The organism is Afifella sp. IM 167 (assembly GCF_020144925.1).
Classification (GTDB): domain Bacteria; phylum Pseudomonadota; class Alphaproteobacteria; order Rhizobiales; family Afifellaceae; genus Afifella.
Genome location: NZ_NSLC01000007.1, coordinates 169,575 through 283,329, shown reverse-complemented (window position 1 = coordinate 283,329; position 113,755 = coordinate 169,575). Strand labels below are relative to the sequence as shown.

Sequence of the window (113,755 nt, the reverse complement as noted above, 5' to 3'; positions counted from 1 at the left end):
TGATCGGCCTGCTGGAGGAGAAGGGCGAATCCAATTTCGGCCAGGACCAGGACGATATCGTGCTGATGCCGATCCGCGCCGTGCAGCGCCGCTTCCTCGGCAATACGGACGTGCCCTCGATCTATCTTTCCGCCGCGGACGGGGTCGATACCGCGAAGGTCCGCCGCGACGTGACCTATCTGATGCGCGAGCGCCGGCGCATCACGGGCGACAAGGAGGACAATTTCTCCGTCAACGACATGGCCGAAATGGTCTCCACCATGACCTCGACCACCCAGTTGATGACGGTGCTCCTCGGCGCCGTCGCCGCCGTGAGCCTGCTCGTCGGCGGCATCGGCATCATGAACATCATGCTCGTCTCGGTGACCGAGCGCACTCGCGAGATAGGCATCCGCCTCGCCATCGGGGCGCAGGAAAACCAGGTGCTGATGCAGTTCCTCGTCGAAGCCGTGGTTCTTTCGCTCCTCGGCGGCTTCATCGGCGTCGCGCTCGGGCTCGGCCTGTCCGCCCTCGCTTCGTTTGCCCTCGACCTCCCCTTCGTCCTCGATTCCTCGATCGTGGCGCTCGCCTTCGCGTTCTCGGCGGCCGTGGGCGTCGGCTTCGGCTATTTTCCGGCCCGCCGCGCGGCCCGTCTCGACCCCATCGAGGCCCTGCGCCACGAATAGCGGTGGGAAGAGACCGGACGGGCGGCCGAAGAAGGCCTCGCTTTAGCCTCAGGCGCTCTTCGGCGCCGCCTCGGGCCTGCCGGCGGGCACGCGGTCCCGCCGGTAGGTGAACTGCTCGGCGTTGCGGTAGCCCGCTTCCTTCGCCTTCTTCAGTTCGGCCCGGGCGATGCCCCTCAGATGCACCTCGTCGGGCCCGTCGATGAAGCGCAGGGCCCGGCCCCAGGTCCACAGATAGGAAAGCGGCGTGTCGGGCGTCAGGCCGGCCGCGCCGAAGATCTGGATCGCCCGGTCGAGCACCGTCGTCTGCAGGCGGGCCGCGACGACCTTGATCGCCGAGACGTCGATCCGCGCGGCCTTGTTGCCCGCCTCGTCCATCAGCCAGGCGGTGCGCAGCACGAGGAGACGCGCCTGGTCGATCTCGATGCGCGACAGCGCGATCCAGTCCTGGATGTTGGAATAGTCGGCCAGCTTGTTGCCGAAGGTCTCGCGGGCAAGGGCGCGGTCGCACATCAGCTCCAGCGCCAGCTCGCACTGTCCGATCGTGCGCATGCAATGATGCACGCGCCCCGGTCCGAGCCGCGCCTGGGCGATCTTGAAGCCGTCGCCTTCCTCTCCGACGAGGTTCGCCGCCGGCACGCGGCAGTTCCGGAAGACCACCTCGCAATGCCCCTCGGGCGAATGGTGGTGCATGATCGGCACGTCGCGAACCACCTCGAAGCCGGGCGTGTCGGCCGGCACGATGACGAAGGAGTGCCGCCGGTGCCGGTCGGCATTCTCGTCGGAGACGCCGAAGACGAGGGAGAACGCCATGTTCGGGTGCATGGCTCCGGTCTGGAACCATTTGCGCCCGTTGATGACGTATTCGTCGCCCTCGCGCTGGATGCGCGTCTGCACGTTGGTCGGGTCGGAGGAGGCGGTGTCCGGCTCGGTGATGGAAACGATCGAGCGGATCTCGCCTTCCAGCAGCGGCTTCAGCCACCTCTCGCGCTGCTCGGGCGTGGCGAAGAGGTGCAGGACCTCCATGTTGCCGGTGTCCGGCGCCGAGCAGTTGAAGACCTCCGGGCACCAGGGATACCGGCCCATCATTTCGGCGAGCGGCGCGTATTCGAGGTTGGAAAGCCGCGTGCCCGGTTCGTCGTCCTCGAGCCCCGGCAGGAAGAGGTTCCAAAGACCCTCCTCGTAGGCCTTCGCCTTCAGCCGGTCGATGATGGCGAGCGGGTAGCGGTGTTGTGCGGCCTCCTCGTGCCATGCGCCGTTGAGGGGCGCCACCTCGCGTTCCAGGAACGAGGCGAGGCGGCCCCGCAGCTCCTCCACCTTGGGTGAATAGGCGAAATCCATATTCGTCTCCGCAATCAGTCGATCGGCAGTTCGCCGGCGAGGATGTCCGCCGCGCGGCGTGCCAGGATGGGGGCGAGCGCCCCGACGGTCTCGGCGTTCTCGCTCGCGGCCGTGCCGGCTTTGGCGCGCGAGGCGATGCCCTCGAAGATGACCGCGAAGCGGAAGAGGGCGAAGGCGTAGTGGAAGGCGCTAAGCCCGCGGGGCGCGCCGGCCGCCTCCAGATAGGCCGCCTCGAACGCCCGGTGGCCCGGAATGCCGAGGGCTTCGAGGTCGCAGCCGAAAAGCCCGCCATATTCCTCCGGCTTCACGAACCAGACCGACACCGCATGGGCAAGGTCGGCGAGGGGATGGCCGAGCGTGGAGAGCTCCCAGTCGAGGACGCCGATGATGCGCGGCGCCTGGCGATCGAGCATCAGGTTGCCGATGCGGTAGTCGCCGTGGACGATGCTCAGCGTATCGTCCTCGGCGTTGTTCTCCTTCAGCCAGCGGGCGAGTTCGTCGATCACCGGATCCTCGCGCGTCTTGGAAGCCTCCCACTGCTTCGTCCAGCGGTAGATCTGGCGCGAGAAGAAATTGCCTTCCTTGCCGAAGCCCTCCAGCCCGGCCGCGCGCCAGTCCGCGCCGTGGAGGCTTGCGAGCACTTTCGCCTTGTCGGCATAGATCGCGCCGCGATCGGCGGGGGAGCGCTCCGGCAGCCGGCTGTCGTGTTCCACGACGCCGTCGAGCCATTCCATCAGGTAGAAGGAGGTGCCGAGGAAGGTCTCGTCCTCTTCGAGCCGGATCATCTCCGGCACCGGCACGCCGGAGCCGGCGAGCGCGGCCATGACGCGGTATTCGCGGTCGACCTGGTGGGCGCCGGGAAGGTTGTTGCCCCTCGGGGGCTTGCGCAGGATGAACACCTTCTCGCCGGCGGCGACGCGGTAGGTCGGGTTCGACTGACCGCCCGCGATCTTCGCAATCTTCAGCGAGGCGGCCGCCCTCTCGCCGGCAAGGCCGGTTCCGACCAGATAAGTCTTGAGGCTCCCGGGATCGAAGTCGAGCGCCTCCGTGCCGGTGGGCTGCGGCCGGCCGCTGTCAGCCGGCTGGAATCCTTCTCCCGCCCTGGCCGTCAAGGGTGTGCCGCCCGGCTTCTGGCAGTGCGCATGCTTCCTCCGATGCGGCGGTGCCAGCCGCTTGCGCGGCGCCCGCCGTTCCTCTTTTCTGCTGGTCCCTGCCAGAGAGGAGGCGGAGGATGGGCAGAAGCCGGAAGGCCGTCAAGCGAGGTTTCCGGCTTTCCTCCGGCAAGGGCGAGGAGGCGGCCACGCGCAGTGACGGGACGCCTGCCGGCCGGCATGGCCCCGGCTGTGAACCCGAAAGGGGAGCGAGCATGGGACGGGCGGACTGGGTCGGATACGGGCCGCGAGGGCGCGGAAAAGGTGCGCCTCTTCAAGTCCTTCGCAGCGATCTCGCCGCATTCGTCGATGGCGTGATCGGGCGTGCGCGATGAGGGGCGATGCGCCCGGCCGGGCAGGGCCACTCGCGGGCCTGAAGATCCTCGAGATGGTCGGCATCGGCCCCGCACCCTTCTGCGCCATGATGCTTTCCGACATGGGGGCGGAGGTCGTGCGCGTGCATCCGCGGAACGCGACATCCGACATTCCCTTCGTCAATTCGAAGTTCGACGTGCTCGCTCGCGGCCGGCGCTCCATCGGCATCGACCTGAAAAATCCGCAAGGAAAGGCTCTCCTCCTCGATCTCGTGGCAAGGGCGGATGGTCTCCTCGAAGGCTTCCGACCGGGCGTGATGGAGCGGCTCGGCGTCGGTCCGGCGGAATGCCTTGCCCGCAACGAAAGGCTCGTCTTCGGCCGCATGACCGGCTGGGGCCAGGAAGGGCCGCTGAAGGACCGCGCCGGCCACGACATCGATTACCTCGCCCTCACGGGCCTCCTCGACGCCATCGGCGAGAAGGACCGCCCGCCCGCCGTGCCGCTCAACCTCGTCGGCGATTTCGGCGGGGGAGGGCTGCTCCTCGCCTTCGGCATGGTCTCGGCCATCCTTGCCGCGCGCGAGAGCGGCAAGGGGCAGGTGGTCGACGCGGCGATGACCGACGGCGCGGCGCTCCTAGGCTCGATGATCTACGGCTTCCGGGCGGGTGGCGGCTGGAAGAGCGAGCGCGGCGCCAATCTTCTCGACGGCGGCGCCCATTTCTACGCCACCTATCTGTGCGCCGACGGCAGGGCGGTCGCGGTCGGGGCGATCGAGCCGAAATTCTACCGGATATTTCTGGAACGGCTCGGCCTCGACGCGGAGGAATGGGGCGCGCAGGCGGAGACGGGTCGCTGGCCGGAGCAGAAGGCAAGGCTCGCGGCGATCTTCGCCGAAAAGCCGCGCGATCACTGGACCGGGCTTTTTGCCGATTGCGATGCCTGCGTCGCGCCCGTGCTCGATCTCGACGAGGCGATGGCCCATCCGCAGAACCTGGCGCGCGGCACCTTCGTGGAGGTGGACGGCGTCAGGCAGCCCGCGCCCGCGCCGCGCTTTTCCGGCACGCCGACGGCCTTGCCCGAACCGCCATCGCGGCCGGGCGCCGATACCGACGCGGTGCTGGAAGAATGGGGCGTTGAGGCAGGGCGGATCGTGGAGCTTCGCCGCAGCGAGGCGATCTGAGAGGAAAATGCCGGCCCCGAAAGGCTCCGGAGCCGGCCTCCCGAGACTTATTTCGCGGCCGAGACGACCACTTCGATGAGCGTGTTCGGGCCGAGCTCGGCGACGCCGATGGTGGCGCGCGTCGGCAGATGCTCGGCCGGCATCCATTCCAGCCACGCCTCGTTCATGCCGTCCTTCTGGGAGAAGTCGGAGATGTAGATCATCGCGGTCAGGAGCTTGTCCTTCGACGAGCCCACCTTGGTGAGAAGGTCGTCGATCTTGGCGCAGATCTGGGCCGTCTGGCCCTTCATGTCCTGGCTCTTGTCGTCGGCCACCAGGCCGCCGAAATACAGCACGCCGTTATGCTCCACGACGCGATGGTTGATCTTCGTCTGGATGTGACGCTGGATCATGGATGTTCCTTGCTTGGTTTGCTGCTTTGGAAAAATCGCCTCAGGAATGGGCGAAACGGGTGATGGAGAAGGGCTGAAGCGGCGCGTTGGTCTGTCCGTTCGCGATCAGCTCGGCCATGATGGCGCCGACGCCCGGCCCCATCTGGAACCCATGCGCCGAAAAGCCGAAAGCGTGAAAGGCATTTTCTTCGCTTGAGGAGGGGCCGATCACCGGAATGTCGTCGGGCATGCGCCCCTCGATGCCGGCCCAGGAGCGCACGATCGTCGCCCCCTTCATGATCGGGAAGATGCCGATCGCCGCCTCGGCGCTGAGGCGAAGCTGCGAGAAGCGGATCTCCGACTTGTTGGTGGCGGGATCGGGGATGCCGCGCCTGCCGCCGCCGATGACGACGGTGCCGTTCTGCATCTGCTTGAAGGAGAGGGGCCGCCCGCAACCGCCGACGACGGCGGTGCAGAAGGGCGGCATGCGCGCCGTGACGATCATCATCGGTGCGATGGCTTCAACGGGTGCGTTCTCGCCGAGCTGGCGGGCGATTTCGCCGGCCCAGGCGCCGGCGCAATTGAGGAGAAAGTGGCCCGAAAAGACGCCGACGGAGGTCTCCACGCGCCACGCGCCATTCTCGCGTTTCACGGTCGTCACGCGGGTGTTCTCGAAGAAGCGCACGCCGAGCTCGCGGGCCTTGCGCTGGAAGGCGAAGGTGGTGTTGTAGGGAATGGCGAAGCCGTCATCGAGGCTGGCGAGGCCGCCGACGCAATGCGGGGCGACGGCGGGCAAATGATGGCGCAGCTCCGCCTGGTCCAGGATCACTTCGTGGCTGAAGCCCATCCGGCGCATCTCGGCGGCGCGGGCCGAGAGCGTTGCAAGCTCCTCCTCGGTCTCGGCCACCTTGATCTGCGGTGCCGGCTGAAAGCCGCAATCGTCGTCGACGAGATCCTCGATATGCCGCCAGATCTCCATCGAGCGCACCGAGATCGGCACTTCCGCATAGTGCCGGCCGAGGCGCCGGACGCCGCCCGCATTCACGCCCGAGGCATGGCGCGCGACCGTATCCTTCTCGATGACGATCACCGAGAGGCCGCGCATCGCCGCATGGAGCGCCGCCGAGCAGCCGTGCAGCCCGCCTCCCACGACGACGAGATCGGCCGTCCGTTCGCTCACCGCATCGCCCTCAATGCACCGCTTCCGCTTCGGCCTGGATGTCGGCCGGCACCGGCTCGTCCGTCTCCAGCGCCGCAAGCTCGGAAAGGGCGAGGGGCTTCAGCGGCGGGCGGATGCGGTAATAGTCGACCGCCGAGACCGGCTCGCCGCGCCGCGCCGCGATGATCTCCGTCACCGCGAGCCCGCACATGCGGCCCTGGCAGGGACCCATGCCGGCGCGCAGGAAGGATTTCACCTGGTTCGGGCCCGGCGCGCCCATATCCACCGCCTTGCGGATGGCGCCGGCCGTCACCTCTTCGCAGCGGCAGACGAGGGTGTCGTCGGCCGGGGAAAGGATCTCGGGGGAGGGGGCGTAGAGGGTTTCCAGCAGCGGCCGGATCTTTGCCTCGCGGGCAAGCTCTTCGGCGACCTTGCGCCGTTCCTCCGGCCCCGCCTTGCCGGCTTTTTCCGCGATGGCGAGCCCGACGAGCCGGCCGCGCAGCGCCGCCGATTTCGCGCCGCCGATGCCGGCCCCGTCGCCGGCGACGTAGACGCCCGCGACGGTCGTGCGGAAGGCCTCGTCGAGCTTCGGCACGAAGCAGTGCTGGCTCTCGTTCCACAGATGCTCGCAGCGCAGGAGGCGGGTGACCTGCTGGTTCGGCACCACCCCCTGATGAAGCGCTACCGAGGTGGTGGCGAGCTGGTGCTCGCGCCCGCCAGAGGTGAAGGAAACGCCCTCGACGCGCTCCGAGCCGTCGATGCGGATCTCCTTCGCGTCGGTGTGGATCGGAACGCCCGCCCGGCGCACCGCGGCGATCATCGCCATGCCCTTGCGCAGATAGGAAGCCGCGCCGAGCGCGGCCGGCAGGTGCTTCAGGGCGGCGAGGTAGCGGCTGCGCGGCACGGTCTCCACCATCGCCTTCGGCTTGACGCCGGCCTCCACCATCTGTGCCGCGATCAGCCAGAAGAGCGGCCCGGAGCCGACGAAGACGACATCGTCGCCGACGAGGCCCTGTGCCTTCAAAAGAATCTGCAGGCCGCCCGCGGTGGTGACGCCCGGCAGCGTCCAGCCCGGCATCGGCGTCGGCCGCTCGATCGCGCCGGTGGCGACGACGATCGACCCCGCCCGGATCTGCTTCGACCCGCCCGGGAGCGAGAAATCGACGGAAAGCTCGCTGTCGATGTTCCAGACCGTGGCGCCGGCGACGTAATGCGCGCCGCTCGCCCGGAAGTCTTCGGCAAGCTTGCGGCCGGCGGCGTAGTCCGGCCCGAGGATCCGGGTGCGGGCGGGGCCGCTCGCCTCGATGGCGCGGTAGATCTGCCCGCCCGGCGCGGGCTGCTCGTCGAGGACGATGGTGGAAAGGCCGGCCCTTGCCGTCTCGATGGCGGCGGCCATGCCGGCCGGGCCGGCGCCGATGATGGCGACGTCGTAGGTGCTCATAGGGAGACGGCCTCCGGCTCGCTGTCCTGACGGTGTACGGACATGCCTTCCTTGACCGCCACCATGCAGGCCTGCCGGTTCGGCACGCCGTCGATCTGCACCAGGCAGTCGAAGCACACGCCCATCAGGCAGAACGGCCCGCGCGGGCTGGCGCTCACGGCGCTGGCGCGCAAGCTCCGCTCGCCGGCGGCGAGGAGGGCGGCCGCGACCGTATCCCCGGCCCGCGCCGTCAGCTCTTTTCCCTCGAAGCTGAAGGTGATGGCCGTGCCGGCCGTCTCCTCAACGCGCTTGAACATCGAATCTCCTTACTGAAAAGGCCGAGAGCTCCTCCTCCAGCCTGCCGCGAACGATCATCGGCGCCAGAGCCAGCGCATGCGCGCCGGCGAGGGTCACTCCGGAATGACAGTTGATGGCGAAAGCGCCGGGCTGGCGCTCCGATTGCTGGTAGATCGGAAAGCCGTCGGCGCTCATGACGCGCAAAGCCGCCCAGGATCGCACCACCCTGAGGTCCTTCAGGAACGGGAAGGCGCGGATGGCCCGGGCGGCGATCTCGGCCATGACGCGGGGCTTGGAGCGCGTGTCAAAGCCTTCGTCCTCGTGGCTGTCGCCGATCAGGACGGAGCCTTCCTCCGTCTGCCGCACGACATGGGTCGGCATCGACAGGAACGGGCGCGCGCGCTCCGTGACGAGGATCTGGCCCTTCAGCGGATTGACCGGCACGTCGAGCCCGACCATCGGGCCGAGCCGGCGGTTGCCGAGCCCGGCGGCAAGCACGATCTTGGCGGCCTTGAAGGTGCCGGCGGGCGTCGTGACGGCAAAGCCCTCGCCGTCGCGGTTGATCTCCTGCGCCCGGGCATTCGCCTGGTACTGCCCGCCCGCCTTGAGGAAGGCCGCGTGCAGCGCGCGCATCAGGTAGAGCGGGCTCGCATGCCCGTCATGGGGCGAGTAGGTGCCGCCGACGACCTCGGGGCCGAGGCCCGGCAGGATGTCGTCGAGCTCGGCGCGCGACAGGATCTGCCCGCCGTAATGCTCCGCGCCATGGACCTGGTTCATGCGGCGGATGACGCCGGCCTGCTCCTCGAACTCTTCCTCGGAGAGGCAGATATGGGCGCCGCCCGGCTTGTAGTAGTTGGTGGAAACGCCGGTTTCCTCGCACAGCGTCTCGGCAAAGCCCGGCCACAGATCCGCCGAGCGGCGCGTCCAGCGCGCGTATTCCGGCATGGAAAGGCCCTTCGACTGCACCCAGACGAGGCCGAAATTGCCGCGCGAGGCGCGGAAGGCGACGTCGCCCTCGTCGAGCACGGTGACGCTCTCGCCCTCGCGGGCAATGCCGTAGGCGATCGCGGCGCCGACGAGGCCGCCGCCGATGACGATCGTGTCGGCGGTCATCGCGATCCCTCGCCGATGAGGAGCCGGTCGAGTCCGTAGATCCGGTCGACGAGGAACATGAGCCCGACCGTGAAGAGGATGGCGACGGTGGAGATGGAAGCCACCAGCGGGTCGGTGGTCTGGGTGATGTGGGAGAAGAGGCGCACGGGAAGCGTCGTTGTGGTGGGGCTGACGATGAACACCGTCACGGTGAGCTCGTCGAAGCTGGTGATGAAGGCAAGCACCCAGCCGCCGATCACGCCGGGCAGGATGGCGGGCAGCGTGACCCTCCGGAAGACCGTCCAGTCGGAAGCGCCGAGCGAGACGGCCGCCTGCTCGGTGGAGCGGTCGAGGCCGGTGACGGAGGCGAGCACGAGCCTCAGGATGAAGGGCATGATGATGATGGCGTGACAGAACATCAGCCCGGCGAAGGTGCCGTTGGCGCCGAAGACGGTGAGGAAGCGCAGGAAGGCGATGCCGAGGACGACGGTCGGCACGGTCAGCGGCGACAGGAACAGCGCCTGCAGCGCATCGCGGCCGGCAAAGCGGCCGCGCCCGATGGCGAGCGCCGCCGGCACGGCCAGCACGGAGGAGACCGTGGCGGAAGCGACGCCGAGCTTCAGGCTGATCCAGGCCGCCTCGATGAAATCGGGGTTGTCGAGGATCGCCCGGAACCAGCGCAGCGAGATGGCGCTGGGCGGGAACTCCAGAAAGCCTTCCGGCGTGAAGGAGACGCCGATGACGACGACGAGCGGCGCCAGCATGAAGGCGGCGAAGACGACGCTGAAGATCTTAGCGAAGGGGCCGTTGTGCCTCATTCGAACACCCCGGCGAAGCGTTTCTCCACCAGCTTGTTCCAGGCGAGCATGATGGTCAGCACCGAGACGAGCAGGAGGATCGCGATGGCGGCGCCGAGCGGCCAGTTCAGCGTGTTGAGGAATTCGTCGTAGACGGTCGTCGAGACGACCTTAACCCGCCGCCCGCCGAGGATGGCCGGGGTGGCGAAGGCGCTCGCCGAGAGCGAGAAGACGATCAGCGAGCCGGAAAGGACGCCCGGCATCGCCTGCGGCAGCACGATGCGCCGGAAGATCGTGAAGGGCCGCGCGCCGAGCGATTCAGCCGCCGCCTCCGTCGCCGGGTCCTGGCGCTGCAGCGCCGCCCAGATGGCGAGGATCATGAACGGCACCATGACGTGGACGAGGGCGAGAACGATGCCGCCGGAGGTGTACATCATGCGGATCGGCGAGGTGATGAGGCCGATATCGCGCAGCGCCGTGTTGATGACGCCCTTGTTGCCCAGAAGGATCGCCCAGCCGAGCGTGCGCACCACGACCGAGATGAGAAGCGGGCCGAGCACGACGAGGATCATCACGGAACGCCAGAAGGGGCGCATGCGCGACAGGAAATAGGCCTGCGGCAGGCCGACGACGGCGCAGATGACGGTGGTGGCGAGCGCGATGGCGAAGGTGCGCCCGAATATCTCGTAGAAATAGCTGTCGCCGAGGACCTCGGCATAATTCTCCAGCGAGAAGGTCGGCGCGATGCCGCCGTAGAAGGAGAAGCTGTGGAAGCTGAGGATGAAGGTCATCACCAGCGGCACCATCAAGAGGACGACGAAGAGGAGGAGCGCCGGCGCGCTGAGCGCCCAGGGTCTGCCCCGCGATCCGGGCTTCATGCCGCCCCTTCCTCTGCCGGCAGCACGCGCAGATGCTCGGGCGTCCAGGCAAGATGCACCGCCTCGCCATGTTCCGGCTCGCGCAGGCCGCGGTTGCGCCGCACGACGAGGAGGGGACCCAGCGGCGTCTCGATGCGGAAGAGCCACTGATCGCCGAGGAAGATGCGCTCTATGACGGTGCCGGAAAGGACGGCCTCGTTCTCTTCCACGATCTCGATGCGCTCGGGCCGGAGCGAGAGGGTGACCGGGCCCGGAAGGTGGTGCGCGGCCGGCCCCTTCAGCTCCATGCCGTTGCAGGCGAGCACCGAGCCCGCCTCGTCGGTCTTCACGACCGTCGCGGCAAGGCTGTTGGTCTTGCCGAGGAAGGTGGAGATGAAGGAGGATTTCGGGTTCTCGTAAACGTGGAAGGGCGTCTCCTCCTGCATCAGCCGGCCGTGATGCATGACCGCGACACGGTCGGAAAGAGCCATCGCCTCGTTCTGGTCGTGCGTGACGAGAAGCGTGGTGACGCCGGCTTCCTGCTGGATGCGGCGAAGCTCCAGCTGCATCTCCTCGCGCAGCTTGGCGTCGAGATTGGACAGCGGCTCGTCGAGGAGGAGGAGCTCCGGCTCGATGACGAGGGCGCGCGCGAGCGCCACGCGCTGGCGCTGGCCGCCGGACATGGCCCGCGGATAGCGCGCCGAAAGATTGGAAAGGTGGACGAGGTCGAGGGCAGCCGCGACCTTCCTCTTCCGGTCCTGCCTGCCGATGCCGCGCATTTCCAGGCCGAAGGCGACGTTCTCCTCCACCGTCATATGCGGAAAGAGGGCGTAGGTCTGGAAGACGATGCCGAGACCGCGCTGGCGGGCCGGCACCTCGTCGAGGCGGCGGCCGTTCAGCGTGATGTGGCCGGAACTCGGCTGCTCGAAGCCGGCGATCATCTGCAGCGTGGTGGTCTTGCCGCAGCCGGAGGGGCCGAGGAGGGAGACGAACTCGCCCTTTTCGACGGCGAGCGAAAAGTCGTCGACGGCGGTGACGTCGCCGAAGCGCTTGGTCAGACCGCTGAGCTCGAGAAATGGCATCGGGACAACTCGGTGCGAAGGGCGTGTTGAGACGGAAGGTTCCGGGGGGCGCGCGCCCCCCGGAGAAACGTCTATCCTAGCGCTCGATCTCGCGCGCCCAACGCTTGGTCCATTCCTCGCGGGCCGGGTTGATCGTGTCCCAGTCGACCGCGATGAGGCTTTTGATCTGATCCGGGCCGTAGGGCAGGAACGAGGCCTGCTCTTCCGTCAGCTCGGCCTTCTTGTTGACCGGGCCGGAGCCCATCACGTCGGCGAGCTTCACCTGGATTTCCGGCGTCAGCAGGTACTGCAGGAACTCGTTGGCGACCTCCGGCACGTTGCTTTCCACCACCGGGCAGCCGGCGATCATCAGCGCCACCGCGCCTTCCTTCGGATAGGCGAACTTCGCCGGGAAGCCGGTATCGGCGAGCGACTTGGTGCGGCCCGAGCCCCAGATGGAAAGAGCGATCTCTTCCGACTGGAAGAGCTCCGACATCTTGCCGGAGGAGGGCTCGAAGACGAGCACGTTCGGAGCCACGTCGTCGGCCATCGCCGTAAAGCCCGGATCGATGTCCTTCTCGCCGCCGCCGGCGAGCCGGGCCATCATGACGAGCGTGTGCAGGCCGTAGGTGTTGGTGATCGGCGGAATCGAAAGGAGGCCCTTGTACTTCTCGTCCTTCAGGTCTTCCCAGCTGGAGGGCGGATCCCAGCCTTCGCGCTCGAACCATGCGGTGTTGTAGGTGAAGCCCGTGGCGACGAAGCCGATGCCGATCGAGTTCGGGCCGAGCTTGGCGAGGTCGTAGACATCGTCGAGCACCGGGGCCCCGGCCATCGGAGCGCAGAAGCCGAGCGCGTCGGCCTGGTACATCGGGCCGTCGTCGAGGATGACGACGTCGAGCTCCTGGTTGCCCTTCTGCGCCTGCAGGCGGGCGAGGTTCTCGGTCGAATTGCCTGCGACGAACTGGATCGTCACGTCATGGGTTTTCTCGAATTCGGGAAAGACGACTTCCTTCATGAGCGTCTCGAAGGAGCCGCCATAGCCGCCGACGACAAGGGTCTTGTCCTGCGCCTGTGCCACGCTGATGGCGAGAAGAGAGCTTGCAGCCGCAAGCGCCCAGATAATCGGTTTCATGCACCAACCCCTCTTTGGTCTTTTTTCGGACATGCGCATTGGATGGGCGTTTCCGTGGCGTTTCAAATGAGATTATATGTGCAAGCCATTCCTTAGCGTTATGGGATTCAGGCATTGGCAAAGGCCAATATCCGCCAGCTCGAGGCGTTCAACGCGGTGATGAAAGCGGGCTCGGTGACGAAGGCCGCCGAGGCGCTTTTCGTCAGCCAGCCCGCCGTTTCCAAGCTCCTGCACGCCTTCGAGCTCTCCTGCGGCTTTGCCCTGTTCAACCGGACCAAGGGCAGGCTGATCCCGACGCCGGAGGCCCGCCAGCTCTTCGCCGAGACGTCGAAGCTGGAGCAGGGCCTGATGCGCGTCCACGAGGCGGCGCGGGCGATCCGCGAGCTGGAGCGCGGCGAGATCTCGATCGTCGCCTTTCCGGCGATCAGCATGCGCCTCATTCCCCGCCGCATCGGCGCGCTCCTGCGCGAGCGGCCGGAGGTGCGGCTCTCGCTCTTCACCCGCACCTCGCGCAGCGTCGAGCATTCCATGATCACGCGCGCCGCCGATATCGGCATCTCGCTGGTGCCTTCCAACAATCCGGCCTTGCGCTGCGAACCCTTCGCCACGGTCTCCATGATCTGCGCGCTCCGGCGCGATCATCCGCTTGCGGGCGAAAAGGTGATCTCGCTGGAAAGCCTGGAGAACGAGCGCCTCGTGGCGCTGGGCAGGGAGGATCTGTCCTATCCCGCCATCAGCGCCGCCTTCCAGCGCGCCGGCCTTGCCATGAATCCGGCGGCGGAGGTGCAGATGGCCGACGCGGCCTGCGCCATGGTGGCGGAGGGCTACGGCGTCGCCATCGTCGCCTCGCTGTCGGCTTTCGACCCGGTGCATCCGGAGGTCGTCTTCCGGCCGATCCGGCAGCGGGTCACGATGACCGTCTGGGTGATGACGTCGGCCTATCAGGAGCTGTCGCAGGTCGCGATCGCGCTGATGGAGGAGATCCGCGCCACGGTGGAAGAGCTGGAGGCGGGGCTGCGGGGACAGCGGGAGGCCGACGAGGCTGCCGCGCCGAGGCGCTCTGCCGGTGCGTTGAGCCGCTAGGGGGCTGGCCCCCGGCACGTCGAACCCGCGCCCGAGCAGGGGGGCGGATGACGGCAAAGCGGGAAGAGTGGCCTTTGTTGAAATCGGGGGCCTGACAGGCCGCCTTCCGTCTCACGCAGGTTGGGCCGGAAGTCCGTCGATCTTCTCGGCGCTGGCAAGACGGTCGGTCCATTCCGCGCGGCTGCCGTAGCAGATATGCGCATTCGGCCGTACATCGATCGGTCCGTCGAGCGAGCCGGCGGGCACGATCAGCAAGGCGCCCTGCATCTGGACCATCGGCAACGCAGATCCGCATTCCATGCAGAAGCTCTTGGCATGTCGCGTTCCGGGAAGCTGAAACGTCCGGACCTTGTCCTCTCCCCTCAGCCAGACGATTTCTGCCTGGATGGAGAAGAGGTTAGCGGCATGCGCCGAGCCGGTATCCTTGCGGCACCGCGAACAGTGACAGAGGAAAAAACTTTCGAACCTGCCGGAGATTTGAAACGTGACGGCGCCGCACAGGCAGCTTCCTGAAGCCAGGTGGTTCATGAAAAAGATCTTCCGTCGTTAATTGCGGACCTGAAAAGCGTATTTCGGCGGGATCGGCGCCCTACGGGAAGCGCGCGGCCTGTGCGGGTGAGCCGTTCACATGCTTCCGGAGGCATGCGTCTGCAGCGAACGGCGGAGCGTCTGGACGAACTCGATGGCGAGCTTGGAGCGGATGCGGTGCCGGGGCCACAGCGTCCACACATTGAGATAGACCGGCGGTGTGAGCGGCCGTGAGACGACCGCATCGCCGAAAGCGAGCGGCGTGAACGGATCGACGATGGTGGTGCCGAGACCGTTGGCGACGAAAGCGCAGGCGCTGTCGGAATGGCGTGTCTCGATCTGGTCGCGCCGCCCGACGCCAAGATCGGAGAACATCTTCTCGATGGCGAGACGCTCCGGATCGAAGGCGTCGAGCGAGATGAACGGCTCGTTGCGCAGATCGTAGAGACGGATGCGCTCCGCCGAGGCGAGGCGGTGTCCGGCCGGCACGACGCAGACGCGTTCGAGCCGGTGCAGGTGCTCCGTCTCGATGGCCGCATCGTCCGACTGCAGGATCGAAATGCCGACATCGATCTGCTGGGCGGCCGCGGCAAGGATCACCTGCCGCGAGGCGGTTCCCTGCAGCGAGAGTTTGACCGCCTGGCGCTCGCGCAGAAAGGCGGAGAGGATCTTCGGCAGAAACCGCGAGGCAAGCGCCGGGAACGAGGCAATCGACAGATGGCCGGCGACGCGGTCGCGGATGTTCGACGAGGCGCGCCTGATCTCGTCGACGCCGACAAAGACGCGCTCCATCGTCTGATGGAGCTGGCGGGCCTCCGGGGTCGGCGTGATGCGCCCGGCGCTGCGCGTGAACAGGGGATAGCCGCACGACGCTTCCAGGGCTGCGATCGTCTTCGTCACGCCCGGCTGAGAGATGTTGAGGGAAGCTGCAGCGCCCGTCATCGAGCCCGCCTCGATCACCGCGCGAAAGACTTCAAGCTGACGAAAATTCATGAGCTACCTGATAACTACAGGTTATCGGAACATGGGAAGACGATATTTGCAAGTGAGCCGTACGCTATTTCAGGATGAAATTAAGCTGGAATTCAGGAGCAAAGACGCTCCCGTGACAATGTGAAGAGGCGATAACCCGAAAATGACGGAAAGCAGCTGGACGGAAGTGCGGATCCTGGAACGCCTGCGCGGTGTGGAATCGGGGGCGGTGACCGATGCGCTTGTCCGTCTCGGCCTGAGTGGCTGGATGGACGGCGTCCTGCCGCTCGGCGAAGCCAACCGGCTGGTCGGGCGTGCGCGCACTGTCAAGTACACGCCGAAGACAGGCGCGACCAAGGCCAAGGAAAACATCTATTCCGTCATCCGCAGCACGCCCGAGGGGCGCGTTCTGGTTCTCGACACGGGCTGTGCCGACACCTGGATCCTGGGCGAGAACGTGGCCCACGCCGCCTCTTTCCAGGGGCTGAACGGTCTCATTTCTGACTCGCTTGCCCGCGACGCGGCGCTCATCCGCGAGATGGATTTCCCGGTTTTCACCCGCGGTATCTCGGCCCGCCCGCCCGCCATCGTTCTCGTTGATGTGGATGTGCCCGTGGAATGCGCCGGCGCGCGCGTCTGCCCCGGCGATTATATCGTCGCCGATGCCGATGGCGTCGTGGTGATCCCGCAGGAATTCATCGACGTCGTTCTCGTCGAAGTCGAGGACATCGAGCAACTCGAGCGCGATCAGGCCGCCGCGCTCGCCGCCCAAGCCCCGCTGGAAGTGATCAACGATCTCCTCCGGCGCAAGAAGATCCGCAAAAGCGGTCGTCCCTGAGCCTATTCAAGAGAAAAGGAACTCTCATGCATCTTAAGTCCAGTCTGGCAGCCTTGGCCTTCGCGGCCTCCTCGCTCGCCATCTTTGTGTCTCCCTCCTACGCGGAATACCCCGAAAAGCCGGTCGAGATGATCGTGCCCTACGGCGCCGGCGGCAGCACCGACGTTCTGGCCCGCCTGATCGCCGAATACGGCGAGAAGTATCTCGGCCAGCCGATGGTCGTCGTGAACCGGCCGGGCGCCGGTGGTCAGATCGGCTTCTCCGCCATCGCGGCCGCCAAGCCCGACGGCTACACGATCGGCTGGATCAATTCCGGCATTCTGACGAGCCCGATCGTGCGTCCGGACGTGACCTTCAACATCGACAGCTTCGATTACATCGCCAACATCGTGACCGATCCGGGCATTCTCGCCGTGGCCGGCACCGCCGACTACGCCACGCTTGAGGATTTCCTCAAGGCGGCCAAGGAGAAGAAGCTCACCGTCAGCCATGAAGGCATCGGCGGCGGCGACCATCTCGCGGTCCTGCAGCTGGAGAACGAGGCGGATGTCGAGTTCAACCTCGTTGCCTTCAACGGCGACGCGGAAGCCAAGGCAGCGCTTCTCGGCGGCCATATCGATGCGATCGAAGGCAATGTGTCCGAGCAGGTCGAGCTCGTCGAGGACGGCCAGGTGAAGCCGCTCGTCGTGTGGGCCTCCAAGCGCAACGCCGATCTGCCGGACACCCCGACGGGCAAGGAACTCGGCTACAACATCCTCGCTTCCTCCTCGCGCGGTCTTGGCGGACCGAAGGGCATGGACGAGGACGTGGTCTCCAAGCTGCGCGAAGCCATGGTGAAGGTGACCGAGGATGCGGACTTCCAGGCCGATCTGAAGAAGCTCAACATGCCGCTCGACGTCCTGGTGGGCGACGAGTACCGCGCCTTCATGCAGGAGCAGGATGAGGGCTATAAGAAGCTTTGGGCCGAAAGCCCGTGGCAGTAAGGTTCAGGCGGTTTCAGGCGCAATGAAACGCGATACATGGGTAGCGGTCGCCGTCATGGCGATCGCAGCCTTCGCCGCCTGGGACGTTTACGACCTCAAGCGGGGCGCAGCGTTCTTTCCTTTGCTGATGAGCGCTGCGCTCTTTCTCGGCGGTGCCGTCCTTTTCGTGGCAAGCCTGCGCCGACCCGCGCCGGCCGCCGATGCCGCGCCGGAAGGCAGCGATACCGAAGAGGCCAAAAGCATCTGGGTGCCGCTCCTTGAAGTGGTGGTCCTGACCGCGGTCTTCGCCGTGGCGATGCCGTGGATCGGATTTTATCCGGCGACCTTCCTTTATCTGGCGGTCTTCTTCGCGCTTCGCTCGGAGCTGAGCCGACTGACGGGGCTTGCGGTGGCGGTTGCCATGACGGTGCTGATCTTCGTCATCTTCTCGCTGCTTCTCGCGGTCCCGACGCCAGTCGGGCCGCTGGCCGCCTACCTTTAATCCTTTAGCCCGACGGGACTGAGCGTATGGAAGCGATCCTCGCGGCAGCCGCCAACATCTTTGAGCCTTCGACGCTGCTCGTCCTGATGATCGGCACCGTGGTGGGGCTGTTCGTGGGCGCCTTGCCCGGGCTTTCCTCCACGATGGGCGTGGCGCTGTGCATCCCCATCACCTTCGGCATGGATCCGGCGAACGCGCTGGTGCTTCTCGGCGCGATCTATACGAGCTCGGTTTTCGGCGGCTCGATCACCGCCATTCTTTTGCGCACGCCTGGCACCGACGCCTCCATCGCCACGACCTTCGACGGCTATCCGATGGCGCAGCGAGGGGAGGGGGCGCAGGCCATCGGCATGGCGCTGGTCGCCTCCCTCGTCGGCGGCGTCTTTTCCGTCTTCGTCCTCCTCTTCGTGGCGCCGCCCCTGTCGCGCCTGGCGCTCCTCTTCGGGCCGCAGGAATACGTCTATCTGACCATCTTCGGGATGATCTCGATCCTGGGCGTGTCGGGCGGCAATCCCACGAAAGCCTTCATCAGCGCCGCTTTCGGCCTGCTGCTGGCGACAGTCGGCTTCGATCTTTTCACCGGCTATCCAAGACTCACCTTCGGCCAGGACGAACTGTTCGAGGGCGTGCCGCTGCTCCCGGCCCTGATCGGCATCTTCTCCGTCTCGCAGGCGATTTCGCTGTGCACGGGCGAGGCCGATATCGGCGCCGGCAACATGATCAAGACGAAGGGCCGGACGCTGCCCGCCTGGTCGGTCATCCGGCGCTGCGGACGCACGCTGTTCAAATCCTCCCTCATCGGCTCGGCGATCGGCATCCTGCCGGGTGCGGGCACCAGCGTCGCCGCCTTCATCAGCTACGACGAGGCGCGCCGGCGCTCCAAGACGCCGGAAGCCTTCGGCAAGGGCGAGATCGAGGGCGTCGCTGCGCCCGAGGCGGCCAACAACGCCGTCACCGGCGGCTCGCTGGTGCCGGCGCTGACGCTCGGCATTCCCGGCAACGCCGTCACCGCCGTCTTCATCGGCGGGCTGACCATCCATGGCCTGGTGCCCGGTCCACGGCTGTTCACCGACCATGCGGAGATCGTCTACACGCTGATCTTCTCGCTCTTCCTGGCAAACCTCGCCTTCGCGGCGCTGGGGCTGTTTGCGGCGCCCTGGGTCGCGCGCGTCGTCAAGGTGCCGAGCGCCGTGCTCGGGCCCACAATCATCGTCTTCAGCATCATCGGCTCCTACGCGCTGCGCAACAGCCTCTTCGATGTCTGGCTGGTGCTCGGCTTCGGCGTTCTCGGCTACTTCATGGAGCGCTGGCGCATCCCCGGAGCGCCCCTCGTCATCGCGCTGGTGCTCGGGCCGATCCTGGAGACGAACCTGCGCCGCTCGCTGCAGATTTCGGGCGGCGACTGGATGATCTTTTTCACCAGCCCGCTCTCCTACGCGATCATGGCGCTGATCGTGCTGACGCTCGCCTATCCGGTCTTCGCGCGCAGGCAGAAGAACAGGCGCGAGGCGAACGAGAGCTAGGCGTCAGCTCGCCGCATTCCTCCTCAAGCATTCCAGAGAGAATTCATGAACAAGATCTCCTCTCGCATGGCAGCCGTCCAGCCGTCGGCGAGCAGCGCCGCCGCCGCGCGCGCCCGCGAGCTCAAGGCCGCCGGCCGCGACATCATCAATCTGTCGGTGGGCGAGCCCGATTTCGATACGCCCGAACACGTCATCCGTGCGGCCGGCGAGGCAATGGCGGCCGGCAAGACGCGCTACACCAATGTCGACGGCACGCCGGAGCTGAAGGCCGCCATCATCCGCAAGTTCAGGGAAGAGAACGGGCTCGACTTCGCCGCCAACCAGATCGTCGTCGGGACCGGCGCCAAGCAGGTGATCTTCAACGTGCTTCTGGCGACGCTCGATGCGGGAGACGAGGTCATCATCCCGGCCCCGCACTGGGTCTCCTATCCCGACATGGTGCGGATCGCGGAGGGCACGCCCGTCGTCGTCGAGTGCCGGGCGGAAGACGGCTTCAAGCTTTCCGCCGCAACGCTCAAGGCCGCGATCACCGACAGGACGCGCTGGCTCGTCATCAACTCGCCGTGCAACCCGACCGGCGCCGTCTATGGCGAGGCCGATCTGCGCGCGCTGGCCGATGTGCTTCTGGAATACCCCGATGTCGGCATCCTGAGCGACGACATCTATGAGCATGTCGTCTTCGGAAAGACCTCGTTCCATTCGATCGCCGCGGTCGAGCCGCGGCTTCTGGAGCGCACGGTCGCCGTCAACGGCGTATCCAAGGCCTATTGCATGACCGGCTGGCGCCTCGGCTATGGCGGCGGCCCGGCCGAGGTGATGCGCGAAGTGCGCAAGCTGCAGTCGCAGAGCACCTCCTGCGCCTCTTCGATCAGCCAGGCCGGGGCGGTGGCGGCGCTCGAAGGTCCGCAGGATCACCTTGAGGGTCACCGCGACGTCTATCGCAGGCGCCGCGATCTGGTGCTGCCGAAACTTGCCGAAGCGGGTCTCACCTGCCAGGCGCCGGAAGGCGCGTTCTACATCCTCGCCGGATGCCAGAAATTCCTCGGCACGACGTCGCCCGCCGGCACACAGATCACGACCGATGCCGATTTTACCCGCGTCATCCTGGAAGAGGCCGAGGTGGCGATGGTTCCCGGCACGGCTTTCGGCGCACCGGGCTATGTGCGGCTGAGCTTTGCCGTCGACGATGCCCGGCTGCTGGAGGCGGCGAGCCGCATCGCCAGGATTTGCACGGCCCTGAAGGCCTGAGACGCTGTCAGGCGCGGGCGGGATGCCGTCTTTCGCCTGACACCTCGCCGGCTGGGACAAAGGTTCGGCGCTGGCGGACTGGGCAAGGCAGATGGCTCCGTGCCGCCCATGCCTCGTGTCGCATCGCGCCCGGTCCGCTCCGGCCCCTTGGCATTTTCTCCCCCAGATGGCACGCCTGGGATCCCATCTGGAGGACGAGCAGGCGATGAAGCTGAAGGATCCCGAACACGCGGCCCCCGCCGACGCGGCCGAGAAGCGGCACGTGACACCGATCGTCTGCTATCCGGTCGAGACGCTTCCGCCGCCGGACCTTTCCGGCTACCGCGCCGCCCGGCAAGGCTGGGAGAAAGTCGCGGAAGTCACGGTGCCGCCGCGGGAGGCGCGAACCTTCGAGGTACCGGCCGGCAGCTTTTTCCGCATCGTCTCGGTGGAGGGGCCGCAGGTCGGCGATTTCAATCTGTGGAATGCCGCCGACCACGCCGAGCGCTTCTATTCCGGCAAGACGCGCGCGCTTCACGGCACGCACCTTTCGACCGGCGACAGGCTCTGGTCGTCCTTTCCGGCGATGCGCCCGATGGCGACGATCACCGAAGACACGCTCGACTGGTACGGCTTCGACGATTTCGGCGGCTCGGTCCACGATGTCATCGGCACGCGCTGCGATCCCTACACCAACCGGCTGCTTGCCGGCGGCGACTATCATCATTGCTGCCATTCGAACCTGACGCGCGCCTACGCGGATGCGGCCGGTCTGTCGCTCGCCGAGGCCGAGCCCTTCGTCCACGACGTTCTCAATGTCTTCATGTGCACCGGCTTCACCCGCGACACCGGCCAGTATTTCATGAAGGCGAGCCCGGTCCGGCCGGGCGATTTCCTGGAATTCTTCGCCGAGATCGATCTGCTCGGCGCGCTCTCGGCCTGTCCGGGCGGAGATTGCGGCTCGAAGCATTCGAGCGACGTCGCCGCCTGTCATCCGCTTCTCGTGGAGGTCTTCCGGCCGAAGGCGCCGCCGGCCGGCTGGCAGCCGCCGGAGAAGAACGCCTATGGCGGTTCGCATGGCCGCTAAGCGCCGGCCGGACCGCCTCAATTCCCTCCCGGGCGTTGCCGTAGGCGCCTGAGGCTCCTATTAGCAGGGGCGGGGCCCTTCGGGGCTCCACGCCGTTTGGGGCACCCTGTCTCTCTTGCCCCCGCGGCCAAAGGCAAGAAGGAAACATTGCACAACATGCCTGCCTATCGCTCACGCACCACCACCCACGGACGAAACATGGCCGGCGCGCGCGGCCTCTGGCGCGCCACCGGCATGAAGGACGGCGATTTCGGCAAGCCGATTATCGCGGTCGTCAATTCCTTCACCCAGTTCGTACCGGGGCACGTGCACCTGAAGGATCTCGGCCAGCTGGTGGCACGCGAGATCGAGGCTGCGGGCGGCGTCGCCAAGGAATTCAACACCATCGCGGTCGATGACGGCATCGCCATGGGCCATGACGGCATGCTCTATTCGCTGCCCTCGCGCGAGCTCATCGCCGACAGCGTCGAGTACATGGTCAATGCGCATTGCGCCGACGCCATGGTCTGCATCTCCAATTGCGACAAGATCACCCCGGGCATGCTGATGGCCTCGATGCGCCTCAACATCCCGACCGTGTTCGTCTCCGGCGGGCCGATGGAGGCCGGCAAGGTCGTCCTCGACGGCAAGGAGCAGGCGCTCGACCTGATCGACGCCATGGTGGCGGCGGCCGACGACCGCGTCAGCGAGGAGGACGTCAAGGTCATCGAGCGCTCGGCCTGTCCGACCTGCGGCTCGTGCTCCGGCATGTTCACTGCCAATTCGATGAACTGCCTGACGGAGGCGCTCGGCCTGTCGCTGCCCGGCAACGGCACGACGCTCGCGACCCATGCGGACCGCCGCCGCCTCTTCGTGGAAGCCGGGCACCTCATCGTCGATCTCGCCCAGCGCCACTACGAGCAGGACGACGAAAGCGTGCTGCCGCGCTCGATCGCCACCAAGGCCGCGTTCAGGAACGCCATGGCGCTCGACATCGCCATGGGCGGTTCCACCAACACGGTGCTGCACATCCTCGCGGCCGCGCAGGAGGGCGAGGTCGACTTCACCATGGACGATATCGACGCCCTGTCGCGCAAGGTGCCGGTCCTGTGCAAGGTGGCGCCGGCCAAGAACGATGTGCATGTAGAAGATGTGCATCGCGCCGGCGGGATCATGGCGATCCTCGGTGAACTGGAGCGCGCCGGGCTCATCGAGGGCGACGTTCCGACCGTCCACGCCACCAGCCTCGGCGACGCGATCGAGCGCTGGGACGTGCGCCGGGCCGCCAGCGAGACGGTGACGGATTTCTACCGGGCCGCGCCGGGCGGGGTGCCGAGCCAGGAGGCCTTCAGCCAGGACCGCCGTTGGAAGGAGCTGGACCTCGACCGCGAGGCGGGCGTCATCCGCGACGCGCAGCATCCCTTCTCGGCCGATGGCGGCCTTGCGGTGCTGAAGGGCAACATCGCCCTCGACGGCTGCATCGTGAAGACGGCCGGCGTCGACGAGAGTATCCTGAAGTTCTCCGGTCCGGCCCGCGTCTTCGAGAGCCAGGACGCGGCCGTGCAGGGGATCCTCTCCAACAAGGTCGCGGCAGGCGACGTCGTGGTGATTCGCTACGAAGGCCCGCGCGGCGGCCCGGGCATGCAGGAAATGCTCTATCCGACGAGCTATCTGAAGTCGAAGGGCCTCGGCAAGGCATGCGCCCTGGTCACCGACGGCCGCTTCTCCGGCGGCACCTCGGGTCTGTCGATCGGCCATGCCTCGCCGGAAGCGGCGGAAGGTGGCGCCATCGGCCTCGTGGAAGAGGGCGACACGATCGAGATCGATATTCCGGGCCGCTCCATCAACCTTCTCGTCGACGAGGCGGAGCTCCAGCGCCGTCGCTCCGTGCAGGACGAAAAGGGCTGGCAGCCCGCCGAGCCGCGCAAGCGCCGCGTGACGGCGGCGCTCAGGGCCTATGCCGCGATGGCGACGAGCGCCGCCATGGGCGCCGTGCGGCGCGTGCCGTAGGCTCGACCCTGATGATCCTGGTGACCCGGCGAGATCGCCGGGGCCATCACCCTGCACGGGCCTTCCCCGGTTCGGCTGCGATATTGTGACACATCGGTCACAGCTTATCCCAATTCCAGAGCAGCCTCCGATCTCGGATTGATCGTGCTCCTCCCCCCCGCCATAGCTTGCCTCACACTAGGCGGAATGGATTTGGCGCCCCGGGCGCCGGGAGGAGAAAAATGGGGAACTGGCTTCGGAAATCGCCCGAGAGACGCCTTGGTGCGCGCGGCCGGGTGGCGCGAATCGCTCGCAAATCTCTCGCATGCGGCGTCGCGCTTGCCACGCTCTCTGCGGCGCTCGGAACGCCGGCATGGGCGATCGACACCACCTCTGCCTGGGACGGCACAAACAGCATCGGCAGTTGGGGTGTGCCCAATACGGCGACCTACGGCCAGCTGATCACGGCGACGAGCACCGAGGCGCGTCTGACGGGCTTCACCTTCTATCTCAATAAGAGTTCCGGGACGGCGCCGCAGTATCAGGCCTTCGTCTACCAGTGGGACGCCACCAACGAACGCATCGTCGGCCCGGCCCTGTTCACCTCCGCGGTGATGACGGCGCCGAGTGCGAACGCCTTCACGCCGGTCGAAGTCTCGACTGGCTCGATCGCCCTGACGCCGGGCCAGCAATACGTCATCTTCTTCACGACATCGTCCACAACCCAAGGTGGCAACAGCAGCTACATTTGGGGTTCCCTGAGCGACGACGATACCTATGCGGGCGGCAACTTCGTTTTCCAGAACAACGGCTCGGATTTCTCGCTCCTTGGGACGAGCGCATGGAGCGAGTTCCTGAGGGATCTCGCCTTCATCGCCCTGCTTGGTCCGAACTCCTTCCGGAGCCTGCTGCCCGCGAGCGGTGTGCCGACGAACGTCATCAACGTCGCCTCCGCGCTGGACAATTTCACCGATGGCGGCGGCACGCTTCCCTCGGCCTTCGACCAGCTCTATTTCCAGAGGCCGGCCCAACTCCAGACCTCCCTGGGGCAGCTGACCGGCGAAGCCAATACCGGCGCCGGCCAGGGCGCCTTCATCCTCGGCAACTCGTTCCTGAACTTCATGCTGAGCCCGATGACCGAGCATCGCGTTCCCGGTGTCGGTCCGGTGATGGCCTACGGCGAGACGCCCCCGCCCGCCGGCAGCGAAGCCTTCGGCGCGGTCATGGACGAGCCCGGCTCCGAGGACGCTGTCAACCGCCGCTTCAGCGTCTGGGCCGGCCTTTACGGCGGCAAGTCCGATCTGGACGGCAAGGCGGCCGTCGGCAGCCACGATACCGACACGCGGGCGGGCGGCCTTGCGGCCGGCCTCGACTATCGCCTGGCGCCGGACACGGTGATCGGCTTCGCCATGGGCGGCGGCGCCACCGACTGGAACCTTTCCGGCGGTCTTGGCGGCGGCGACAGCGACGTCTTCCAGGCGGGCGCCTACGCCTCGCACAACTTCGGCCCGGCGTATCTGTCGGCTGCGCTGGGTTACTCGCACTATTCGGTGTCGACGAAGCGCATCCTGACCATCGCCGGTACCGACATCCTGACGGCCGACTACGACGCGTGGAGCGTCGGCGGGCGGCTGGAGGCGGGCTATCGTCTGCCCTTCGCGATGCCGGTGGAACTGACGCCCTACGCGGCCGTGCAGGCGCAGACCTTCCGGACGCCGTCCTACAGCGAGACGTCCTCGCTGGGCTCGCCCTTCGCGACCTCGTACGGCTCCGACACCGCGAATTCCTTCAGGACCGAGCTCGGCTCCTGGATCGCCAAGAGCTTCGTCTTCGACAACGGCAGCGCGCTGCGCATCTTCGGCAAGGCCGCCTGGGCGCACGACAACCGCAGCAGCAACCGGGCGGTGGCCACCTTCACCTCGATCCCGGGCGCGAGTTTCGTCGTCAACGGCGCCGAGGCGGCGGACAATCTCGCCCTCGTCACGGTCGGCAGCGAGCTGAGCCTCGGCGGCGGCTTCTCGGTCAGCGCCCGCTTCGACGGCGAGTTCTCCAAGGACACCCGGACTTATACGGGCACGGGCCGCTTCCGCTACACCTGGTAGCGGCGGGCGGCGAGAGCCGGTTGCCGTCCTGGTTCTGCCACTGAAAACGCCCCGCTTTCGCGGGGCGTTTTTGCTTATGCGGCAGCGCGTTCCTGGAATGGCTGCATGCGCAGCATGAAGTCGTTGAGGCTCGCCTCGATCGCCTCGCGCCGCAGCTGGTTGGTGATGAAGACGAGGAAGGGCTGGTCTAGCTTTTCGCCCGCCGGCAGGTGATGCGGCGGATGCATGACATGCTGCACGCCGTGGATCACCACCGGCCCCTGCGCCGAGCTGGTGCGCAGCATTCCCTTCACCCGCAGGATCCGGTCGCCATGGGCGTGCAGGAGGGCGGAGAGCCAGAGCGTGAAGGTCGGCCAGTCTACCTGTTCCGGCAGCTTCAGGAGGAAGGAATGCCAGCCCTCGACATGGCGCTCATGCGCCTCGTCGAATTCTTCAGGCCCGCCGAGGCGGAAATGGTCGGCCTCGCCGAGCGTGGCGCCGATGTCGAAATCCGGCGCCTGGGCGTCGAAGAGGCGCGCATCCGGCGCGATCGCCTTCAGGCTGCGCGAAATGTCGGTGAGCGAATGGGCCTTGCGCAGGTCCGTCTTGCTGACGACGACGGTGTCGGCGATGGCGATCTGGCGGCGCGCCTCGACATGCTTTTCGGCGATGTCGAGCCCGGTGACGGCATCGAGCACGGCGACGACGGAGCCGATGCGCACATTGGCGCTCATCCAGGCGTCGCGGCCGATCGTGGCGATGATGGGGGCGGGGTCGGCGAGCCCCGTCGTCTCGATGACGAGATGCTGGATGCCGCCGTCGCCGCCCGCCTTTGCCCGCCGCACCAGTTCATGGATCGAACGGGCGATGTCGGCGCGGCGGGCGCAGCACATGCAGCCGCCGTCGATCAGCTCCAGCCGCTCCTCGGCATGCAGCAGCAGGCGGTGATCGAGCCCGGCCTCGCCGAACTCGTTGACCAGGATCGCCGTGCGCTCGCCTTGCGGCGTGCGCAGGAAGCGTTGCAAAAGCGTCGTCTTCCCGCTGCCGAGGAAGCCGGTGACGATGGTGAGGGGTAGCCGCTCATCCATGGGAGGCTGTCCCGACGGGGGAGGGCCTGCCGAAATCCGTGCCGCCGAGACCTGTGCCGATGAAGCCCGGCCCGAGCGGATCGATCCGCGCCGGCGACATCTCCTCGATGACCGGCCAAAGGTCGGTGAGGGTATGGGCGATCTTGAAGCGGCCCTGCGCGTCGCTGATCGACAGCGCCTCGCCGTCCCAGTCCTCGCAGGCAAGGCCGATCGGGGCGAGGATCTCGTTGATCATGGCGATGCGCCGTTTGCGCTCCTGCCGGTAGTGCTGGATGTCGCCGAAGGGCAGGCGCTCGTTGCGCAGCCGGCCGAAATCGCTCCAGTGCTCGCCGGCCCCGAAGATCGCGCAGACTTCACACATGATCAGATGACCTCCATCGTCGTGTTCAGGGCGACTTCCATCTGCGGCTCGATCCGGCCGCTGATCGCCTCGCTGTAGCGACGGCGCGCCGTCTCAGTATGCAGGCGGGCGAAATGCTCCGCCGCGTCGAGGTCCTGGTCGCGGATCGCCTTCACGATCTTGCGGTGGTCCTCGATGATCGTCGCGATGTGGTTCTTGTAGGTGCTGTCGGAGCCGAAATATTCGTGGAACATGGCCACGCGGTCGACGCGCAGGCCCTGCGTCAGGATCTGCTTGCACATCCCCGCGATGATGGAGTTGCCGCAGGCTTCCGCGATGACGCCGTGGAACTGCCAGTTCTCCTCGATCATCGCCGCGCCGTCTTCCTTGGCCGCGATCTGCTCGAAGCGCGCTTCGCTCCTTTCGATCTCGGCGAGCTGCGCCTCCGTGCGGCGCGCCGCCGCCCAGCGCGCAACGAGGCGCTGGACGAGATCGAGCGCCTCCAGATGCTCGCGGATCTCGTTCCAGCCCATGGGGGCGACGCGCGCCCCGCGATTGGGCAGGAGCTGCACCAGCCGCTCGCCCGCGAGCCGTGCCAGCGCCTCGCGCACCGGTGTGCGCGACAGCTTGAGCTTGGAGACGAGGAGCGCGTCGTCGAGGTCGGAGCCGGGCGCCAGCCTCAGGATGATCTCCTCGCGAATGACGTTGTAGGCGTGCTCGGCCGCCCCGCCCTTGGCGATGCCCTTGTCGCGCTGCCGCTTCTGCTGGCCGTCCGTCTTGTCCACGAAATCTCGATCCATTTTTTATGCACCGTATATATTATAGTTGCCGTATCCGAAGCAAGTGACCTAGTCTGCCCGCCTGTGGTCCCGGCCTCCACTTCTTTTCGTCCCGGCACGCCTCGTCGGGTCCTGCAAGGCCAGATTGAAGGAGATGCCCGTGCACGAGCCCTACGATCTTGTCGTGGAGAATGGAGTTGTGGTCGGCAGCGCGGGGGCAAGAGCCGCCGACGTCGCGGTGCGCGGCGGCAAGATCGTCGAGATCGGCGGGCCGTTTCCGGCAGCCAGGGAGAGGGTGGACGCGCGCGGCCTGCACGTCCTGCCGGGCTTCTGGCACTGCCACTGCCATTTCCGCGAGCCGGGCCATACCCACAAGGAGGACTTCGAAAGCGGCACGCGCGCGGCCGCGGCGGGCGGGGTCACCTTCTGCATCGACATGACCAACAACGACCCGCATCCGACGACGCTCGAGACCTTCGAGATGAAGAAGGAACTCGTCGCTCCGAAGGCGCATGTCGACTATGCCCTCTACGGCGGCGGGCTCTATCCGCGCACGGTGGAGGATCTGGCGAAGGCCGGCGCCATCGGCATCAAGATCTTCAACACGCGCCACATCAAGGAGGTGTTCCCCTACATCTCCGAGCTCGGTGTCATCGACCACGGCATCCTCTACGAGCTCTACGAGGCGACGCACGATGTCGGCCTCATCGCCGCCGTGCACCATGACGACCCCGAATGGGTGAAGCGGCTGACGTTCCGCGACTACATCGACAAGGGGCGGACCGACTACGCCGCCTTCGTCGACAGCCTGAAGCAGGGCTACATGTACGGCCATGGCATGACCGCCGGCCTTTCCTCCTCGCTCTACTACGCGCAGCTCGCCGGCGCTCACCTGCATGTCCTGCATCTCGGCATCATGGCGCCCGGCGCCTTCGAGATGATCCGACACGCCAAGTTCGACCTCGGCCAGAAGGTGACGACCGAGCTGGAGCTCACCTCCATGATCATGTCGCCGGAGCAGGCGATGGAGGCCGGCCCGCGCACCTGCCTCATCGCCCATTCGCCGGAAGCCGGCTGGAAGAGCATCGGCAACGGCGTCGCCGACGTCCTCGTCCTGGAGCACGCCCCGCATGCCCCCGACGAGATCGAGCCCGGCTGGCAGGACATGTTCTCCGTCCCGCTCGGCCTTACCGGCGTGCAGGAATTCGTCGCCATGGTGATGGACAATGTCAGCCGCGGCCGCCTGACCCTGCAGGAGGCGGTGCGCCTGTGCTCCGAAACGCCTGCCCGTATTTACGGCATGTATCCGCAAAAGGGCGTCATCCAGCCCGGAGCGGACGCCGATTTCACCATCGTCGACCTCAACCGCGAGGTCGTCTTCGCCGACGAGGACATGCACTCCAGGACCGGTTTCACGACCTGGCGCGGCAGGCACGCGAAGGGCTCGGCCGTCTTCACCATCGTGCGCGGCAACGTCGTGATGCGCGATGGCAAGGTGGTCGGGGAGCCGGGATTCGGCCGTTTCACGCCCGGCGTTGCCGCGGGACGTGCGAGCCTCGCCGACGCCCGCCCGGACGCAATCCCGGCCTGATCCGCAACCTCGCCAGCCTGCTGTTTCTTGCACGCAGGAGGGTCGCCGCCATGCGGCGGCCCGCCGCCGGCTGTCCGGCCCGGGCACAAAACGTGCATGGGCATAAAATAGACACTTCCGACCGACCTGCGCTCTTTACAACCGTTCGATTTGCATATTCTATTTATACAAGCGGCATTGGCTTAAGGAGAACCGGATGTTCAAGCAGGTGGTGGGCGCCCTCGTGGCGCTGGGAATGATCGGGTTCGGCTCTGCCGCCGATAGGGCGGCAGCGGCGGAAAAGACCCTGAAGATCGGCGCTGCGGTCAGTCTGAGCGGCGCGCTGTCGCGCGAGGGCCGGCTGCTCGTGGAGGGCTACGAGCTCTGGCAGAAGAAGGTGAACGAGGCCGGCGGCATCAAGATCGGCGACGACACCTACAAGATCGAGATCGTCTCCTACGACGACGAGTCGAAGGCCCAGACGAGTGCCCAGCTGACGGAAAAGCTGATCACCTCCGACGACGTGTCCTTCATCTTCGGCCCCTATTCCTCCGGCATCGCCACCGCGACGGCGGTGATCTCGGAGCGCTACAAGGTGCTGACGCTGGCACCGATGGCGACGGCCAACAGCCTCTACGGCCGTGGCTACAAGTACATCTTCACCCAGACGCCGCTCGCCGATCGCGGCCTCTATCCGGTGCTGGAGCTCGCCTCCGAGATGGACCCCAAGCCGCAGAGCGTCGCCGTCGTCGGGCCTGACGACCTCTTCCCGAACATCGTCGGCGACAGCGCCGCCAAGAAGGCCGAGGAGATGGGCTTCAAGCTCGTCTACACGGCCAAGTATCCCAAGGCCTCGACCGATCTTGCCTCGGTCGCCACGCAGATCAAGTCGGCGGCCCCCGACGTCGTCCTCGCCACCGGCTACGTGCAGGACACGCTCCTCCTTCTGAAGAGCATGCGCGAGCTGAAGGTCGACCCGGCGATCGTCGGCCTTGCCATGTCGATCGGCATCCAGGACTTCCGCGATGCGCTCGGCCCCTCCGCCAACGGCATCATGGGCACCGACATGTGGGTGTCGACGCTGACCTATTCCGATCCGGTCTTCACCGACTCCGCCACCTTCGCCAAGGAGTTCGAGGCCGAATACGGCAATGCGCCGACCTATCACGCGGCGAGCGGCGCCTCGGCCGGCGTCATCCTGCAGATGGCGCTGGAGAAGGCCGGTTCCACGGACGTCGACAAGGTGCGCGAGGCGCTCCTTTCCATGGAGGGGGAGACCTTCTACGGCCGCTTCAAGTTCGAGGACGACGGCACCAACAGCCTCGGCACCGCCGCCGTCTCTCAGCTCATCGAGAGCGATCCGAAGGTGATCTTCCCGCCCGCGGTCGCGCAGGAAAAGGCGCTCTATCCGCGCAGCGAAATGTAGCCGCAAACACGGCGATCGCGCAGACAAACCCTCAAGACGGACAGAGACCTTGCTGGCACAAACCATCGTCAACGGCCTTCTGCTTGGGGGCGTCTACGGGATCGCCACGATCGGCTTTTCGGTCGTGTGGGGCGTCATGGGCATCATCAACCTTGCCCATGGCGCCTACATCATGGTCGGCGCCTATATCGCCTTCGCGCTGAACCAGTGGTTCGGCCTCGATCCCTTCCTGGCGATGCCCTTCGCCATGGTCGCGCTCTTCGTCATCGGCTACGCCCTGCAGGCCTTCCTCCTGAACCCGGTGATGCACACCAGTCTGCTTCTGACGCTGGTCGTGACCTTCGGCATCGATCTCTTTCTGATCGACCTCTTCGTCCTGTTCTTTTCCTCCGATGTGCGGGCGGTCCACACGGCCTATTCGGGCAGCTCGCTGGAAATCGGCCCCGTCCTGATCTCCTGGGTGCGGCTGGTGGCGGCGATCCTTTCCGTCCTCGTCGCGATCGCGAGCTATCTCTTTCTCAACCGCACGCGCACGGGCCAGGCGATCCTCGCCACCGCGCTCGATCGCGAGGCGGCACGCCTGATGGGCATCTATCCGGACCGCGCCTACGGGCTGACGGCAGGTCTCGCGGCCGCCGTCGCCGGGGCGGCCGGCTGCCTGGCGAGCACCATCTTCCCGATCTCGCCCACTCTCGGCATCAGCTTCCTCGGCGCCGTCTTCGTCGTCACGGTCCTCGGCGGCATCGGCAGCGTCGCCGGCGTCATCATCGCCGGCTTCGCCTACGCGCTCGTGCAGGCCTTCGCCGCCACCTATCTCGGCGCGAACTACCAGCAGATCGTCGCCTTCTCCATGTTCCTGCTCATCCTGATCGTCAGGCCGCAGGGGCTCTTCGGCAAACCCTTCTACGGCGAGAGCTGAGCGATGAAGGCCAAGCACCAGCTCGCGGCCGCGGCGGTCCTTCTCGTCCTGGCACTCATCCTGCCTGCGGTGATCGACAATTACTGGCTGCGCGTCATGACGACGGTCTTCATGATCGCCATCGTCGCGCAGGGGCTCAACGTCATCGTGGGCTTCGCCGGCTACCACGCCTTCGGCAATGCCGCCTTCTTCGGGGTAGGGGCCTATATCGCCGGCGTCTCGCTCAATGCGCAGGTGCCGCTCGCACTCGCCATCGTCCTGGCGACCGGCGGCTCGGCGGTGGTGGCGGGCATCTTCGGCTGGCCGCTCCTGCGTCTGCGGGGCCACTATTTCGCCATCGCTTCCGTCGCCCTCAACATGGCCTTCGTCGAGGTCATCCTCAATCTCGGCGGCGTCACCGGCGGCGCCATGGGCCTGCCGCTTCCCATCAGCCCCATGCCGCCCGACCTTCTCTACCGGATGATCTACTACATGATGCTGGGTGCGCTGACGGTGGCCACTCTCGTGGTCTGGCACCTTTCCGGCAGCCGCCTCGGCTACGCGCTGCGGGCCCTGCGCGACAGCGAGAGCGGCGCCGAGGTGATGGGCGTCGATACGGTGAAGGCGAAGATCCTCGCCTGGATGATCAGTGCCGCGATGACCGGCTGCGCCGGCGGTATCTGGGCCTACTGGCTCACCTTCATCGAGGTCGGCAGCGCCTTCGACATCGGCATTTCCATGCGCGCCTACATCATGATGCTGCTCGGCGGCATGGGCACGATCATCGGCCCGGTCGTCGGGGCCTTCGTCTTCGAGATCGTCGCGACGCTGGTGTGGAGCGAGTTCACCCACATCCACAATCTTCTTCTCGGCATGTTCCTCATCGCCGTCGTCATCCTCGTTCCCAACGGCATCATCCATCTCATCTCGCGCGCCTCGGCCCGGCTTTCGGCCGCCCGCGAGCTCCGGCGGGCCAAGGCATGAGCGTGCAGCCGATCCTGTCGGTGCGGGACGTGACGGTGCGCTTCGGCGGCGTCGTGGCGGTCAAGAATGCCAGCTTCGACCTCATGCCGGGCGAGGTTCTCGGCCTGATCGGGCCGAACGGCGCCGGCAAGACGACGCTTCTCAACGTCGTCTCGGCCCTCATCCGTCCGCAAGAGGGCAGCCTCGCCTTCGAGGGCGAGACGATCACCGGGCTCAAGCCGCATGTCATCGCCCGCAAGGGCGTCGCCCGCACCTTCCAGGTGGTGCAGCCGTTCAAGAACCTGACGGTGATGCAGAACGTCGAGGTCGGGGCGATGTTCTGCGCCCGCGACCGGGGAAAGTCGCAGATACGCGCGCTTGCCGTGGACGCGCTCCAGAAGGTCGGGTTGACGGCCAAGGCCGACGCGCTGCCCTCGCAGCTCACCCTTTCGGAAAGGAAGCGGCTGGAGATGGCCCGTGCGCTCTCCACCGAGCCGCGCCTTCTCCTCCTCGACGAGGTGATGGCCGGCCTCAACCATACCGAGATCGACCGCATCATCGGCCTGATCCGTGAGATCAACCGGGACGGTCTTTCGATCATCGTCGTGGAGCATGTGATGAAGGCTATCATGGCGGTCTGCGACCGCATCGTCGTGCTGCGCTTCGGCGAGAAGATCGCCGACGGCACGCCGGAGGAGGTCACCAACGACCCCCATGTGATCAGTGCCTATCTTGGCGAGCGCTTCGTGCGCCGCCAGGCAGCCAGCGCGGGGGCGGCATGAGCTCGCTCCTGAAACTTGAATCCGTCTCGGCCGCCTATGGCGAGAGCGAGGTCCTGTGGGACATCGACCTTGAGGCGCCGGAAGGGGCGGTGACCGCGCTGGTCGGCTCCAACGGCGCCGGCAAGACGAGCCTGATGCGCGTCGTTTCCGGTCTTCTCATTCCGACCTCCGGCAAGGTCGCCTTCGCCGGCAAGGACATTACCGGCCTCGTCGCCGAGCGCCGCGTGGTGGAGGGCATCGCCCTGGTGCCGGAAGGGCGCCGGCTCTTTGCCGGTCTGTCGATCCTGGAAAACCTGATGCTCGGCGCCTTCACCCGCCGCGACGATCGCGTCAAGGAAGACCTCGAAAGGGTCTGGAAGCATTTCCCCGAGCTTGCCGATCGTTCCGGCCAGATCGCCGGCACGCTTTCCGGCGGCCAGCAGCAGATGTGCGCCATCGGCCGCGCCTTGATGGCCCGCCCGAAGCTTCTCCTCGTCGACGAGATGTCGCTCGGCCTCGCCCCGGTCGTGGTCGACCGGCTCGCCGAGGCGCTGCTCGACGTCAATGAGAGCGACGGCCTCACCATCATCCTCGTGGAGCAGGACGTAGAGCTGGCGCTGGAGATCGCCAGCCGCGGCTACGTGCTCGATACCGGCCGCGTCGTGATGAGCGGCGAGGCGGGCGAGCTCAGGGACAATCCGAAAATTCGCGAAGCCTACATGGGAGTGGCCGCCTAGAACGCGGCCTTGATCAATTGAAGCCTTTTGACCTTGTGATCGAGAACGGAACCGTCGTCACCGCCACGGACAGCTATTCGGGCACCATCGCCATCTCCGACGGAAAGGTCGCCGCGATCGCCGCGCCCGGCCTGAAACTGCCGGCAGAGAAGACGGTCGACGCGACCGGCCTGCATGTCCTGCCCGGCCTCTGGCACGTCCATTGCCATTTCCGCGAGCCGGGCCACACCTACAAGGAGGATTTCGAGACCGGCACGCGCGCGGCGGCGGCGGGCGGCATCACCTTCTGCATCGACATGACCAACAACACGCCGCATCCGACGACCCTCGACACCTTCGAGGAGAAGAAGGCGATGGTCGCGCCGAAGGCGCATGTCGACTACGCGCTCTATGGCGGCGGGCTCTATCCGAAGACCTGCTCGGAGCTGGTCAAGGCCGGCGCCATCGGCATCAAGATCTTCAACACGCGCCACGTGAAGGAGGTCTATCCCTACATCACCGAGCTCGGCGTGCTCGATCACGGCATCCTCTACGAGCTCTACGAGGCGATCGCCGAGACCGGCGTCGTCGGCTCCGTCCATCACGACGACACCGAATGGGTGAAGCGCCTCACCTTCCGGGATTTCATCGACAAGGGGGCGACCAGCAATGCCGACTACATGGATGCCTACGAGAAGGGCTACATGTACGGCCACGGCATGGTCGCCGGGCTGGCAAGCTCGCTCTACTATGCGCGCCTGACCGGCCTGCGCCTGCATGTCCTGCATCTCGGCGTCATGCCGGTCGGCGCCTACGAGCTTCTCCATCACGCCAAGCACGACCTCGGCCAGGACGTGACCGCCGAGCTTGAGACGGCCGCGCTGTTCATGAACCGCGAGCAGGCCGAGAAGGTGGGCCCCGCCTCCTATCTCTGGGCCGTGGCGCCCGAGGCCGGCTGGGAGAGCGTCCGCAACGGCGTCGCCGACTTCCTCGTCGGCGAGCATGCGCCGCATTCGATCGAGGACATCGCCGATGGCTGGGAGGACAATTTCTCCGTCCCGCTCGGTATCACCGGCGCGCAGGAATTCATCCCGCTCCTCCTCAACGCCGTCAACGAGGGCAGGCTCAGCCTTTCCGACGTGGTGCGCTTCTGCGCCCTCGCGCCGGCGCAGCGCTTCGGCATCTATCCGAAGAAGGGCGCGCTGGAGATCGGCTCGGACGCCGACGTCACCATCGTCGATCTTCACAAAGAGACGGTCTTCCGCAAGGAGGACATGCATTCCAAGGCCGCGATGACCTCGTGGGAAGGGATGAAGGCGAAGGGCATGCCGGTCTACACCATCGTGCGCGGCGGCATCGTGATGGACAATGGCAGGATCCTCGGCGAGCCCGGCTACGGTGCCTTCACGCCCGGTATCGCGGCCGCCTGAGGAGGGGAGGGCGCCGGTCCGTTGGCTCCTTCCTACCTTCGCTCTCAAAAAAAGGCCCTGCCGGAGCTTTGACCTCCGGCAGGGCTCTTCTTTCGCCAGAAGCGGGGCTTGCTAGAGAAGACCCTTTTCGCCGAGCACCTTGCGGGCGATGCGGAAGCATTCCACCGCGCAGGGAACGCCGGCATAGATGCCGACGACATGGATGGCCGCGCGGATCTGCTCCTTGCTGACGCCATTATTGAGCGCGCCGCGGCAGTGCGTCTCCCATTCATGCAGGCGCCCGAGGGCGCCGAGCATGGCGAGGTTCATCAGGCTGCGGGTCTTCGGATCGATGCTTTCGTCGCCCCAGCCGAAACCCCAGCACCAGGCGGTCATCTCTTCCTGAAAGGGCCTGCTGAAATCGTCGGCGGAGGCGAGGTTGTTTTCCACGTACTCGGCGCCGAGCGTGCTCTTGCGTTTGGCAAGGCCTTTTTCGAACAGCTTTTCATCCATGTGCAGTCACCTTTCGAGATCGCCGGCTATTCCGGCATGTCTGGGCAGGACGGAGGCGGCGCCCGAGCGGCGATCGCTCTGACGCCGAACCCGGCGTATGTGTCGAAGTCTGCCCGCGCCGCGTCTGCCTGGATCGCGGGCAGCGGGAGGGTGCCCCGGCGCGGGCGCCGGGGCAGAGGGGTGCTTACTTTCCGAGAACCTCGCGCGCATGCGCCACATAGGCCTTGCCGTCGAAGCCCAGCGTCTCGGCGCGGTCGTAGAACTGCTGATAGGAAGCCTCGGAGTATTCCGGCGCGGTGACGCGGTCGACCTCCGACTGGGGCGCGGTCCAGAGCTCGATGCCCTCCGACTTCATATTGTCGACGGCCTCGTTCACATGGCTGTAGAAATTGTAGAGCGCCTCATGCTCCAGGTCGTCCATCTCGGCCTTGATGGCGGTGCGGAGATCCTCCGGGATTTCTTCCCAGGCATCTTTGTTGATGATGATCACCCAGCCGGTGATCGGGCCGATCTTCCAGTTCTGCACGTTCTTGGCGAGGCGCCAGTATTCCTGGCCGTTGCCGTAGCAGGTGGAGGTGAAGACGCCGTCGATCACGCCGCGCTCCAGCGCCGGCGCGACTTCCGATAGCGGCAGCGGCGCGGGCTTGGCGCCGATGGCCTCCATCAGGGCGGCCGTCTGCGGGTTGTGCACCCTCAGCTTCTTGCCCTTGAAGTCCTCCAGCGTGTGGATCGGCTCCTTGGAGAAGAGGGCCTGGCTGCACCAGGCGCCCTCGGCGAGAACGACGGAATTCCACTGCTCTTCCCAGAGCTTCTCCACGTCCGCGCACCAGAACGCCTCGCAGAGATAGGTGTACTCGGCCATGTTGTTGATCAGGCCGGGCAGGTTGAAGATGCCCATCCTGGGCTCCTCGCCGGCGAGATAGGTGTGCAGCGCGCCGGACATCGGCACGCGCCCGTCGCGCACGGCGGCGGTGATCTGCGTGCCGCCGACGAGCGAATCGTTGAGCGTTACCTTCACCTTGCCGCCGGTGGCGCGCTCCACGCGTTCCGGCACCTCCTGCATCATCTTCAGATAGAGCGAGTTCGGCGAGGGCAGGATGCCCATGGTGAGGTCGAAATCCTGCGCCTTCGCCGGCGCGTGAAGCGACAGGGCGAAGGTGGCCGCAAGGCCCGCGGCGACGAGCGCGCCGGCAGCGCGGCGCGGGCGCCGCTGATGCCGGTCGGTTGGGTTGAAAAGTCTCTCCAGCATGATCGGAAAATCCTCCCGTGTACGTAGTCTTGTCGGGCGGTGGGCGCCTCGCCGGCTGGCGGAGGCGTGTCGCCTTATTCAATCATACAATCATACGTGATCATTGCAGGCAAGAGATGCCGGTGCTAGGTTCCGCCCGAAATCTCGGCGGGCAACGCCGAACTGCCGCGGCCCACCGGTGCGGCAAGACGATTCCGGGAGTGAAAGCATGGGTTTGACGGAGGCGAGGGCGGAGCATCATGGGCCTCGTGCGCCTGCTGCCCGGACCGTCCGTGTCATCGATCTGATCAGCGATGTCACCGGCGTTGCGAGCGCCATCGGCCTGTTGGTGATGACCTCCATCGTCTGCTTCGAGGTCTTCTCCCGCTACGTCCTCAACGAGCCGACCTACTGGGGCAGCGACATCGCCACCTACATCCTGGTCGGCATGACCTTCATGGGTCTCGCCCAGGCGCAGAAGCGGGGAGACCATGTCCAGGTCGAGCTGCTCGTCGCCACGCTCGACGACGCCTGGCGGCGGCGTGTCGACATCTTCGCCAACTGGCTCGGGCTGCTCTTCGTCCTGATTGCCGGCTGGCAGATGGCGCTCTTCAACGTCGAGGAATTCGTCAACGACACGCGCGACTGGGGCCTGCTGTCGACGCCACAATGGATTCCCGAGCTCCCGGTCACCCTCGGCTACGTCACCTTCGCGCTCGCCATTCTCGGCGACATCCTGCGGCACAGCCGGCCGCACCGGCTCTTCGCCGTGCTGGGCCCGCTTCTGCTCTTGGCGCTGGTGGCGGCGCTCTTCTGGTTCGGCGTGCACCCGCCGCGCTATGCCGGCATGCGCCTCGACGCCGGCGCGATCGCCATTCTCGCCGTGGCCCTTGCCGGCGTTCTCCTCGTCAACGGGCCGCGCATGTTCCTCGCCGTCGCCGCGGCCGCCTTCGCCCTGGGCCTCGTCTACTGGTTCGCCAAAGGCTCGCCGCTTCTCCTCGTCAGCCTCCTTCTGGTGGGAACGCTCCTGATTCTTCTCACCGTCGGCGTCAGGGTCGGCCTCACCCTCGGCATCGTCGGCCTGCTCGGCCTTCTCTTCCTTCTGCCGAGCCCGCTTCTGTCCGTTCTCGCCGAGCGCTCCTGGAACAGCGTCAACACCTTCACCCTGACGGCGGTGCCGATGTTCGTCCTCATGGGCGCGCTGCTCATCCGCTCGGGCGTGACACGCGAGATGTTCGACGCGCTCACCAAGTGGTTCGGCCGCACGCCTGGCGGCGTCGCGCATGCCGCGATCGGCGCCTCGGCCGTCTTCGCCGCCGTCTCCGGCTCCAGCCTCGCCACGGCCGCCACCATGGGCAAGGTCGCCTGTCCGGAGATGATCCGCCGGGGCTACAGCGAGCGCCTCACCTTCGGCGCCGTCGCCGCCGGCGCCACGCTCGGCATCCTGATCCCGCCGAGCATCGCCATGATCATCTACGGCACCACGGTCGGCGTGCCGGTAACGCAGCTCTTCCTCGCCGGCATCCTGCCGGGCGTGCTCCTCAGCCTCGCCTTCATGGCCGTCATCGGCGCCTGGTCGCTGGTGCGCCCGGAGGCGACGCCGGCGGGCGAGCCGTATCCGCTGAAGGACAAGCTGCGCGGCTCGCTCTCCGTCCTGCCTTTCGTCGTGGTCATTCTCGTCGTGCTCGGCTCGCTCTATGCCGGCGTTGCGACCCCGACCGAGGCGGGCGGCGTCGGCGCGGCGGCCTCGCTCGTCATCTGCCTTCTGCGCGGCATGCTGAGCCCGCGCGCGCTCTATGCCATCGCCATGGAGACGATCCGCGTCACCTCCTTCCTGCTCCTCATCGTCGTTGGCGCGGCGATCATGAGCTGGGTTTTCGACTTCCTGCGCATCCCGCGCACCTTCGTCAGCGCCGTAGAGGCGGCCGATCTCGCACCCTGGCTGGTCATGCTGATCATGGCCGGCATCTACGTCGTGCTCGGCATGTTCATCGAATCCATCTCCATGATGCTGATGACCCTGCCGGTGACCTTCCCGATCATCGTCTCGCTCGGGCTGGATCCGATCTGGTTCGGCGTGGCGCTGGTCATCATGATCGAGATCGGCCTCGTCACGCCGCCGGTCGGCATCGTGCTCTTCATCCTGCGGGGGGTCGGGGAGAAGGTGCCGCTGCGCGAGATCGTCTACGGCGTCCTGCCTTTCATCGGCGTCCTGCTCGCCCTGCAGGTGCTGTTCTACTTCGTACCCGAGATCGTCACCTGGCTGCCCGAACAGGCGAAATAGCGCCACCGAAGGCGCGCGCCCGGCCCGGCGGTCTCCGACAAGCACAAGAGAAAGGACTAACGCATGGCACGACCCACGCTCGGAATGATCGGCATCGGCCGGATGGGCGATCCGATGGCCCGCCGGCTCCTGGAGGCCGGCTATGCCGTCACCGTCCTCGACACGAATGCCGAGGCCATCGGCCGGCTGAAGGAGGCGGGCGCGACGGCCGGCGAAAGCCCTGCCGATGTGGCGGCCCGCAGCGATGTCACGTTCCTCTCCCTGCCGACGCCGGACATCGTCGACAAGGTGGCCTTCGGCAAGAACGGCATCGCCTCGGCCGAAACGCCGGCCGGAAAGACGGTCGTCGACCTCTCCACCACCGGACCGGAGGGCGCCCGCGCGCTGGCGAAGGGCCTCGGCGAGGCCGGCTTTACCGTCGTCGATTGTCCGGTGAGCGGCGGGGTCGGAGGCGCCGAAAAGGGCACGCTGGCGCTGATGGCCTCCGGCGAGGAAGCCGCCTTCGAGCGCCTGAAGCCCATCTTCGAGGTGCTCGGGCGTCCGTTCCATGTCGGGCCGGAGCCCGGCATGGGCCAGATGACCAAGGTGATCAACAATCTCCTCTCCGTCACGGCGCTGGCCGCCACGTCGGAGGCGCTGGTGCTCGGCACCAAATCCGGCCTCGACCCGGAGATCATGGTGGAGGTGTTCAACGTCAGCAGCGGCCAGAACAGCGCCAGCCTGACGAAGATTCCGAAATTCGTCCTGACGCGCACGTTCGATTTCGGCTTCGCGCTCGGCCTCAGCGACAAGGACCTCCGCCTGTGCATGCAGCAGGCCGACGCCGTCGGCGTGCCCATGCCGATCGGCAGCTCCGTGCGCGAATATATCAAGATCGCCCGCGCGCGGCTCGGAGCCGACGCCGATCTCACCCAGATCATTCAGCCGATGGAGGAATGGTCCGGCGTGACCGTGGCAGGCAAGGCGGCGTCGCGCTAGTCGTCGAAGGCGGCGAGCGAGGCGCCCGTCATCGCCGCCGGCTGCTCGATTCCCATCAGGGCGAGCAGCGTCGGGGCGAGGTCGGCCAGCTTGCCGTCCGACAGGCGCGCCGGCCGCGGCGATACCAGCACGACCGGCACCGGGTTGAGCGTATGCGCGGTGTGCGGGCCGCCCGTTTCAGGATCGATCATCGTCTCGCAATTGCCGTGGTCGGCGGTGAAGAGGAGCGAGCCGCCGCGCTCGCGAATGGCAGCCTCGATCCGGCCGAGCGCCTGATCGACCGTCTCCACCGCGGTGATCGCCGCCGGAAGGCTTCCGGTGTGGCCCACCATGTCGGGATTGGCGTAGTTGACGACGAAGAGGTCGTAGCTGTCGCTGTCGATGGCAGCGAGCAGCTTTTCGGTCAGCTCCGGTGCCGACATTTCCGGCTGGAGGTCGTAGGTCGCGACCTTGGGGGAGGGGACCATCAGCCGGTCCTCGCCCTCGAAGGGCGTTTCCTCGCCGCCGTTGAGGAAATAGGTCACGTGCGGGTATTTTTCGGTCTCGGCCATGTGCATCTGGCGCCGGCCCGCCTTTGAGACCGTCTCGCTGAGCCCGTCCGCAAGCGTCTGCGGCTCAAAGAGCACCTGCATGTCCCCTTCCAGCTCGCCGCCATAGGCGACCATGCCAACGGCGGCCGCAAAATCGACTGTCCGGCCGCGCTCGAAGCCGTCGAAGCCGCTGAGCAAGAGGGCGCCGAGGATCTCGCGCACCCGGTCGGAGCGGAAGTTGAAGCAGACAAGGGCGTCGCCGTCCTTCATGCCGGAATAGTCGCCGACGACGCTGGGCGTGATGAACTCGTCGGTCTCGCCATTCTTCAGCGCCGCGCGCACCGCCCCGCGCGCCGAGCCGGCGGCGATGCCCTTGCCGTGCACCATCGCGTCATAGGCGAGTTTCACGCGGTCCCAGCGCTTGTCGCGGTCCATCGCATAGTAGCGTCCGCTGACGGTGGCGATCCGCGCGCCCTCCGGCAGCGCCTTTTCCAGATCCGCCAGATACTCGTCGGCAAGCTGGGGGGCGGTGTCGCGGCCATCGGTGAAGGCGTGCAGGCGGCACGTCACGCCCGCTTCGGCGAGAATTCGCGCCAAAGCCGCGGCATGGTCCTGATGCGAATGCACGCCGCCCGTCGAGACGAGCCCGAGGATATGGCAGACGCCGCCGCTGGCGCGAAGCCGCTCGGCAAGGCCGGTCGCTCCGAGCCGGCTGGCGAGGTCGCCGGTCTTGATCGCATGGTCGATGCGCGGCAGTTCCTGCATGACGACGCGGCCGGCGCCGATGTTGAGGTGGCCGACTTCCGAATTTCCCATCTGCCCTTCGGGCAGGCCGACTGCCGGCCCGCAGGTCGTCAGGAAGGCGTGTGGGCAGGTCTCGTAGAGCCGGTCGAAATTGGGCGTCTTCGCCTGCCGCACCGCATTGCCTTCCTCTTTCTCGCTCCAGCCGAAGCCGTCTAGGATGAGAAGCATGGTGGGCGTATGCGCGGGCATGGGGAAATTCTCCGGGAAGCGATGGCGATGCGGACGATCGATGCGGCGATATCAGACTTCGGCCGCGGCTTCACGCCATCGGGGCCGAAAGAATGACGTCCGGGCTGCGTAAGGGCGCCGCGGCGGCGCGTTTTTTCTATTCTGCCGGGTCGGCGTCGAGCCGCACGACGACGCCTTCGAGACCAGGGGCGGCGGCCGGATAGCGCTTGAGGACCAGCGGGTCGTGTCCCGGGATGACGGCGCTCGGCTCGCTCGCCAGCCCGTAGATGCGGTTGTAGCCTTCCAGCGTCTCGGCAAGGCTGTGCAGGACCGGAAAGGCGCGGCCCTCTTCCATGTTGGCGTAGAAATGGCTGGCGTCGGAGGCGACCACGAGCCAGCCGCGGCGCGTCCACACGCGCACCACCTGCAGGCCTTTGCTGTGGCCGCCGACATGATGGAGGCTGATGCCGGGCGCGAGCTCCTCGTCGCCGTCGTGGAAGCTCACCCGCCCGGCGAAGACCTTGCGCACCATGGCGACGACGTCTTCCTCCTCGAAGGGAATGCGCAGGCCCGCATGGCACATGCAACGGCCCGTCGCGTAGGCCATCTCGATGTCCTGCAGATGGAACCTGGCCCTGGGGAAGAGGTCGTAATTGCCGCAATGATCGTAATGCAGATGGGAGATGACGACGTCCTCGATCGCGGCCGCGTCGATGCCGATCGTCTTCAGCCCCTCGGCCGGCGAGCGCAGGAACTGCCGGTCGCGCTTGACGCTCATCGGCTGGTCGAAGCCGGTATCGACGATGAAGGTGCGGCCGTTGCCGCGGATCGCCCAGACGAAATAGTCGAGCGGCATCGGCCCGTCGTGCAGGTCTCCGCCGATGAAGTTGTGGCTGGCCATCTGCTGCGGATTGTGCGCGTAGCGAACGGCATAGACCTCATAGGGCTCGAGCGGCATTGTCGGTCATCCTCCTGTGCGGGAACGCGGCGTCTGGCGCCATTTCTTCGCCCGGCGTCTGAGCCCGCTTCGGGGCATTGGGCTCAGATTTCGGCTGTCGCGCTCCGGTCGTTTCCCTTGGTTCTAGGAATTATATGACCATCATACAATCAAGACGGTGCTGCCGGCTGGAGAAATCGCCTGAAGAATCGTGCCGGGAAGGGGACGGGCGGGACTACCGGCCGCCGGTTCACTTCGCCGCGGCGGGCTCGGCATTGTCCATGGAGAAGGTGGTCATGGCCGCGGCTGCCGCGCGCCGCACATGCTCCATGGCGAGGGTTCTCGCCTTGTCGCCCGATCGGGCTTCGAGCGCGGTCACCAGCGCTTCCAGCTCGTGCAGGCTCTTCGGCCAGCGGTTGGGCGTCTGCAGCGAGCGGCGGCGCAGCAGCATGGCGCGCGAGTTGAGCATGTGCAGCGACTTGCCGAGCGCCTCGTTGCCGGTGCCGCCGATCAGGACCTCGTAGAACCTGTTCTTCGCCGCGAGCCGGCTGCTCACGTCGCTCGCCGATTTCAGCTCCTCGAAGGCGGCGCGCAGCGCCTGGCGCTCGGCTGCGGAGGCTTCCTCGGCGAAAAGCTGTGCCGCCAGCCCTTCCAGCACCTCGCGCACCTGATAGACGCCGAGCGCCTGCGCCGCGGTGATCTGCGAGACGATGGGGCCGCGATGCGCCACGACCTCGATCAGGCCTTCCGATTCGAGCTGGCGCAGCGCTTCGCGCACGAGCGTGCGGCTGACGCCGGTCATCTCGCACAAATCGCGCTCCGGCATCCGTTCTCCGGGCGCGAACCGGCCGGCCGCGATCGCCTGACGAATGCTCTCGGTGACCCCGTGCCGAAGCGTGGCGGCGGGGCGGGGCACGAGAAACTGTTCGTCGCTCAACTTGGCTTGGCTCATCGGTAAAAGGCTTTCCCGTCTGTCCCAGCTCGCGCTCGCGCACGAATCGCAAGTGCTGCGTGCACGGACCACGAAGTTGCCCTCATCCTATCTCTTGGACAATTCGGCTGTCTATCTGACTACGGTAAAATTGTACTATTGTCGTATTAATATCGTGACGCAGAAGCCGTCATTTCGCGAGCCAGCCACCGTCGATGGGCAGGACCGTGCCCGTGATGTCGGCCGCAGGCGGGGTGCACAGGAAGACGGCGAGCGCTCCCACATGCTCCATCTCCACGAAGCGCCCCGTGGCGCTGCGCGCGCTGGCATAGTCGCGCGACAACGCCTCGACGGATTCGCCCTTGTCGCGCGCGAGCCCCTCGATGCGCTTCATGATCGCCGGCGTCGGCACGGAGCCGGGGCAGATGGCGTTGCAGGTGACGCCGCTCGGCCCGGTCTCCACGGCGATGGCGCGCGTCATGCCGATGAGGGCCGTCTTGGTGGTGACGTAGTCGATGCGGTTCTCCGCGCCGCGCCAGCCGTAATAGGAGGAGAGGTTGATGATGCGGCCCCAGCCGCGTTTCTTCATCCCCGGCAGGGCATGGCGCACCGCATGGAAGGCGGCGTTGAGGTTCACCGTGACGGAGGCCTCCCAGTTGCCGGGGCTGAAATCCTCGATCGGCGAGAAGTGCCGCACGACGGCGTTGTTGACGAGGATGTCGACGGCGCCGAAGCGCTCCGAGGCCGCGCCGATCATGCGCCCGATCTCCGCTTCGTGGCGGAGATCGGCCGGGTCGAAGACGGCTGCGACGCCGTGCTTTTCAGCCAAAGCCGCCGCGGCGGCTTCCCCTTCGCTCGCCTCGCAGAGGCCGTTGAGGACGATATTCGCCCCCGCCGCGGCGAAGGCTTCGGCGAGCGCATGGCCGAGGCCGCCCTGCGCCGAGCCCGTGATGAGGGCGCATCTGTCCTTCAGGATGTCGGCAAACATGGTTCCTCCGCAAACATGGTTCTTCCAGTGTGTGTCCGGCGCGCTTTCGCCGCCGCGTCCTAGGATGCGAGCGCGGCAAGCCGCATGATCTCGCCCGCATCCTCGGCCGTATCGATGTTCCAGATGGCTTCGGCGAGCCGGCGCGTATCCCTGGCAAATCCGACGAGCCGGGCCGCATCGGCAAGCTTTGCCTCCAGCTGCGCATTGCTGAGCGGGTTGCGGGCCGAGCCGAGTGCCGCGCGGATCTCGCGCTTCAGTTCGCGCCCGTCGCGGGTGCGCACCAGAAGGTCGATCGAGGCGATGTCGCGGCCCGGCTCGTCGTGGAAGGCGAGCTTGGGCCGCCCCGCCTTCAGCGTCTCCGCCGCGGCTTCGTCGGAGAACTCGGCAAGGCCCGCGCGTCCGCGCAGGAGAACGATCGCGATCGCATGCTGTGCGCTCACCTGCGTCGCGCGGCCGGTATCGACCTCCGCCCGGTCGGTGCGCTGGCGAAGGAGGGGATGGCCGGTCACCTCCATCGCCTCGATATCCTCGAGCTTCAGCCCATCCTCTTCGCGCAGGAGAAGGCAAGCATCTATGACCGGATTGAGGACGACGCCGACCGGATAGGGCTTGTAGGTGTTCCTGGCGATCTCCCATTCGCTGCCGAGCCCGTCGGTCAGGGCCGTGGGGGAGGGGTCGTCGGCATAGACCTTGAGATAGCCGCGCTCGCCGGTGAGAGGCGCCGCCGGGCCGGTGAGACCGTCGCGGGCGAGGAGCGCGGACAGGAGCCCGTTGCGGGCCGCGCCGCCGACGCTGATGCTCTTCGCCATCGTCCCGAGGCCTTCCACCAGGCCCGATGATTGCACTGCCGCGGCGCTGAAGGCTTCCAGCATCTCCTCGCCCGACAGGCCGAGCAGGGAGCCTGTGCCGGCCGCCGCGCCGAAGACCCCGCAGGTGGAGGTGATGTGCCAGCCCCGCGCGTAATGGTAGGGCGTCAGCGCGTTGCCGATCCGGCATTCGATCTCGCCGCCGATGACGAAGCCCTTCAGCACCTGCGCCCCCGTCAGGCGGGCCGTTTCGGCATGGGCGAAGAGGCTGGCGAAGACGGTCGCGGCGGGATGGATGATCGTCGCCTCGTGGGTGTCGTCGAAATCGAAGACGTTGGCGCCCATCGCATTGACGAAGGCGGCCGTCGGCGCGTCGACGCGCTCGCTGCGCCCGGCAAGGCTCGCCTCCGCGCGCGAGGAAAAGGGCAGCAGCGTCCTGACCGCCACCTCCACGGCCGGCTCGCGGCTTCCCGCGAGCGCCGTGGCGAAGATGTTGACGAGCGAGCGCTTCGCCTCGTCGAGGACGGGGCCGGGAATATCGCCGATCTGTAGGTCGGCGGCGAACCGGGCAAGTTCCGCCTCGGCGCTGGAAGGATCATGCATCTCGTTTCCTCTCGCTCGGCATCCGGCTCTTCGCGGCCGCGCCGTATGTCTGGATTTCCGGGCCCGGAACTGGCGAATGCCATGCCGGGCACGTGGTCAGATCCCCGGGGTGGCGCCGCCATCGACCACGATCGTGGCGCCGTGGATGTAGGAGGCTTCCTGCGAGCAGAGGAAGAGCACCGCGGCCGCGATGTCGCCCGGCTTGCCGAAGCGGCCGATGCCGTATTCCTGGCGAAGACGCTCGCGCGCTTCTGCTTCCGGCAGGCCTTCCCGTTCGCCGAGCGCATGGATGCGGTCCGTCAGCCGGTCCGTCTCGATATGGCCGGGGCACAGGCAGTTGATGCGGATGCCCTCGTGGAGGCCACGCGCCGCAATCGCCTTGGTGAAGTTGACGAGCGCGCTGTTCACCGGCCCGCCGATGGTGAATTCGGCGACGGGAGTCTGCGCCCCGATGCCGGAAATGTTGACGATGGCGCCCCCGGCGCGCGCCAGATGCGGCCAGGCGCTGCGGCAGAAGCGGACCGTGGCGTGATATTTCAGGGCGAAACCCGCCAGATGATCCTCGTCCGGCAGGGCGAGGAAGTCGCCGCGCTTCGTCGCCCCGGCATTGTTGACGAGGATGTCGATGCGGCCGAAACGGGCAAGGGCCGCCTCCACGACGCGTTGCGGCTCGCCCGTCTGGGAAAGGTCCGCTGCCACCGCGAGCGCATCCGGGGCGCCTTCGCTCCGCGCCGCCGCGGCCACCTCGTCCAGCGCCGCGCCGTCGCGCGCCGTCACCACGGGCCGCACGCCCTTTGCGGCGAAAGCAAGCGCGATCGCCCGGCCGAGGCCCCGGCTCGCCCCCGTGACGATCGCGACACGCTCTTCGCTTGTGGCTCCGTCGCCTCCCATGCCTGCTCCATTATGATTGTAGTATTGACTTACGATTATCGTCCTATACGGTGCCCCCAAGACCGGTGCAAGTCGATCGTACGCCGGCAAGGGCCGTTACAAAGGCCCGACAGGGAGAACGCGTGGGAGGGTGGCTCCATGGACAGGGCTGACCTCATCGGGGGCATGGCCATTACGGCCATCGGCCTGCTGATGATCTTCGTGATCATCCCGGCAACTACCGTGGATGGCATGTATTTCGGCCTTGCGCCGACTTTCTTTCCGACCTTGCTTGCCGCCTGCATCACCGTTTGCGCGGCAGGGCTTGTGGCGCAGTCGCTCTATCGCATGCGCCACGGCATCCTGCGCAGCGCCGCGCGGCGCCGGGTGGCGCTGTCGCGCTGGAAGCTTTTGATGTTCCTGCTCGCCTCGGCCATCGCCCTCGGCGGCGTCCTGGTCATCGACTGGTTCGGCATCTTGATCGGCGGCCCGGTGCTGATCGGGACCTTCATGATCTTCCTCGGCGAGCGCAGTCCTCTGCGGGTTCTCCTGACGGCGACGCTGCCGGTCGGCTTCATCTACGTGCTTGCCCTGCACGTGCTCGGCACACCCGTCCCGTGAGGCGAGCCCTTGCTTGAGAATCTGACCGCCGCAGCGGGGGATATCCTTACTCCTCTCGTCATCGCCTATATCGTCATCGGCGTCCTGCTCGGCTACATCGTCGGCGCGCTGCCAGGCATGAACCGCACGACGGCGATCGCCGTCTCCCTGCCTTTCACCTTCACCATGTCGCCGGCCGCGGCCCTTTCCTTCCTGATCGGGATCAACAAGGGCGGCGCCGCCGGGGCGGCCGTCTCGGCGATCCTGCTCAACGTGCCTGGCGAGCCTTCCAGCGTCGTCACCACCTATGACGGCTATGCGATGACCAAGGCCGGCAAGGCGCAGAAGGCGCTCAAGGTCGCGCTCCTGGCCTCCGTCGCCGGCGACGTCTTCGCCACCATCGTCCTCATTCTGCTTGCCCGTCCGATCGCCCGCTTCGCCATCGGCCTCGGCCCGATCGAGCTTGCCTCGATCCTGATCTTTTCCATGACCTTCATCGCCGCCGTCGCCGGCGATTCCTTCCTGAAGGCCATGATCGCCGGCTTCCTCGGCCTGCTTCTTTCCACCCCCGGCATCGACATCGAGACGGGCATGCCGCGCCTCACCTTCGGCATGCTGCAGCTCTATGACGGCGTGCCGCTGCTCGCCGTGGCGATCGGCACGCTGGCGCTGTCGGAAATCCTCGTGCAGATCGACGAGGGCTGGCGGGGCGACCATCGCTATCCGCGCCCGCCCGACGACACCGGCACCAAGGCGGACCGGGCGCTCAGCTTCCGGGAGATCAGGCAGATCACGCCTTCCGTGGTGCGGGGATCGCTGGTCGGCACCTTCATCGGCCTCCTGCCGGGGCTCGGGGCGACGCTCGCCTCGTTCCTCTCCTACACCTGGGTCCGCCGCGCCTCGAAGACGCCGGAAGCTTTCGGCAAGGGCGCGCCGGAGGGGGTCGCCGCCTCCGAATCGGCCGACAACGCCACCGTCCCGGCCGCGCTCATCCCCGTCTTCGCCATCGGCGTGCCGGGCAGTCTTTCCACGGCTCTCCTGATGGGTGCCTTCATGATGCACGGGCTGACGCCGGGGCCCTTCCTTTTCAAGGAGAGCGGCAACGTCGTCTTCTCGATCTATATCGGCATGATCCTCGCCTCGGTCGCGCTTCTCGGCGTCGGCTTCTTCGGCCAGCGCATCTTCAGCCTGGTCATCCGGGTGCGAGAGAGCGTCATCCTGCCAGTGATCGTCTTTCTGTGCGTCGTCGGCGCCTACATGGAAGGCGGCGGCATGTTCGGCGTCTATCTGATGCTGATCTTCGGCCTCGTCGGCTACTTCATGAAGAAGTTCGACTACTCCTTCGTGACCTTCGTCGTCGGCTACGTGCTCGGCCCGATGGCGGAGCTGACCATCCGCCAGTCGCTGATCCTGTCGAATTCCGACCCGCGTATTCTGCTCTCTCACCCGATCGCCATCGTGTTCCTGGTGCTCGCCGGCCTGTCGATCTGGCGCTTCGCCATCGCCGGGGCCCGCTCGATGCGGATGGAGACCTCTCCTTCCGCCAAGGAACAGCAGACCTGACCGACTGCCAAAAAACCAAGACCTGAACCAGAAAGGGAGGAACGAGAATGAAAATCCTAGACAGAAGGCGCACACCCCGCCGGCGCATGGCGGCGGCGATCCTGGGCGCGGCCGCGCTCCTGACCGTGGCCGGCGCGCCCGCCATGGCACAGGACTGGCCGCAGGATGCCGTCACGGTCGTCGTCGCCTATCCCGCCGGCGGCGGCACCGACACGGCCATTCGCGCCATGACGGACATCATCTCCGAAAAGCTCGGCCAGCCGATCCTCGTGCAGAATGTCGGCGGGGCCGGCGGCGGCGTCGCGGCGGCCCAGGTGGCGAAGGCAAAGCCCGACGGCTACACGCTGCTCGCCACCAACTCGACTTCCATCACGCTCGCCCCGCTCGTCCAGAACATGCTCTACGACATGGACGATTTCGAGCATGTGGCGATCCTCGGCGCGTTCCAGAACGCGGTCTTCGCCAACAAGGACAAGCCCTTCAACACGCTCGACGAGCTCGTCGCCATCGCCAAGAAGGAAGGCCGGCCGGTGACCTTCGCCAGCCAGCTCGCCATCGATCGCCTCCTTATGCAGTACATCGCCAAGGAGCGTGGCTTCGAGCTGCGGCCTCTGCCCGTCAGCGGCGGCAGCGGTGCCGTCCAGGCCGTTCTCGCCGGCGATGTGGATCTCTCCTTCTCCGGCGGTTCTTGGGCCCCCATCGTGGCGGCGGGCGACGCCAAGGCGCTCTTCGCCGCCTCCCATGAGCGGCTGAAGCGCGCTCCGGACCTCGTCTCCATGAAGGATCTCGGCTTCACCTTCGGCGTGACGTCCCACATCTCGCTGCATGCGCCGGCTGGCACGCCCGCCGATGTGATGGAGAAGATCGCGGCCGCCTTCGAGCCGGCGGTCGCCGGAACGATGGCCCAGAATGTCGGCGACAAGCGCAACATGGACATGACCTTCCAGGGCCATGAAGCCGCTGTCGCGACGATGCAGAAGGAACGCGAGACCTACGAGCAGCTCATCGAGGTTGTCGGCGAGGACGCCAACAAGGCCAACTGACCCGACTGTTCGCCGGGCCCGAAACGCAGCGAGGCGGGAATTTCCCGCCTCGCTTTTTTCATGAAGAATGCCGGTCGGCGGCGGTCTATTTCGGCACCGACTGAGCGATGACATCGGCCATGCGCTGATGGGTGTCGACCCGCCAGCACGCCTGCAGGAGCTGCTCGACCTGATCGGCCGGCAACGCCCGGACACCCTGATTGCGAAACTTCGCCGACAGCTGCTCGTCGCTCATCGGCCGCTCCAGGTTGCCGAGGGAATGCTGGAGCGCCTTCGTCAGGATCTTGCCGTCCTTGAGCTCGACCTCGACATGGACGCCGTCCTCGGAGATCGAAGCATCGCCCGTCCGGGTCGTCGCCTCGCGCACCCGCTTCACTTCGGGATCGTTCACCGTCTCGTCGGTATATTCGTCGAGCCCGGCCCGTCCGCGTACCAGGCCGACGGCGGCGCCGTGCACGACGGAGAACTTGCCCTGCAGGCCGGTCGAGATGCCCTGCTTGCCGCAAAGGTCGATCACCAGCGGGGCGACGGTGAGCCGGACGGCTTTGATCGCCTCCGAATCGAGCCCGTTCTCCTCTTTCAACTGGATGCAGGCGTCGATCGAGGGGTGATTGACGATGCCGCAGGGAAACGGCTTGTAGGTGTTGACGCGGAGGTCGAAATCCTCCCCGAGGCCGTCGGTCACGCGCGAAAGGTCGCTCCTTGCGGCCAGCACCGCCGCGAAGCCCCGTGGCCCTTCGAGCCCTTCGACACCGCTGGTGAAGCCGTTGCGCGCCAGGAGCGCCGCCTCGTAGCCGCTCTGCGCGGCGCGTCCGGGATGCAGGGCCTTCGCCATGGAGCCGAACATCTCGCGGATGCCGGCGGCCTGTGTCGCGGCAAGGCCGATCGTCCAGACCATCTGGCGCACATCGAGGCCGAGGAGCTTGCCGATCGCGACAGCCGCGCCGAAGACGCCGCAGCTTCCGGTGCTGTGCCAGCCGACATCGTAATGGGCGGGGTAGGTGGCGTTGCCGACCCGCGAGGTGGTCTCGAACCCGAGAATGAAGGCGTGGAGGAAATCCTCGCCCGAGACCTCGTTGCAGGCCGCATAGGCCAGCAGCGCCGAGGCGACGGGCGAGCTGGCGTGGATGTAGTTCTTCGGCAGCGTGTCGTCGTAATCGTGCACGTGGCTGGAAATGCCGTTGATGAGCGCAGCGTGCAGCGGATCGAGCCTTTCGCGCCGGCCGACGACGAAGGCATTTGCGTGTCCCGAGAAGGGCGCGAAAGTGCGCATGGCGATGTCGGTCGCTTCCTCGGGCGCGCCGCCAAGCGCGCAGCCGACGATGTTGACGAGCGCCCGGCGGCCCTCCTGGCGAACATCCTCGGGGATGTCGGCCGGCCGGCTCTCGACGAGATACTCGGCGAGCTCTTGTGTGATGGTCACGTTTCCTCCCTTTCCTGGGTTGGTCCAGTTGCTGGACTTGTCGTTCTTGTCTCTCGCTGGTGCGGGCGGGCGCTGCGATGCCTTCCGGCGTGGACGGCTCTTCTTGCGCCTGGGCCGCCTGCTGGTCGTTCCCCCTTTCGCCGGTCAGGCCTTCCGCGTGCATTCATCGCCTCGCCGGGACGCCGCCATCCTCGCGGGACGCGCACGCCATGGCCTGCGGCCTCGGCCTGTTTTCACCCCTTCGTCAGTAAGGGCCGCGCGAAAACGGGTCAAGATGATTGTATGATGATCATACTAAGCGAATTGGGGCGCGCCGCCGGACGGCGGTCTGGCCGGTGCAGGAAGCGGCGATCGGCAGCGCTCCCCAACAACAGGTTTTGCAGGTGCGGGTGCGGACCGGCCGAGACCGGGTCGCCGCGAAGCGTGGCCGTCACGGCTTGCGCGCCGGAGTCTTCACTCCGGTTGGGCGCGCAGCTTCTGCAGGTATTGCCGGACCGTTCCTGCTAGCGTGATCGGGTCGAACGGCTTGGCGATGACGCCGGCCGCGCCGAGCTCGATGAAGCGTTCGACCTCGTAGGCCTGGGTGCGGGCGGTGATGAAGACGACGGGAATCGCCTCGGTGCGCGTGTTTTCGCGGAGCGCCGCGAGCGTCTGCGGGCCGTCCATGCCGGGCATCATGACGTCGAGCAGGACGAGATCCGGCTGCCATTCCTCCGCCATAAGGAGAGCATCCTGGCCGCAACTGCATGCCTTCACCTCGAAGGCGGATTCCAGCTTCAGCGAGAGAACAGCTACTTCGCGGATATCGGGCTCGTCGTCCACATAGAGTATTCGGCTTTCCGTCACGTCATCGTCCCGCTGTGCTTTCAGAACTCCCTCCGCCGCCGGACACCTGAATATCGGCCCAGCCAGCATCTTTCTCGCGTATGTGGAATGCGCCGCAAACCACTAGGAAGCACACAAGTTAAATTCCCTGAAATCGCAGTTAATCACCGGTGCCAGACGATAAGATAACGCCGATCTCCTAAGAGGGGTTCGCAAAGAGTGCGCGGATATTTTTTCGCGAGAGGAGGTTTGTAAAAAGAACTTCTCGTCTTTGAGGAGGGCCGTGCGCGTCCGGTTCGACGGCCGCGCGATCGGGGTTTTCGTCAAAGGGGCGGGCGGCGAGGCGATGATTGCCGTGGCGGAGGAGGGGCCGGGCGTGCCCGCACCCGGCGGCTAGTCGAGCCAGTCGCGAAACCGCTTGAACTGTACGGCGGCCGTGATTCCGGCGAAGCGCAGAGGATGAAGGGGGACCTCCCGGATCGGGGTCGTGGCCAGCGGCATGCCGCTCTCCTCCTCGCCGAGGATGCGGGCCGCGAGAGTCCGGCCGAGGAGCGTCGACATGGCAACGCCCCTTCCGTTGAAGCCGAGCGCCGCAAGCACGCCGGGTTCCGGCTCGTGGATATGGGGCAGATGGTCGAGGGTGATCGCGACCTTGCCGCTCCAGCGATGCGTGATGGGGACCTCGGCGAGCGAAGGAAAGATCGTGCGCAGCCGCTGATCGAGCGCCCATGTGCCTCCGGACAGGAGTTTCCGATAATTGCGCCCGCCGAGGACGAGCCGCCCGCTGCCGTCGACGCAGAACCACGAAATCAGCCTGCGGGTGTCGGCGACGGGCTGCCCCTCCGGCAGGATCGTCGGCCGCAGGGATGGCGGTATCGGCGCCGTGGCGATGACCGTGCTTTCAACGGGGACGATGCTGCGGCGCAAGCGCGGCCACAGGCGGTCGCTATAGGCGTTGGTGCACAGAAGAAGGCGCGGGGCGGTGACGGAGCCGTTCGCACTCGCCGCCTCCCATCCGCGCCCGCTGGCGCTGACCCGCTGCACGGGCGTCTCGGAGAAGATGCGTGCTCCAGCCGCTTCGGCCGCGCGCACGAGGCCCTGCAGGTAGGCGACCGGGTTGAGCCGCCCGCCGCGCCTGTCGAGATAGCCCCCGGCATAGCCTTCCGCGCCGGTTCTTTCGCGGAACGTCGTTTCGTCCAGAAGCTCGATCGGAGCGCCGCGTCGCTGCCATTGGGCCGCGCGCTGCCGCGTCTTCGCCAGACCGGCCACGCCGGCCCCGGCATGGATCCAGCCGGTGCGCCGCAGGTCGCAGTCGATGTCGTGGCGTTCGACAAGCGAAAAGACCAGGGAAGGGGCCTCGCCCGCCGCGCGCACCAGCAACTCGCCGCGCTCGGGGCCGAAGGCTTCCAGGACTTCGTCGGGGTCGCAGCGGAAACCGGGCACGATCTGGCCGCCGTTTCGCCCCGACGCGCCCCAACCCGGGAAACGGGCTTCGAGAAGGACGACCTCGCGGCCCTTTTCGGCGAGATGGAGCGCGGCCGAAAGGCCGCAGAACCCGCCGCCGACGATCACGACATCGGCGCTCAGCGAGCCTTGGAGGGGTGGGGAGGGCGAGAGGGGGGGGCGTCGTCTCGGTCCAGACGGGTGTTGCCGGATCGGCGTCGCGAAAAGAATTCATGAGAACGGGTCCTCGCTCGGGAGGTCATGCTAAACGCCTGACCAATAAAGCCGAAATCGTCGTTTCTGATCGACCGATCATCACAGCTTATTCGGCTGGGATAGGGACGATACGGGCACCGAGGAGCGAGCGCCTGCGCCCAAGCATCAGGCTGGCTGATGCCTTCATCATAAAGATCGATTTCCCTTATGGCGACGCTCTGCCTAGCCTGACGCCATGCAAAAAAATCGCCCAACCGCCACGCGGCAGCTGACAGGGGGACTTTTCGAATGAGGCTCTCGGTCGATGTCGGCGGCACCTTCACCGACCTCGTTCTGGTCGACGCGGCGAACGATCGCCTCATGGTCGAAAAGGTCTCTTCCACGCCCGGCAGCGGTGAAGGGGTCATCCGCGGCATCCGCGAGATAGCCCGCAAGGCGGAAATCGGACTCGGCGAGATCGAGCTCCTCTTTCACGGCTCGACGGTGGCCACCAATGCCTGGCTCACCCGCACCGGCGCGCGCGTCGCGCTGATCGTGACGGAGGGGTTTCGCGACATTCTGGAGATCGGCGATCAGCGCCGCCCGAAGGTCTATAGCCTGACCGCCCAGAAGCCTGTGCCGCTCGTGCCGCGTTCGCAGGTCGTGGAAGTCCGCGAGCGTCTCGACGTCTACGGCAAGACAGTCATTGCGCTGAGCGATGCCGAAATCGACCGTGTCGTTGCCGCCACCGCCGCTCTTGAGCCCGAAGCGGTGGCCGTCTCGCTGATCTTCAGCTTCGTCAACTCCGATCACGAACGCCGCCTGGCGGATAGGCTCCGGGCGGCGTTGCCCGACACGCCGATCTACCTCGCCAGTGACGTCAATCCGCAGATGAAGGAATACCCGCGCACCAACACGACGGCGGCTGCCGCCTATGTGGGGCCGCCGGTAGCGCGCTACACACTCTCCCTGGAGCGAGCGCTCGGCGACGAGGGCGTTGCGGCGCGCCTTGTCTACATGCGCAGCGACGGCGGAGCGGCGACGCCTGAAGGGGTGCGTGACAATCCGCTCAACATGCTGCTTTCCGGACCGGCCGGCGGCGTCCTGGGGGCGCTGGAGGCGGCGCGGCTGCTTGCGCTCGAGAACGTCATCACCTTCGACATGGGCGGCACGTCGACCGATCTCGCCCTCATCCGCCAAAACAGTGCCGCCCTCGATCGCTCCCGTCTGGTCGATGGCCTGCCGCTCTCCATCCCGATGCTGGAGATATCGGCCATTTCGGCGGGCGGCGGCTCGATCGGCCATGTCGATCCGGCAGGCGGGCTGCATGTCGGTCCGCAATCGGCGGGCTCCACGCCGGGACCGGCCTGCTACGGGCGGGGCGGCGAAGACCCGACGCTGACCGACGCGGCGCTCGTCCTCGGATACCTCGATCCGGCCGCCTTTGCCGATCCGCAGCTGCGCCTCTCCAGGGATGCGGCAGCCGCCGCCGTCACTGAAAAGATCGCGCGCCCGCTCGGCCTCGGTCTCGCCGATGCCGCGCTCGGCATGGTGGCGATCGGCATTGCCAGCATGAGCGAGGCGGTGCGCAGCCTCTCCCTGGAACGCGGCTACGACCCGCACGAATTCGCGCTCTTCGCCTTCGGCGGGGCAGGGGGCATCTTCGCGCCCTTCCTGCTGGACGAGATCGGCATCGGCCAGCTCGTCCTGCCGCCGCATCCGGGCGTCTTCGCGGCGATGGGCCTGCAGTTCGCCGATATCCGCCACTCCCGCCAGGTGCCTTTCCTGCACCCTGTCTCCAAGGTGACGGAGGCGATGTGCGCCGAAGCGCTCGGCGCGGTGACGCAGGAACTGCGGGACTCGCTCGGCCGCGAGGGCATCGCGGCCGAGCATCAGAAGATCGGCCATACCGCCGACATGCGCTATGTCGGCCAGTACCACGAGCTCAACATCGCCTTCTCCGAGGCGGACTTGCCGACGGGGGCCGATCTTGCCGCGCTTGCCGCGCGTTTCCACGCGGCTCACGAAACGGCTTACGGCTATGCCGATCCGCAGGGGCCGGTGGAAATCGTCAATCTGCGCGTCGATGCGACGGGCCGGATCGAAAAACCGAAATTTGCGCGTTTCGATGCGGGCGCGAGCGATGCCGTCAGGCCGAGGGGCCACCGCGACATCGTCACCGAACTCGGCGGAGCGCCCCAGAGGGCCGCCATCTACCGCAAGGCCGATCTGCCGGCCTGCGCCGCAGTCAGCGGCCCGGCGATCATCGAGCAGGAAGACACGACGATTCTCGTCCTGCCCAACCAAATCGCGAGGACGAACGAGTATGGCTTTGTCTCCATCAAGAGAGGCTGAGATGGACGGGCCGGTAGCGGCCGATCCTGTCGCTGCGCTCGCGAGGGACGTCTTTCAGAAGCGGATGATCGGCATCGCCGAGGAGATGTCGAGCGCGCTCCGTCGCGCCGCGTACTCTTCCATCATCTGGGACATGTACGACTATTCCTGTGCGGTGCTGACGCCTGCCGGCGAGCTCCTCGCCCAGGCGGAGACGATTCCGGCCCAGCTTGGCGTCATCGAGACCGCCTGCGCCCATGTCGCCCGCAAGGTGCCCATCTCCTCGTGGGAGGAGGGCGACATCATCATCTGCAACGACCCCTACCAGGGCTGCACGCATACGCCCGACATCGTGCTCTTCAGCCCGGTCTTTGTGGGCGGCGATCTGGTCGCGCTCACATCGACCATCGCCCATCACGTCGATCTCGGCGGCAAGACGCCGTGCACCACGGCTCCCGACAACACCGAGGTGTTCGGCGAAGGGGTGATCTTTCCGCCGATGAAGCTTCTCAAGGCGGGTAAGCCCGTCGACGAGATCTTCGTGCTGCTCGCCAACAACGTGCGCAATCCGGAAGCCTGCGCCGGCGATCTCAGGGCGCAGATCGCCGGGTGCCGCACGGCCGAGCGGCGCCTGCGCGACGTTGTCCAAGGCTACGGGCCGGAGCGTTTCGCCGAGCTGACGAGGAACGTGCTCGACTATGGCGAGAACTACGTGCGCATGGCGCTGCGCCAGTTTCCCAACGGTGAAAGCAGCGCGGTGGTGCGGATCGAGGACGGCGTGGCGTCTTCGGAGCCGATGACGGTCGCGTGCCGCGTCCGTCTCACCGACGATGCGATCGAGGTCGATTTCGCCGGCACCTCGCCGCAGCGCCCGCACGGCCTCAACTGTCCGTTCTCCTCCACCATCTCGATGGTCAACTACGCCGTGAAGGCGGCGATGTCGCCGGGGATTCCGCAGAACGGCGGCTGCTCGCGGCCGGTCCGAATCCTCTGCGAGGAAGGCACTATTCTCAATCCGCGCCGGCCGGCGGCCGTGGGCAGCCGGCATTTCACCCAGCAGGCCGTGGCCGAGGCCGTCCTGATCGCGCTTCGGCCCTTTGTCGGCGAGACGGGCTATGCCGGTTCGCAGATCTCCTTCCCCTCCCTGAAGATCGGCGGCTTCGACACCCGTTCGGAGCGGAGCGGGCCGGAAGGCATGGCTCCCTACTTCACCGTGACGGACATCATGGGCGGCGGCGGCGGCGCCACGCATGCCGGCGACGGCCTCGACGGGATCGATACCCATGGCAGCAATTGCGCCATCCTTTCGGCGGAGATCATGGAGCTCGTCTGCCCTGTCCGCGTGCTGCGCACCGAGCTCGTGGCCGCTTCGGGCGGTGACGGCGAATTCCGTGGCGGCCTCGGCATGCGCCGCGAATACGAGCTCCTCTGCGACGGGCTCAACGTCAACGTCTATGTCCAGCAGCAGAGCGACTACAACCGCTCCTGGGGGAGCGCCGGGGGTGGCGAGAGCAGTTCCGCGCGGGCGGCGCTCGACGTCGGGGGCCCCGGAGAACGCGCTCTGCCGCCCAAGAGCATCGGGCTGAGCCCGCCGGCCGGAACGCGCATCCTGCTCGAAGGCGCCGGGGGCGGCGGCTACGGCGATCCGGCCCGAAGAGGCGCTGCGGCGCGCGAGCGAGATCGACAGGAAAAGTATGTCTGAACGCCGTGTCAGCGCGTCCCGAAGGGGCGGCGCGGACTTTGACAGGCCGATGGGCGCGGGCTAGAGTTATAACAATTCAAGCGTATCGAAGAACAATACGGAAAGACGATGCGCAAAGAAGGCAGGAGGGAAGAAACACCCATCCGATGGATCTGAGGCCGAGGCGCTACGACGCCGACGCCGAAGGACGTCTTCGCGGGCATGCATGCGGGCTCTGAAGGGCCGCAGCAGGGGAACACGACAGGAGAACTCAGATGGTGCTCAAGACATTTGCTTCGGCCGCCATATCGGCGGCCCTTGCGCTGGGGGTCGCCGTCGGCCTTGCCGGCACGGCCTCGGCGCAGCACCGCGGCGGGACGCTGACGGTCGGCATCGACGGACCGCGGCATCTCAATCCGGCGGTCCAGTCCGGCAACGCCACGGGTACTCCCGGCACGCAGATCTTCGCCGGCCTGATCGAACTCGACGAGAATTTCGAGGCGCAGCCCTACCTGGCCGAGAGCTGGGAAGTCAGCGACGACGGCAAGACCTATACCTTCAAGCTGCGGGAGGATGCCCTCTTTCACGACGGCGAGCCGGTCACCTCGGCCGATGTCGCCTACTCGCTCGACGTGGTGAAGAACAACCATCCTTTCGGCATCGCCATGTTCGGCGCGGTGGAGGGTGTCGATACCCCGGACGAGCACACGGCCGTCATCCGGCTGAAATACGCCCAGCCCTCGCTGATGGCCTCGCTCTCCCCGGTTCTCCTGCCCATCCTGCCCAAGCACGTCTATGACGACGGCCAGGACATCAAGAGCCATCCGGCCAACAGCAAGCCGGTCGGTTCCGGTCCCTTCAAGTTCGTCGAGGAGCGCACGGGCGAATACATCACGCTGGAGCGCAACGAATCCTTCTTCAAGAAGGACCAGCCCAATCTCGACAGGATCATCTTCCGCATCATTCCGGAGAAGGATCAGCAGGCGCGACTTTTGGCGCTGCAGTCCGGCGAGGTGGATTACTTTCCCTTCAGCGGCATGAACGCCCGCAACGTCAAGCGGCTGCAGGACGATCCCAATATCGAGGTGACGACGAAGGGCTTCGAGGCGATCGGCCCGACGAACTATCTTGAGTTCAATCTGCGCCACAAGCCGTTCGACGATATCCGCGTGCGCAAGGCGATCGCCCATGCGATCGACAAGGACTTCATCACCAAATCCCTGCATCTCGGCATGTCGACGCGGCTCGACGGCCCGCTGCACAGCTCAAGCCCGTTCTACGACGCCGATGCGCTGGTGATGTACGACGTCGATCTCGACAAGGCGCGCGAGCTCCTCGACGAAGCCGGGCTCAAGCCGGATGCCAACGGAACGCGCTTTTCCATGACGCTCGACTATCCGACCTTCCATCCCGAAAGCGGCAAGCTCGTCGCCGAGTATCTGAAGCCGCAGCTCGGCAAGATCGGCATCGACGTGACGCTGCGTTCGTCGCCCGACTTCGCCACTTGGGCGAACCGCGTGGCGAGCTGGGACTACGATGCGACGATGAACTCCATCTTCGACTACCCCGATCCGATCATCGGCGTGCACCGGCTGTTCCTGTGCGACAACATCAAGCACGTGATCTGGACGAACACGGCCGGCTACTGCAACAAGCGGGTGGATGAGCTTCTCGGCGAGGCGGCGAGCGCGACGGATGTCGAGACGCGCAAGAAGGCCTATTCGGAGTTCCAGAAGATCCTGTCGGAGGACCTTCCGCTGATCTTCACCAACGAGGAGCCCTACACCGCCGTCTACAACAAGCGGATGAAGAACCCGCCGCTGACGGTCTGGGGCGGCATGCAGGCCATGGACGAGGTCTATGTCGAGGATGGGCAATAGGCTCGCATCCTCCAGCTTCTCGCACTGATGCGCGGCGGCCCGCGGGGCCGCCGCCAACCCCCGAGACCCAGCCGGTAGAGCGATGAGCAGCCTTTTCGAAATCGCCAAGCGGATCGTCTACGCGCTGTCCCTCGTGTTGGCGGTCATCGTCTTCAATTTCCTGCTGATCCACATGGCGCCGGGCGATCCGGCCGAGGTGATCGCGGGCGAGATGGGCGGCACCACCGAAGAGATCGTCGCCTCCATCCGGCAATCCTACGGCCTCGACCAGCCGCTGCTGACGCAGCTGTGGCTCTATCTCAAGCAGGTGGCCGGGGGCGATCTCGGCTATTCCTACTACTTCAACCGGCCGGTGACGGATCTCATCCTGCAGCGGCTGCCGGCCACGCTGCTGCTGGTCATCAGCGCGCTCCTCCTGGCGATCATCATCGGCACGGCGCTCGGCGTCGTCTCGGCGCGGCGCCCGCGCGGCTTCCTCAGCCATTTCGTCACCGTCCTGGCGCTGGTCGGCTTCTCCGCTCCGGTCTTCTGGACCGGCATCATGCTGCTCCTTCTCTTCGCCTCCTATCTGTCGTTCTTTCCGGTCGGCGGCATGTATTCGATGACGCTGGAGGGCGGTTTCGGCGTGAAGGCGCTCGATGTGCTGCACCACCTCGTCCTGCCGATGGCGACCCTTTCGATCATCTATGTCGCCCAGTACAGCCGGCTCGCCCGCGCCAGCACGCTCGACGTTCTGGGAGCGGACTACATCCGCACCGCCCGCGCCAAGGGACTTTCCGAGGCCGTCGTCGTCTACAAGCATGCCCTGCGAAACGCCGTCCTGCCGGTCGTGACGATCGCCGGCCTGCAATTCAGCCAGCTGCTCTCCGGCGCGGTTCTGGTGGAGACCGTGTTCAACTGGCCGGGTCTCGGACGTCTCGCCTTCGAATCCATTCTGAGGCGCGACTATCCGACGATTCTGGGCATCCTGTTCTTCTCAGCCTTCGTCGTGGTCATCGCCAATCTTTTGACCGATCTCGCCTATCGCCTCATCGATCCGCGCATCAAGGCGGGGGCTTCCTCATGAGCGCGCCGGCAGCTCCCGTCTCCAGACCCGGCAGCCCGACCCTCGAAGCGCTGCGCATGCTGGCCCATAACGGCCCCGCCGTGGTCGGCATCGCCATGATCGCCACCATCGTCGCCGTCGCCGCGATCGGCCCGCTCCTCTATCCGGTCGATCCCTATTCGATCGTCGCGGCCCCGCTCTCGCCGCCCTTCGACGAGTTCACGCCGCAGGCACCCTTCGGCACCGACTATCTCGGACGCGACATCCTCGCCGGCATCATCCATGGCGCGCGGCCGACGCTCCTTGTCGGTGCCTTCGCGGCGGCGCTGACGGTCGTCATCGGGGTGACGATCGGCGCGCTGGCCGGCTTTTACGGCGGCTGGATCGACCAGGCTCTCCTGCGGCTGACGGAGTTCTTCCAGGTGTTGCCGCCGCTGCTCCTGGCCATGGTGCTGGTGACGCTCTTCTCGCCGAGCCTGCCGACCATCGCGATCTCGATCGGCATCGTCAGCTGGCCGGCCGCGATGCGCCTGACGCGCGGTGAGTTCCTGCGCATCCGCCAGCTCGACTACGTCAAGGCCGCGCGGGCGGCCGGCGCCCGCAACCGGCGCCTCATCTGGCGGGTGATCCTGCCCAATGCCCTGCCGCCGCTGATCATCTCCGCGGCGCTGACGATCGGCGTGTCGATCCTCTTCGAGGCGGGCCTCAGCTTCCTGGGGCTCGGCGATCCCAACACCATGACCTGGGGGCTGATGATCGGCGCCAATCGCGAGTATTTTCTGGATGCCTGGTGGCCCGTCTCGATCCCCGGGGTCGCCATCTTCTTCACCGTGCTGAGCGTCAGCCTGCTGGGCGATGGGCTCAACGACGCCTTCAACCCGAAACTGAGGCGGCGATGACGGACAAGATCCTTTCCGTGGAAGGCCTCACGATCGAGTTCCGGATCGGCGGCAGGTTCTTTCCCGTGGTCGACGGCCTGAGCTTCGATCTCGCCAGGGGCGAGATGCTCGGCATCGTCGGCGAATCCGGCTGCGGCAAGTCGACAACCGCCCTCGCCATCATGGGGCTCGTGGAGGAGACGTCCGGCCGCGTGCCGGCGGGCGAGATCAAGCTCAACGGCGAGAACCTGCTCCAGACCTCCAGGCGGCGCATGCGGCAGCTGCGCGGCAACGACGTGGCGATGATCTTCCAGGAGCCGATGTCCTCGCTCAATCCGGTCTTCACGGTGGGCGAGCAGATCGCCGAGGTGGTGCGCCTGCATCACGGGGCGAGCCGGAAGGCGGCGATGGACCACGCCTACGACATGCTGTGCAAGGTGCATATCCCGGCGCCGGAAAAGCGGCTGCATCAATACCCGCACGAGCTGTCGGGCGGCATGCGCCAGCGTGTCATGATCGCCATCGCGCTGGCCTGCGGGCCGAGCCTGCTGATCGCCGACGAGCCGACGACGGCGCTCGACGTGACCGTCCAGGCGCAGATTTTCGATCTTCTCCAGGAGCTGCGCGACGCGACCGGCACGGCAATCATCCTGATCACCCACGACATGGGCGCCGTCGCCGAGACCTGCCAGCGCGTCCTCGTCATGTATGCCGGCAGGAAGGTGGAGGAGGGGCCCGTCGAGGCGATCCTGACGGAACCGAGCCATCCCTATACGAGCGGGCTCATCCGCTGCACGCCGCATCTCGATCGCGATCCGCCGGCGCAGCTGCCGATGCTGCCGGAAATCCCCGGCATCGTTCCGCCGGTAACGGAGCTGGGCAAGGGCTGTCCTTTCCGCCCGCGCTGCCCGCACGCCCATGCGCGCTGCGCCGACATGCCTCCGGTCATTCCCGTCTCCGCCAACCATGGCGCGGCCTGCTGGCTGCAGGAGGAGGAGAGGGCGGCGTGAGTGCGGATCCCATCCTCGAGGTCTCCAACCTCACCGTGCATTTCCAGAACCGGCGCTCCAATCCCTTTGCCCCGCACACGACGGTGCACGCGGTGGACGACGTCTCCTTCTCGCTGCCGCGCGGCAGCACGCTGGGCATTGTCGGTGAATCGGGTTCCGGCAAGACGACGGCGGCCCTTGCCGTCATGCGCCTCGGGCCGATCACGGCCGGCAGCGTCAAGCTTGCGGGCACCGAAATCGCCGGTCTCAAGGGCGAGGAACTGCGCCTCGTCCGGCGCAAGATGCAGGTGATCTTCCAGGATCCCTATTCCTCCCTCAATCCGCGCATGCGCGCCGGCCAGATCGTGCGCGAGCCGATGGACCTTCTCGACGTCTACGACAGGTCGGAACGGGCGGATCGCGTCGCGGAGCTCTTCGCGGCGGTCGGGCTTCGCCCGGAACAGGAGAGCCTCTTTCCGCACCAGTTCTCCGGCGGCCAGCGGCAGCGCATCGGCATCGCGCGGGCGCTCGCCACCGATCCGGAGATCATCGTCTGCGACGAGCCGGTATCGGCGCTCGACGTCGCCATCCAGGCGCAGACCCTCAATCTCCTGCGCCGCCTGCAGAAGACCTTCGGCTACAGCTACCTCTTCATCTCGCACGATCTCGGCGTGGTGCAGTATGTCTGCGACGAGATCGCGGTGATGTATCTGGGTCAGATCGTGGAGCACGCCGTCCAGGTGGATCTCTTCCGCCGGCCGCTGCACCCCTATACCTGGGCGCTGATGTCGGCCGTTCCCTCGGCGAATCTTGCCGAGGCGCGCCAGCGCCGCGTTCTCCTGACCGGCGACCCGCCCAATCCGATCGACCCGCCCGACGCCTGTCGTTTCGCCGAGCGCTGCCCGTTCGCCGAGGAGATCTGCCGCAAGACGGCGCCGCCGCTCCGCGCCGTCGCGAATGGCCGCAAGGTCGCCTGCCACCTTGTCAGCGACGACGGCGAAGCGCCGCAGCATCGCGAAGGGCTAGAGGGGCCCTAGAGGCCGCTCTTCCGGCGCGTTTCGGCAAAGACGTCGCGCAGCACGCCGATGAAATCGGCGCTGAGGGATGAGCGCGGCCGGTCCGCGGGATAGAAGATCGCCAGATCGAAGCGAAGGGCCGGACGGAAAGGGCGGGCGACGAAGTCGAGATGCCGGCAAGCGGTGATGTTGACCGGGTCGGCAAAGCCGATCGCCGCGCCTTGCGCGGCAAGACCGATGACGGTCGCGATCATGTCGACCTCGTAGCGCACGAGGCGCTCCGCGCCCGCCTCGCAGAATGCAGCGTCGAGCTCCAGGTTCTGGCGGTGCCAGCCGGGCATGGTCGACATAGCAAGGCCGCTGAGGTCGGCGGGCGTCAGCGTTTCCTTTCCGCTGAGAGGATGGCCCCGCGGCATCACGCAGGCGAGCTCCTGCGGGATCACCTCCACCTCGAAGGCCGGGTTCGGGTCGGTCGTCTCGGCGATGCCGAAATCGTAATACTGGCTCGCCACCCATTCATGAACGCGTTTCGATTCATTGGTGACGATGGATACGGCGACGTCGGGACGGACCTCCCGGAAGCGCCGCGTTGCGGTCGGCAGGATTTGCAGGGCCGGCCCATAGATCGACGCGATCCTGAGCTGGCCGACGCCGCGCCGCGCGATCTGGTCAGCGCGCCGTTCCAGGTCGGTCAGCGAGGTGAAGGTCCGCTCCGCATCGTCGAGGAGGAGCAGGGCCTCGGCCGTCGGGATGACGCGGCCGCGCCTCCGCTCGAACAGCTTGAAGCCGATCGCCTCCTCCAGGCTGGCGACGAGCATGCTGACGGCGGGCTGCGTGACATGCAGGAGCTCGGCCGCGCGGGTCATCGATCCGGTCGTCATGACCGCCCGAAACGCCTTGAGCTCGCGCAGGTTCATCGCGTCAGTCCCTGCCTGGAAGGGCTCTCACCGGTGGAGCGCCCGCGCGGCCTCGATGGCGAGCGGTCCGAAGCGGCCGGTGAATTCCTCCACCGTCCATTCGCCGAGCGAGCCGGCGATATGGATGGCCGCGACCGGCCGGCCTTCCTCGGTGATGGCGGTGGCGAGCACGATCTCGCCGAGCAGACTTTCCTCGCGGGCCAGCGCGTAGCCGTCGCGCCGAGCCTCGGCGATCTTGGCGCGGATCTTCCCCGGTTCGGTGATCGTCTTCGGCGTCAGCGGCTTTCGCTCCGAGCGGGCAATGATGTCCTCCACCTCCTCGTCTTCCAGGTGCGCCATCATGGCCCGGCCGCCGGAAGAGCAGAAGGTGGGAATCCGGCGGCCGATCAGCGTCGCAGGAAAGTTCTCGCGCTTGCTCTGCAGGCGCACGGCGTAGACGATCGTCAGATGGTCGAAGAGGCTGAGGTCGACCCTCTCGCGGGCGGTCTTGCGGAGCTCGAGCAGAACGGGCGTGGCGCGCTCGATGAGCGGATCGGAAATCAGATAGTCGAAGGCCCGGTCGAGCACCCGCCGGCCTGGCGTGAAGCCGGTGCCGCTGTGATGGCGCTCAAGGTATCCGAGATGCAGCAGGGTGTGCGCGATGCGCTGGGCGGCGCTCTTGTCGATGCCGGCACGGGCGGCGATTTGCGAGAGCGTGAGAGGAGGCCCGGAACTGCCGAAGATTTCCAGAACGTGCAGAGCGCGCTCGACCGATTGCAGCAGGAGGCGCGGATCGGCCTCGCCCGGCTGCATTGCGGAGGGCGAGGATGGATTTCTGGCTGCGGGCATCTGGCTCCCCATGATTGCCGCGGATCGAAGCTTCCGCCCGGCCGCGGTTTGACACCTTTCGGCGGACTGGCTACCTTCATTATAACAATTCGGCTGTATTGACAGTCAATACATCTGGCGAGTTTCCCAGGGGTTGGCCCGCGTGTTGGCCGCGGACCGTCCGGACTTCTCGCCGCGGCGGAGTGATCACATGTCCCATCTTCCCGTGCTCGAACTTGGCGGCGACCCGCGCGAGCGGGGCCAGCAGCATGGCTCCAGCATGCGCGAGGCGATCGCAAGGAACATCGACGCCTATCTCGCGCGCTTTCAGTCGGGAGGCGCGAGCCGCGCCAAGGTGCTGGAGGAAAGCGAGGGCTGGCACGCCTTCATCTGCTCCGACAATCCCGAATACGGCGAGGAAATGAATGCGATCGCGCGTGCCTCCGGGTACTCGCAGACCGAGATCGCAATGCTCAATGCCCGCTACGAGATCACCTATCGTGTCTTCTCCAGCGAGGCGCTCAAGGCGAACGGCGTGCCGCCCCAGGAAGGCTGCACGTCTTTCGGCCTGTTCCCGGAAGTGACGCGGAGCGGCCACACGATCCTCGGCCAGAACTGGGACTGGCTGCAGAGCGTCAAGGGTCAGACCCTCATTCAGCGGGTACGGCGGGCGGAGCGGCCCGAGGACGGCAAGCCGAGCTTCGTCGGATTTTCCGAAGCGGGAATCGTCGGCTGCAAGATGGGTGTGAACGCTGCCGGCATCGGTTTGTGCGTCAACGGCCTGGTGACGCCCGAGGATGGCGCCAACGGCATGCGCAAGCCCTTCCATGTGCGCTGCCGCGAGGTCCTCGACGCCTGGACCTACGACAAGGCGCTGAAGCCGGTCGTGGAGACCGATCGCACCTGCTCGACCAATTTCCTGATCGGTCAGGCCGATGGCGAGATCATGGACATCGAGGCGACGCCGAGCCGCTGCGCCTATCTCTATCCGCAGGACGGGATCGTCGCGCATGGCAACCATCTCGTGCGGGAAGATCGTGTTTCCTCCGAGATGGAGAGGCTCGGGCCGCATACGCTGTTTCGCGGCCACCGCCTGGATCGGCTCCTGCGCCGGCATGCCGGCGAGATCGACCTTGAGGTCATTTGCGAGGCGCTGTCCGACCACTTTTCCGCCCCGAATGCCATTTGCCGCCACCCCGATCCGGCGCTTGCAGAACCCGCCCGCGTCATCACCGTGGCGGCGATCGTGCTCGATCTCGATCAGCGCATCCTCTACGCCAGCGACGGGCAGCCCTGCTGCGCGCCGCTCCAGCCCTATTCGCTTCATGGCGACGAAAGGGCGAGCGACGCGGCCTGAATGCGGCCGGGTCTCTAGGCTCTCCGTCCGACAGGTGGGAACATGCGGATTTGGCTCAGAGGGCAACGCATCCCTTCGTGCGAGGGCGCGGCGAGCGCGATCGGCCGGAAGAGGGGACGCGGTGCCGGGAGAGGCAGAAGATACCCCATATTGATGCCTCCCTGCCGGAGGTGCGCCGACCTAGCCTGACGGCGTAAAATCCGCCCGGGCACGAGCGCCGATTGGAGGTGAGGGTGAAGTGGGCCTATTTCGCCGCGCCTCATCTCGGCGGGACCTATTCGCATTTCAAACATCTGCGCGCCGGGCTCGCCCCGCACGGCATCTGTGTCGAGTGGGTGGGCTTTGCCCGCGAAGTTCGGCCCGGCGATGGGTTCTCTGAGGAAGATCTGCGCTCGGGCAGGCTGGTGCCGGTCCCTGGCGACGCGGACGAGGCCGCGCGGGCCGCCGCGCTCGCAGAGATGTTGACGGCCGAGGCCTATGACGGCGTCTTCGTCAACGTCCTCGCCGAGCCCGTGCAGATGAACATCGCCCGCTATCTACCGGCCGGGATGGCGCGGCTGATGATCGTGCACAACATCACCCCCGCGACCTATGCGGCGGCGCGCAGCCTTCAGGACTGGGTGCACGCGACGATCGGCGTCTCCGCCCGCTGCCGCGACGATCTCGTCGGGCGCTTCGGCTTCGCTCCCGGCCGGACTTTCGCCATCGCCAACGCGGTCGATATTGCGGCGCTCGCTTCGGCCGAGCGAGAAGGATCGCCCTCCGGGCCGAGGCGGCTGCTTTATCTCGGGCGCATCGAGGACGCGGCGAAGGGCGTCTTCTGGCTCCCGCAGATCATGTCGCGCCTGCCTTCGAACGTCAGCCTGACCGTCGCCGGCGACGGTCCGGACCTTGAGCGTCTGCGCGAACTGTGCGCCCGCGATCGGCGCATCGCGCTCCTGGGCGCGGTGGCGGCAAGCCGGATTCCGCGTCTCCTGGCGCAGCATGACGTGATGATCATGCCGTCCCGCTTCGAGGGCTTCGGGTTGACGCTCGTCGAAGCCATGGCGACCGGCTGCGTGCCGGTCGTATCCCGCCTGCGCGGTGTCACCGATCGGATCGTCTCCGATGGGGAGAACGGCTTCCTTTTCCCGGTTGGCGACTGGCCGGCGGCCGCGCGCCTCCTCGCGCGTCTGATCGACGATCCCGAAAGGCTCGCGGCCATGTCGGGCCGGGCGCGGCGCGATGTGGCGGGCCGCTATTCGCTGGAGCGCATGGCAATGGAATACGCCGCCGTCCTCCACGACGTCATGGCGAACCGCCCCGCCATCGCCGACCCGCTGCCGCTCCGCGAATGGGCGATGCCCGCGGGCTTCCGGCCCGGTCTCCGCCGCTACGTGCCGAGGCCGCTGAAGAACTTCCTCCGTGCCCGGCTGGAGCGGGTGTGATGCCAGCGGGCGCGCCGCCGCCGGTCTTCTCGCTGGTCATCCCGGCGCATAATGCCGTCCGCTATCTGGGCGAGGCGCTGGACTCCGTGTTCGACGAGAACACCCGCCATCCCTACGAGGTGATCGTCGTCGACGACGGCTCTGTGGACGGGACGGCTGCGCTTGCCTCGACCTATCCCGGCGTCGTCTGCCTCCGACAGGAAAATACCGGGCCTTCCGCTGCACGCAATGCCGGCATCGCCGCTGCGAAGGCCGGGATCGTTCTGTTTCTCGATGCCGACGACAAGGTCTTGCCGGGGCGTTTCGACCTGGAGCTCGATCAGATGCGGGCCGAGCCGGAAGTCGCCGTGACCTTCGGCAACTGGATCGTCGAGGGCGAGCCGGGCGATTATCTGGCGCGCTATGGCTTGCCGCCCGCGCCCGAAAGGTTTCGCGAGCTGGACAATCCGTTCGGCCGTCTCATGACGGCGGGATGCTGCGTGCCGACTTCCACGGTCGCCGTGAGGAAGACCTGGCTCGAACGCGTTGGAGGATTTCCGGAGGATCGTCGCTACGCGGAGGATTATGCCGTGTGGCTGAAGATCGCCGCGGCCGGCGGCCGCTTCGCCTATTCAAGCCGGGCTCTCGCCTGGTATCGCAAGGGCGCGGCGTCGAGCCTCACGCGATCGAGCCATACCCACGCCGGCCTCGTCCTGACGCTGCGCGAGGCGCTTCTGTCCTGCGGTGCCCGCCTGAGCGTCGCGGAACGGGCGGTGGCGGAAGCGCGCTACCGCACGGCGGTAAACGGTTTGCTGCGTCACGAATGGGCCTATCGGGGCCGCCGGGCTGCGCTCGATCGCGCCCAGAGCCTCGAACCGCTGATCCCGCGCGATCTTGCCATCACATATCGGCTTCTGACGCTGCTGCCCGGTGGTCTCCCGCGTCTGCTGCGGGAGACGATGCGCGCTCGTGGCAGGCTCGCCCTGCGCGGGGCGGGCCGATAAACCGCCCCAATCGTCAGGAGACAGCGGGGCGGAGACGCGAGGCGAGCCATTGCCGCGATGTCTTCGGCACCCAGCAACGGGCCAGCTGCCGCACCGACGTTCCACTGAGGGGCGTGCGCCGGACGAGTTCGCCCCAAAGCCGGAGACGGTCCTGCGGCGCAAAGTGATCGAGGACGGCGATCAGCGCCTTGTCGGCATCGCCATCGTCGCCGTGGATGAAGGGCATGAAGCGGTCGAGCTCGGCGAACAGGGGGTGGGAGGGCGCCTGCGAGCGGGCCTCGGCCGGCAGCGAGAAAATCGTCTCGTAGATCGTCGTCAGCCTCTCGCTCCAGCCCGGTCCAGAGTGCATCTTGAGAAGCGAGCGGCGTGTCGTCTCGCCCAAAGTGTTCCGCAAGGCGGCATCGCGCGCCAGGCGGGACAGGGCTTCGGTGTATGATTCCAGATCCGCACAACGCACCATATGCTCATCGAGGCCCGGCACGTCGCAGCCGAAAATCGCACATTGGCGGGAGAACGGGTTGCGTGTGACGGCCGGAACGCCCCTGAGCGCGCCTTCGATCATCGACGTGGTCGATACGAATGGGAAGGAATCGACGTAAATGTCTGCAGCGTCGTAATAATCGGCCGTATGAGCGGTCTCGGGCAAGGCGAGGATCCGGCCCCCCGTCGCCTGCATGGCATCGGACCAGTCGGGCCGGTCCCCGGCGCCGAGCACGACCAGCGTGGCCTCGGGGAACGCCTTCAGGAAAGGCACATGGGCGTCGGCAAAGGAGACCTCACCGATCGTTGCGTATTTGAGGCTCCGCGCGACCGAGAGAAGGACGAGGCGGCCGGGTTCAAGGCCGATCTTCGCTTTCGCCGTTCCCCGGTCCGTCTGGTGCTCGAGCGGCGCGATCGGGATCGGCAGGAGAAGATTGCGCTCGCGGGCGATGCCCCTGCGGGCCTGGCAGAGTTCGTACGCCGATCGCCGAAGCGAGATCACCGCGTCCCAGGTGGAAGCCCCGAGCCAGAACAGATGATCGGCGTGATTGAGATAGGCGAGCGCCGGGCGATCCCGGCTTTCGGCGAAGGCCAGCACCGGAATGACGTCGCGATTTCCCACATGCAGGACGACAAGGTCGGCCGATCGCGCGGCGTCGCGCAGCTGGCGGGCCTTCGCGATCAACTGCCAGGATGATCCTGAAAGCTGGGTGAAGCTGCCGCCCTGCGATGCGATCGTGGCGGGAAGCCTCGGCGGGACCGGTCCGTACTGATCGGTGAGGACGACCGAGTGGACCGAGGAGCGATCGTTCTCGACCCATCGCCAGATCATGCGCGTCATCCCGCCGATCTCTTGCGCCGTGGTGACGACGTGCAGCACACGCCGCCTCTGACCGGGGCTGGGCGGGATCGGTTTGCCGACGGCGCCCACCCAGCGCACGCCGATGGCCCGGAGGATATCGTCGAGCGCGGCGCTGCCAAAAAGCCCGCAGGCGCCTGAAACGGCGCTCAGGGCAGCAGCCTCCGCGAAGACCGCAGCTGCGGCCGCATGACCGGCGTCGAACTCGGCCCGTGACCGGCGCAGAAGCGCTTCGAACTCGCGAAGGTTGTGCGCCAGGATGGGCTCGCCCCGGTCATACCAGCCGAACGGGTCGACGATGTCCGGGCGGGGTTCAGGGCATTCGCCGGAATCGGCCGCGCGAAACGGGGATTCGGTCTCTTCTGCGACGGATCTCTGGGTCATTGGCTCGCCTTTTCCATGATGGGTCAAACCGCTGCGGCACGCCGGGAAGGCCTGCGCGACGATGCGAAGGAGCGCACCTCCTCAAGCAAGGGATGCCGGCTCGCCGAGAGGCCGGCGAGCCATCCTGCGAACGCCGTGCCGCCGGCAAGCGTCAGTGCCATGAAGGAGATCTCGGCCGTGAAGCCGTAAAAGCCTGCAACGAGGAGGGGGCCGGCGGCGGAGCACGCCGCAACGGCCGCGCTCTTTGCGACGCTGGCGATGAGCTCCATCCAGCCGAATGCGATCTGACGCCGGATGAAGACGAACGCCACGCCCATCTGGAAGGCGAGGGTGGCGAACATGCTCCAGGCGAGTGCCGCAGCTCCGAAGGGCGCCATGGCGAAGATGACGAGCATCGAGGGCGGCAGGGAAATCAGGCAGGACGTGACCGTGTCGCGAATCCGGCCGGATGCGACCAGGATCGGATAGGTCAGCGACGCCGGCATCATGATGAGCCATGCGAGCGCCATGATCCGCACGAGGGGGGCGCAGGCGTCCCATTGCGGCCCGAGCACGATCCGCACCGCCGGCTCCGCCAGGATGGCGAGGACGAGCAAGGCCGGCCAGTGGATCGCCGACAGAAGCGTGAGCGCCTTCAGGTAGAGGGCCTTGAGATCGGCGCCGGCCCGCGCCTGGGCGGCGAAGGCGGGGAAGACCACCGGCAGGAAGGCCCCGACGACGAAGCGGTCGGGGATCTGGCACAGGAGATAGGAGCGATTGAAGAAGCCGGCGACGTCGATGCCGGCAAGCCGCCCGAGCAGCAATTGCGGCAGGCTGGTGTGGATCGTCGTAAGCGCCGAGGTCGCGCTGGCAAAGCTGCCAAAGCTTGCGACGCCGCGCCAGTCGCGCAGGGAGGGCATGAAGATCCAGGGCTTTCCCACTTTGATCGCCGCCAGCGAGGCGGTCGTGACGCTTGCCAGGAGAGAGCCGAGGACGAGGCTGAGAAACCCGAGCCCAAACGCATGGAAGATCAGCACGCCGATCAGGTTCGCCGCCACCCCGCTCACATTGATCAGCGCCAGCGAGGCGAAATCCATCTCCCGCCTCAAAAGCGCCAGGCAGGGCGAGGCAAAGCATCCGGCCGCGAGGCTGCCCACCGACAGGGCGATGCCGAGCGCAAGCGCCGGCGCGGAATAAAATCGGGCGATCGGCGCGGCCAGCGCCAGAAGAACCGCAGCCAGGAGCAGAGCCACGAGCGCCATGACCGTGAAAGCCGTCCGCAGCGTTTCCTTCTGGGGGTCGGGATGTTGGATGATGTAGACGCCGACGCCGAAGTCCCGCAGCGATTCCGCCGTGACCGCGACGATGCTCACGATCGCGAAGAGGCCGACATCGCTCGGTGTCAGCAGTCGGGCGACGATTGCGGTCGTGGCGAGGGAGATGCCGAAAGAGACGTACTTGTCGAGCGCGGAGAACATGAAGGCGGCATGCGTGCTCGACATGATCGCTCGATCTCCCGCCCGACGCTGCGCCGCGGCCTGAACGGCCCTGAGAACACGGCGATACTAGGAGAAGCAGGGCAGGGCCCGAAGCAAGCATTTGCAGGGGTGCCTCGCCGGCCGGGCGAATAGGCGGCCTGCGATCGAATGAAATCATTCCACTTTGGGCGTAGATGAATACGTATATCGCCTGCGAGCGCCGGAGGGCAGACGCCGAAGGGCGCATCCGCTGGCTTCCGGCCCAGTCTCGCCTGCCTCGCGGGCCTTCGTAGCGCGCCTGACCTCCGACCTCCGATCTGTGCCGGCCCGACGCCGTATCTGCCTTCCTTGCGGTATCGCGAGGCCGTCGAGCCGCCTTGAGCGGATGGCGCAAGATCTGTCCGGCAGGCCCGAAACCCCGGCATCGGGCGCGAAACGGCCTGATAGGCCAACCGGCGCAGCGACTGTCCTTCTTTCGGCGGAGGGCCATGGCGCGCTTCACCCGATTTGGGTGGTTTCGTTCCGGGGCCCGCCGCTCTTCTACTGCGTCCAACAACGACGCATGCAGGGGGAGAGGATGCCGATCACGAACTGCGATATTGCGCCGGATGCCTATGTCGCACACCCCAGCCTGGTGAACCTCTACGGCTGCAGGATCGGCGCCGGGACCCGGATCGGCACCTTCGTCGAGATACAGAAGGGCAGCATCGTCGGCTCCCGATGCAAGGTCTCCTCGCATTCCTTCATCTGCGAGGGCGTCGAGATCGAGGACGAGGTGATGGTGGCGCACGGGGTGATGTTCACCAACGGCCTGGTGCCGCGCGCCACGAACGAAGACGGCTCCATGCAGACCGACGGCGACTGGGAATGCACGCCGACGCTCATCCGGCGAGGCGCCTCGATCGGCTCCAACGCCACGATCATCTGCGGGGTGACGGTGGGCGAGCGGGCCCTCGTCGCCGCCGGCGCCGTCGTCACGCGCGACGTGCCGCCCTACGCCATCGTCATGGGCGTGCCGGCGCGGGTCACCGGCGATGTGCGCCACCACGATCCGCAGCACCCGCATCCCAACCGGCTTCGCGATCCCAACCTCGGCTCCTTCACGGAAAGGCTCAACCCATGATCCGCTTCGGAGTGATCGGCTACGGCTATTGGGGACCCAATATCGCCCGCGCCCTGATGGAGGTGGACGCCGCCGCGGTCCATGCCATCGCCGACGTATCCTCCGAGGCGCTGGGGCGTGCGGGAAAACGGCACCCTTCGGTGCTCCTCCAATCGGACTGGCGCGAGGTCGTCGCCGACCCGGCCATCGACGCGATCGTGGTCGCGACCCCGGTGAACCATCATTTCGAGATCGCGCTGGCGGCTCTGCGGGCCGGCAAGCATGTCCTCGTCGAGAAGCCGATGACCGCCGATGTCGGGCAGGCCTGGCGGCTCGTCGAGGAGGCGCGCAGGCGCTCGCGCGTGCTGATGGTGGACCACACCTTCGTCTATACGGGCGCCGTCCAGGCAATCCACGGTCTGATCGAAACGGGCCACCTCGGGGATCTCTACTACTACGATTCCATCCGGGTGAATCTCGGCAACTTCCAGAACGACGTGAACGTCATCTGGGATCTCGCCGCCCACGACTTCGCCATTCTGGACTTCCTGTCCTCGTCGCGGCCGATGGCCATCTCCGCGACGGCCGCGGGCTTCCTTTCCGACCGGCCCGAGAACATGGCGCATCTGTCCGTCTATTATGAGGATGGCTCCATGGCCAATCTCAACGTTAACTGGCTGGCGCCGATCAAGGTGCGGCAGGTCCTGCTCGGCGGCAGCCGGCGGATGGTCATCTATGACGACATGGAGACGAGCGAGAAGGTCAAGGTCTACGATCGCGGCGTCACGCTCAGCGACGACCCCGAGGCCGTCCAGATGCGGCGCGTCTCCTACCGGGTGGGCGACATGTGGGCGCCGGTGATCTCCGCCAAGGAGGCGCTCCTGACGGAGCTGGAGCACTTCTGCTCGGTGATCGAGACGGGCGCCGCGCCCATGTCCGACGGCTTGAGCGGTTTGCGGGTGGTGGAGATGCTTTCGGCCGCTTCCCACTCGATGAGACTGCGCGGCCAGCCGGTCGAGATGCACGAGCTCAGGAAAGCGTCATGATCCCGTTTCTGGATCTGCGCGCCCAGTACGAGACGATCGGCGACGAGATCGAGGCGGCAGTCCTGCCGGTCCTGCGCAGCGGCAACTATGTGCTGGGACCCGCCGTCGAGCACTTCGAGCACGCCTTCGCCGACTATTGCGGCGCCCGCCATGCGGTCGCGCTCAACAGCGGCACCTCGGCGTTGCATCTCGCACTCCTGGCGCTCGGCATCGGCCCCGGCGATGAGGTCATCACCGTCTCCATGACCTTCGTGGCGACGGCGGCCGCCATCCGCTATGCGGGCGCGACGCCGGTCTTCGTGGACATCGACCCCTCGACCTGGACCATGGATCCGGCGAGGATCGAGGAGCGCATCACGCCGCGGACGCGGGCGATCATGCCGGTGCATCTGCACGGCCGGCTCGCCGATATGGGGCCGATCCTGAACCTGGCGCGCCGCCACGGGTTGCCCGTGATCGAGGACGCCGCGCAGGCGCACGGCGCCGAGCGCGACGGAAGGCGTGCCGGGACTTTCGGCGATATCGGCTGCTTCAGCTTCTATCCCGGCAAGAACCTCGGCGCCTGCGGGGAAGGCGGAGCGATCGTCACGGACCGCGACGACCTCGCTGCCGAGGTGCGCCTGCTGCGCGACTGGGGCCAGCGGCGCAAGTACCACCACGAGAAGCTTGGCTTCAATTATCGCATGGATGCCCTGCAGGGCGCCGCTCTCGGCGTGAAGCTCAGGCACCTCGACGCCTGGACCGAGGGACGCCGCCGCGTCGCCGACCTCTACCAGTCGGGTCTGTCGGGCGATCTGTTCCGGCCCTCGGGGCCGATCGGGCGCGACCATGCATGCCACGTCTTTGCTGTCGAGGCTTCGAACCGCGATTGGCTGCGCGAGGCGCTTCAGCAGGAGGACATCGCGACGGGCATCCATTATCCCGTGCCGGTCCATCTGCAGCCGAGTTTTGCCGATCTCGGCTATCGGCGAGGGGATTTTCCGGCGAGCGAGGCGATGGCGGAGCGAACGCTCTCCCTGCCCATCTACCCCGAACTCGCGACGCGGGACGTCGCCCGCATCATCGCCACGCTCAACATGCTGACGGCCGGCGTGCTGGCGAAGACGGCCTGACAGGAGCTCACCATGACAGCCCTTTTCTCCCTTGCCGGCAGCTCCGCCCTCGTGACGGGCGGCGCGGGCTTCGTCGGCTCGCACATCGTCGACGCGCTGCTCGCCGAAGGCTGCAGTAAGATCGTCGTCGTCGACAACATGATCCGCGGAAGGCTCGCGAACCTTTCGCCGGCGCTGATGAGCGGCCGTGTGGAGGTGGTGCGGGGCGACATCCGCGACCGCGCCCTTATGCAGCGTCTGGTGGAGCCCGCCGATATCGTCTTCCATCAGGCCGCCCTGCGCATCACCCATTGCGCGGAGGATCCGGACCTCGCCATGGAGGTGATGTCGGACGCGACCTACCGGCTCCTGCGGCTCTGCGTGCAGGCGAAGGTCGGCAAGGTGGTGATGGCCTCTTCGGCTTCCATCTACGGCCTTGCCCAGACGTTCCCCACGCCCGAGAACGATCCGCCCTACGACAACCGCACGCTCTACGGCGCCGCGAAGCTGTTCGGCGAAGGGCTGCTGCGATCCTTCCACGACATGTACGGCCTCAACGGCGTCGCGCTCCGCTACTTCAACGTCTACGGCCCGCGCATGGACCTGCATGGCCGCTACACCGAGGTGATGGTGCGCTGGATGGAGCGTATCGAGCAGGGGGAGCCGCCGATCATCTTCGGCGATGGGCTGCAGACGATGGATCTCGTGCATGTGGCAGACGTGGCCCGCGCCAACATCCTCGCCGCGAAGTCGCCGGTGACGGACGTTGCCCTCAACGTGGGGAGCGGGAAGGAGACGTCGCTTCTGGCTCTGGCGGAGGCTTTCTGCAGCATCCTCGGCCGGCCCGGCCTCAAGCCTGTCCATGTCGAGGCGCGAGCCGTCAATCCCGTGCCGCGCCGGCTCGCCTCGACCGAGCTCGCGCGGGAACTTCTCGGTTTCGAGACGACGATCGACGTGTCCGAGGGGCTTCGCGACCTCACCGCCTGGTGGCGGGCCGAGCAGCAGGCGGCGGCGCTCTCGACGGAGCGATCGTGATCCCCATCGCGCAGCCGCTCCTTGGACCCGAGGAAGCGGCAGCGGTCGCCGCCGTCGTCAGTTCCGGCTGGCTCACCCAGGGTCCCCAGGTGGCGGCCTTCGAGGCGGAATTCGCGGCGCTCACCGGTGCGCGCCATGCCTGCGCCGTGTCCAACTGCACGACGGCGCTTCACCTGGCGCTGCTTGCCCTTGGCGTCGGGCCGGGCGACGAGGTCGTCACGGTCAGCCACACCTTCATCGCCTCCGCCAACGCCATCCGCCAATGCGGTGCCGTCCCGGTCTTCGTCGATATCGAGGAAGACGGCTTCAACATCGATCCGATCGCCATGGAGCGCGCCATCACCCCATCGACGCGGGCGCTGCTCGTCGTGCACCAGATGGGCATGCCCTGCGACATGGCGGCGGTCATTGAGGCCGCGCGCCGGCACGAGATCGCCGTCATCGAGGATGCCGCCTGCGCCATCGGCTCGCAGATCGAGGTCGATGGCAGCTGGCAGCCCGTCGGGCGGCCGATCGGCGACATCGTCTGTTTCTCGTTCCATCCGCGCAAGGTGCTCGCCATCGGCGACGGCGGCATGATCACGACCGACAATTCCGAATGGGACAGGCGCTTTCGCCTGTGGCGCCAGCACGGAATGTCGATCTCCGACACGGCCCGGCATGCGAGCGACCAGGTCGAGTTCGAGGCGTATCCCGTCCCCGGTTTCAACTACCGCATGACGGACATCCAGGCGGCCATCGGGCGCGAGCAGCTCAAGCGACTGGCGGGCATCGTTGCACAGCGGCGGGCGCATGCCGCCACCTATAGCCGTGCGCTTGCCGGGATCGACGGCCTGGCGCCGCCCGAGGAGCCCGTCTGGGCGCGAACGAACTGGCAGAGCTATTGCGTGCGCCTCGACCCGGCGCTGAGCCAGCGCGACGTCATGCAGTACATGCTTGACCACGGCATCGCGACGCGCCGGGGCATCATGTGCATCCATCTCGAAGAAGCGCATGCCGATCTTCCGCAACGCCATCCACTGGCGCGATCGGAGGCCGCGAGGGACCACGCGATCCTCCTGCCCATGGCGGCGCAGATGTCGTCCGAGACGGTGCTGCAGGTGGTGGACGTGCTTGCCGATGCCTGCGCCCGCCTGGCACGGCGTGCGGTCGCCTGATAGCGGCGATTGCCTGATGGCGGCGATTGTAGGCGGTGGGTCGCCGCCAGCGACAGCAGGCTTCATGGTGCCGCCGAAACGGCCATTTTCGGCAGCACGCCCCTCGTCCGGGCGAGGCGCGTTACCGGTCGCGTAGCCCTCGCGGGACGCCCGGCGCAGGCCGCGCTCATGATCCCGATCTCCTCAGTAATTCCGGCCATCTCCGGCCCCTCGACGCGCCGCTGACCGGCCTCTGCCGTTCGTGCGCCGGTTCTCATGAGTCGGGACGCTACCCATGCGGGAGTTCGGGATTTGCCCTCGGCTTGTGCGCGAGTTGTCACCCCGTCGTCATCTTTCTCGATCGCCCTAGATATAGTGGTATAAAACGCCTGCGCGTGAAGAGGCGAAGTCGCCGCTGCTCCTTGGGTCGTTCATGATGTCGAGACAAGTCACGGATGAAAGATCATATGACAAAATAGGCAATTATCTCGTCGGAAAATCAGGATTTTCCTTGCGGGAGTTTAGTGAAGGACAGATCGTCAAGCATCAAGGTGCGAGAGACAATCAGATTTACATCATAAAGTCCGGCTGGGCGATGGTATATACGTACCTTCCTGGAGGTTCGCGGCAGGTCATTGAGGTCTGCCTCCCGGGCGACGTGATCGGCACCCAGATTGCCGGCGAAGAGCTTGCCGTCCTGACGGCCTTTTCGGCCTGGGTCGCTCCCGCCGAGGGGCTACCGCAGGCGATCGCAGGGCGCCCGTCCATTGCCGAGTTCTTCGTCGCGGCGGCGGTGCGGCGTCGGGCCTGCATGACCGCACAGATCGTCCGCCTTGGACAGCGCAGCGCTGCCGATCGCACCGCCGACTTCCTCCTCGAGGTCGACGCGCGCCTGCGCCTCGTGGGCCTTACCGAGGGCGACAGCTTCACCCTTCCACTGACGCAGAACGAACTCGCGGACCTGCTGGGGCTTACGCCGATCCATATGAGCCGCACCCTCCACAAGCTGCGCGCTTCGGGCCTGATCAGCCTGAAGCGCCAGCGGGTGGAGATCCTCAATCGGGCCGCGGCGGCGGAGCGGATCGGCTTCGATCCGGCCTATTTGGGCGATGCGGAAGACGGGGCCTCCACCGAAAGCGGTAGCTCTTCCCGCGAAAGGATCAACCAAGGCGCCACCAGCTACAACTAAGCATATGGATTTTTGTATAGAGTTTATAACAAATGTTAAAATTACCCGAAACTATTCGGTGTAATAGAGGTAGGCTGGAGTTCGGCTGTCATAAGAAGCACCCTTTCCGAGCATAAGAACTCGAAGGTGCCGTCTTGAAGTACAAAAAAGTATAATAAGGCGGGGGTAGCGTATGACCGAACAGCTTAGGTTGTCTCGTCCACACGAGATTTATGCCCTGGATATGCCGCTGGAAGCGGTAGCGAAAGAATTCAGGGCGGAGAACGCAAGGCAGAAACTGATTGTGGTGGATTCCCGGCTGTTCAGCCGCGAGTGCCTCTGCAAGAGCCTCTCGGACGCCGCCGACCATTTCGTCTGCGTCGGCATTGAAAGTTCGGCGGTATGGGAGAGCGAGCGATCGTCACACGCCGATGCGGTGGCGGTCATCCTCAGTATCGGGGCGCGCAGGCCCACCGATCCCGTCATGGCAAGGGATATCACGGACGCGGTACGCCGCTTCGCACCGATCCCGGTTCTGCTGCTCGCCGAGAGCGAGGACCTCACGCATGTCGTCCGCGCCCTCAATCTGGGTGCGAAAGGCTACATACCGTCCTCGGTCAGCATCGAGGTCTGCGTGCAGGCCGTGCGGCTGGCGAGGGCAGGGGGCACCTACGTTCCGGCGACGGCGCTATTGTCGATGGGGCGCGCCCTGGAGCGGGGCGAGGATATGACACGCCCGCTGATCGGCATCTTCACCCACCGCCAGGCCCAGGTGGTCATGGCACTGCGGCGCGGCAAGGCGAACAAGGTGATCGCCTATGAGCTGAACATGCAGGAAAGCACGGTGAAGGTTCATATCCGCAACATCATGCGCAAGCTGAGGGCGAGCAACCGCACGGAAGTCGCCTACAAGCTCAATGACCTGCTGCCTCCCGACTACGAGTCGGATTTCTAGGGCGCAGCAAACGCCGGCGCAGAGCACAGCAACGCCTTAATGGGGGAAGGTCGTGATCCTTTCCGATGCGCGGCCGGGGGAGGATCGTTTTCTCATTCCGGCCCTTCCAGGCGTCCTCGCACGCCACAAGGTCCTTGTCCTCCTCTCCGTGGTCGCCGGTCTGGCGCTCGGGGTTGCGGGCTATCTCGGCTCGCCACCCAGATATCTCGCCGAATCCGTTCTTGTCCTGGATTCAAGGCGCATCCAGGCACTGCCCACGGAAGCGGTGGTCTCGCCGTTGCCGCAGGAGAGTCCCGCGCTGCGCAGCGAGATCGACATCATCCGCTCCCGGATGATGGCCCTGCGGGTGGTCGCAAATCTTCAGGCCTCCGGGGTGGAGTTTCCCGCCGAGGCGCGCCCCGGTGGCGTGTCCGGCGTCCTTGCTGCGCTGCTGAGGGGCGAGAAGCATCAGCCGGAGGATGCCGGGGCGTCGGAGCCCGCCAGCAAGGCGCGCCGGCTCCTGGAGAACCTTGACGTCTTCAACGATGGACGCTCCTACACCATCAACATCTCGTTCCAGGATGAAGACCCGGTGTTTGCCGCCCAGGTGGCCGACGCCTTCGCTGACAGCTACATCGGCTACCAGGACCGGGTGCAGCAGCAGGAGACGCTGCGTGTCGCCAACTGGCTGGGCAGCAAGCTCGATGCGCTCCGCCAGCGGGTGGAGGAATCGGAGCATGCGGTCGAAGCCTTCCGCCAGTCGGCGGGGCTGTCCGAGGTCGACGGCTCCAGTCTCGCCGGACAGGAAGTGCTCCGCCTCACCGATGAGCTCGCACGCGCCGAGGCGGTCGTCGCCGGCGCGGTCGCCCGCCTCGACACGGCGCGCCGGCTGAGCACCGGCGACCAGGTTCCCGCTCTCGACGAATTCCTGCGCTCCACCACCATGGCCGCTCTGCTCGGCCAGCTCGCCAGCGCGGAGAGAAAGCTCTCGGCGCTGACCTCCAGCGGGGCATCCAAGAGCGAGCAGATCCCGCAACTTCAACAGGAGATCGCCGACCTCCACCGGCAGATCGCCCAGGGCGCAGACGTGCTGGTGCAAAGCCTCGACAACGAGGCGGCCATCGCCCGCCAGAAGCGCGATCTTCTCGCCGGCGGGCTGAGCGCGGCGCGCAGCCGGCTTGCCAAAGCGGACCGGCAGACGGTCAAGCTGGCGCAGCTGAAGCGCGAGGCCGACGTCAACCGCGGCGTCTATGAGAGCTATCTGCAGCGGTACAAGCAGGCGATCGAGCAACAGGGCGTGGTGACGCCGGAGGCGCGCCTCATCTCCTCCGCTGAGGGCGACCCGACCCGCGTCAGCCCCCGCCTGTCCAATTGGCTCGCCCTTGGCCTGGCGCTCGGCGTCGTTTTCGGCCTCGCCGGCGCCGTGGCGCAGGAGTTCACGGCCTCGCCTTCGAGAACACGCGAGAGGTTTCAGAAGCTGACCGGTCTTGCCGTGCTGAGCGAGCTGCCGCGGTGGCGCGCCATAGACAGCCCCGAAGCCGCGCACGCCGCGCAGGATTCCACCCACCCGCTGGGGCGCGCCCTCGGCATGCTGGCAGCCGGTCTCTCGCCGCTTCGCGCCAAGACCAGGTCGCTCGTCTTGGCCTTCACGGCTGCGGGCTCGCGCGAGGGCATCACGACCGCGGCGCTGGCCTCGGCCCGGTATCTCGCCGTCTCCGGCCTTTCGGTGGTGCTGGTGGATGCGAACCTGCGCCGCCCCGACGTGGCAAGACGGTTGGGTGTGGCGCCCCAACGGTTCCTCGACGAGATCCTGAAGGGGGCCGATCCGACGGCTCTGCTGCTGAAGGATCCGCTCTCCGAGGCAAGGATCATTCCCGCCCGCCAGGGGGCGGTCGCGCCGGAGCTGCTTTTCCAGAGCAAGCGCTTCCTCGCCGTCGTCGACGACCTCAGGCGCCACTTCGACGTCGTGCTGATCGACACACCGGACCTGGCCTCAGCTTCGGATGCCCTGCATTTTGCGGCAGCGGCCGATCACTCGGTGCTGATTGTCCATCCGCAGCGCAATCGTCCGGCGGATACGCTGGCGGCACTCGCGGGCCTGTCGGCCGTCGGGCGCACGCCTCTCGGCCTCATCATCAATGCCATCCCGATGGGCCGAATTTCGGGCGCCTGGGCAAGGTCGCGGGCGGCTGGGACGCCGGGGGACGGGCAGCATCGACACGGGTCCTTCGGCGGACAGGTCGAAGCTTCGCTCAATTCATGAAGGACAAGCCATGAAGCGCTTCATCCGGGCCGCCTTGCCGGTATTGCTGCTGGTGACCGCGATGCTCCTGCCGCCCTCTGCGGGCTGGGCGGCAGGCCCTTACCGCGCGGTTCCCGGCGACGTGCTGCAGGTCTCAGCCTATGGCGGCGACAACCTCTCCGGCCGCTTCACCATCGGCGGCGACGGCTCGATCATCCTGCCGCTGATCGGCGCGACGCCCGTCGCCGGCATGACGATGACGGAGATCGGGCAAGCCTTGAGCCGGCTCTTCGCGGAACGGGTGCCGGGCGTCTCCGTCACGGCCTCGGTGCTGGAGCATGCGCCGGTCTACATCCTCGGCGATGTGCGCAATCCCGGCAGCTACCCCTATCGCCCGGGCATGATCTCCCTGGAGCTCATCGCCCTCGCCGGTGGGCTCGGGCGCGTCGACACGCCGGAGAACGACGCCTCGCTGCAGCTCATCCAGCTGCGCCAGGAATACCGCGACCTCGATTTGCAGGTCTTCGCCCTCATGACGCGCCGGGCGCGCGCGAAAGCGGAGCTCTCCGGTAGCGAATTCGCCTTTCCTTTCGAGGAAAGCGAGGATCTGCAGGTCGAGCGGTTGCACCAGACCATCGTCGAAGACGAGAAACGGGTCTTCGACATCCGCCGCAGATCCCTGGAGAGAGAGCAGCAGGCTCTCGTCGAGCAGGAGAAGAGCTTCACCCGCGAGATCGAATCGATCACCGAGAGCATCTCGCTGCACGATGCGGAGATCGGCCTTTTGGAACAGGACGTGGCGGCGGCCGCCAAGCTCGTCGAGCGCGGCCTGACCCCGGCTTCCAACCTTCGTGCAGCGGAGCGCCAGCTCTCGGCCACCAAGCGCGACGCGCTGGAGCTTCGCAGCTTCCTCGCGCGGGCGGAACAGAACCGCCAGGCGATAAGCGAGCGACGGGCCTCGCTCATCGACAAGCGCGAGAACGAGGCCGCGGAGAACGTGCAGAGCGCCGAGCTCGACATGGCGCGCATGAAGGACAAGCAGCAGAGCCTTCTCGCCTCCATGGCGGAGATCGCCGCCTCGGCCCGCCACGATCAACTCGCGGCGATCGAGCGGCGGGTCAGGTACAGCGTGCTGCGCGCCGGCGATGACGGCGCCTACAGCGAGATCGACGGGAACGAGCAGCTCGCGATGAAGGCCGGCGACATCCTGCGTGTGGAGTTCCAGCCCGCAACGCCAGGCCGGCAGGCAGCTCTCGAATAACGGAAACCGGCTCTTCAGGAGGCCATCTGCCTCGCAAGGGCAGCCGGGAGCGGCGCTGGGGCAGGGGCCGCTTCGCTCGCGCGCCAGGCGTCATAGAGCTGGCGAACGCCCGTCCTCAGATCGATCCGTGGCCGCCAGCCCATCGCGTTGAGACGACGGGTGTCCAGCACTTTCCTCGGCGTGCCGTCCGGCATGCTGAGGTCGAAGACGAACTCCCCCTCCCAGCCGACCACCTCCGCGATGAGGACGGCAAGATCGCGGATGGAGATCTCCTGCATCGTTCCGACGTTGATCGGCTCGGGGTCGGAGTGGTGCCGGAGCAGGAAGACGCAGGCATCCGCGAGGTCATCCACATGCATGAATTCGCGTAAGGGGCGCCCGCTCCCCCACAGGGTGATCGTCCTGGCGCGGGTGCACCGCGCCTCGTGCACCTTGCGGATGAGCGCAGGCAGCACGTGCGAGGTCACGGGATCGTAATTGTCGTTGGGGCCGTATAGGTTGCAAGGCATCGCGCTGATGAAGTTGCAGCCATGCTCGACGTTGTACGCCGCCGCCAGTTTCAGGGCGGCGATCTTGGCGAGCGAATAGGCCTCGTTGGTCTTCTCCAGCGGACCGGTGAGCAGCATGCGCTCCGCAAGCGGCTGCGGTGCGTCGCGGGGATAGATGCAGCTCGATCCGAGACAAAGAAGCTTCTCCACCCCCGCCTCGAACGAAGCGTGGATGACGTTCATGTTGATCATGGCGTTGTCGTAGAGGAACTCCGCCGGCGAGGCCGAATTGGCGACGATGCCGCCGACGCGGGCGGCGGCGAGGATCACCGCATCCGGCCTTGCGCGGCGAACCCAGCTTTCGGTCTCTGCCTGTCGCGTCAGGTCGAGCGCGCAGTGCGGAACCGTGAGAAGCTCGCAGGGCTCCTCCGCCAGCCTGCGCATCAGCGCGCTGCCGACGAGGCCCGTATGACCGGCCACCCAAATCCGCTTGCCGGCGAGGGCAAAGGTGTTTGCGTCAGGCCCCATGGAAGTCGTTCCGCCCCGTGTCCCGCATAAGCGTCCGCAGGCCGGCCTCGATCGCGGTCGCCTCGATCGTGGTCAAAGTGTCCTGGCAAATCCGGTCGCGGGGCTGCGTGTTGATGAGGGAGGACCGCCGCTTCAGCCCGGGCATGCGAAAGCCCTTTCGCAGCAGCAACTCGGCCAGACAGGCGCCGTCCTTGCCGGTGACGCCAAAGATGAGCGCGGTCCTTCTTTCCACCAGCAACCCCCTTCAGAACAGCGGCCGTCGCGTGGGCCGGCATGGGGTCCGCAGATCGCATCGCTATCTTGAGGAAGCGGGGAGGCGGCGCATCCTCCCAATCCGAACCAGCCGGGCTCTGATCGCACGATGCGAAGGCCTCCTCGGGAGGAGGCGGCTACTCCCAAAGGATGGCGGCGACTCCGCCGCCCGGTGCGAAGGGCGAGGGTCGGGCCCGTTCCTACCGCCAATGCCCGCCTTGAAGCACCGCCCGCCGGCTTGGGACAATCGATGCAATTACCAAGCAGGGTCCGTCCGCGTAGCGGGCGGCAAACCCTGAGCCCGGGGGATATTGCGGTCGATCATGAGGCTCATATTCGCGAACCGGTTTTTCTATCCCGACCAGTCGGCGACAAGCCGGGTCGTTTCCAGTCTCGCCTTCCAGCTCGCGTCGAGCGGCATGGAGGTCGTCGCCCTGACCTCGCGCTCGCGCTATGACGGCGACGAAGGCCGCCTGCCGAGCGAGGAGACGGTGAGGGGCGTGCGCATCGTCCGTTTGCCCGCGCCGCTTTCGGGCGGCAGCACGGCGGGCAGGCTCGGCGGCTATCTTGGCTTCCACGCGGCGCTCGCCGGCTGGCTCCTCTTCAACGCCCGTCGGGATGACGTCTGCGTCGTCTGCACCGATCCGCCGCTGCTGACGGTGAGCAGCACGGCGGCGCTCCTGGCGAGGGGCGCGAAGAAGATCGACTGGATCATGGATCTCTTCCCGGAAGTGGCCTCGGGGCTCGGTGTCCGCGGCCTGCGCGGCCCTGGCGGATCGGTCGCTCTGGCGTTCCGAGACTGGGCCCATCGGCAGGCGGATCTCATCATCTGCCCGTTCGACGGCATGGCCACCTATCTCAAGGCGCATGCTGCGCGGCTGCCACCCCTCGCGGTCGTCAACCACTGGTCGGACGGCGAGGAGATACGGACCGTCGTGCGCGGCTCCAACCCGCTGAGACAGCACTGGAAGCTCGATGACGATTTCGTCGTCGGCTATTCCGGCAATTTCGGCCGCGCGCACGACTTCGGCACGCTGATCGAAGCCGCCGGGCTGCTGCGCGGCGACGAAGGCATCCGCTTTCTTCTCATCGGCCACGGCAACCAGCTCGCCGCCGTCAAGGCGGAGGTGAAGGCGCGCAAGCTCGACAATGTCGAGTTCCGGCCTTTCCAGCCGAGTGCGCAGCTCTCCGACAGCCTCGGGGCTGCGGACGTCCATCTTGTCTCGCTGCAGCCGCAGCTGAAGCACTGCATCGTGCCCAGCAAGCTTTACGGCATTCTCGCCGCGGGCCGGCCGACACTCTTTATCGGCGCTTCGGATGACGAGGTGGCGAGCGTCCTGCGGCGGGGAGAATGCGGAGAAACGGTCTCGCCAGGCGACGGCGCCGGGCTCGCCGCCCGCATACGGCAATTGCGCGACGATCCGGAACTCGCCACCGCGATGGGAAAACGGGCGCGCCGCCTCTTCGAAGCGGAGTTCACGCGGGAAAGAGGCGTGTCGCGCTGGGTCCAGGCGGTCGCCCCCTTCCTCGACGGAGCGCCGGCCCGGCCGATCTTTGCCGTCAATCAGGGAGCACAGAACTGAGCCTGCCCACCGTCGTCGTCAGCCAGCGGGGCGCCCGCATGCACTATGCGGTGGCGCGGATCCTTGATTCCGCGGGCGAGCTGGAGCGCCTCTACACCGACATCTGCGCTGTGCGGGGGTGGCCGCGGCTCATCGCCCGCATGCCGAAAAGCGCGCTGCCGGCCGCTCTGCGCCGGCTGGCGGGTCGGGTGCCGGAGGGCATCGACCCCCGTCGCATCACGACCTTCGAGACCGTCGGCCTCCGCTCGGTCCTGAAGGCGATGGCGGACCGGTCCCACAAGGCGGAGACGGCGATCGCGCTCGAAGCGGGCCGGGCCTTCTCGGCAGCGGTGGTGCGGCGGGGCTTCGGCCGCGCCGGGGGCTTCTACGGGATCAGCGGCGAATGCCTCGAGCAGGTCGAGATGGCGCGGGCGCGCGGTCTCTGGACCGCCGTGGAGCAGATCATCGCTCCGCGCGCCATGGTCGATCGCCTGGTGGCCGAGCAGCACGCCCGCTTCCCCGGCTGGGAGGAAGGTCTCGCGGACGACCCGCTGGCGGCCGATTTCGCCGCGCGCGAGAAGGCGGAATGGGAGGCCGCGGACCTCGTGATCTGCCCATCGGAATTCGTTCGGGACGGCGTGATCGCGGAGGGCGGCCCCGCCGACAAATGCGTCGTCGTGCCCTACGGCGTCCAGGGGCGCATTCAGGAGCGACGGCGCTCTGCAAACCCTCGCCGTCCGGTGCGCGTGCTGACGGTGGGTGCCGTCAACCTGCGCAAAGGGGCGCCGACGCTCCTTGCCGTGGCGCGCGAGCTTGCCGGGCGGGCCGAGTTCCGGCTTGTTGGACCGCTCTTCGTCCTCCCCGACAGACGCACGGAACTGGCCGGGGCGCTCGACCTGCGGGGCGCCGTGCCGCGCGCCGAGATCGAGGCGCATTACGCCTGGGCCGACGTCTTCCTTCTGCCTTCCGTCTGCGAGGGGTCGGCGACCGTGACCTATGAGGCGCTCGCGGCCGGCCTCCCGGTGATCACGACGGCGAATGCAGGCTCGGTCGTGAGCGACGGCGTCGACGGCTTCATCGTCGGGCCGAACGAGGTGAGCGCGATCACGGCCTGCATCGCCGCGCTGGGAAGGGATCGCTATCTCCTGCGGGAGATGTCGATGCAGGCACGGTGCACCGCATCCCGTCACGATCTCCTCGGCTATGGAAGGCGGCTTTCAGCGGCGCTGGCACCCTTGCGCGGACCGCCCCCAACGGGCAGCCGCCGTCACTGACATGGCCGGGCTCGCCCCCCACCGCCCGACAGGCTCGTTGCGCGTCGCCATGTTGCTGGGCTCCGTCGCCGAAGCGAGCGGCGGCGTCAGCGAGGCGGTGCGCTCGCTGGCGCTCGCTCTCAGCGCCGAGCGCGGCGTTCATGTCGAGATTGTCAGTCTGCGCGAGCCGGATCGGCGCCCACGCGACTTCGCCGGGCTGCCCGTGCACCTCCTGGAGGCACGCGGGCCGGCAAGCTTCGGCTACGCGCCCGATCTGGCGCGGTTGCTGGAGCAACGCGGCTTCGATCTCGTCCACGTTCACGGGCTGTGGATGCATCCCTCTGTCGCCGTCCGGCAATGGGCGCGGCGAACCGGGCGCCCCTATCTGGTCAGCCCGCACGGCATGCTCGATCCCTGGGCGCTGGCAAACAGCGCGTGGAAGAAGCGGATCGCCTGGCAGCTCTTCGAGCGCCGGCATCTCGCCGGCGCCGCCTGCCTGCATGCGCTCTGCGAGGCGGAGCGGGCGGCGATCTCCGCGCTCGGCCTGAACATCGACACGTTCGTCGTTCCCAATGGCGTCGCAGCCCTCCCGTCGCAGGATGTGGCGGATTGGCGGCGCCGGTTCGGTGAGGGCGCGCGCATCCTCCTCTTCCTCGGGCGGATCACGCCGAAGAAGCGCGTGGTGGAGCTCGCGCACGCCTGGTCGAGGGCGCGGCCTGCGGGCTCGCCCTGGCGTCTCGTCATCGTCGGGCCGGCCGCCGGTGAGTATGAGAACAGGCTGCGCGAACTCGCCGGCTCCGCCGAAGAGACCGGCATCCTGCTGGCGGGTGCGGCCTACGGACCGGCGCGCGCCGCCTCCTATGCAAGCGCCGATGCCTTCGTGCTTCCCTCCGTCAGCGAGGGTCTGCCGATGGCGGTTCTGGAGGCATTTGCCGCCGGCCTGCCGGTCTTGATGACGCGCCAATGCAATCTGCCGGAAGGCTTCGCCGCCGGCGCGGCGATCGAGATCGGCGCGGACGAGGCAGGCATCGAGCGCGGATTGCGTCAGCTCTTCTCCATGTCGGACGACCGACGCGCCGAAATGGGCGGCCAGGCACGCCGGCTCGCCGCGGAGCGCTTCGACTGGGCAGAGATCGCGGGCCGTTTCGCCTCTCGCTATGCCGCGCTCTGCGCGTCGGCGGGGGCTGCCTCCAGGACCGGCCGCGTGCCCACCGGGCGGGCGGGATTGCCGGCGTAGACCGTCCAGTCATCGAGGTCGCGAACCGTGACCGCCCGCGCCGCGAGCACCGCGCCACGTCCGACCACCACACCGGGGCCGACGAATGCCTCGGCCGCCACCCAGGCCCGCCGCCTCACCGTGATCGGGCAGGAGACGAGCGGAAAGGTCGGATCGGAGATGTCGTGGCTGGCGGTGCAAAGATGGGCGCGCTGGGAGACGTCGGCATCGGCCTCGATCACGACAGGCGCGACGTTGTAGCAGATGACGCCGGGGCCGAGCGAAGCATGCGGCCCCATTTCCAGATGTGCGGGCCACCAGATCTTCGCGCTTGAGCGGATGTTGGCGGTGGGGTGGAGACGCGCGCCGTAGAGCCGGAGCAGCGCGCGGCGCAGCGGCAGGAACTGGGGCGGCGTCCAGCGGGCCAGGAGCAGCCAGGAGAGGGACCAGCCGAGCCGCTTCAGGCGGTCCGAAAGCGGAAATGTCGGGCCGCCGAGCTTGGGGAGCGCCGCGCCGCGCAGGGGGCTGGCGGGATCGGAAAAGCGGGAATGCATCGGCTCTTCTCCAATCAAAGGTTTCAGGACGGGGCGGCGGCCGGCACGGGCTCGGAGGGGAGCGCCTCAGGCCGCTTCACTGCCGCGTAGAGCAGGACGGGTACCAGAAAGACCGTCATATGGACCCAGACCTGCAGGACCCAGTTCGTGACATGGGAGATCGCATGCGTCGCCGGCACGATGCTGAGGATGTAGAAGATCTGGGCGCTCGCCCAGCCTTCCCGCGCCGAGGCGAAAATACGCGCGAGCAGCCAGGCGATGAGGAAGAACTCCAGCGCGCCGAAGTACCAGAACGACTGGAACGCATCGGAAAATCCCATCTCGGTTGTGCCGGTCAGCGGCTCGTAGCCGCGTGCCGGCGGCGGGAGATTGATCATCAGCGAGTTCTTGACGTCCTGACCGACGAGCTGCGCCGGGACGAAATTGAAGACGAGCGCATTCCAGTGCAGGCTGCCGAAGTCGAGCTCCAGATCCCGGCTCTTGTCGCTGAGGCGCTTGATGGCGTTGCGCATCTCTTCGCCTCCGTCGCGCAGGAGGGTGTTGAAGTTGTCAAAGATGTCGATGGCCATGATCTCGGAGGCGACAGGGCCGTCATTGGCGCGCGTCACCTGCCGGTAGTCGCCCATGCTGCTGGTGGCGATCAGCCCGGCAACGAGCCCGAGCGTGACGACCCAGCGCGGCACGACCCATCCGCGATGGAACCACAAGGAAAGCAGCACGATCATCGTGAGCTCGGTCGCCTCGGCGCGCTTGCCTGTGATGACGATGCGCTCGAGGTAGAAGAACAGGTCGAAAGCGATCACGATCGCCGCTGGCCAGGACGGGCGCCGCGCGAAGCAGAGAAACGCAATCACGAGCCCGTAGGTCATCAGCCGCGCGAAGAAGAGATAAACGACGGGGAGACCGGTCACCTGCACGCCGACGACCAGTTCGCCGGGAAGGTGGCTGAGGCGGTAGTAGAACGAGGCTCCAACGAGGGAGAGGATTCCCGCCGCCTGCAGGAGACGACGCTCGTCGAATGCCTGGCGGAAGATGCCGAGCGGCTTCTGGCCCCTCGTCCAGCCGATCTGCAGGAGGAGCAGGCAGACGATCGCAAAGCCGAGCGCACGGGTAAAGTCGGCCTCTGGAACGGATGGATCGCCCAGGATGCCGGGCAGCTGCGGAAGCAGGAAGGTGAAAAGCATCGCGCCGGCCTGGAACGGAAACTCATAGAACCTGCGGGGGCGATAGAAGCCCTGCGCAAGGAACGCGGCCGTGAGGAGCACGAGCAGCGCCGTCAGGGCCGAGTTCACCGCCTCGCTCCTTGCAGCTGGCAGGCCGGAGCGGGAGTCGGCGCCGCGGCGAAAGTCGTCTGCCACCAGTCTCGCGCGGCATAGGCGAGGACTTTCGGATATTCCTTGAGCACCGGGATCGCGTACGGGCCCGTCAGTAGCTCCAGGATGGATGTCGGCGGCGGGGTGCTCGCGGCGCGCCAGGCGATGCAGGGGGCTTCGCGGCGAAACCGCGCCAGCGCCCGGCGTTCGTGGAACCAGCTTGTGACGAGGAGCGCCTTGCGGGCTCCCATGGCCTGAAGGAAGGGAGCCGAGAAGGCGGCGTTCTCCCAGGTGCTGCCGGAGCGGCATTCGAGCGTGATGGCGCGCGAGGGCAGGCCGGCCGTGACGAGGGCCTGGCGGATGGAGCGGCAGTCCCCGTCGCCGCTGACCAGGACGGCGTGTGCTGCGCCGGCGCGCCACAGGTCGATCGCCTTGTCGGCGCGGGCCGGCCCGTCACCGCCGAGGATCACGAGCGCATCCGCCCCGGAGATCGGCCCCTCCGGCACGCCGAGGATCGCCGGGCTTGCCAGGATGGCGGTCGCGGCGAGGGCAGCCACGAGCTGCGCGGCGAAACCTGTCGCGAGGAGGGGGCCGAGGCCGCCCGCCGCCGCAAGCCAGGAGCCGAACATGTCGGTCATACCGGAAGGCCCTTCTGGCGGCGGCGAAGCTCGGCCATCTTGACGACGATCATATGCTCGTAGACGGCGATCAGCCGGCAGTAGGTCAGGCCGGCGGCGCCGTCGAGGAAGCCGAGCCGGAACAGATACATGTAGAAAAAGCGGAGAGCCGGCCGGAACGGCATCCAGTAGGTCAGGCGCTTCAGTGCCTGCCGCCGCCGGCGCGGGTCCTGGCTGAAAAGCCCGGCAAAATCAGGCCTGTGCGTGAGCCGGAACTCCAGCGCTTCCTGCGCCTCGTGCCAGGAGTAGCGGTTGTGCTTCTCGTACCAGGCATTCATCCCCTTGTTGAAGCTGTAGTGCAGGAAGTGCGAGCTCAGCTGCCCTTCCGGGCCCTCGCCGAAGCAGGCCGTGTGGAACGCCCGCTCGAAGCGCACATGCCGCGGCCGCACGAGCCGCACCACCCAGGTCGGATAGAGCGAGCTGTGCTTGATCCACCGGCCCATGAACATGACCTTGAAGCGGACGCGGAAGGCGGCCTCGGGCCGGCCCGGATCGCGCACGACGGAAAGGATCTCCTCCCGCAGCTCGGGCGTGGTGACCTCATCCGCATCGGGCATGTAGACCCACTCGTTCCTGAACGGGATGCTGGAGAGGCCGTAGTTCCGCTGCCCGAGCTCCGAATCGTGCTCGCGCTGGAAGACCCGCGCGCCCGCCTTCCGGGCGATCTCGACAGTGCGGTCGGTGCTGAAGGAATCGAGCACGACGATGTCGTCGCTCCAGGACACCGCCTCCAGGCATGCCGGCAGGTTCGCTTCCTCGTTGAGCGTGAGGATCAGCACCGAGGCGTTCTTTCCGACGCGCGCTAAAGGCTCGGCGGCGAGAGTGGAAAGTGGCGGTTCGCGGACGGTCATCGCTTCTGCCCGCCTCACTCGGCCGCGGGTGTCGTGACGCCCTGTGGCAGCGCAGCGAGGACGTCACGCGGACGGCTGAGACGCCTGATCACCCAGGCATGGGCGGCGATCGGTACCGCAAGACCGGCCATCACGAGGGGAGAGGGCGCGCCGGAGACGATAGCGATCCAGCCGATCCCGCCGCAGAGGGCCGAGGCAAGCGCGATCAGGCCCGTCGCGCCGGCGGGAGAGACGCCGTTGTCGATCAGCAGGTGGTGGAGGTGCTCGCGATCCGGCAACAGCGGGCTGCGTCCCCGGCGGATACGGCGCACGATGAGGCTCAGCGTCTCGGCGGAGGGCAGGGCGACCACCCAAAGGAGGCCGGGCAGCGCCGCGTATTCTGGCCCCGTCGCCAAGGCTATTACCAGCCACGCAATCGCCCCGCCGAGCGTCACGCTGCCAGCGTCTCCCAGAAAGACACTGGCGCGGCTGCGCCAGGGATGGCGGAGGTTGAAGGCGATGAAAGCGAGCAAGGCGGAAAGGAGGACGAGCGATTGGGCGACAAGGTCCGCACGGTCGAAATGCGAAGCGATGAGCGTCAGCCACAGCAGCGCGGCGAGCCCGGCGGTGCCGGCCAGCCCGTCGATCCCGTCCATCATGTTGAAGCTGTTCATCGTGCCGACGGCGAAGACGAGAAGGATGGGCGGCATCAGCATCTCGACTGCCGACGGGGGCGGGAAGCCGAGTTCCACGCGGCCCGCGGTGAGCGGCCAGATCAGGATTGCCGCCGCGAGCGTTTGGCTGAGCAGGCGCGGCCATGGTGGCAGGCACCAGCGATCGTCGGCTGCGCCGACGAGGAGCAGCAGTCCCAGGCCGAGCAGGACATGGCCGTGTATCCTCAACGGCTCCGGCAGCATCAGCGCAGGCAGGCCGGCGCCGAAGAAGATTCCGATCCCGCCGCAGAGCGGCACGATTCCGTCATGCTGCTTTCGCAGGTCCGGGCGATCGACAAGGCCAAGCGCGGGCGCGGCTCCGCGCAGCCACAAGATCAGAAGGGCCGATAGAAAGAAGGCATTGAACATCTGCTCCAGTGCCGCTGCCATCTGCAACCTCCCATCGCTTGTCTCCGATCGGCTGGGTGCTTGCGATCGACCAAATCTAGCGGGAGCATCTAGAGGGGGGCAGTTGGACCTAGGTCCGCGACCCTGTCCTTTAGGGGTACTAAAGTATCACCGTTGGGGCAGGTGCCGCGCCCATAGTAGACCGAGCGGCATGCATTGTGTGCATCTTGACGCCGAGGCTTCGTCTTCTCGCTTCAGCCGCCCGAGGGCGAAGCTGAAGTAGCGCGGATGGCAGCTGTCCGGGCCTTCGGGCGACCGAGAGTCCAGCGTTCTCCCGGCTTTGGATCGGCCTGACTGCCGGCCCGTTGCGCCGGGTACGGACGGTTGCGCTGACGGAGCGCGAGTTTTCCACAAGGCGTCCCAATCGTCCACAAAGCTGAGGACGACCTCGTCCGTCAGCCAAGCGTTCCGTCGCTTTTCGCCCGGCAGCCTCGCCATTTACGCCTCGTTGATGCGATCCGGCCGAAACGCGAATGGCGCGTTTATGCCCTGCGCTCCCATCCTCCGGGACCCTTCCGGTGATGGAGATGAAATGCTCGACGCCCTCTTTATCGGTCTCGCTCTCGGCTTCTTCGCGGCGGCGGCACTGTCGCTCCGCCTCATCGAGAGGCTTTAAAGCGATGGTTCTCGATCTCGTTCTCGGCGGCCTCGTCGCGCTCGCCCTTCTCGCCTATCTCGTCTGGGCGCTCCTCAATCCCGAAAAGCTCTGAGGCGCGGCGATGTCCTCCGATATCCTGCTCTTCATCGTCTACGGCGTCGTCGTCGTGGCGCTGGCCTGGCCGCTCGGGCTCTGTATGGCCCGCCTGTTCGAGGGTGGACGGACAATCCTCACGCCTGTCCTCGGCCCGGTTGAGCGGCTCGTCTACCGCGCGGGTGGCATCGATCCGCAGGCGAGCCAACACTGGACGCGCTATGCCGCCGCCGCTCTCGCCTTCAACGCCGTCGGCTGGCTGATCCTTTACGCCGTGCTGCGCCTGCAGGGCTTCCTGCCTCTCAACCCCGAGGGCTTCGCCGGCCTCTCTCCCGATCTCGCCTTCAACACGGCGGTCAGTTTCGTCACCAACACCAACTGGCAGGCCTATGGCGGGGAGACGACGCTCTCGTATCTGAGCCAGATGGCAGGTCTGACGGTGCAGAACTTCGTCTCCGCGGCAACGGGCATCGCCGTCGGTGTGGCTGTTATCCGGGGCTTCGCCGGAAGCGATACAGCAGGACCAGAGGCACGCGGCCTCGGCAATTTCTGGGTCGATCTCACCCGGGCAACGCTCTACCTGCTTCTGCCGCTATCGGTCCTCTTCGCGCTCTTTCTCGTCTGGCAGGGCGTGCCGCAGAACCTCTCCTCCTACGTGGAGGCGACGACCCTTGAGGGCGCACGGCAGACGATTCCGCAGGGACCAGCGGCGGCGCAGATCGCCATCAAGCAGCTCGGCACCAATGGCGGCGGCTTCTTCAACGCCAATTCCGCCGTGCCCTACGAGAATCCGACGCCGCTATCGAATTTCGCGGAGATGGTGGCGATCCTTCTCGTCCCGGCCGCCTTCACCTTCATGTTCGGCCGCCTGGTACGCGACATGCGCCAGGGCGTGGCGATCTTCGCGGCGATGGGCATTCTCTTCCTCGCCGCGCTGGCGTTGACCTACGGGGCGGAAAGCGAAGGCAACGCGCTCTTCGCGAACCTCCCCATCGACCAGGCCTCCGGCAACATGGAGGGCAAGGAGGTCCGCTTCGGCGTCGGAGAATCGGCGCTTTGGGCGACGGCGACCACGGCCGCCTCCAACGGCTCCGTCAATTCCATGCACGACAGCTTCACGCCGCTCGGAGCCTTCGCACCGATGCTGCTCATCCAGACGGGGGAGGTGGTCTTCGGCGGCGTCGGCTCCGGCTTCTACGGCATGCTCGCCTTCGTCGTGCTGACGGTCTTCCTCGCCGGGCTGATGGTCGGGAGAACGCCTGAATATCTCGGCCGCAAGATCGAGGCGAAGGAGGTGAAGCTCGCCGTCATCGCCTTCCTGGTGATGCCGTTCGGCGTCCTCGTCTTCGGCGCAGCCGCCGCGACGATCCCGATGGCGCTTGCCTCCGTCCAGGACCGGGGCCCCCATGGGCTTTCGGAGATCCTCTACGCCTATTCCTCGGCGACGGGCAACAACGGCTCCGCCTTTGCCGGCTTCGGGGCCGCCACGCCCTTCCACGACACGCTCCTCGGCATCGCCATGCTCCTCGGCCGCTATGCCTTCATCGTGCCGATGCTGGCGATCGCGGGTTCTCTGGCGGCCAAGAAGAAGCTCGCCGCCTCCGCCGGCACCTTCCCCACCGACGGGCCGCTCTTCGTCACGCTTCTCGTCGCCGTCGTCCTCATCCTCGGCGGACTCACCTTCTTTCCGGCGCTCGCCCTTGGGCCGATCGCCGAACACACGGCGATGCTCGCCGGGGAGACCTTCTGATGCCGTCTTCTTTGCATTCCGCGAACCGCGGCGCTCTCCCGAGCGCCCACAGCGCCCCGCTCCGTCAGCTCCCGGTCAGAAGGCAAGGCGCGATGCGCAAAAAGCCTGACATTTCCCTCTTCGACACCAAGGTGATGGGGCCTGCGTTGCGCGTCGCCCTCGTCAAGCTCGACCCACGTCATCTGATGAAGAACCCCGTTATCTTCGTGACGGAAGTGGCGGCGGCGCTCTCCACGTTCCTTTTCCTCCGCGGCCTCCTGACGGGTGCAGGCGAGGTCGCCGTGATGGGTCAGATTGCGGCCTGGCTCTGGTTCACGGTCTATTTCGCCACCTTTGCCGAGGCGATGGCGGAAGGCCGCGGCAAGGCCCGGGCCGATACGTTGCGCACGACGCAGACGGAAACGCCCGCAAAGCTCCTCGTCTCGCTCGACGCGGCGGAGACGCGGACAGTCTCCAGCCAGACGCTGAAGCCGGGCGATCTCGTCCTCGTCGAAGTGGGAGATATCGTTCCGGCGGATGGCGAGATCGTCGAAGGCATCGCATCCGTCGATGAATCGGCGATCACCGGCGAATCCGCCCCCGTCATCCGCGAGGCGGGCGGCGACCGCTCCGCCGTCACCGGCGGCACGCGCCTCGTTTCCGACTGGCTCAAGGTGAAGGTGACGTCGAAGCCGGGCGAGACGTTTCTCGACCGCATGATCGCTCTGGTGGAGGGGGCGGAACGGCAGAAGACGCCGAACGAGGTCGCGCTCGGCATCCTGCTTGCCGGAATGACCATCATCTTCCTGATCGTCACCGCGACGCTCGAGCCCTTCCTTCTCTATTCGGGGGCGATAGTCCCGGTGGCCTTCCTGATTGCGCTTCTCGTCACCCTGATCCCGACGACGATCGGAGGCCTTCTCTCGGCGATCGGGATTGCCGGCATGGACCGGCTGGTGAAGGCCAATGTCATTGCCAAGTCCGGCCGGGCGGTGGAGGCGGCGGGCGACGTCGACACGCTCCTCCTCGACAAGACCGGCACGATCACCTTCGGCAACCGTATGGCCGACGATTTCCTGCCGCTTTCAGGAACCGACGAACGCCACCTCGCCGAGCTCGTCCATCTCGCTTCGGTGGCGGACGAGACGCCGGAGGGAAAATCGATCGTCGACCTGGCCCGCAAGCGCCTCGGCCGAGAGATCGATCACGACGATCGCATCGCCGCCGCCATTCCCTTCACCGCCCAGACCCGCATTTCCGGCGCCGACCTCAAGGACGGGCGCGAGCTCCGCAAGGGGGCGAGCGACGCGATCCTCGCCTGGTGCGACCGGACGGCGACGCCGGAGCTTTCGCGCCTCATCGAGCGCATCGCCCGCTCCGGCGGTACGCCGCTCGTTGTCGCCGCCGACCGCAAGCCGATCGGCGTCGTGCATCTGAAGGACGTGGTGAAGCCCGGCATCCGCGAGCGTTTCGTCGAGCTCAGGCGCATGGGCGTGCGCACCGTGATGGTGACGGGCGACAACCCGCTGACGGCGGCGGCCATCGCGGCCGAAGCAGGCGTCGACGACTTCCTGGCGGAAGCGACGCCGGAGAAGAAGCTTGAGCTCATCCGGGCCGAGCAGGCGGGCGGCAAGCTCGTCGCCATGTGCGGCGACGGCTCCAACGATGCGCCGGCTCTCGCCCAGGCCGATGTCGGCGTTGCCATGAACTCCGGCACCTCGGCCGCCAAGGAGGCGGGCAATCTCATCGACCTCGATAGCGACCCGACGAAGCTCATCGAGATCGTGCTCGTCGGCAAGCAGCTCCTGATCAGCCGCGGTTCGCTCACCACCTTTTCGATCGCCAACGACGTGGCGAAGTATTTCGCCATCCTGCCGGCGATTTTCGTCGCCGCCTATCCCGGGCTCGCCGTGCTCAACGTGATGCGGCTGGAGAGCCCGGCGAGTGCCATCCTCTCGGCGGTGATCTTCAATGCTCTCGTCATCGTCGCGCTCATTCCGCTCGCCCTGAAGGGCGTGCGCTACGCCCCGGCGACGGCCGCGAGCCTCCTGCGGCGCAACCTTCTCGTCTACGGCCTCGGCGGGCTCATCGTGCCCTTCCTCGGCATCAAGGCCATCGACCTTCTCATCACCTCCATCGCCATCGTCTGAGCAAAGCCATGATCTCCCAGCTTCGTCCCGCCATCGTGCTCTCTCTTCTCATGACCGTGCTCCTCGGCCTTGGCTATCCGCTCGCCATGACCGGTCTTTCTCAGACGCTCTTTCCGGACGAGGCCGGGGGCAGCCTCATCGCGCGTAACGGACAGGTCGTCGGCTCTCGCCTCGTCGCCCAGGGCTTTTCCGGGCCGGGCTATTTCCACCCGCGCCCCTCCGCGACGGATGTAGACAGCGGTGTGTCGGGCGGCAGCAATCTCGGCCCGACCAGCGCCGCCCTCCTGAAGCGGGTGACGGCCGATGTCGAGCGGCTTGGCCGGGAAGGAGAGGGCGCACGGGTGCCGATCGATCTCGTCACCACCTCCGGCAGCGGTCTCGATCCGCATATCTCTCCGGAAGCGGCTCTCTTTCAGGTGCCGCGTGTGGCAAAGGCCCGGAATCTTTCCCCGCAGCAGCTGCACGACCTGGTCAGGCGCCATATCGAGGGACGCAGCCTCGGTCTTTTCGGCGAGGCGCGCGTGAATGTCCTTGCGCTCAACCTGGCGCTCGACGAGCTTCGTCCGGCCGGGGATAACGGGGCCCGGTGACGGAAGGGGCGAGCAGAACGGCGCGATGATCGAGCCTGAGAACCGCCCGGAGCCGGATGCCCTCCTCGCGGAAGCTTCGCGGGAGGGGAGGGGTCGGCTCAAGATCTTCCTCGGCGCCGCGCCGGGCGTGGGCAAGACCTACGCCATGCTGGAGGCGGCGCGCGAGCGTCGGGACGCCGGCCTAGACGTCGTCGTCGGCGTCGTGGAGACGCATGGCCGCGCCGAGACGGAGCGGCTCGCCGCCGGGCTCGAGACCATCCCGAGGCGGCGCGTCCTCTATCACGGGCGCTATCTCGCGGAGATGGATGTCGACGCGCTGCTGAAGCGTCGCCCCAGCCTCGTCCTCGTTGACGAGCTTGCGCACACCAACGTCCCGGAAAGCCGCCATCCGAAGCGATGGCAGGACGTGGAGGAGCTGATCGGCGCGGGCATCGACGTCTACACGACGCTCAACATCCAGCATCTGGAAAGCCTCAACGACGTGGTCGCCCGCATCGCCGGCGTGCGCGTGCGCGAGACGGTGCCCGACAGCGTCGTGGAGCTCGCCGACGAGATCGAGCTCGTCGACCTGCCGCCCGAGGAGCTGATCCAACGGCTCCGGGAAGGAAAGGTCTATGTCCAGGACCAGATCGCCCGCGCCATCCAGAACTTCTTCTCCAAGGGCAATCTGACGGCGCTGCGCGAGCTCGCCATGCGCGTCGCGGCCGACCGCGTCGATGCGCAGATGACCGCCCATATGCGCAGCCACGCCATCCCGGGGCCGTGGCCGACGCAGGAGCGCATCCTCGTCTGTGTCAACGAATCCCCGGTCGCCGCAGCGCTGGTGCGGGCGGCCAAGCGCGCCGCCGATCGCGGGCGCTTTCCATGGATCGTCGTGAACGTCGTGACGCCCGCATCCGAAAACCTGCCGGACGCGGCGAAGGACCGGATCGCAGAGACATTGAGGCTCGCCGAAACGCTCGGCGGGGAGGTGGTCTCGCTGAATGCGGAATCGCGCATCGCGCACGAACTTCTGGCCTTCGCCCGTTCGCGCAATGTCAGCCGTCTCGTCGTCGGACGGCCGCGCCAGCGCACCCTTTCGGCCCATTTCTTCCGCGAGAACGTGGCCAACGAGATCATCCGCGAGGCGACGGATTTCGAGGTGACGATGATCGCACCGAATGCGGCGGAGGCGCGCCGCGACAAGGTCCGCGCGCCACGTCTCTTCCCGCGCTGGGAGGCGGAGGCCTATGGCGCGGCGACGGTCGCGGTCGCAGCGAGCAGCCTCATCGGCGCGGCGGCGCACCGGGCGCTGCCGGTGGAGAGCCTGTCGCTCCTCTATCTCGCTTCGGTGATCGCCATCGCCACGCATTACGGTCTGTGGCCGTCGATCTATGCGAGCATCCTTTCCTTCCTCGCTTACAACTTCTTCCTGACCGAGCCGTACTATACCCTGAGTGTCCACAGCGAGACGGTGGTGAGGACACTCTTCCTCTATCTCGCCGTGGCGATCGCGACCGGCAATCTCGCCGCGCGCCTCAGGGCGCAGGTGAAGGCCCAGCGCAGCATCGCCCGCCGCACCGCCGCGCTGTACGATTTCAGCCGCAAGATCGCGAGCGCCGCCTCGCTCGACGACGTGGTCTGGGCCGCCGTCCACCACGTTGCCTCAACGCTCAGCTGCTCCTCGCTCATCCTTGCGCCGGGCCCGGACGGGGCGCTGGCGATCCTCGGGGGCTATCCGCCGGAGGACCAGCTCGAAGCGAAGGACCGGGGGGCGGCCGAATGGGCCTGGGAGCATGGCGAGGTCGCCGGATGGGGCTCGCCCACGCTGCCCGCCTCCTCCTGGCTCTTCCTGCCCTTGAAGACCGCGCACGGCAAAGAAGGCCTTCTCGGCGTCAGCTTCGAGCGCACCCAGCCGCTCGCCCCGGACGAGCGGCGGCTGCTCGATGCGCTGGTCGATCAGGTGGCGATCGCGGTCGAGCGCACCCGGCTCGCGGCCGACATGGAGGAGACGCGGCTCCTTTCGGAGACGGAGCGGCTGCGCGCCGCGCTTCTTTCCTCCGTCAGCCACGATCTGCGCACGCCCCTCGTTTCCATCATCGGCGCGGCATCCGGCCTCCTGGAGGCGGACGCGGCGCTCGGCCCCTCCGGCCGCACCGCCATGGCCGAAACCATTCGCGACGAGGGCGAGCGCCTCAACCGCTACATCCAGAATCTCCTCGACATGACCCGCCTCGGCTATGGAGCGCTTCAAGTCCGCCGCGACTGGGTGGATATGCGCGAAGTGGTCGGGCGCGCCGTCCGTCAGCTTCGACGGCGCCTCGCCGGGCACGCTCTCGCCTTCGATCTGCCGCGCGATCTGCCGATGGCGGCTGGCGATCCGGTGCTCCTGGAACAGGTGATCGCGAACCTCCTCGACAACGCCGCGAAATATGCCGAGGAGGGCACCGAGATCGCGGTCGGCGGCACCGTGGAGGCCGGGCGGCTCGTTCTGTCGGTGCGCGACGAGGGGCCGGGCATCCCGGTGGAGGATCGTGCCAGGGTGTTCGACATGTTCTACCGGGTGCGCGCGGGCGACGGGCAGCGGGCGGGGACCGGGCTCGGCCTGGCCATCTGCAAGGGCATCGTTGAAGCGCATGGCGGTGAGATCGCCATCGGGGCGGGCCCCGGCGGGCGCGGGACGGTCGTCAGCGTGAAACTTCCGCTCGTCCCCGAAGTGCCGGAAAGGGCAGGCGCCTAGCATGGGTCCGGCACGCATCCTGATCGTCGACGACGAGCCGCAGATCCGCAAGTTCCTGCGCGTCGCGCTCGGCGCGCATAGCTTCGAGGTCATCGAGGCGCAGAACGGTCGCGAGGGCGTGCAGACGGCAGCCTTGAAGGAGCCGGACCTCGTCATCCTCGATCTCGGCCTGCCCGACATGGACGGGAAAGACGTCATCGCCCGGCTGCGCGAATGGTCGAGCGTGCCGGTGCTCGTTCTCTCCGTGCGGGATGGAGAGGAGGAAAAGGTCGCCGCCCTCGACGCCGGGGCGAACGATTATGTGGTGAAGCCCTTCGGCATTCCGGAGTTTCTCGCGCGGGTGCGCGTTCTCCTGCGTCCGGTGCGCAGGGGCGGCGAGGAAAGCGCCGAGATCGTCATCGGCGAGCTGAAGCTCGATCTCGCCCGCCACGGCGTGGCGCTCGGGACCGAGCCGCTCAGGCTGACGCCGAAGGAATTCGAACTTCTCGCCTATCTGATGCGCAATGCCGGGCGCATCCTGACCCATCGCCAAATCCTGACGAGCGTCTGGGGCCCTGCCAATGCGGAAGATGTCCAGTACCTGCGCGTCTTCGTGGGGCGTCTACGGCAAAAGCTCGGCGACGATCCGGCAAGCCCCCGCTACATCCTCAACGAACCCGGCGTGGGCTACCGCTTCCTGCGACCGGAGGAATGATGGCGATCCGCTATGCTCGCAGGCCTGCTACGCACGCCCGCTTGCGCGATCTCACTACTCTAGCGGGGACGGGCCGCCTCCAACCCATTCCGTCTCATTCGCGATGAGGTGAGCGAACGTCTGCTTCGAGCGGAGCGACGCAGGCTGCGGTGAAGGAAGCGATCTCGGCGACCTTGAGAAGCGGCTTGCGTTTCTCCGCACCGCAGACCTCGCCACACGGCCATCCCGCGTCGAGCTTCGTGCCTCCTGCACCATCGGGGAAGAAGGGCGCCCTGCGGGGCGCCCTCCTGCGCTACGTCATCCGAGCCGGTAGTGCTGGTCCTTGAAGGTGAGATGCTTCGTGCCTTCGGGAGCGCTGGCGATCTTCCTTATGTCGGCCCAGGTCTGCTTGTAGTTCGGGATGATCAGCTCGTTCACCCCGTCGCCGTTGATGACGTTGCCCTGCACCCCCATCGGATAGGCGAAGAGCATGAAGGTCTCGCCGCGCCGGGCCGATGGCGTCGGATAGACCATCGCCTGCGTCGAGCCGGAGGCGTTGTAGACCTCCACGAGATCGCCGTCGTCCAGCCCGAGCTCGCCCATGTCCTCCGGGTTCATCTCGATGAAGGGATAGGGCCACCGGTCCATGATGAGGTCGTTGTCGACGTCGAGATAGGCGGACTGCCAGACATGGTTGGTGCGCCCGTTGTTGACGAGGAAGCGATACTCCGCCTTCTGCGCATCCTTGCCGGGCGCCTGCAAGCCACGCCATGGCGCGTCCATGAAGCGGGCCTTGCCGTCGTCGGTGGAGAAGCTGCCGTCGGTGTAGAGCCGCTTGGTGCCGACGATCTTGCCGCCCTCGTAGCCCTGGGCCGGCTCCTGGAAGCCGTTGGTGCCCATCGCCCGTAAACGGTCGTAGGTGACGTGCTCGCCGCCTGAGGCATGCCGGTGGTAGCCGTCCATGAAGACGTCTTCCTCGGTCTGCCAGTCGAAGCCCTTGAACTGGTCGGCGTAGTCGCCCTTGCCCTTGTCGCGGAAGACGCGCTCCAGATGGTTGGCGATGCGCGCTGCGATGATGCCGTCGCCGAGCGCCTGGCCGGGCGGGTCCATGTAGCGCTCGGTAAGGCGCATGCGCCTCTCTCCGTTCATCGAGGTGAGGTTGATCTCTCCCGACGTCGCGGCGGGCAGAACGACATGGGCGGCCTCGCCGATTTTGGTCGGCACGATGTCGACGTCGACGACAAAGAGGCCGCCATCGGCGATCGCCTCCATGATGGCGCCGACCATCGCCTCCCGGTCGCCGTAGGGAACGGCGTTCATGGCGTCCTTCACCTTGTCGGTGCGCTGCTTGTAGACGCGCTTGAACTCCAGAGCGTTCAGCGTGGTCTTGTAATGGTCGCAGGCCCAGACGTGATGGACGCCGCCGCCACCGCCGATCAGAAGCTTGTCGACATAGGTGGAGGGCCGCCCGACATGGGCATCGGAAGGGCGCACATAGCCTTCCTGATGCCCGCCGAGGCGCACGCAGCCGCCGCCTTCGCGGCCGATATTGCCGGTGGCGAGCGCGATGTTCACCAGGGCGCCGTTGGTGCGGTAGTTGTCGTTGCCCCAGATCAGGCCCTTCTCGTAGCCGATCATGGTGCGCCGACGCGCCCCGCCTTCCTTCGGCTCGGCGATCCAGCGCGCCGCCTTGACGATGTCCTCCGGGTTGAGACCGGTGATCTCCGCCGCTTCCTGGATGGAGGTGCGGCAGCCCTCGACCGCGTCCTCGAAGCTCGTCAGGTGGCCCGGATTGGATTCCGAAACGCCGCGCGCCGGGTAGAGGGGCGGGCGGGACTTGCCCTCGCGCAGCGTGGAGGCGTCGATGAAGTCCCGGTCGACCCATCCCTGATCGGCGATATGGGTGAAGATCGCGTTGAAGAGGGCAAGGTCGGTTCCCGACTTGACCGCCAGATGCAGGACGTTGTCCTTGCCCGCCTCGGCCTCGCAGGCGGCGACGGTCGCCGTGCGGCGCGGATCGACGATGATGATCCTGGCGGCGGCATGCGGCTCGCCGGGCATCGTCTCGTTCTTCTTGGAAACCGTCGAGCCACGCAGGTTCGGCACCCAGTGATTGAGGAAGTAGTTCGTCTGCGTTTCGAGAGGGTTGGTGCCGACGGCGACGATGGTGTCGGCAAGCTCGGCATCCTCGTAGGCGTTGTTGAGCTCGCCGATGCCCATGTCGCGGGTCGCATGGACTTCCGAATTGTAGGCGGGCCGATTGTGGATGCGGATGTTCTTGATCTTCATCGCCTCGAAGTAGAGCTTGCCCGTGCCCCAGGTGAACTCGTAGCCGCCGCCGGCGCCGCCATGGTCGGCAGCCGAGACGATGAGGCCGTCCTCGCCCATCTCGTCGATTACCGCGGCGGTGACCTGCGCCACGAGGTCGAGGGCATCTTCCCAGGAGGTCGGCTGCATCTGGCCGTAGCGCCAGACCATGGGATCGGTGAGGCGCTGCTGCTGGGTCTGCCGGGGGAGGGAGTAGCTCATCTCGGCGATGCGGGCGCCGCGGATGGAACCGAGGCCGGAATTCACCTGGCAGGCCGGGTCCGGCTTGACGACGATGTGCACGTCGCGCCCGTCCTGCTTGACGATGTTGTACATCGACGGGGAGTACCAGTTCGGCGTTTCGGCGCCCTGCTGGGCGGCGAGGTCGACGCCGAAGACGTTCTCGCCCGGCGCCGTGCCGCCCTGGCGGTTCACGTCCCAGGTGTAGGCGTGATAGCCGCAGCCGACGATGCAGTAATGGCAGGTGACGTTGTGGACCTTGGCGTCCGCCGGGATGATCGGCAGGCGGTCCGTCTGGCGCTTGTAGGCCATTCTCGATCCTCCCTCAGAGCACGTTGGAAAGACGGCCGTAGATCAGCTCGTCGACGGCATCGGCGTAGATGTCGCCCTGGTCGTCCACCCGCAGCGCGTATTGCGGAAGGTTCTGTGTGGCATGGCCCCAGATCTGCTGGCCGCCCTTCTCCACGTCGAAGCGCGAATAGTGTCCCGGACAGGAGAGAACCCGCTCGCCGGAATTGTAGCTGAGCGGAAAGCCCTTATGCGGACAGACGGTGACGAAGCCGACGATGTCGCCGTCGGGTCCGGCCCCATCGGGCACCCGCGTGCCGAGCTTCAGGAGGACGCCGGGCGCATCGGCATCGGGGTAACTGACGGAGAAGGGTTCGTTGACCGCAAGGTCCGCGACGTTGGCGAGCCTGTTGGAGGGGTATTGGATGCGGGCGAGCCCTTGCCCGTTTCCCTGCGCCCCGGCCTCTGCGGGCAGGGCCGCCGCCACGGCGGTGCCTGCGACGGCGAAGGCGCTACCCCTCAGGAACTGGCGGCGGCCGATATCGACCATGTTGTTGCATCGCATGGTTGTCTCCTCCTTTGCCTGCGCACGTCCCGGCGCTTGGCGAGGAGGGGGCACGAAGCGTGCCACGAGACCCCGGTGTTGATTTTGCTGAATAATCCTCGCTCGACGGGCGCAGCGCGTTCGGAAAGCCGAACATGCTGCTCTGCCGAAGGTCCGGAAAACCGAACGTCAGTCGCGTCCCGGAATGCCGAGCCGGCGCATCTTCTCCCAGAGCGTCGTGCGGGAAATTCCGAGGATCCGCGAGGTTTCGGAGATCTGCCCTTCCGTCACCTCCAGCGCCCGCTCGATCTGGCGTCGCTCGGCCGCGTCGCGGACCTCGGCGAGGGTGGGAAACATGTCTTCCGGCGCGGGCATGCCGAGCTCGGGGAACAGGTCCCGCGGCATGATCCATTCCCCGTCCGCCAGGGCTGCGGCGCGCTGCAGCCGGTTGCGCAGCTCGCGCACATTGCCGGGCCAGGGATGGGCAAGAGCGGCCTCTTCGGCGAGGCTGCCGATGCCACGGATGCCGCGCGACATCGCCTGGTCGGCCGGGAAGAGCGTCTCCATCAGCCAGGGGATGTCCTCGATCCGCTCGCGCAGCGGCGGCAGCTCGACCCACAGCGCATTCAGCCGGAAGAAGAGGTCCTCGCGAAAGGCGCCCCGCTCCACGGCCGAGGCGAGATCAGCGTTGGAGGCGGCAACAATGCGCGCCTTGAGGGGGAGGGAGGTCTCTCCGCCGACGCGCGTGAAAATACCTTCCTCCAGAAGCCGAAGAAGCTTGGCCTGCAGGGCGAGTGGCAGCTCGCCGATCTCGTCGAGAAAGAGGGTTCCGTCCTTTGCCCGCTCCGCATAGCCGAGATGGCGCGAGGCCGCCCCCGTGAAGGCGCCGCGCTCGTGCCCGAAGATCTCGCTTTCCAGAAGGTCGGCGGGGATGGCGGCGCAATTGACCGCCACGAAGGGGTGCGCCGCCCGCGACGAAACGGCGTGAAGGAAGCGTGCCGCCACTTCCTTGCCGACGCCCGTCTCCCCGCTGAGGAGGACGGCGAGACGCTGATCGGCCAGCCGGCGGAGTGTTTCTTCGATACGCCGCATCTGCGGCGAGACACCAAGATGCGGCGCCTCGCTTGTGCCGGTCGCGGGCCGCATGGCCGAGGCGATGCGCGACAGGAACTCGTCCATTGCGAAGGGCTTGGTGACGAAATCGCCCGCTCCGGCCCGCATCAGCCGGACGGCCTGGTCGATATCGGCATGGGCGGTGACGAAGAGAAATGGCGGGGCGCCGGGGCTTTCGGCCGCCCGGCGAAACACTTCCTCGCCGCCGATGTCGGGCAGGCGGATGTCGCAGATCATCAGGCCGAGCTCGGCAAGCTTGACCCTGCGATCGCTGAGCGCGGCCTCGCCTGCCTTCCACCATGTCACGTCGAAGCCTTCAAGGGAGAGTCGCTCCTGCAGCGATTCCCCCATGATCGGATCGTCCTCGATGAGCCCGATGCGGGGAATTTCATGCGGCATTGGAGTGCCTTTCCATCGCGACGTTCTTCAGCTCCAGACGGATCGATGTGCCGCCCAGATCCGACCCACCGACCTCGATCGTTCCCCCGATCTCGTCGACGAGGCGGCGAACCATCCACAGGCCGAGACCCTTGCCGTCGCCAAGGATCGCCGAAGCGCCGTCGCCGGTCAGAAGCGCTGCGCCCGCGGCTGGCAGGCCGGGGCCCGAATCGGCGACCTCCAGGCAAAGCCCGCCCTCGCGATGCGTTGTGGCGCGGAAGGACAGCCTGCCGCCTTCGCCGCTGGCGGCGCTGGCGTTGAGAAGAAGATTGAGCAGTGTCTGACGGATGGGGTTTCCGGGCAGGGAGGGCAGGCTGGTCGCCTCGATATGCCAGTCGAGGTTCTGGGCATGCCGCCGCAACTCCGGCTGCAGGAGGATGCGCACATCCTCGAAGTCCTGCAGCGACAGCTGTCGGCCGCCGTCCTTCTCGCGGTAGGTGGCGAGCGCGGCCTGCACCACGTCGCGGATGCCGGAAAGGCCTCGTTCGATGAGCGAGACGGCCCGCGTGCGCACCATCGGCTTGTCGCCGTGCCGGCGCAGCGTATCGACGGCGTTGAGAAGTCCGCCCAGGGGATTGTTGATCTCGTGGGCCATGCCGCTCGTCAGCCGGCCGAGGCCGGCAAGGCGCTGCTCTTCGGCGAGCCGGGCTGCGAGCGCCGCATTTTCGTTGACGGCCTCCGCCATCTGATTGAAGCGCCGGAAGAGATGACCCGCCTCGCTGCCCAAGCGCGGAAAGAGGCGAGGGGAGATCGGCCGGATTCCCCCCTCCGGCGACTGAGCAAGGTGGTCGGAAAGAACCTTCATCGGCCGGACCATGCGCCTGACGGCGAACCAGCCGAGAAACATGAAGCCGAGGGTGAGACCGGCGTTGGTGGCAAGGAGGGTCCACAACGCATCCTGGCGCTCGGCGAGAAGTTCGGAAATGTCGAACTCCGAATAGAGCGTTCCGATGGCGGTTCCCTCCACCGCGAGGGATCGACTGACGAAGGCCCGTCCGGCTTCCTCGTCGATGGCGATCCTGCCTTCGCCTCCGGCGGGGGCCGCCATAGCGGGCTGCCGCGATCCGATCGGCCGGGCGCGCGGGTCGGAACCTGCAAGCACGTGCCCCTCGGCATCGCTGACGACCGTCTCCACAGGCCGCACCAGGGAGGAGAGATGTCGCGCCTGGTCGAGCGTATTGAAGATCTCCCAGGGATCTCGACGCAACACGGGCTCCGTCAGGGGCGAAGCGAGTCCTTCGAGATAGGCCGAGGTGAGTTCGTTGATCTGCCGTTCCTGGATGGCGACGAGCCGCGAGAGGACACGTTCGGAGGCCACCACGCCGACGATCGCCATGAGGAGTGCGGCAACGACAGGCGCCTTCACCGTGATCGGCGCCCGGCCGAGCCATCCGCCGCGCGCTGGATTCATCCGATGCTCCGCACGAGGTTCATGTTCGTGGCGATCGGAGCGTAGAGCGAAGGGTTCTCCTCGGCGAAGGAATCGAGACGAAGCGCGGCAAGGAGCCTCTGTCCGGCGGGATCGCGATGGGCGCCAAGAAGGGCTCGACGCAGTGCCGCCGTGCGTGCCGAGCCGCGCGCGAGCGCCGGGCTGGCCATCGGCGGAAAGGCATACCAGTCCGAGGCGCGCACGATCCGTATCGCCTGGGTGAGGCTGGGTTCGACCTCCTTCAGGACCTCGAAGACATAGCCGTCTACGCTGCCGCTCTGGGCAAGGCCGGAAGCGACGGCACGCACCACGTTGCGGTGCCCGTACGTGAAGAAGGTCTGGTGGAAAAAGCGCTCCGGCCTCTGGCCCTTCGCTGCGAGTTCCGCAGCGGTGACCAGGAAGCCGGAATTGGAATCGGGGTCGGAGAAGGCGTGAATATCGCCGGCCAGATCGTCGATCGATCTCGCCTGCCGGTCTGCCGCCGCGATGAGATAGGACTGGTATAGCGGCCTGCCCCGCCAGATGGGGACGGCGAGGAGGTCGAGCTCGGAGCGGTAGGCGACGAACGGATAGCCGCAGATCCAGGCGGCGTCGAGTTGCCCCGAGACGAGCAGACTGGTGATCTCCTGGTAGGTCCGCCGGGTGACGATCTCGACGTCTCGGCCGGTTGCCGCCGTAAGGTAGACGCGCAACGCTTCCAGAAGATCGAGATCGGAGGTCAGAAGAACCGGCGTCAGCCCGCAGCGCAACGGTTCCCGGGCCGCCCCGAACGAACGGCCCGCTGCGCCAGCGGCGAACACGCCACCGACGCCCGCCAGCACAGTGCGGCGGGTGAGCATCAGGCGCCTCCCGGTGAGCGTCTCCTGATGGACGCTCTTTTTATCTTCGCTATTCTATGGGCGGCCTTGCTCCGAAGACAATCCCCGCCTGTGTCGTCGCGCTATATAGGGCTCTGATGATCCGCCGTGAAAGAATTTCGGCGTCCTCCTTGCGCTCGCGCCGCGGACTTTTTCTGTCGCCCGCTCCCGCGTCATCTCACATCTCGCTCATGCCGACAGCCAGGCTTCGAGCGCCTCCTCGCGCGGCAGGCCGCCGGCATGGACGAGCTTGCCGTCAACGACGATGCCCGGAGTGGAGGCCGCGCCGTAGCGGGCGATCTCGGCGTAGTCCGTCACCTTCTCGATCTGCGTGGCGATCCCGAGCCTGTCGGCGGCGGCGCGCACCATTTCCTCGGCCGTCTCGCAGCGCTTGCAGCCGGGACCGAGCACTTTCACGTCTTTCATGTCGGGAAACTCCTCCGGCTCAGCCGAACAGGATGTTGAAGAGAAAGCCGACGGCCAGGATGCCGGTGCCGACGATGGCGACGAAGAGGGCGATGAGCCGGCCCTTCAGCACCTTCTTCAGGATGACGATCTCCGGCAGGGAAAGCGCCAGCACCGACATCATGAAGGCGAGCGTCGTGCCGAGCGCCGCGCCCTTGTCGAGAAGCGCCTCCACCACCGGGATGATGCCGGCGGCCGAAGAATACATCGGGATGCCGAGGCCGATCGCGGCGGGCACCGACCACCAGGCTTCCGCCCCCATGACACGGGCCATCAGTTCGGCCGGCACGTAGCCGTGGATGCCGGCGCCCACGGCGATGCCGGCGAGGATCCAGAGCCAGACCCGCCCGACGATCTCCTTCATGGAGGCGATCCCCTCGCGGATGCGCTCCGGGCCGGTAAGTCGCGTTTCGGCAGGCCGGCAGCAGCCGCCCGTCGCGTTGAGTTCGCGCACCCAGTCCTGCAGCCAGAATTCCATGCCCAGGCGGCCGATGAGCCAGCCCGACGCGATGGCAATGCCGAGCCCGAAAGCGAGATAGAGGAGGGCGACCTGCCAGCCGACGAGGCCGAACAACAGGCCGAGCGCCACCTCGTTCACCATCGGCGCGGCGATGAGGAAGGAGAAGGTGACGCCGAGCGGAATCCCCGCCTGGACGAAGCCGATGAAGAGCGGGATTGCCGAGCAGGAGCAGAAGGGGGTCAGGATGCCGAGCCCCGCCGCCATGACGTTGCCGGCGCCCTCGCGGCGGCCCGAGAGGAAGGCGCGCGTCTTCTCGGCCGAGAAGAAGGAATGCACCACGCCCATGGCGAAGACGATGAGCGAGAGCAGCATCAGCACTTTCGGCGTGTCGTAGAGGAAGAAGGCGATCGCCTCGCCGAGGCGGCTCTCGCGCGCCACCGGCAGGAGGCCGGTGACGAGCTCCGCCGCCGGCTTCAGGCCGCGATAGACGAGAAACCATAGCGCCAGCGCGGCGGCGGTGCCGCCGTACCAGAGGAATGGCGAGGGGCGCCGCTCGGCGGGCGAGGGCGCCTCGGCGAGGTCGGAGGCGCTCATGCCGCGGCCTTTCGCGGCCGGCCGTCCACCGCGGCCACCGCCGCATCGACGATCGCCGCAAGCTCCTCCGGCAGATCCGGATTGCGCCGGTAGCGAACCCATTGCGCATCGCGCCGGTCCGTGACGAGGCCTGCCGCCTTCAGGACGCCCATATGCCGCGACATGCGCGACTGGGTGGCCTGCAGCCGCTCCATCAGCTCGCAGACGCAATGCTCGCCGCCATCCCAGACGATGCGGATGGCACCAAGCCGCGTCGGTTCGGCGAGCGCCGCCAGAACAAGGTTTACGTCCATATCGATCCCGCCCTTGCGCATATGCGCTTGAGCGCATTTTTTTGCTGCAAGCGTGTCTTGCGCAAGGGGGCACAGTGCGCTTGGTCGCCCCGAGCGCGCATGAGGCAGCGCCGGGCGCGGTGCCAAAGCCATTGAGGCAGCCCGCGTCGCCGCCTTCCTTCGCAGCGCGGTTGGATGCGGATGCCTTTCGCTGACCCCGTGGATCTACGGCGTCGCGGCGATGCACGTGCCGGATCATTGCCACGCTCAGAAGTCCTCCGGTTGAGGACGGGAGCGGTCAGACATCTCTGTGAGACAGGTCTGTGTGAATCGGCCGCTTGGCTCAGAATCACGCTGCAAGATCAGTCACTCAGGGGTGACTGGCTGGGGAACCTGGATTCGAACCAGGACCGACGGAGTCAGAGTCCGCTGTTCTACCGTTAAACTATTCCCCAAGAAGGGCGCCGCGCGGCCGATGGCGACCGTGGCACGGCCGTCTACCTAAAGGGCGGATCGGCGCTTTTCAAGGCCCATCCTCGCGCCCCGCTTGCCCGTTCTGTCGCGGGCGCTTCGGGGGCCTGCCGGGCAGCGTGCCGCTCGTCGTTTCCCTTTTCTGCCTTCACCTGCTAATCTTTTGCCAACGCATGCGGGCGCCCGAAGGGCCGCGCCCGCGAGGAGATCGGGTCATGACCAAGGGCACGGATGCGGCCAAGGCCGCATTCCCGCCCGGTCCGACGGAGCTGGCCCCCCGCGCCGCCTCGAAGAGGGAAGGCGCTGAGAAGGAGGGCACCAGCGCTTTGGCAGGGCCCTCGCTGGCCGTGCGCCCGCAAGAGCGCGCCGGCGGCGAGGCGGATCCCGGCCAGCGTCGGTCGGGCCAGAGGTGGCGCGTGCGCCGCCATGGCGGGCAGGGCGGTTACGGCCGCGGCCCGTTCTATGCAGCTCTCGACCTCGGCACCAACAACTGCAGGTTGTTGGTGGCGGAGCCGCGCGGCGAGCATTTTCGCGTCGTGGACTCCTTTTCCCGCATCGTCCGCCTGGGCGAGGGCATCTCTCGCACCGGCGGCCTCTCCTCCGAAGCCCAGCAGCGCGCCGTCGAGGCGCTGAAGGTCTGCCGGCAGAAGCTGGAAAGCCGGCCGATCGCGCGCACCCGCCTCATCGCCACGGAAGCCTGCCGCAGCGCCGGCAACGGCCGCGATTTCCTGGAACGTGTGCAGGACGAGGTCGGCCTGCGCCTGGAGATGATCGACCGGCGCACCGAGGCTCATCTCGCCGCCGCCGGCTGCGCGCCGCTTCTCGACCCGGCCACGGAAGGCGCCGTGCTCTTCGATATCGGCGGCGGCTCCTCCGAGATCGTCTGGCTCGACCGCCGGCGCGGACGCCATCGCGGCCTGGTGCGCGCCTGGGCCTCTCTGCCGGTCGGCGTCGTCACGCTCGCCGAGCGCCATGGCGGCGTCGACGTCACCCCCGAAGTCTTCCAGGCGATGGTGGAGGATGTCCGCAGCGAGTTCTTCCGCTTCCGCGCCCGCCCGGCGCTGCGGAAGGCGGTGAGCGAGCGCCGCTTCCACCTGCTGGGCACCTCCGGCACGGTGACGACGCTCGCCGGCGTCTATCTCGACCTGCCGCGCTACGACCGCCGCTCGGTCGACGGGCTGTGGATGGAGGAGGCAGACATCGAGGCGATGATGCTCAAGCTGCGCGGCATGGATTACGAGGCCCGCATCGCCAATCCCTGCATTGGCCGCGAGCGCGCCGACCTCGTCCTTGCCGGCTGCGCCATCTTCGAGGCGATCCGCACCGAGTTTGCCTGCACGCGCCTGCGCGTCGCCGACCGTGGCCTCAGAGAGGGCATCCTGATGCAGCTGATGCGCGCCGACGGGCATTTGAAGCCGCGCCACGATCCGCGCCGCGGCCGTTCCGGCCGCCGTCCTGCCCCGGGAGCTCAAGGATCCGGGCAAGGGCCCGACCAAGGCTCGGGGGAGGGCGAATGACACCCGCACCGAAAGCCGGGAGGCGCCCATGGCCCGGCTGACCAGCCACAAGAAGCGAAAAGCCTCCTCCCGGCGCTGGCTGGAGCGGCAGCTGAACGATCCCTACGTCACCCGCTCCAAGGCGGAGGGCATGCGCTCGCGCGCCGCCTACAAGCTCATCGAGATCGACGAGAAGCACGGTCTGCTGAAGCCCGGAAGGCGTATCGTCGATCTCGGCGCGGCGCCCGGCGGCTGGTCGGATATCGGCGCAAGGCGCACCGGCTCCACCGATGCCGACCCCCTCGTCGTCGCGATCGACTATCTCGACATGGATCCGCTGGCGGGCGTCGTGTTCCTCAAGAAGGATTTTCTCGACGAGGATGCGCCCGAGGCGCTGAAGGAGGCGCTGGGGGGCAACAAGCCCGACCTCGTCCTTTCCGACATGGCCGCGCCGACGACCGGCCACAAGCCGACCGATCACCTCAGGATCGTCGCGCTGGTGGAGGCGGCGGCGGAATTTGCCGAGGAGACGCTCGCCCCCGGCGGCGCCTTCCTCGCCAAGGTTTTTCGGGGTGGCACCGAGCACACGTTGCTTGCCCGCCTGAAGCGCAGCTTCGAGAAGGTCATCCACGTCAAGC

The 113,755-nt window shown here is 66.9% G+C and carries 99 protein-coding genes and 1 tRNA gene (2 of these 100 only partly in view); 53 read left to right on the top strand and 47 right to left on the bottom strand.

Going from position 1 to position 113,755, the window contains the following annotated elements:
* Nucleotides 1-665, top strand: partial view of an ABC transporter permease gene (locus tag CLD20_RS14725; protein ID WP_224407416.1) — the 3' portion only. Its footprint begins 538 nt before the window's first position; only the last 665 of its 1,203 coding nucleotides appear in the window; its start codon lies beyond the left edge, outside the window; its stop codon occupies nt 663-665.
* 48 nt (nt 666-713) lie between these two features.
* Here CLD20_RS14725 and CLD20_RS14720 read toward each other — a convergent pair whose 3' ends face one another.
* Both CLD20_RS14720 and CLD20_RS14715 read right to left on the bottom strand, forming a co-directional pair.
* Entirely contained in the window at nt 714-2,003 is a 1,290-nt protein-coding gene (locus CLD20_RS14720) for an acyl-CoA dehydrogenase family protein (RefSeq protein WP_224407415.1), read from the bottom strand.
* A 14-nt stretch (nt 2,004-2,017) separates the two neighbouring features.
* Nucleotides 2,018-3,115, bottom strand: a complete 1,098-nt coding sequence (locus CLD20_RS14715) for a phosphotransferase family protein (protein ID WP_224407414.1) — start codon at nt 3,113-3,115, stop codon at nt 2,018-2,020.
* 370 nt (nt 3,116-3,485) lie between these two features.
* On the opposite strand from CLD20_RS14715, the gene CLD20_RS14710 reads away from it, so the two are divergent.
* Entirely contained in the window at nt 3,486-4,649 is a 1,164-nt protein-coding gene (locus CLD20_RS14710; RefSeq protein WP_224407413.1) for a CaiB/BaiF CoA-transferase family protein, read from the top strand.
* Between the two features lie 47 nt (nt 4,650-4,696).
* On the opposite strand, the gene CLD20_RS14705 is transcribed toward CLD20_RS14710, so the two are convergent.
* From CLD20_RS14705 to CLD20_RS14665, 9 genes are all read right to left on the bottom strand, one after another.
* A complete protein-coding gene (locus CLD20_RS14705; RefSeq protein ID WP_224407412.1) occupies nt 4,697-5,041 on the bottom strand; it encodes a RidA family protein in 345 nt (114 codons plus the stop codon).
* 40 nt (nt 5,042-5,081) lie between these two features.
* Nucleotides 5,082-6,200: an FAD-dependent oxidoreductase gene (locus CLD20_RS14700; protein WP_224407411.1), complete on the bottom strand. Its 1,119-nt coding sequence runs from the start codon at nt 6,198-6,200 to the stop codon at nt 5,082-5,084.
* A 10-nt stretch (nt 6,201-6,210) separates the two neighbouring features.
* Nucleotides 6,211-7,620, bottom strand: coding sequence for an NAD(P)/FAD-dependent oxidoreductase (locus tag CLD20_RS14695; RefSeq protein ID WP_224407410.1), 1,410 nt, complete (start codon nt 7,618-7,620; stop codon nt 6,211-6,213).
* Nucleotides 7,617-7,916 carry a (2Fe-2S)-binding protein gene (locus CLD20_RS14690; RefSeq protein ID WP_224407409.1) on the bottom strand — a complete coding sequence of 100 codons (300 nt, stop codon included), beginning with the start codon at nt 7,914-7,916 and terminating at the stop codon, nt 7,617-7,619. Before CLD20_RS14690 ends, CLD20_RS14695 begins: the two co-directional genes overlap by 4 nt.
* Complete coding sequence (locus CLD20_RS14685) at nt 7,900-9,009, bottom strand: FAD-binding oxidoreductase (protein WP_224407408.1); 1,110 nt, start codon at nt 9,007-9,009, stop codon at nt 7,900-7,902. The genes CLD20_RS14690 and CLD20_RS14685 overlap by 17 nt, the downstream gene beginning before the upstream one ends.
* Complete coding sequence (locus CLD20_RS14680; RefSeq protein WP_224407407.1) at nt 9,006-9,806, bottom strand: ABC transporter permease; 801 nt, start codon at nt 9,804-9,806, stop codon at nt 9,006-9,008. The genes CLD20_RS14685 and CLD20_RS14680 overlap by 4 nt, the downstream gene beginning before the upstream one ends.
* Nucleotides 9,803-10,663, bottom strand: coding sequence for an ABC transporter permease (locus CLD20_RS14675; protein ID WP_224407406.1), 861 nt, complete (start codon nt 10,661-10,663; stop codon nt 9,803-9,805). Before CLD20_RS14675 ends, CLD20_RS14680 begins: the two co-directional genes overlap by 4 nt.
* Nucleotides 10,660-11,724 (bottom strand): ABC transporter ATP-binding protein, encoded by a 1,065-nt coding sequence (locus CLD20_RS14670; RefSeq protein WP_224407405.1) that lies wholly within the window; start codon nt 11,722-11,724, stop codon nt 10,660-10,662. Before CLD20_RS14670 ends, CLD20_RS14675 begins: the two co-directional genes overlap by 4 nt.
* 76 nt (nt 11,725-11,800) lie before the next feature.
* On the bottom strand, nt 11,801-12,835 hold the full coding sequence (locus CLD20_RS14665) for an ABC transporter substrate-binding protein (protein ID WP_224407404.1): 1,035 nt from the start codon (nt 12,833-12,835) through the stop codon (nt 11,801-11,803).
* A 114-nt stretch (nt 12,836-12,949) separates the two neighbouring features.
* On the opposite strand from CLD20_RS14665, the gene CLD20_RS14660 reads away from it, so the two are divergent.
* On the top strand, nt 12,950-13,918 hold the full coding sequence (locus CLD20_RS14660) for a LysR substrate-binding domain-containing protein (RefSeq protein ID WP_224407403.1): 969 nt from the start codon (nt 12,950-12,952) through the stop codon (nt 13,916-13,918).
* Between the two features lie 111 nt (nt 13,919-14,029).
* On the opposite strand, the gene CLD20_RS14655 is transcribed toward CLD20_RS14660, so the two are convergent.
* Both CLD20_RS14655 and CLD20_RS14650 read right to left on the bottom strand, forming a co-directional pair.
* On the bottom strand, nt 14,030-14,446 hold the full coding sequence (locus tag CLD20_RS14655; RefSeq protein WP_224407402.1) for a GFA family protein: 417 nt from the start codon (nt 14,444-14,446) through the stop codon (nt 14,030-14,032).
* A 96-nt stretch (nt 14,447-14,542) separates the two neighbouring features.
* Nucleotides 14,543-15,439: a LysR substrate-binding domain-containing protein gene (locus CLD20_RS14650; protein WP_224407401.1), complete on the bottom strand. Its 897-nt coding sequence runs from the start codon at nt 15,437-15,439 to the stop codon at nt 14,543-14,545.
* 166 nt (nt 15,440-15,605) lie between these two features.
* On the opposite strand from CLD20_RS14650, the gene CLD20_RS14645 reads away from it, so the two are divergent.
* The 8 genes from CLD20_RS14645 (at nt 15,606) to CLD20_RS20435 (ending at nt 25,627) form a co-directional block, all read left to right on the top strand.
* Entirely contained in the window at nt 15,606-16,256 is a 651-nt protein-coding gene (locus CLD20_RS14645) for an RraA family protein (protein WP_224407400.1), read from the top strand.
* Nucleotides 16,257-16,282: 26 nt separating this feature from the next.
* Nucleotides 16,283-17,239: a tripartite tricarboxylate transporter substrate binding protein gene (locus CLD20_RS14640; protein ID WP_224407399.1), complete on the top strand. Its 957-nt coding sequence runs from the start codon at nt 16,283-16,285 to the stop codon at nt 17,237-17,239.
* A gap of 22 nt (nt 17,240-17,261) precedes the next feature.
* Nucleotides 17,262-17,720, top strand: a complete 459-nt coding sequence (locus CLD20_RS14635) for a tripartite tricarboxylate transporter TctB family protein (protein ID WP_224407398.1) — start codon at nt 17,262-17,264, stop codon at nt 17,718-17,720.
* Between the two features lie 26 nt (nt 17,721-17,746).
* Entirely contained in the window at nt 17,747-19,243 is a 1,497-nt protein-coding gene (locus tag CLD20_RS14630) for a tripartite tricarboxylate transporter permease (protein ID WP_224407397.1), read from the top strand.
* Between the two features lie 45 nt (nt 19,244-19,288).
* Nucleotides 19,289-20,491, top strand: coding sequence for a pyridoxal phosphate-dependent aminotransferase (locus tag CLD20_RS14625; RefSeq protein ID WP_224407396.1), 1,203 nt, complete (start codon nt 19,289-19,291; stop codon nt 20,489-20,491).
* 205 nt (nt 20,492-20,696) lie between these two features.
* Nucleotides 20,697-21,557: a DUF1989 domain-containing protein gene (locus tag CLD20_RS14620; RefSeq protein WP_224407432.1), complete on the top strand. Its 861-nt coding sequence runs from the start codon at nt 20,697-20,699 to the stop codon at nt 21,555-21,557.
* 156 nt (nt 21,558-21,713) lie between these two features.
* Complete coding sequence (gene ilvD, locus CLD20_RS14615) at nt 21,714-23,546, top strand: dihydroxy-acid dehydratase (protein WP_224407395.1); 1,833 nt, start codon at nt 21,714-21,716, stop codon at nt 23,544-23,546.
* 275 nt (nt 23,547-23,821) lie between these two features.
* Nucleotides 23,822-25,627, top strand: a complete 1,806-nt coding sequence (locus CLD20_RS20435) for an autotransporter outer membrane beta-barrel domain-containing protein (RefSeq protein WP_224407394.1) — start codon at nt 23,822-23,824, stop codon at nt 25,625-25,627.
* A 74-nt stretch (nt 25,628-25,701) separates the two neighbouring features.
* Here CLD20_RS20435 and CLD20_RS14605 read toward each other — a convergent pair whose 3' ends face one another.
* Genes CLD20_RS14605 through CLD20_RS14595 form a run of 3 tightly spaced genes read right to left on the bottom strand, consistent with a single transcriptional unit; the run spans nt 25,702 to nt 27,819 of the window.
* Nucleotides 25,702-26,694, bottom strand: coding sequence for a GTP-binding protein (locus CLD20_RS14605; RefSeq protein WP_224407393.1), 993 nt, complete (start codon nt 26,692-26,694; stop codon nt 25,702-25,704).
* Nucleotides 26,687-27,055 carry a hypothetical protein gene (locus tag CLD20_RS14600; protein ID WP_224407392.1) on the bottom strand — a complete coding sequence of 123 codons (369 nt, stop codon included), beginning with the start codon at nt 27,053-27,055 and terminating at the stop codon, nt 26,687-26,689. The genes CLD20_RS14605 and CLD20_RS14600 overlap by 8 nt, the downstream gene beginning before the upstream one ends.
* Before the next feature lie 2 nt (nt 27,056-27,057).
* Entirely contained in the window at nt 27,058-27,819 is a 762-nt protein-coding gene (locus CLD20_RS14595; protein WP_224407391.1) for a GntR family transcriptional regulator, read from the bottom strand.
* 154 nt (nt 27,820-27,973) lie between these two features.
* Between CLD20_RS14595 and CLD20_RS14590 the strand changes: the two genes are divergently transcribed.
* From CLD20_RS14590 to CLD20_RS14560, 7 genes are all read left to right on the top strand, one after another.
* Nucleotides 27,974-29,404, top strand: coding sequence for an amidohydrolase family protein (locus tag CLD20_RS14590; protein WP_224407390.1), 1,431 nt, complete (start codon nt 27,974-27,976; stop codon nt 29,402-29,404).
* Nucleotides 29,405-29,600: 196 nt separating this feature from the next.
* Entirely contained in the window at nt 29,601-30,809 is a 1,209-nt protein-coding gene (locus tag CLD20_RS14585) for an amino acid ABC transporter substrate-binding protein (protein ID WP_224407389.1), read from the top strand.
* 49 nt (nt 30,810-30,858) lie between these two features.
* The gene (locus CLD20_RS14580; RefSeq protein WP_224407388.1) at nt 30,859-31,728 is read left to right on the top strand and encodes a branched-chain amino acid ABC transporter permease; all 870 of its coding nucleotides are present in this window, start codon (nt 30,859-30,861) and stop codon (nt 31,726-31,728) included.
* Between the two features lie 3 nt (nt 31,729-31,731).
* Nucleotides 31,732-32,691 carry a branched-chain amino acid ABC transporter permease gene (locus tag CLD20_RS14575; RefSeq protein ID WP_224407387.1) on the top strand — a complete coding sequence of 320 codons (960 nt, stop codon included), beginning with the start codon at nt 31,732-31,734 and terminating at the stop codon, nt 32,689-32,691.
* Entirely contained in the window at nt 32,688-33,452 is a 765-nt protein-coding gene (locus tag CLD20_RS14570) for an ABC transporter ATP-binding protein (protein WP_224407386.1), read from the top strand. Before CLD20_RS14575 ends, CLD20_RS14570 begins: the two co-directional genes overlap by 4 nt.
* Complete coding sequence (locus CLD20_RS14565) at nt 33,449-34,168, top strand: ABC transporter ATP-binding protein (protein ID WP_224407385.1); 720 nt, start codon at nt 33,449-33,451, stop codon at nt 34,166-34,168. Before CLD20_RS14570 ends, CLD20_RS14565 begins: the two co-directional genes overlap by 4 nt.
* Nucleotides 34,169-34,203: 35 nt before the next feature.
* Nucleotides 34,204-35,577 (top strand): amidohydrolase family protein, encoded by a 1,374-nt coding sequence (locus CLD20_RS14560; protein WP_224407384.1) that lies wholly within the window; start codon nt 34,204-34,206, stop codon nt 35,575-35,577.
* 111 nt (nt 35,578-35,688) lie between these two features.
* On the opposite strand, the gene CLD20_RS14555 is transcribed toward CLD20_RS14560, so the two are convergent.
* The gene (locus CLD20_RS14555; protein WP_224407383.1) at nt 35,689-36,069 is read right to left on the bottom strand and encodes a carboxymuconolactone decarboxylase family protein; all 381 of its coding nucleotides are present in this window, start codon (nt 36,067-36,069) and stop codon (nt 35,689-35,691) included.
* Nucleotides 36,070-36,253: 184 nt separating this feature from the next.
* Nucleotides 36,254-37,318 (bottom strand): TRAP transporter substrate-binding protein DctP, encoded by a 1,065-nt coding sequence (gene dctP, locus CLD20_RS14550; protein WP_224407382.1) that lies wholly within the window; start codon nt 37,316-37,318, stop codon nt 36,254-36,256.
* Between the two features lie 208 nt (nt 37,319-37,526).
* Here dctP and CLD20_RS14545 point away from each other — a divergent pair, with 208 nt between their 5' ends.
* Both CLD20_RS14545 and CLD20_RS14540 read left to right on the top strand, forming a co-directional pair.
* Nucleotides 37,527-39,581: a TRAP transporter large permease subunit gene (locus CLD20_RS14545; protein ID WP_224407381.1), complete on the top strand. Its 2,055-nt coding sequence runs from the start codon at nt 37,527-37,529 to the stop codon at nt 39,579-39,581.
* 63 nt (nt 39,582-39,644) lie between these two features.
* The gene (locus CLD20_RS14540) at nt 39,645-40,559 is read left to right on the top strand and encodes an NAD(P)-dependent oxidoreductase (protein WP_224407380.1); all 915 of its coding nucleotides are present in this window, start codon (nt 39,645-39,647) and stop codon (nt 40,557-40,559) included.
* On the opposite strand, the gene gpmI is transcribed toward CLD20_RS14540, so the two are convergent.
* The 6 genes from gpmI to CLD20_RS14510 form a co-directional block, all read right to left on the bottom strand.
* Nucleotides 40,556-42,082 carry a 2,3-bisphosphoglycerate-independent phosphoglycerate mutase gene (gene gpmI, locus CLD20_RS14535; protein WP_224407379.1) on the bottom strand — a complete coding sequence of 509 codons (1,527 nt, stop codon included), beginning with the start codon at nt 42,080-42,082 and terminating at the stop codon, nt 40,556-40,558. The genes CLD20_RS14540 and gpmI overlap by 4 nt on opposite strands.
* 136 nt (nt 42,083-42,218) lie before the next feature.
* Nucleotides 42,219-43,019, bottom strand: a complete 801-nt coding sequence (locus CLD20_RS14530; protein ID WP_224407378.1) for an N-acyl homoserine lactonase family protein — start codon at nt 43,017-43,019, stop codon at nt 42,219-42,221.
* Nucleotides 43,020-43,248: 229 nt separating this feature from the next.
* On the bottom strand, nt 43,249-43,950 hold the full coding sequence (locus tag CLD20_RS14525) for a GntR family transcriptional regulator (RefSeq protein WP_224407377.1): 702 nt from the start codon (nt 43,948-43,950) through the stop codon (nt 43,249-43,251).
* A 169-nt stretch (nt 43,951-44,119) separates the two neighbouring features.
* Entirely contained in the window at nt 44,120-44,917 is a 798-nt protein-coding gene (locus tag CLD20_RS14520) for an SDR family oxidoreductase (protein ID WP_224407376.1), read from the bottom strand.
* 59 nt (nt 44,918-44,976) lie between these two features.
* Complete coding sequence (locus CLD20_RS14515) at nt 44,977-46,326, bottom strand: MmgE/PrpD family protein (RefSeq protein ID WP_224407375.1); 1,350 nt, start codon at nt 46,324-46,326, stop codon at nt 44,977-44,979.
* Between the two features lie 96 nt (nt 46,327-46,422).
* Nucleotides 46,423-47,217, bottom strand: coding sequence for an SDR family oxidoreductase (locus tag CLD20_RS14510; protein WP_224407374.1), 795 nt, complete (start codon nt 47,215-47,217; stop codon nt 46,423-46,425).
* A 138-nt stretch (nt 47,218-47,355) separates the two neighbouring features.
* Here CLD20_RS14510 and CLD20_RS14505 point away from each other — a divergent pair, with 138 nt between their 5' ends.
* Genes CLD20_RS14505 through CLD20_RS14495 form a run of 3 tightly spaced genes read left to right on the top strand, consistent with a single transcriptional unit; the run spans nt 47,356 to nt 50,402 of the window.
* Nucleotides 47,356-47,817, top strand: coding sequence for a tripartite tricarboxylate transporter TctB family protein (locus CLD20_RS14505; protein ID WP_224407373.1), 462 nt, complete (start codon nt 47,356-47,358; stop codon nt 47,815-47,817).
* 9 nt (nt 47,818-47,826) lie between these two features.
* Nucleotides 47,827-49,359: a tripartite tricarboxylate transporter permease gene (locus tag CLD20_RS14500; protein ID WP_224407372.1), complete on the top strand. Its 1,533-nt coding sequence runs from the start codon at nt 47,827-47,829 to the stop codon at nt 49,357-49,359.
* A gap of 47 nt (nt 49,360-49,406) precedes the next feature.
* Nucleotides 49,407-50,402: a tripartite tricarboxylate transporter substrate binding protein gene (locus CLD20_RS14495; RefSeq protein WP_224407371.1), complete on the top strand. Its 996-nt coding sequence runs from the start codon at nt 49,407-49,409 to the stop codon at nt 50,400-50,402.
* 85 nt (nt 50,403-50,487) lie between these two features.
* Here the strand turns inward: CLD20_RS14495 and CLD20_RS20430 are convergent, their stop codons facing one another.
* From CLD20_RS20430 to CLD20_RS14480, 3 genes are all read right to left on the bottom strand, one after another.
* Entirely contained in the window at nt 50,488-51,825 is a 1,338-nt protein-coding gene (locus tag CLD20_RS20430; RefSeq protein WP_224407370.1) for an MmgE/PrpD family protein, read from the bottom strand.
* Between the two features lie 453 nt (nt 51,826-52,278).
* Entirely contained in the window at nt 52,279-52,671 is a 393-nt protein-coding gene (locus tag CLD20_RS14485) for a response regulator (RefSeq protein WP_224407369.1), read from the bottom strand.
* Nucleotides 52,672-53,043: 372 nt separating this feature from the next.
* A complete protein-coding gene (locus CLD20_RS14480) occupies nt 53,044-54,222 on the bottom strand; it encodes an FAD-binding oxidoreductase (protein ID WP_224407368.1) in 1,179 nt (392 codons plus the stop codon).
* Nucleotides 54,223-54,597: 375 nt separating this feature from the next.
* Here CLD20_RS14480 and CLD20_RS14475 point away from each other — a divergent pair, with 375 nt between their 5' ends.
* The 7 genes from CLD20_RS14475 to CLD20_RS14445 all read left to right on the top strand — a co-directional run bounded on the left by CLD20_RS14475 (nt 54,598) and on the right by CLD20_RS14445 (nt 64,132).
* Nucleotides 54,598-56,643 (top strand): hydantoinase/oxoprolinase family protein, encoded by a 2,046-nt coding sequence (locus tag CLD20_RS14475; protein WP_224407367.1) that lies wholly within the window; start codon nt 54,598-54,600, stop codon nt 56,641-56,643.
* Between the two features lies 1 nt (nt 56,644).
* Entirely contained in the window at nt 56,645-58,324 is a 1,680-nt protein-coding gene (locus tag CLD20_RS14470) for a hydantoinase B/oxoprolinase family protein (protein ID WP_224407366.1), read from the top strand.
* 254 nt (nt 58,325-58,578) lie between these two features.
* Nucleotides 58,579-60,183: an ABC transporter substrate-binding protein gene (locus tag CLD20_RS14465; RefSeq protein ID WP_224407365.1), complete on the top strand. Its 1,605-nt coding sequence runs from the start codon at nt 58,579-58,581 to the stop codon at nt 60,181-60,183.
* Nucleotides 60,184-60,265: 82 nt separating this feature from the next.
* Nucleotides 60,266-61,249: an ABC transporter permease gene (locus CLD20_RS14460; protein ID WP_224407364.1), complete on the top strand. Its 984-nt coding sequence runs from the start codon at nt 60,266-60,268 to the stop codon at nt 61,247-61,249.
* Nucleotides 61,246-62,127 carry an ABC transporter permease gene (locus tag CLD20_RS14455; RefSeq protein WP_224407363.1) on the top strand — a complete coding sequence of 294 codons (882 nt, stop codon included), beginning with the start codon at nt 61,246-61,248 and terminating at the stop codon, nt 62,125-62,127. The genes CLD20_RS14460 and CLD20_RS14455 overlap by 4 nt, the downstream gene beginning before the upstream one ends.
* On the top strand, nt 62,124-63,116 hold the full coding sequence (locus tag CLD20_RS14450; protein WP_224407362.1) for an ABC transporter ATP-binding protein: 993 nt from the start codon (nt 62,124-62,126) through the stop codon (nt 63,114-63,116). Before CLD20_RS14455 ends, CLD20_RS14450 begins: the two co-directional genes overlap by 4 nt.
* Complete coding sequence (locus CLD20_RS14445; protein WP_224407361.1) at nt 63,113-64,132, top strand: oligopeptide/dipeptide ABC transporter ATP-binding protein; 1,020 nt, start codon at nt 63,113-63,115, stop codon at nt 64,130-64,132. Before CLD20_RS14450 ends, CLD20_RS14445 begins: the two co-directional genes overlap by 4 nt.
* Here CLD20_RS14445 and CLD20_RS14440 read toward each other — a convergent pair.
* Both CLD20_RS14440 and CLD20_RS14435 read right to left on the bottom strand, forming a co-directional pair.
* Entirely contained in the window at nt 64,129-65,028 is a 900-nt protein-coding gene (locus tag CLD20_RS14440) for a LysR substrate-binding domain-containing protein (RefSeq protein WP_224407360.1), read from the bottom strand. The two genes, CLD20_RS14445 and CLD20_RS14440, sit on opposite strands and share 4 nt — an antisense overlap.
* A gap of 27 nt (nt 65,029-65,055) precedes the next feature.
* Nucleotides 65,056-65,856, bottom strand: coding sequence for an IclR family transcriptional regulator (locus tag CLD20_RS14435; RefSeq protein WP_224407359.1), 801 nt, complete (start codon nt 65,854-65,856; stop codon nt 65,056-65,058).
* Nucleotides 65,857-66,046: 190 nt separating this feature from the next.
* Between CLD20_RS14435 and CLD20_RS14430 the strand changes: the two genes are divergently transcribed.
* The 3 genes from CLD20_RS14430 (at nt 66,047) to CLD20_RS14420 (ending at nt 69,602) form a co-directional block, all read left to right on the top strand.
* Nucleotides 66,047-67,192, top strand: coding sequence for a C45 family peptidase (locus tag CLD20_RS14430; RefSeq protein ID WP_224407358.1), 1,146 nt, complete (start codon nt 66,047-66,049; stop codon nt 67,190-67,192).
* A 233-nt stretch (nt 67,193-67,425) separates the two neighbouring features.
* Nucleotides 67,426-68,619, top strand: a complete 1,194-nt coding sequence (locus CLD20_RS14425; protein ID WP_224407357.1) for a glycosyltransferase family 4 protein — start codon at nt 67,426-67,428, stop codon at nt 68,617-68,619.
* Entirely contained in the window at nt 68,619-69,602 is a 984-nt protein-coding gene (locus tag CLD20_RS14420; RefSeq protein WP_224407356.1) for a glycosyltransferase, read from the top strand. Before CLD20_RS14425 ends, CLD20_RS14420 begins: the two co-directional genes overlap by 1 nt.
* A 13-nt stretch (nt 69,603-69,615) precedes the next feature.
* On the opposite strand, the gene CLD20_RS14415 is transcribed toward CLD20_RS14420, so the two are convergent.
* Entirely contained in the window at nt 69,616-71,325 is a 1,710-nt protein-coding gene (locus tag CLD20_RS14415) for a hypothetical protein (RefSeq protein WP_224407355.1), read from the bottom strand.
* A 23-nt stretch (nt 71,326-71,348) separates the two neighbouring features.
* Nucleotides 71,349-72,806, bottom strand: a complete 1,458-nt coding sequence (locus CLD20_RS14410; protein ID WP_224407354.1) for an oligosaccharide flippase family protein — start codon at nt 72,804-72,806, stop codon at nt 71,349-71,351.
* Nucleotides 72,807-73,359: 553 nt separating this feature from the next.
* Between CLD20_RS14410 and CLD20_RS14405 the strand changes: the two genes are divergently transcribed.
* The 9 genes from CLD20_RS14405 (at nt 73,360) to CLD20_RS14365 (ending at nt 83,797) form a co-directional block, all read left to right on the top strand.
* Nucleotides 73,360-73,905, top strand: coding sequence for an acyltransferase (locus tag CLD20_RS14405; RefSeq protein WP_224407353.1), 546 nt, complete (start codon nt 73,360-73,362; stop codon nt 73,903-73,905).
* Nucleotides 73,902-74,930 (top strand): Gfo/Idh/MocA family protein, encoded by a 1,029-nt coding sequence (locus CLD20_RS14400; protein ID WP_224407352.1) that lies wholly within the window; start codon nt 73,902-73,904, stop codon nt 74,928-74,930. The genes CLD20_RS14405 and CLD20_RS14400 overlap by 4 nt, the downstream gene beginning before the upstream one ends.
* Nucleotides 74,927-76,042: a DegT/DnrJ/EryC1/StrS aminotransferase family protein gene (locus CLD20_RS14395; RefSeq protein ID WP_224407351.1), complete on the top strand. Its 1,116-nt coding sequence runs from the start codon at nt 74,927-74,929 to the stop codon at nt 76,040-76,042. Before CLD20_RS14400 ends, CLD20_RS14395 begins: the two co-directional genes overlap by 4 nt.
* A gap of 12 nt (nt 76,043-76,054) precedes the next feature.
* Nucleotides 76,055-77,056 carry an SDR family NAD(P)-dependent oxidoreductase gene (locus tag CLD20_RS14390; RefSeq protein ID WP_224407350.1) on the top strand — a complete coding sequence of 334 codons (1,002 nt, stop codon included), beginning with the start codon at nt 76,055-76,057 and terminating at the stop codon, nt 77,054-77,056.
* Nucleotides 77,053-78,213: a DegT/DnrJ/EryC1/StrS family aminotransferase gene (locus tag CLD20_RS14385; protein WP_224407349.1), complete on the top strand. Its 1,161-nt coding sequence runs from the start codon at nt 77,053-77,055 to the stop codon at nt 78,211-78,213. Before CLD20_RS14390 ends, CLD20_RS14385 begins: the two co-directional genes overlap by 4 nt.
* 415 nt (nt 78,214-78,628) lie before the next feature.
* Nucleotides 78,629-79,381 (top strand): Crp/Fnr family transcriptional regulator, encoded by a 753-nt coding sequence (locus CLD20_RS14380; protein WP_224407348.1) that lies wholly within the window; start codon nt 78,629-78,631, stop codon nt 79,379-79,381.
* A 172-nt stretch (nt 79,382-79,553) separates the two neighbouring features.
* On the top strand, nt 79,554-80,315 hold the full coding sequence (locus CLD20_RS14375; RefSeq protein WP_224407347.1) for a response regulator transcription factor: 762 nt from the start codon (nt 79,554-79,556) through the stop codon (nt 80,313-80,315).
* A 52-nt stretch (nt 80,316-80,367) separates the two neighbouring features.
* Nucleotides 80,368-82,557 (top strand): polysaccharide biosynthesis tyrosine autokinase, encoded by a 2,190-nt coding sequence (locus tag CLD20_RS20425; RefSeq protein WP_224407346.1) that lies wholly within the window; start codon nt 80,368-80,370, stop codon nt 82,555-82,557.
* A gap of 10 nt (nt 82,558-82,567) precedes the next feature.
* Nucleotides 82,568-83,797 (top strand): polysaccharide biosynthesis/export family protein, encoded by a 1,230-nt coding sequence (locus CLD20_RS14365; protein WP_224407345.1) that lies wholly within the window; start codon nt 82,568-82,570, stop codon nt 83,795-83,797.
* A 14-nt stretch (nt 83,798-83,811) separates the two neighbouring features.
* Here CLD20_RS14365 and CLD20_RS14360 read toward each other — a convergent pair whose 3' ends face one another.
* Entirely contained in the window at nt 83,812-84,813 is a 1,002-nt protein-coding gene (locus CLD20_RS14360; RefSeq protein ID WP_224407344.1) for a GDP-L-fucose synthase, read from the bottom strand.
* Complete coding sequence (locus CLD20_RS20420) at nt 84,803-85,045, bottom strand: GDP-mannose 4,6-dehydratase (RefSeq protein ID WP_370636906.1); 243 nt, start codon at nt 85,043-85,045, stop codon at nt 84,803-84,805. Before CLD20_RS20420 ends, CLD20_RS14360 begins: the two co-directional genes overlap by 11 nt.
* 343 nt (nt 85,046-85,388) lie before the next feature.
* Here CLD20_RS20420 and CLD20_RS14350 point away from each other — a divergent pair, with 343 nt between their 5' ends.
* The 3 genes from CLD20_RS14350 to CLD20_RS14340 are packed head-to-tail and all read left to right on the top strand — an operon-like array spanning nt 85,389 to nt 89,117.
* Complete coding sequence (locus CLD20_RS14350) at nt 85,389-86,648, top strand: glycosyltransferase family 4 protein (protein ID WP_224407343.1); 1,260 nt, start codon at nt 85,389-85,391, stop codon at nt 86,646-86,648.
* A 38-nt stretch (nt 86,649-86,686) separates the two neighbouring features.
* Nucleotides 86,687-87,901 carry a glycosyltransferase family 4 protein gene (locus CLD20_RS14345; protein WP_224407342.1) on the top strand — a complete coding sequence of 405 codons (1,215 nt, stop codon included), beginning with the start codon at nt 86,687-86,689 and terminating at the stop codon, nt 87,899-87,901.
* A 1-nt stretch (nt 87,902) separates the two neighbouring features.
* On the top strand, nt 87,903-89,117 hold the full coding sequence (locus tag CLD20_RS14340) for a glycosyltransferase (protein ID WP_224407341.1): 1,215 nt from the start codon (nt 87,903-87,905) through the stop codon (nt 89,115-89,117).
* Here the strand turns inward: CLD20_RS14340 and CLD20_RS14335 are convergent.
* From CLD20_RS14335 to CLD20_RS14315, 5 genes are read right to left on the bottom strand one after another with little or no spacing between them, the layout of a single operon-like run.
* On the bottom strand, nt 89,036-89,650 hold the full coding sequence (locus CLD20_RS14335; RefSeq protein WP_224407340.1) for a putative colanic acid biosynthesis acetyltransferase: 615 nt from the start codon (nt 89,648-89,650) through the stop codon (nt 89,036-89,038). The two genes, CLD20_RS14340 and CLD20_RS14335, sit on opposite strands and share 82 nt — an antisense overlap.
* Before the next feature lie 23 nt (nt 89,651-89,673).
* Nucleotides 89,674-90,942, bottom strand: coding sequence for a hypothetical protein (locus CLD20_RS14330; protein ID WP_224407339.1), 1,269 nt, complete (start codon nt 90,940-90,942; stop codon nt 89,674-89,676).
* On the bottom strand, nt 90,939-91,601 hold the full coding sequence (locus tag CLD20_RS14325; protein WP_224407338.1) for a YdcF family protein: 663 nt from the start codon (nt 91,599-91,601) through the stop codon (nt 90,939-90,941). Before CLD20_RS14325 ends, CLD20_RS14330 begins: the two co-directional genes overlap by 4 nt.
* On the bottom strand, nt 91,598-92,491 hold the full coding sequence (locus tag CLD20_RS14320) for a glycosyltransferase family 2 protein (protein WP_224407337.1): 894 nt from the start codon (nt 92,489-92,491) through the stop codon (nt 91,598-91,600). The genes CLD20_RS14325 and CLD20_RS14320 overlap by 4 nt, the downstream gene beginning before the upstream one ends.
* Before the next feature lie 14 nt (nt 92,492-92,505).
* Nucleotides 92,506-93,573 (bottom strand): glycosyltransferase family 4 protein, encoded by a 1,068-nt coding sequence (locus tag CLD20_RS14315; protein WP_224407336.1) that lies wholly within the window; start codon nt 93,571-93,573, stop codon nt 92,506-92,508.
* A 638-nt stretch (nt 93,574-94,211) separates the two neighbouring features.
* Here CLD20_RS14315 and kdpF point away from each other — a divergent pair.
* From kdpF to CLD20_RS14285, 6 genes are all read left to right on the top strand, one after another.
* The gene (gene kdpF / locus CLD20_RS14310) at nt 94,212-94,301 is read left to right on the top strand and encodes a K(+)-transporting ATPase subunit F (protein WP_224407335.1); all 90 of its coding nucleotides are present in this window, start codon (nt 94,212-94,214) and stop codon (nt 94,299-94,301) included.
* 9 nt (nt 94,302-94,310) lie between these two features.
* Complete coding sequence (gene kdpA / locus CLD20_RS14305) at nt 94,311-96,032, top strand: potassium-transporting ATPase subunit KdpA (RefSeq protein WP_224407334.1); 1,722 nt, start codon at nt 94,311-94,313, stop codon at nt 96,030-96,032.
* Between the two features lie 92 nt (nt 96,033-96,124).
* On the top strand, nt 96,125-98,161 hold the full coding sequence (kdpB, locus tag CLD20_RS14300) for a potassium-transporting ATPase subunit KdpB (protein WP_224407333.1): 2,037 nt from the start codon (nt 96,125-96,127) through the stop codon (nt 98,159-98,161).
* A gap of 8 nt (nt 98,162-98,169) precedes the next feature.
* Nucleotides 98,170-98,751 (top strand): potassium-transporting ATPase subunit KdpC, encoded by a 582-nt coding sequence (kdpC, locus tag CLD20_RS14295; protein ID WP_224407332.1) that lies wholly within the window; start codon nt 98,170-98,172, stop codon nt 98,749-98,751.
* Between the two features lie 25 nt (nt 98,752-98,776).
* On the top strand, nt 98,777-101,470 hold the full coding sequence (locus CLD20_RS14290) for a sensor histidine kinase KdpD (RefSeq protein WP_224407331.1): 2,694 nt from the start codon (nt 98,777-98,779) through the stop codon (nt 101,468-101,470).
* A 1-nt stretch (nt 101,471) separates the two neighbouring features.
* Nucleotides 101,472-102,164 carry a response regulator gene (locus CLD20_RS14285; protein ID WP_224407330.1) on the top strand — a complete coding sequence of 231 codons (693 nt, stop codon included), beginning with the start codon at nt 101,472-101,474 and terminating at the stop codon, nt 102,162-102,164.
* Between the two features lie 297 nt (nt 102,165-102,461).
* Here CLD20_RS14285 and CLD20_RS14280 read toward each other — a convergent pair whose 3' ends face one another.
* The 9 genes from CLD20_RS14280 to CLD20_RS14240 form a co-directional block, all read right to left on the bottom strand.
* The gene (locus CLD20_RS14280) at nt 102,462-105,002 is read right to left on the bottom strand and encodes an arsenate reductase (azurin) large subunit (RefSeq protein ID WP_224407329.1); all 2,541 of its coding nucleotides are present in this window, start codon (nt 105,000-105,002) and stop codon (nt 102,462-102,464) included.
* Between the two features lie 13 nt (nt 105,003-105,015).
* Nucleotides 105,016-105,543 (bottom strand): arsenate reductase (azurin) small subunit, encoded by a 528-nt coding sequence (locus CLD20_RS14275; RefSeq protein ID WP_224407328.1) that lies wholly within the window; start codon nt 105,541-105,543, stop codon nt 105,016-105,018.
* A gap of 168 nt (nt 105,544-105,711) precedes the next feature.
* Nucleotides 105,712-107,034, bottom strand: coding sequence for a sigma-54 dependent transcriptional regulator (locus CLD20_RS14270; RefSeq protein ID WP_224407327.1), 1,323 nt, complete (start codon nt 107,032-107,034; stop codon nt 105,712-105,714).
* The gene (locus CLD20_RS14265; RefSeq protein WP_224407326.1) at nt 107,024-108,484 is read right to left on the bottom strand and encodes an ATP-binding protein; all 1,461 of its coding nucleotides are present in this window, start codon (nt 108,482-108,484) and stop codon (nt 107,024-107,026) included. Before CLD20_RS14265 ends, CLD20_RS14270 begins: the two co-directional genes overlap by 11 nt.
* Nucleotides 108,481-109,341, bottom strand: a complete 861-nt coding sequence (locus CLD20_RS14260; RefSeq protein ID WP_224407325.1) for a PhnD/SsuA/transferrin family substrate-binding protein — start codon at nt 109,339-109,341, stop codon at nt 108,481-108,483. The genes CLD20_RS14265 and CLD20_RS14260 overlap by 4 nt, the downstream gene beginning before the upstream one ends.
* A gap of 207 nt (nt 109,342-109,548) precedes the next feature.
* Nucleotides 109,549-109,785 carry a thioredoxin family protein gene (locus tag CLD20_RS14255; protein ID WP_224407324.1) on the bottom strand — a complete coding sequence of 79 codons (237 nt, stop codon included), beginning with the start codon at nt 109,783-109,785 and terminating at the stop codon, nt 109,549-109,551.
* Between the two features lie 19 nt (nt 109,786-109,804).
* A complete protein-coding gene (locus CLD20_RS14250; protein ID WP_224407323.1) occupies nt 109,805-110,878 on the bottom strand; it encodes a permease in 1,074 nt (357 codons plus the stop codon).
* Nucleotides 110,875-111,171: a metalloregulator ArsR/SmtB family transcription factor gene (locus CLD20_RS14245; RefSeq protein WP_224407322.1), complete on the bottom strand. Its 297-nt coding sequence runs from the start codon at nt 111,169-111,171 to the stop codon at nt 110,875-110,877. Before CLD20_RS14245 ends, CLD20_RS14250 begins: the two co-directional genes overlap by 4 nt.
* 360 nt (nt 111,172-111,531) lie before the next feature.
* Nucleotides 111,532-111,605: transfer RNA gene (locus CLD20_RS14240), tRNA-Gln, on the bottom strand.
* A gap of 231 nt (nt 111,606-111,836) precedes the next feature.
* Between CLD20_RS14240 and CLD20_RS14235 the strand changes: the two genes are divergently transcribed.
* Nucleotides 111,837-113,138, top strand: coding sequence for a Ppx/GppA phosphatase family protein (locus CLD20_RS14235; protein ID WP_224407321.1), 1,302 nt, complete (start codon nt 111,837-111,839; stop codon nt 113,136-113,138).
* 28 nt (nt 113,139-113,166) lie between these two features.
* Nucleotides 113,167-113,755 carry the 5' portion of an RlmE family RNA methyltransferase gene (locus tag CLD20_RS14230; protein WP_224407320.1) on the top strand. Its footprint extends 74 nt past the window's final position, so 589 of the gene's 663 nt are visible here — the first part of the coding sequence; its start codon is at nt 113,167-113,169; its stop codon lies beyond the right edge, outside the window.

What these genes read in the sequence shown, in the direction of transcription:
- CLD20_RS14720 (WP_224407415.1), bottom strand. Translation starts at nt 2,003, where the DNA reads ATGGATTTCGCCTATTCACCCAAGGTGGAGGAGCTGCGGGGCCGCCTC.
- CLD20_RS14710 (WP_224407413.1), top strand. Translation starts at nt 3,486, where the DNA reads ATGAGGGGCGATGCGCCCGGCCGGGCAGGGCCACTCGCGGGCCTGAAG.
- CLD20_RS14705 (WP_224407412.1), bottom strand. Translation starts at nt 5,041, where the DNA reads ATGATCCAGCGTCACATCCAGACGAAGATCAACCATCGCGTCGTGGAG.
- CLD20_RS14695 (WP_224407410.1), bottom strand. Translation starts at nt 7,620, where the DNA reads ATGAGCACCTACGACGTCGCCATCATCGGCGCCGGCCCGGCCGGCATG.
- CLD20_RS14690 (WP_224407409.1), bottom strand. Translation starts at nt 7,916, where the DNA reads ATGTTCAAGCGCGTTGAGGAGACGGCCGGCACGGCCATCACCTTCAGC.
- CLD20_RS14685 (WP_224407408.1), bottom strand. Translation starts at nt 9,009, where the DNA reads ATGACCGCCGACACGATCGTCATCGGCGGCGGCCTCGTCGGCGCCGCG.
- CLD20_RS14680 (WP_224407407.1), bottom strand. Translation starts at nt 9,806, where the DNA reads ATGAGGCACAACGGCCCCTTCGCTAAGATCTTCAGCGTCGTCTTCGCC.
- CLD20_RS14675 (WP_224407406.1), bottom strand. Translation starts at nt 10,663, where the DNA reads ATGAAGCCCGGATCGCGGGGCAGACCCTGGGCGCTCAGCGCGCCGGCG.
- CLD20_RS14670 (WP_224407405.1), bottom strand. Translation starts at nt 11,724, where the DNA reads ATGCCATTTCTCGAGCTCAGCGGTCTGACCAAGCGCTTCGGCGACGTC.
- CLD20_RS14665 (WP_224407404.1), bottom strand. Translation starts at nt 12,835, where the DNA reads ATGAAACCGATTATCTGGGCGCTTGCGGCTGCAAGCTCTCTTCTCGCC.
- CLD20_RS14655 (WP_224407402.1), bottom strand. Translation starts at nt 14,446, where the DNA reads ATGAACCACCTGGCTTCAGGAAGCTGCCTGTGCGGCGCCGTCACGTTT.
- CLD20_RS14650 (WP_224407401.1), bottom strand. Translation starts at nt 15,439, where the DNA reads ATGAATTTTCGTCAGCTTGAAGTCTTTCGCGCGGTGATCGAGGCGGGC.
- CLD20_RS14640 (WP_224407399.1), top strand. Translation starts at nt 16,283, where the DNA reads ATGCATCTTAAGTCCAGTCTGGCAGCCTTGGCCTTCGCGGCCTCCTCG.
- CLD20_RS14635 (WP_224407398.1), top strand. Translation starts at nt 17,262, where the DNA reads ATGAAACGCGATACATGGGTAGCGGTCGCCGTCATGGCGATCGCAGCC.
- CLD20_RS14630 (WP_224407397.1), top strand. Translation starts at nt 17,747, where the DNA reads ATGGAAGCGATCCTCGCGGCAGCCGCCAACATCTTTGAGCCTTCGACG.
- CLD20_RS14625 (WP_224407396.1), top strand. Translation starts at nt 19,289, where the DNA reads ATGAACAAGATCTCCTCTCGCATGGCAGCCGTCCAGCCGTCGGCGAGC.
- CLD20_RS14620 (WP_224407432.1), top strand. Translation starts at nt 20,697, where the DNA reads ATGAAGCTGAAGGATCCCGAACACGCGGCCCCCGCCGACGCGGCCGAG.
- ilvD (WP_224407395.1), top strand. Translation starts at nt 21,714, where the DNA reads ATGCCTGCCTATCGCTCACGCACCACCACCCACGGACGAAACATGGCC.
- CLD20_RS14605 (WP_224407393.1), bottom strand. Translation starts at nt 26,694, where the DNA reads ATGGATGAGCGGCTACCCCTCACCATCGTCACCGGCTTCCTCGGCAGC.
- CLD20_RS14600 (WP_224407392.1), bottom strand. Translation starts at nt 27,055, where the DNA reads ATGTGTGAAGTCTGCGCGATCTTCGGGGCCGGCGAGCACTGGAGCGAT.
- CLD20_RS14585 (WP_224407389.1), top strand. Translation starts at nt 29,601, where the DNA reads ATGTTCAAGCAGGTGGTGGGCGCCCTCGTGGCGCTGGGAATGATCGGG.
- CLD20_RS14575 (WP_224407387.1), top strand. Translation starts at nt 31,732, where the DNA reads ATGAAGGCCAAGCACCAGCTCGCGGCCGCGGCGGTCCTTCTCGTCCTG.
- CLD20_RS14570 (WP_224407386.1), top strand. Translation starts at nt 32,688, where the DNA reads ATGAGCGTGCAGCCGATCCTGTCGGTGCGGGACGTGACGGTGCGCTTC.
- CLD20_RS14565 (WP_224407385.1), top strand. Translation starts at nt 33,449, where the DNA reads ATGAGCTCGCTCCTGAAACTTGAATCCGTCTCGGCCGCCTATGGCGAG.
- CLD20_RS14555 (WP_224407383.1), bottom strand. Translation starts at nt 36,069, where the DNA reads ATGGATGAAAAGCTGTTCGAAAAAGGCCTTGCCAAACGCAAGAGCACG.
- dctP (WP_224407382.1), bottom strand. Translation starts at nt 37,318, where the DNA reads ATGCTGGAGAGACTTTTCAACCCAACCGACCGGCATCAGCGGCGCCCG.
- CLD20_RS14545 (WP_224407381.1), top strand. Translation starts at nt 37,527, where the DNA reads ATGGGTTTGACGGAGGCGAGGGCGGAGCATCATGGGCCTCGTGCGCCT.
- CLD20_RS14540 (WP_224407380.1), top strand. Translation starts at nt 39,645, where the DNA reads ATGGCACGACCCACGCTCGGAATGATCGGCATCGGCCGGATGGGCGAT.
- gpmI (WP_224407379.1), bottom strand. Translation starts at nt 42,082, where the DNA reads ATGCCCGCGCATACGCCCACCATGCTTCTCATCCTAGACGGCTTCGGC.
- CLD20_RS14530 (WP_224407378.1), bottom strand. Translation starts at nt 43,019, where the DNA reads ATGCCGCTCGAGCCCTATGAGGTCTATGCCGTTCGCTACGCGCACAAT.
- CLD20_RS14525 (WP_224407377.1), bottom strand. Translation starts at nt 43,950, where the DNA reads ATGAGCCAAGCCAAGTTGAGCGACGAACAGTTTCTCGTGCCCCGCCCC.
- CLD20_RS14520 (WP_224407376.1), bottom strand. Translation starts at nt 44,917, where the DNA reads ATGTTTGCCGACATCCTGAAGGACAGATGCGCCCTCATCACGGGCTCG.
- CLD20_RS14515 (WP_224407375.1), bottom strand. Translation starts at nt 46,326, where the DNA reads ATGCATGATCCTTCCAGCGCCGAGGCGGAACTTGCCCGGTTCGCCGCC.
- CLD20_RS14510 (WP_224407374.1), bottom strand. Translation starts at nt 47,217, where the DNA reads ATGGGAGGCGACGGAGCCACAAGCGAAGAGCGTGTCGCGATCGTCACG.
- CLD20_RS14505 (WP_224407373.1), top strand. Translation starts at nt 47,356, where the DNA reads ATGGACAGGGCTGACCTCATCGGGGGCATGGCCATTACGGCCATCGGC.
- CLD20_RS14495 (WP_224407371.1), top strand. Translation starts at nt 49,407, where the DNA reads ATGAAAATCCTAGACAGAAGGCGCACACCCCGCCGGCGCATGGCGGCG.
- CLD20_RS14475 (WP_224407367.1), top strand. Translation starts at nt 54,598, where the DNA reads ATGAGGCTCTCGGTCGATGTCGGCGGCACCTTCACCGACCTCGTTCTG.
- CLD20_RS14470 (WP_224407366.1), top strand. Translation starts at nt 56,645, where the DNA reads ATGGACGGGCCGGTAGCGGCCGATCCTGTCGCTGCGCTCGCGAGGGAC.
- CLD20_RS14465 (WP_224407365.1), top strand. Translation starts at nt 58,579, where the DNA reads ATGGTGCTCAAGACATTTGCTTCGGCCGCCATATCGGCGGCCCTTGCG.
- CLD20_RS14460 (WP_224407364.1), top strand. Translation starts at nt 60,266, where the DNA reads ATGAGCAGCCTTTTCGAAATCGCCAAGCGGATCGTCTACGCGCTGTCC.
- CLD20_RS14455 (WP_224407363.1), top strand. Translation starts at nt 61,246, where the DNA reads ATGAGCGCGCCGGCAGCTCCCGTCTCCAGACCCGGCAGCCCGACCCTC.
- CLD20_RS14450 (WP_224407362.1), top strand. Translation starts at nt 62,124, where the DNA reads ATGACGGACAAGATCCTTTCCGTGGAAGGCCTCACGATCGAGTTCCGG.
- CLD20_RS14440 (WP_224407360.1), bottom strand. Translation starts at nt 65,028, where the DNA reads ATGAACCTGCGCGAGCTCAAGGCGTTTCGGGCGGTCATGACGACCGGA.
- CLD20_RS14435 (WP_224407359.1), bottom strand. Translation starts at nt 65,856, where the DNA reads ATGCCCGCAGCCAGAAATCCATCCTCGCCCTCCGCAATGCAGCCGGGC.
- CLD20_RS14430 (WP_224407358.1), top strand. Translation starts at nt 66,047, where the DNA reads ATGTCCCATCTTCCCGTGCTCGAACTTGGCGGCGACCCGCGCGAGCGG.
- CLD20_RS14420 (WP_224407356.1), top strand. Translation starts at nt 68,619, where the DNA reads ATGCCAGCGGGCGCGCCGCCGCCGGTCTTCTCGCTGGTCATCCCGGCG.
- CLD20_RS14415 (WP_224407355.1), bottom strand. Translation starts at nt 71,325, where the DNA reads ATGACCCAGAGATCCGTCGCAGAAGAGACCGAATCCCCGTTTCGCGCG.
- CLD20_RS14410 (WP_224407354.1), bottom strand. Translation starts at nt 72,806, where the DNA reads ATGTCGAGCACGCATGCCGCCTTCATGTTCTCCGCGCTCGACAAGTAC.
- CLD20_RS14405 (WP_224407353.1), top strand. Translation starts at nt 73,360, where the DNA reads ATGCCGATCACGAACTGCGATATTGCGCCGGATGCCTATGTCGCACAC.
- CLD20_RS14400 (WP_224407352.1), top strand. Translation starts at nt 73,902, where the DNA reads ATGATCCGCTTCGGAGTGATCGGCTACGGCTATTGGGGACCCAATATC.
- CLD20_RS14395 (WP_224407351.1), top strand. Translation starts at nt 74,927, where the DNA reads ATGATCCCGTTTCTGGATCTGCGCGCCCAGTACGAGACGATCGGCGAC.
- CLD20_RS14390 (WP_224407350.1), top strand. Translation starts at nt 76,055, where the DNA reads ATGACAGCCCTTTTCTCCCTTGCCGGCAGCTCCGCCCTCGTGACGGGC.
- CLD20_RS14380 (WP_224407348.1), top strand. Translation starts at nt 78,629, where the DNA reads ATGTCGAGACAAGTCACGGATGAAAGATCATATGACAAAATAGGCAAT.
- CLD20_RS14375 (WP_224407347.1), top strand. Translation starts at nt 79,554, where the DNA reads ATGACCGAACAGCTTAGGTTGTCTCGTCCACACGAGATTTATGCCCTG.
- CLD20_RS14365 (WP_224407345.1), top strand. Translation starts at nt 82,568, where the DNA reads ATGAAGCGCTTCATCCGGGCCGCCTTGCCGGTATTGCTGCTGGTGACC.
- CLD20_RS14360 (WP_224407344.1), bottom strand. Translation starts at nt 84,813, where the DNA reads ATGGGGCCTGACGCAAACACCTTTGCCCTCGCCGGCAAGCGGATTTGG.
- CLD20_RS14350 (WP_224407343.1), top strand. Translation starts at nt 85,389, where the DNA reads ATGAGGCTCATATTCGCGAACCGGTTTTTCTATCCCGACCAGTCGGCG.
- CLD20_RS14345 (WP_224407342.1), top strand. Translation starts at nt 86,687, where the DNA reads ATGCACTATGCGGTGGCGCGGATCCTTGATTCCGCGGGCGAGCTGGAG.
- CLD20_RS14340 (WP_224407341.1), top strand. Translation starts at nt 87,903, where the DNA reads ATGGCCGGGCTCGCCCCCCACCGCCCGACAGGCTCGTTGCGCGTCGCC.
- CLD20_RS14335 (WP_224407340.1), bottom strand. Translation starts at nt 89,650, where the DNA reads ATGCATTCCCGCTTTTCCGATCCCGCCAGCCCCCTGCGCGGCGCGGCG.
- CLD20_RS14325 (WP_224407338.1), bottom strand. Translation starts at nt 91,601, where the DNA reads ATGACCGACATGTTCGGCTCCTGGCTTGCGGCGGCGGGCGGCCTCGGC.
- CLD20_RS14320 (WP_224407337.1), bottom strand. Translation starts at nt 92,491, where the DNA reads ATGACCGTCCGCGAACCGCCACTTTCCACTCTCGCCGCCGAGCCTTTA.
- CLD20_RS14315 (WP_224407336.1), bottom strand. Translation starts at nt 93,573, where the DNA reads ATGGCAGCGGCACTGGAGCAGATGTTCAATGCCTTCTTTCTATCGGCC.
- kdpF (WP_224407335.1), top strand. Translation starts at nt 94,212, where the DNA reads ATGGTTCTCGATCTCGTTCTCGGCGGCCTCGTCGCGCTCGCCCTTCTC.
- kdpA (WP_224407334.1), top strand. Translation starts at nt 94,311, where the DNA reads ATGTCCTCCGATATCCTGCTCTTCATCGTCTACGGCGTCGTCGTCGTG.
- kdpB (WP_224407333.1), top strand. Translation starts at nt 96,125, where the DNA reads ATGCGCAAAAAGCCTGACATTTCCCTCTTCGACACCAAGGTGATGGGG.
- kdpC (WP_224407332.1), top strand. Translation starts at nt 98,170, where the DNA reads ATGATCTCCCAGCTTCGTCCCGCCATCGTGCTCTCTCTTCTCATGACC.
- CLD20_RS14290 (WP_224407331.1), top strand. Translation starts at nt 98,777, where the DNA reads ATGATCGAGCCTGAGAACCGCCCGGAGCCGGATGCCCTCCTCGCGGAA.
- CLD20_RS14285 (WP_224407330.1), top strand. Translation starts at nt 101,472, where the DNA reads ATGGGTCCGGCACGCATCCTGATCGTCGACGACGAGCCGCAGATCCGC.
- CLD20_RS14280 (WP_224407329.1), bottom strand. Translation starts at nt 105,002, where the DNA reads ATGGCCTACAAGCGCCAGACGGACCGCCTGCCGATCATCCCGGCGGAC.
- CLD20_RS14275 (WP_224407328.1), bottom strand. Translation starts at nt 105,543, where the DNA reads ATGCGATGCAACAACATGGTCGATATCGGCCGCCGCCAGTTCCTGAGG.
- CLD20_RS14270 (WP_224407327.1), bottom strand. Translation starts at nt 107,034, where the DNA reads ATGCCGCATGAAATTCCCCGCATCGGGCTCATCGAGGACGATCCGATC.
- CLD20_RS14265 (WP_224407326.1), bottom strand. Translation starts at nt 108,484, where the DNA reads ATGAATCCAGCGCGCGGCGGATGGCTCGGCCGGGCGCCGATCACGGTG.
- CLD20_RS14260 (WP_224407325.1), bottom strand. Translation starts at nt 109,341, where the DNA reads ATGCTCACCCGCCGCACTGTGCTGGCGGGCGTCGGTGGCGTGTTCGCC.
- CLD20_RS14255 (WP_224407324.1), bottom strand. Translation starts at nt 109,785, where the DNA reads ATGAAAGACGTGAAAGTGCTCGGTCCCGGCTGCAAGCGCTGCGAGACG.
- CLD20_RS14250 (WP_224407323.1), bottom strand. Translation starts at nt 110,878, where the DNA reads ATGAGCGCCTCCGACCTCGCCGAGGCGCCCTCGCCCGCCGAGCGGCGC.
- CLD20_RS14245 (WP_224407322.1), bottom strand. Translation starts at nt 111,171, where the DNA reads ATGGACGTAAACCTTGTTCTGGCGGCGCTCGCCGAACCGACGCGGCTT.
- CLD20_RS14235 (WP_224407321.1), top strand. Translation starts at nt 111,837, where the DNA reads ATGACCAAGGGCACGGATGCGGCCAAGGCCGCATTCCCGCCCGGTCCG.